Origin of the sequence: Streptomyces longhuiensis, from assembly GCF_020616555.1 — a bacterium.
Taxonomy (GTDB): Bacteria; Actinomycetota; Actinomycetes; order Streptomycetales; family Streptomycetaceae; genus Streptomyces; species Streptomyces longhuiensis.
This window is the reverse complement of the sequence record NZ_CP085173.1, coordinates 5,822,163-5,934,856: the sequence shown is the minus strand read 5'-3', so window position 1 is coordinate 5,934,856 and position 112,694 is coordinate 5,822,163. Positions and strand designations below refer to the sequence as shown.

Sequence of the window (112,694 nt, the reverse complement as noted above, 5' to 3'; positions counted from 1 at the left end):
GACCTCGCGATCATCACCGAGGCGATGGCCGCGCTCCGCGGGACACCGCCGACCGAACTGGCAGGACTCCGGGTGGCGCAGGCGGAGGACCTCACCCAGGGCACGGCCACGCTCCCGCCGACGGACGGCCTGCGCTACACGCTGGACGGCGAGTACCGAGCCCGGGTCATCGTCCGCCCGAGCGGCACGGAGCCCAAGCTCAAGTGCTACTTGGAGGCGGTGATCCCCGTGGAAGCACACGCGGACCTCGCCTCGGCCCGAGCGGAGGGCACGCGGGTACTGAACGCGATCAAGCGGGACCTGTCGACGGCGGCAGGCATCTAGAACCAAAAAAGGCCGGGGTCGAAACCGACCCCGGCCTTTCGCGTACCTGAGCTCAACCGATCAAGAGCAGAACGGCCATCAGCACCGCTCCCACAACCGCGGGCGCAATGATCTCGTAGGCCCAGCGGATCGACGGCTCGCCCTGCGCGGACGGCTTGTCGGCACGGTCCCGGGCCAGCTCGCGGATCTCGTCCAACGACTGATCTCCGGCGGCCTTGCGCGGCACGAAATCGGCGGCCCCGTTCAGGCTCTTGTCCTTACGCCCACCCGTGCGCCGGTTGGCCTTCTTACGGGCGCGCATGGACACCGGGATGGCCCAGAGCTGGTACTTGTCCCCGCCCTCGGTGAACACCTCGCTGGAGTAGCTGGCGCGCAGATCGGCGACGGAAGCCCAGGGCAGGGTGATCACACGGAACGGATTACGGACGCGCAGCCGGTCCTCATTCGCGTACACCGCGGGCCGGATCGTGAACGCGACGACGAGCGGCACGACGAGAATCAGCACCGCGACGGCCAGCCAGGCGGTGCGAGCGTCGCCGTTGACCAGGGCGTCGAAACCGAGCCAGGCCCCCATCACGAGCAGCAGGACGCCACCTGCGATACCGGCGGGAGAACGGTAGGCCCGCTCCGCCGCCACGGGTTCCGTGACGGAGGGCTGGGAGTCCGGGGTCTTCATACTCCGATGATGCCTGAAGCCGGGAAGAACGTTGATTACGGCCTGAGAACAACCACAGAGGCCCCGTCAGCACCTGGTTCCCCACCGAACGGACAGCCGCGTACAAAACAAGACCCAGCAGACAGGCACCGAGCTCCACCAACCGAACAGCCCCGCACGAGACGAGCCCCGGAAGGCAGGCGGCAAGCCCCACCGCCCGCGAGACGCCGACGAGACGGGAGGGGACGTGGGGGCATGTGCGCGCGCAGCCACCAGCACCACGTACGGGCAATCAGCCAGCCACCGTGCACCCGTAGAACAGCGAGCACGTACATGCCCCCGCGGCCCCGCACCCAAAAGACAACCGGCAGCGCCCCACGCCGAGCCGGCACTGGAAATCACAACGCCCGCACCGCACGCCCGCCCTACGCACCCGCACCAGCCCCGCACGCCCGCCCCACGCACCCGCACCCGCACCCGCACCCGCACGGAACCCCGCACCGGAACCCCGCACAGAGACCCACCACTCACCCCTCCCCCTGTACAGCAGCTACGCGCGTAGATATGCTCCCCTCGTGACCATGCCCACTGCACCCGCACCCGCATTCGCCGACGCGGTCGCCTCGGACCGTTCGCTGCGTCGCTTCCTTCACGGGCTGCCCGGCGTCGACACGGTCGGCCTGGAGGCTCGCGCCGCGTCCCTCGGCACGCGGTCGATCAAGACGACGGCCAAGGCGTACGCCATCGACCTGGCGATCTCGATGATCGACCTGACGACCCTCGAAGGCGCCGACACCGCCGGCAAGGTCCGCGCGCTCGGCGCGAAGGCCGTGCACCCGGACCCCACCGACCGTACGACTCCGCGCACAGCCGCCGTCTGCGTCTACCCGGACATGGTGGCGACGGCCAAGGAGGCCGTGGCCGGAAGCGACGTGAAGGTCGCCTCCGTGGCCACAGCCTTCCCGGCGGGCCGCGCCGCCCTGGAGGTGAAGCTCGGGGACGTCCGCGAGGCGGTCGCCGCCGGAGCCGACGAGATCGACATGGTCATCGACCGCGGAGCGTTCCTCGCGGGCCATTACCTGAAGGTGTACGAGGAGATCGTCGCCGTGAAGGAGGCCTCGGGCGCCGCGCGCCTCAAGGTCATCTTCGAGACGGGCGAGCTGTCGACGTACGACAACATCCGGCGCGCGAGCTGGCTGGGCATGATGGCCGGGGCGGACTTCATCAAGACGTCGACCGGCAAGGTCGGGGTGAACGCCACCCCGGCGAACACCCTGCTCATGCTGGAGGCGGTGCGTGACTTCCGCGCCCAGACGGGCGTACAGGTAGGCGTGAAGCCCGCCGGAGGCATCCGTACGACCAAGGACGCGATCAAGTTCCTCGTGCTGGTCAACGAGACCGCCGGCAGCGACTGGCTGGACAACCACTGGTTCCGCTTCGGCGCTTCGAGCCTGCTCAACGACCTGCTGATGCAGCGCCAGAAGCTGAGCACCGGCCGCTACTCCGGCCCCGACTACGTCACGGTGGACTGACCCATGACTTTTGAGTACGCACCCGCACCGGAGTCCCGCTCCGTCGTCGACATCGCCCCCAGCTACGGCCTGTTCATCGACGGCGAGTTCGCCGAGGCGGCCGACGGCAAGGTCTTCAAGACGGTCAGCCCGTCCACGGAGGAGGTCCTCTCCGAGATCGCCCAGGCGGGCGAGGCGGACGTGGACCGCGCGGTGAAGGCAGCCCGCAAGGCGTTCGAGAAGTGGTCGGCGCTGCCGGGCGCGGAGCGCGCGAAGTACCTGTTCCGGATCGCGCGGATCATCCAGGAGCGCAGCCGCGAGCTCGCGGTCCTGGAGACGCTGGACAACGGCAAGCCGATCAAGGAGACGCGCGACGCGGACCTCCCGCTGGTGGCGGCGCACTTCTTCTACTACGCGGGCTGGGCGGACAAGCTCGGCCACGCGGGCTTCGGCCCGAACCCGGCGCCGCTGGGCGTCGCGGGCCAGGTCATCCCGTGGAACTTCCCGCTGCTGATGCTGGCGTGGAAGATCGCCCCGGCGCTGGCGACAGGCAACACGGTCGTCCTGAAGCCGGCCGAGACGACCCCTCTGTCCGCGCTCTTCTTCGCGGACATCTGCCGCCAGGCGGGCCTGCCCAAGGGTGTGGTGAACATCCTCCCGGGCTACGGCGACGCCGGCGCGGCGCTCACGGCGCACCCCGACGTGAACAAGGTGGCGTTCACCGGCTCCACCGCGGTGGGCAAGGCGATCGCCCGCCAGGTGGCCGGCACGGGCAAGAAGGTCACGCTCGAACTGGGCGGCAAGGGCGCGAACATCGTCTTCGACGACGCGCCCGTCGACCAGGCGGTCGAGGGCATCGTCACGGGCATCTTCTTCAACCAGGGCCAGGTCTGCTGCGCGGGCTCGCGCCTCCTGGTCCAGGAGTCGGTGGCCGACGAGGTGCTGGACGCGCTGAAGCGCCGCCTCACCACCCTGCGCCTGGGTGACCCGCTGGACAAGAACACCGACATCGGCGCGATCAACTCCGCGGAGCAGCTCGCGAGGATCAAGACGCTCGCGGACACGGGCGAGGCCGAGGGCGCGGAGCGCTGGTCGGCGCCGTGCGAACTCCCGGACAGCGGCTACTGGTTCGCGCCGACGCTCTTCACGAACGTCACGCAGGCGCACACGATCGCGCGGGACGAGATCTTCGGCCCGGTGCTGTCCGTCCTCACGTTCCGCACTCCGGAGGAGGCGGTGGCGAAGGCGAACAACACGCAGTACGGGCTCTCGGCCGGCATCTGGACGGAGAAGGGCTCGCGCATCCTCTCGGTCGCGAACAAGCTCCGGGCGGGCGTCGTCTGGGCCAACACGTTCAACAAGTTCGACCCGACCTCGCCGTTCGGCGGCTACAAGGAGTCGGGTCACGGCCGCGAGGGCGGCCGCCACGGCCTGGAGGCATACCTCGATGTCTGAGCGACTCACAGTCCTGAAGACCTACAAGCTGTACGTGGGCGGGAAGTTCCCGCGTTCCGAGAGCGGCCGGGTGTACGAGGTGTCGGACTCGAAGGGCAAGTGGCTGGCGAACGCCCCGCTGTCGTCCCGCAAGGACGCGCGTGACGCGGTCGTGGCGGCGCGCAAGGCGTTCGGCGGCTGGGCGGGCGCGACGGCGTACAACCGCGGGCAGGTGCTCTACCGCGTGGCGGAGATGCTGGAGGGCCGCCGCGACCAGTTCGTGCGGGAGGTGGCGGACGCCGAGGGCCTGTCGAAGTCCAAGGCGGCGGCCGTCGTGGACGCGGCGATCGACAGGTGGGTCTGGTACGCGGGCTGGACGGACAAGATCGGCCAGGTCGTGGGCGGGGCGAACCCGGTCGCGGGCCCGTTCTTCAACCTGTCCACGCCCGAGCCGACCGGAGTGGTGGCCGTGCTGGCCCCACAGGAGTCGTCGTTCCTGGGCCTGGTCTCGGTGATCGCCCCGGTGATCGCGACGGGCAACACGGCCGTGGTGATCGCGAGCGAGACGTCCCCGCTGCCGGCGCTGTCGCTCGGCGAGGTGCTCGCCACGTCCGACGTGCCGGGCGGTGTCGTGAACGTCCTGTCCGGCAGGACGGCGGAGATCGCCGCGCCGCTGGCCGCGCACCAGGACGTGAACGCGATCGACCTGACGGGCGCGGACGCCGACCTGGCCCGTGACCTGGAGATCGCGGCGGCGGACAATCTGAAGCGCGTACGCCGTCCCCAGGCTGTGGACACGGACTGGACGACGGACCCGGGCACGGACCGGCTCACGTCGTTCCTCGAGACCAAGACGGTGTGGCACCCGACGGGTTCACTCGGCGCATCGGGCTCTTCGTACTAGGCCCACCCACAGCCGACCCCGCCCCGAAACCCGAAACCCCGGCCCTCCTCCGTCCAGGAGGGCCGGGGTTTCGTCATGTCGTCGGCACTTCGTCATGTCGTCGGCCACACGATGCGGACCCCGAGCCGCGCGGCGATCCCGTCGTCAGGCGTCCTGGGGTCTTTCGTTCGGGTCGGACGAACCCAACCTGCTCCGAACGAGAGGCCCTAGCCCGGAAGCAGAGAGCTGGCCGGACCGACCAGGGGGAGGTCGGCGAGGGCGCCGCCCTTGGCCAGGGGGCCGGTCGCGACGGCCGTGGTCACCGGCTTGAAGTCGGCGACCTGGGTGCCGACCGCGTTGTCGAGCGGATCGACCCCGGTACCGGAGAGCGGGTTGAGCTTCAGGTGCTTGACCGGGGCGAGACCCCCGTTCGCAGCGGTCCCGAGCGCCCCCGCCACCGCTCCCCCGGCCGCCGCCGCGTCGAGGTCGCCGACCGGCGAGGCGAGAGGCACGGCGGCGGGCTCCGCCGCACCGGCGCTCACCGCACCCCCGCCGAGCGCCGCCCCCGCGGCGGTGAGGGTGAGCCCCGCGCGCATCAGCGCACGCTGGGCCGTCGAGGACTTCTTCGCTGAGTGTCGTGCCATGAAGTGCCGCCCGTTTCCGGTACCGGCGGCCGGTTGGCCCGCCGCCGCAGATCGAGTAATCGTACGCGTACGCAGAGTAGTTGAGGCGCGGCTGTGCCACAAAGGCCGACCCGCAGGGTCCACCGGGGGCGGAGGATGCAGCACACTGGTGTCTCGTGAGTTCCCATCCCTCGATACCGACCCGGGTCGTCCTGCTGGCAGGTCCTTCCGGCTCCGGCAAGTCGTCGTTCGCGTCCCGCTCCGGGCTCCCCGTGCTGTGCCTGGACGACTTCTACAAGGAGCACGACGACCCCACGCTGCCGCAGGTGCCGGGCAGCTCGGACATCGACTGGGACTCGCCCCACTCCTGGGACACGGAGACGGCCGTCGCCGCGATCGCCGAGCTGTGCCGCACGGGCCGCACCCGCGTTCCCGTCTACGACCTCGCGACCAGCTCGCGGGTGGGCGAGGAGACGCTCGACATCGAGCGCACGCCGCTGTTCATCGCGGAGGGCATCTTCGCCGCGGACATCGTGGAGCGCTGCCGGGATCTCGGCCTGCTCGCCGACGCGCTGTGCCTGCGCGGCCGCCCGTCCACGACGTTCCGCCGCCGGCTGCTGCGGGACCTCAGGGAGGGCCGCAAGTCCGTGCCGTTCCTGCTGCGCCGCGGCTGGCGCCTGATGCGCGCGGAGCGCGGCATCGTGGCCCGCCAGACGGCGCTCGGCGCGCACGCGTGCGGCAGGGAGGAAGCCCTCGGCCGCCTGGCCGCGGCCGCCGCGGGCCGTTGCGTGAAGGCCCGCGCCCAGGCGTGAGCCGCCCGCACATCCCGTACGCATGAGAAGCGGGACCGGAGAGACCCCCCGGCCCTCCGGTCCCGCTTCATTCCCCCGTGAAGATCCCCCGTGATCCCCCCGGTACCGCTCCCCCGTACGACCGTCGCGTCCCCCCGGAGCGACGGCCCGCCCCCCGCCTTCAGGCCACCAGCTCGCCGAAGGACTCCTCCAGGTCACGGCCGAAGCTGAGGACCTCGTCCTCGCGCAGCCGACGCAGGGAGCGCCAGATGCTGGACTTCACCGTGCCGACACTGATGTCGAGGATGTCCGCGATCTCGGGGTCCGTACGACCCTCGTAGTACCGCAGGACGAGCATCGTGCGCTGCAGTTCGGGGAGGCGGGCCAGGGCCTGCCAGAGAACCGCGCGCAGCTCCGTGCCGCGCATCGCGTCCGTGTCGCCCGCCGTCTCCGGCAGTTCCTCGGTCGGGTACTCGTTCAGCTTGCGGCGGCGCCACGCGCTGATGTGCAGATTGGTCATGGTGCGGCGGAGGTAGCCCCCGACCGCCGCCTTGTCGCTGATCCTGTCCCAGGCGCGGTACGTCGAGAAGAGGGCGCTCTGGAGCAGATCCTCGGCCTCGAACCGGTCACCGGTCAGGTGGTAGGCGGTTGCGTACAGGGAGGCGCGGCGTTCCTGTACGTAGGCCGTGAACTCGGCCTCCGACAGGGACTTCTCCCGCTCCCCCGATTCCTCCCCGTACGCGGCTCCCCCGTCGGATACCGCCTGGTTCGCGTCAACCACCGTCATGTACGTGGTGTGTTGACGCCCGGCGCCGCGAGCGCACCCCCGCCCGCTCACGGCACCGGACAACTCGTGCTTCCCGGAACCGGGACTCCGCACGAGAGCGTCATGAAGACGTGTGACAACTGCGCCAGTGGTGGTGCTGTGCAGCGTGTTCATCTCGCGCCCCCCGTCGTGGAGTCTCGGTTTCCCGTGGCTCGTAAGGACTTGCGTCCTTGCGATGTCCAAAAGCTTGCCCGGGTCACTTCATGACGGTGTCCGTCGACTGTCACAGACCTGTCACAGGGCTCGGCTGTGTGCGAGTCGTGTGCGGATGGGGCCCGATGCCCCCTCATTACGAGCTTGGGAGCGCTCCAACGGTCGAACTTGAGCCGCGCCATGGGACAGAATGACGTCTGTGCCTTCCCTGTTGCTGATCGAGGACGACGACGCCATCCGAACGGCCCTGGAGCTGTCCCTAACGCGCCAGGGCCATCGGGTTGCCACCGCTGCCACCGGCGAGGACGGTCTGAAGCTGTTGCGTGAGCAGCGGCCGGACCTGATCGTGCTGGATGTGATGCTGCCCGGCATCGACGGGTTCGAGGTGTGCCGGCGCATCCGGCGCACGGACCAGTTGCCGATCATCCTGCTCACGGCGCGCAGCGACGACATCGACGTGGTGGTCGGGCTGGAGTCCGGCGCCGACGACTACGTCGTGAAACCGGTGCAGGGGCGGGTGCTCGACGCCCGGATCCGCGCGGTGCTCCGGCGGGGCGAGCGGGAGGCGAACGACGCGGCGTCGTTCGGCAGTCTCGTCATCGACCGGGCCGCGATGACGGTCACGAAGAACGGTGAGGACCTCCAACTGACGCCCACGGAACTGCGGTTGCTCCTGGAGCTGAGCCGCAGGCCGGGCCAGGCGCTGTCGCGCCAGCAACTGCTGCGTCTGGTGTGGGAGCACGACTACCTCGGTGACTCGCGGCTCGTCGACGCGTGTGTGCAGCGGCTGCGCGCGAAGGTCGAGGACGTTCCGTCGTCACCGACGCTGATCCGTACGGTGCGCGGGGTCGGCTACCGGCTGGACACGCCTCAGTGACTGATGCGCACGACCGGCTGCGGGGGTGGGCCGCGGCGAAGAAGGCGATACTCGCCGGCCTGCGCTTCACGAGCCTGCGGCTGCGGCTCGTCGTCGTCTTCGCCCTGGTGGCGCTGACCGCGGCGGTGTCGGCCTCGGGGATCGCGTACTGGCTCAACCGCGAGGCGGTGCTGACCCGGGCGCAGGACGCGGCGCTCAGCGACTTCCAGCAGGAGATGCAGAACCGCGCCGCGGCGCTGCCCGAGCATCCGACACAGGGCGAGTTGCAGCATGCCGCGAACCTGATGGCGAGCAGCAGTCAGCACTTCAGCGTGCTGCTGATCAGCGACGACAAGAACGGCCGGCGGATCGCGGGCAACTCCGACCTGGACGCGATCACGCTGGCCGAGGTGCCGCGTTCGCTGCGGGACGCGGTGAACAGGGAGCAGCCCCTCACGGACGGCAACAAGCACCCGTACCACCTGTACTGGCAGCGGATCGTCAGCAATGACACGCCGTATCTGGTCGGCGGGGCGCGGGTGATCGACGGGGGGCCGACGGGCTACATGCTCAAGTCCCTGGAGCCGGAGGCGAAGGATCTCAACTCCCTTGCCTGGTCGCTCGGGATCGCGACGGCGCTCGCGCTGATCGGTTCGGCGCTGCTCGCGCAGGCCGCGGCGACGACGGTGCTCAAGCCGGTGCACCGGCTCGGGCGGGCGGCCCGGCGGCTCGGGGAAGGGAAGCTGGACACGCGTCTGCGGGTCTCCGGCACGGATGAACTGGCCGATCTTTCCCGGACGTTCAACCGGACCGCGGAGAATCTGGAGAAGAAGGTCGCCGACATGAGCGCGCGCGAGGAGGCGTCGCGGCGCTTCGTCGCCGACATGTCGCACGAGCTGCGTACGCCGCTGACCGCGATCACCGCGGTGACGGAGGTCCTCGAGGAGGAGCTCGACGCGGAGACCGGTTCGGTCGACCCGATGATCGAGCCGGCCGTGCGCCTCGTGGTGAGCGAGACGCGCCGGCTGAACGACCTGGTGGAGAACCTGATGGAGGTGACCCGTTTCGACGCGGGCACCGCCCGGCTCGTCCTCGACCACGTCGACATCGCCGACCAGATCACGGCCTGCATCGACGCCCGCGCCTGGCTCGACGCGGTGGATCTGGACGCGGAGCGCGGCATCATGGCCCGCATCGACCCGCGCCGCCTCGACGTCATCATGGCGAACCTGATCGGGAACGCGCTCAAGCACGGCGGCTCGCCGGTGCGGGTGTCCGTGCGGCTCGCGGACTCGGAGCTGGTGATCGAGGTGCGTGACCACGGGCCCGGCATCCCGCAGGACGTGCTCCCGCATGTCTTCGACCGGTTCTACAAGGCGAGCGCGTCGAGGCCGCGTTCGGAGGGCAGCGGGCTCGGGCTCTCGATCGCCCTGGAGAACGCGCACATCCACGGCGGCGAGATCACGGCCGCCAACTCCCCTGAGGGCGGCGCCGTGTTCACGTTCCGGCTGCCGCTCGACGCGTCACCACTGACGCTGCCGCCCGACGACGAGGGCGCCGTCGGTGGCGGTTCCGGTGAGGAGGGCGGCGCGTGATGACCACACGCAAGGCAGGACGGCGTTGCGCGGTGCTGGGTACGGCGTTTCTCGCCGTGCTGCTCGCCGGGTGCGGGATCAGGCCGACGGAGGTGCCGACGGACTTCGGGGCCGCGCCCTCGCGGGTGCCGTGCACGCTGTCGGGGCCGGATCTGGGGTCGCGCTCGGGCGGCGAGTTCGCCGTGCAGGTGTATCTGGTCTGTACGTCACAGCTGGTGAGCGTCGACCGGTCGGTGACCCTGCCGAAGGGGCAGGGCGCCTCGGACCGGGTGCGGCTCGCGCAGGCGCTGCTCGACGAGCTGGAGCAGTCTCCGGTCGGCGCCGAGCGGCAGGCGGGGTACACCACGGACGTCAGGCCCGGGATGACCGTCTCGGGGCCGGGCAAGGGCGACCCGGACAACGCGCTGCGGCTGAGCGTCCCGCCGGACGACCTCTCGCCGTACGCGCTGGCCCAGATCGTGTGTACGTATGCGAACGGCGGGGCCGCGGCCAAGGACGACAAGGTCGTGCTCGGCGGGCCGGGTGACGACGCGCTGCGCGCGTACGACTGTTCCCCGGAGATGCGGACGCGGCCGGGGCTCGTCCCGGCGCCCGCCGAGACGGTCGGCTGACCGGGGCGGGCGCGGTTGTCGCGGGCGGACGCCGGCGACGCGGAACCGATCGTCCCGCCGTCCGCGTCTTGGGGGGCGTGCAGCGCCATCGCCCGGGCGGCTCCAAGGCCGCCATCCGCTTCCGTACGGCAGGGATAGTCCTCCTTGCCGCGCATCTGCTTCTCGTCTGCTGGATCACGCTGCGACCACTGGACGTGCCGTGGGTCAGCGCCGCGAACCTGCATCCGTTCGCGGGGATCAGGGCGGATCTCGCGCTCGGCCCGGCGGAGGCGGTGCGGCGGATCGGCAAGGAACTGCTGCTGCTCGCCCCGCTGGGGGTGCTGCTGCCGATCGCCGGGGGGCGGCTCGTCGTCTCGCCGCTGGGTTCGCTGGTGCGTACGGTCGCCGCCGGAGCGCTGCTCTCGCTCGGCATCGAACTGCTGCAGACCGGGGTGCCGGGGCAGGTCGTGGACATCGACTCGCTGTTCCTGAACACGCTGGGCGTGGCCCTCGCGCACGCGGCCGTGGTGCCGACCCTCAGGGGCAGGCTCCGCCGCAGGACCGAGGCCACCCCCCTCCCGCGGGAGGAGCCGTCTCAGGGGCGGACCCCGACGATTTCCAGGGTCGGCGTCGCCCCGTGAGCTGACGCTTCGCCCCGTTCGTCACCGTAGCTTTGAAGACATCAAAGGCGTCCCGGCCGTCCCGGCCAAGGGGGCGCCTCACCGCTACGGTTCGCGAAGGAGCCCACCATGACCGCCCTTGCCCGCCCCACGAACGGACGGATGATCGGCGGAGTGTGCGCAGCGCTGGCAAGGCGCTTCGGCACCTCCGCGACGACGATGCGCGTGATCTTCGTGCTCTCGTGTCTGCTTCCCGGCCCCCAGTTCCTGCTGTACATCGCGCTGTGGATCCTGCTGCCGAGCGAGGGCAAGGTCCGCCAGGCGTGGTGACGACGGCGTCCGCAGGCTGATGTACGACAGGGAGGGGCGGCCCCCCCCCGCGGGGGGGGGCCCCCCCCCCTGTGTCCGTGCGTGTGCCGTGTCGGGTGGGTCAGCCGACGGGCAGGGCGCCGCCGGCGGGCAGCGACTTGACGGGCAGGCCGCCGAGGAGCCCGGAGACCGGGCTGCTGCCGTCGGTGGGGAGGGCCTTCTGGACGGCGGGCAGGGCGGCGTTCAGGCCACCGGCGGCGGCGTTCTTGCCGGCGGTCAGGGACTCGGTGCCGGCGGGCAGGACCTGCGCGACCTTCTCGGCGGGGAGCGTGCCGGTCACGGTGTTCAGGGCGGAGCCCGCGTCCGGGAGGGCGGGGGCGGCGGACGCGGCACCGGCGCCCGCGGCGGCGAAGGCGGCACCGAGAGCGGCGACACCGAGGGTCTTGACAGCAGACTGCTTCATTATGAAATGAGTCCTCGTGAACGGGGGCTTGAGCGGTCCACGACCGTAAACATGTGTCAGGGCGCGTTGCAAACAGCGAAATAAACGCGGAAGCGGCCGGGAGTTAATACTCCCGGCCGCTCAGGATTCGCACAAAGAGGCGTTACTGCGCGACAGAACCCCTGGTCGAGGAGGTCTGACGGAACAGCCATTCGGATTTCAACTCGGCATACCCCGGCTTGATCACGTCATTGATCATGGCCAGTCGTTCATCGAAAGGAATGAATGCTGATTTCATCGCATTGACAGTGAACCACTGCATGTCGTCGAGCGTGTAGCCGAAAGCATCGACCAGGTGCTCGAACTCGCGGCTCATGCTGGTGCCCGACATGAGGCGGTTGTCCGTGTTCACCGTGGCACGGAAGTGCAGCTTACGGAGCAGGCCGATGGGGTGGGCCTCGTAGGAGTCGGCGGCGCCCGTCTGGAGGTTGGAGCTCGGGCACATCTCCAGGGGGATGCGCTTGTCGCGCACGTAGGAGGCGAGGCGGCCGAGTTCGACCGTGCCGTCGTCCTGGACCTTGATGTCGTCGATGATCCGCACGCCGTGGCCGAGACGGTCGGCGCCGCACCACTGGAGCGCCTGCCAGATGGAGGGCAGGCCGAAGGCCTCGCCCGCGTGGATCGTGAAGTGGTTGTTCTCGCGCTTGAGGTACTCGAAGGCGTCGAGGTGGCGGGTGGGAGGGAAGCCGGCCTCGGCGCCCGCGATGTCGAAGCCGACGACTCCGGTGTCGCGGTAGCGGTTGGCGAGTTCGGCGATCTCCAGGGCGCGGGCCGCGTGCCGCATGGCGGTGAGCAGGGCGCCCACGCGGATGCGGTGGCCGTTGGCCTTGGCGCGCCGCTCGCCTTCCCGGAAGCCCGAGTTGACCGTCTCGACGACCTCTTCGAGGGTGAGGCCCTGCTCGAGGTGCTGCTCGGGGGCGTAGCGGATCTCGGCGTAGACGACGCCGTCCTCGGCGAGGTCCTCGGCGCACTCGGCGGCGACCCGGAACAGCGCCTCGCGGGTCTGCATGACGGCGCAGGTGTGGGCGAAGGTCTCCAGGTAGCGCTCGAGGGAGCCGGAGTCGGCGGCCTCGCGGAACCAGATGCCGAGCTTGTCGGGGTCGGTCTCGGGGAGGTTCTCGTACCCCTGCTCCAGGGCGAGTTCGACGATGGTGCCGGGGCGAAGCCCGCCGTCGAGGTGGTCGTGCAGCAGCACCTTGGGAGCGCGAACGATCTGCGCCGGGGTCGGAATCTGCGAGTTTCCACTGGTCTGGCTCGTCATTTCGGCACTCTAACGCCTACGCGCGTAGATACCGCGTGGCGTCCGCCTGTCGATACGTAACAGTGACCCTGCGGACGGGTGGCGTACACCGGGCCTTCTGACACTGTTCTGTCATGGGACAGCAAGCGACGACGGTCCGTGAGGCCCGGCTCGGGAAGGCGGTGGGGGCCGTCCCCACTACGGTGAGCGGTGTGGTCCTGCTGCTTCCCGCGGGCGCGGAGACCTCCGCGCGCAGACCGTCACCGCTGGCCTCGGCGACCGTACGGACCCTGGGGCGCGCCCTCGCGCGCGACGGACGGCGGGACGGCCTTGCGGCACATGTCGTGCACTACCGCGGCCGCGGCTGGAACGGCGCGCAGGCACAGCTCGCGCGTGACGCCGACTGGGCGGCGGACGAGGCCGTGCGGCGCTACGGCGACGTCCCGGTCTGCCTCGTCGGGGTCGACATGGGCGCCCGCGCGGCGCTGCACGCGGGCGGGCACAGCGCCGTCAACTCGGTTCTCGCGCTCGCCCCTTGGCTGCCCGAGGAGGACGTCGCGGCGCCCCTCGAACCGGTGAAACAGCTCGCGGGCCGCCGCGTCATGATCGTGCACGGCACGAACGACGAGCGCACGGATCCCGAGCTGTCGTTCCGCCTGGCCGCCCGCGCGAAGAAGTCCAACCGCGACATCTGCCGTTTCGAGGTGCACTCCGACGGTCACACGCTCCACCAGCACCGCACCGAGGTCCACGCCCTGGCCCGCGACTTCGTGCTCGGCTCGCTCTTCGGGCGGGCGTTCTCGCGCCCGGTGCAGGACGCGCTCGCCGCGCCTCCGCCGCTGGGGCTGCGGATGCCGCTGGCCTCGGGCTTCGGCAGGTCCCTCGGGCGGTGACTACTCCTCCGCGCGGGTCCACTCGGAGAGCAGCTTGCCGCGCCGGGAGAGCAGGAACTTCTTGAACGCGGCGACCGGCGGGGTGTCGGGATGCCCGTCGAGCCAGGCCACGCCGATCTCGCGTACCGCCCGCTGACCGGTCACCGTCAGCTCCACAACTCCTGGGCGCGGTACGGCGGGTGGCGGCAGGAGCGCCACGCCGAGGCCCGCCGCGACCAGGCCGCGCAGGGTCTCCGTCTCCTCGCCCTCGAAGGCGATGCGCGGCTTGAACCCCGCCTCCGTGCACAGGCCGTCGGTGATGCGGCGCAGCCCGTAACCAGGTTCGAGGGTCACGAACGTCTCATCGGCCGCCTCCGCGAGACGGACGCGCTTGCGGCCCGCGAGGCGGTGGTCGTCGGGGACGACCAGACGCAGGCGCTGCTCGTCGAGGCGGCGCGCGACGAGGCCGGGCGCGTCGGGGATGGGAGAGGTGAGGCAGAGGTCGAGCTCGCCGGCGCGCAGGCGCTCCAGCATCGCCTCGCCGTAGTTCTGGACGAGGCTGAAGCGGATGCCCGGATGGTCGGCGCGGAAGGCGCGGATCAGGCCGGGGACGGTCTCGGAGCCCATGGTGTGCAGGAAGCCGAAGGCGACCTTGCCCGACGCGGGGTCGGCGTCGGCCCGTACCGACTCGGCGGCGCGGCCGACCTCGGCGAGCGCCTTGTCGACGGACGCGAGGAACGTGCGGCCCGCCGGGGTGAGCGAGACGGTGCGGCCGTGGCGCGCGAACAACTCCACGCCGAGGTCCTGTTCGAGGCGGACGAGGGCGCGCGACAGCGTCGACTGGGGGATCCCGAGCTCGTGGGCGGCCCGCGTGACGTGCTCGGTACGGGCGACCGCGGCGAAGTACGACAGGCGTGGCGCGAGCGTCTTCACGATGTCTTCTGTGTCACTGGACGGTGACAGGCGATCCTCTGAACTCTGCTTATGCGCCATGGGATCGATTATGCCGTTTTCATGCATTGGACGCATGAAACAGGGGGGCCTACGTTCGAGACATGCCTCCTGCCAGTAGCGGGGCGACCGCCACCCACACGGTCGCCGCCCGTAAGCCGTCGTCCCCCGAAGCCCCCGACACCCGTCTGAACCCGGGCGGTCCCGGCTACCGCCGGATGAGTTTCGCCCTCTTCCTGGCCGGGGTCGCGACCTTCGCCCTGCTCTACTCCACGCAGGCCCTGCTCCCCCTCGTCTCCGCGGACTTCGGCGTCAGCGCGAGCGCCGCGAGCTGGTCGGTGTCCGGCGCTACGGGCGCGCTCGCCCTGTGTGTCCTGCCGCTGAGCGCCCTGTCGGAGCGGTTCGGGCGGCGCACCGTGATGACGGCGTCCCTGTCGGTGGCGGTCGCGGTCGGCCTGCTCGTGCCGTTCGCGCCCTCGCTCGGCGCGCTGATCGCGCTGCGGGCGCTCCAGGGCGCCGCTCTCGCCGGTCTGCCGGCGTCCGCGATGGCGTATCTCGCGGAGGAGGTGCGGCCCAAGGCGCTGGTCGCCGCGATCGGCCTGTTCGTGGCGGGCAACTCCATCGGCGGAATGAGCGGCCGGGTCATCACCGGGTGGGTCGCGCAGGAGTGGGGCTGGCGCGCGGCGGTCGGCACGATCGGCGTGATCGCCGTGGCGTGCGCGGTCGCGTTCCGGCTGCTGCTGCCCCAGCCGCGGCACTTCACCTCCGGCTCGCTGCGGCCGCGGGTGCTGGCCCGCACGGTGCGCGGGCACCTCGCGAACCCGCTTCTGTGCCGCCTGTACGTGATCGGCGCCCTGTTCATGACGGTCTTCGGCGCCGTGTACACGGTGATCGGCTACCGGCTCACGGCCGCGCCGTTCTCGCTCCCGCAGGGCATCATCGGCTCGATCTTCCTCGTGTACCTGGTGGGTACGGTCTCCTCGGCCGCGGCCGGCAAGCTCGTCGCGCGGCTCGGGCGGCGCGGGGCGCTGTACCTGGCGGTGGGCACGACGGCGTCCGGGCTGCTGCTCTCGCTCGGCGACTCGATCATCATGGTGCTGCTCGGCCTCGTCCTGATCACGGCGGGCTTCTTCGCGGGGCACGCGGTGGCGTCGTCCTCGGTCAGCCACACGGCGACGCACGGGCGGGCGCAGGCGTCCGCGCTGTACCAGTCCGTGTACTACATCGGCTCGAGCGTGGGCGGCACGCTCGGCGCGGTGGCCTTCCACGCGGGCGGCTGGGCCGGGACCGTGGCCCTCGGCCTGGTGGCGGTGCTCGGCGTCGTGTCGGTGACCCTGTGGGGCTCGCACGCGGCGCGCGTGCAGCAGCGGCAGACGCTCGTGGCGGCGCACTGACCCCGTCCGAATCTTGCTGACAACGGCCCCCGGACCGGCGTATTTCGCCGGTCCGGGGGCCGTTGTCAGTGCGCTGCGGTAGCTTCCGAGGTGCTGGGACTTGCATGGACTTTCGGGACTTGCCAGAAGCCACGGGCGGGGTGTGGACATGAGTGACATCGCAGGGACGACCACTGAACTGGACGTCCGTCTCGAGAAGTACCGGGTCGAGCTGACCGGGTACTGCTACCGGATGCTGGGCTCGTCCTTCGAGGCCGAGGACGCGGTGCAGGACACGATGGTCCGCGCCTGGCGCAGCTTCGACAAGTTCGAGGGGCGCTCCAGCCTGCGGTCCTGGCTGTACCGCATCGCGACGAACGTCTGCCTGGACATGCTGAACGCGGGCAACAAGCGGGCCCGCCCGATGGACCTGACGGCGGCGGCGCCGCTGGCGCAGGCGGCGCTCACGCCCCGGCCGGACAACGTGTGGCTGGAGCCGATGCCGGACGCGCGCGTGCTGCCGACCGTGCACGACCCCGCGGAGGCGGCGGTGGCGCGGGAGTCGGTACGCCTGGCCTTCGTGGCGGCGCTCCAGCAGCTGCCCGCCAAGCAGCGGGCCGTGCTCATCCTGCGCGAGGTCCTGGCCTGGAAGGCGCAGGAGGTCGCCGAGCTCCTCGACACGTCGGTGGCGTCGGTGAACAGCGCGCTCCAGCGGGCCCGCGCCACGCTCGCCGAGGCCCCGGTCGAGACGAAGGGCGCCGACAGTGAGCTGGACGAGGAGCACCAGGCGCTCCTCGAGCGCTATGTCGCCGCGTTCGAGGGGTACGACATGAAGGCCCTCACGGCGCTGCTCGCCGAGGACGCCATCATGACCATGCCGCCGTTCGACCTGTGGCTGCGCGGCACGCCGGACATCACGGGCTTCATGACGACGATCGGCGCCTCATGTGCCGACAGCCGGCTGGTGCCCGTCGAGGCCAACGGCTCGCCCGCGTTCGCCCACTACAAGCCCGACCCGGACAACGGCGGCTTCGCGCCGTGGGCCGTCCAGGTCCTGGAGGTCTCAGAGGGCCGGATCACCGGACTCCACTGCTTCCTGGACACGGCCCGCTATTTCCCGCTGTTCGGTCTGCCGCTCCATCTCGACGACCAGCCCGCCCAGGCCGGGCAGGCCGACCAGCTGAAGCAGGGCCCACAGGGCGGGGGACGGATCGCGCAGCAGCAGTCCTGACCCGGCCCTGCGGGCGGCGAGCTGCATCCGGGCGAGCGCGTCCACGGTGGCGAGGTCGGCCGTGGTGACGGCCGCGAGGTCGCAGACGACGTCGCGCGCGGGGGCGCGGGCGCACGCCGTGCGCACCTGGTCGCACAGGTGCGGCACGTCGTCGCGGCGCAGGGGGCCTGCGAGAGCCAGGTCGGGAAGTCGGGAAGCAGCCACGCAAGGGAGACCTGCCCGGCGGCGGGAACTCATCGGCGGTCGGGCCACGTGCCGGGTGCCGTGCATCACGTTCCCCGTGTGTCGCGCGCATCACGTTGACCCCACGTCGGCCGCCCTCCGACGCTATGGGGATGCTCCTTGATCGCGTACCTGCTCAGCCGTCCGCACGACGCCGGCAGGGCGCATCGTGACAGGGGTGCTGAACGGGTTCGCCGTCATCGCGGTGGTCATCGCCATCGGCTTCCTGATCGGGAAGCGCGGCTATCTCGGGGACAACGGCCGCGAGGTCCTCACCAAGCTAGCCTTCCATGTCGCCACGCCCGCGCTCCTGTTCACCACGCTCGCGAAGGCCGACCTCTCGGTGATCCTGTCGCCGCGGCTGCTGGTGACGGCGCTGAGCACGGCGGCGGCCGCCGGGGTGTTCGTCGCGGTGGGCGTCACGCGCCGGTGGGGCGTGGGGCGGACGACGATCGGCGCCCTGTGCTCCAGCTACGTCAATTCGGGGAACCTCGGCATCCCCATCGCCGTGTACGTTCTCGGCGACGCCTCGCTGGTCGCGCCCGTGCTGCTCTTCCAGCAGATCGTGGTGACGCCGATCGCGATGACGGTCCTCGATCTGTCGGAGGCCGGGGAGACGCAGTCGCTGTGGCGGCGGCTCGTCACACCACTGCGCAACCCGATCGCGGTCGGCGCGCTCGCGGGCGTGATCGTGGCGGCGACGGGGTGGACGGTGCCGGGGCCGGTCTTCAACCCGGTCGATCTGATCGGCAAGATGTCCGTGCCGGTGGTGCTGCTCGCGTACGGGATCTCGCTGTGCGGGAGTTCGCTGCCGGCCCGGCGCGGTTCGGATCGGGTCCCGGTGCTGCTGTCGGTGGCCCTGAAGTCGGTGGGCCAGCCCGCGGTGGCGTGGGTACTCGCGGCGGGCGTCTTCGGCCTGCGGGGCGCGTCACTCCTGGACGTGGTGGTGACGTCGGCACTCCCGGCCGCGCAGAACCTCTTCACGTACGCCTCGCGCTACCACGTCGCCGAGAAACTGGCGAGGGAGTCGATCCTGCTGTCGACGCTGGCGTCGGTGCCGGCGCTGGTGGTCGTCGCGGCGCTGCTGGGGTGAGCCGAACGGGACCGGCGGAGGTCCGCCGATCCCGTTCGTCCGTGCCAGGAAACCCGGAGAAACCCCAGGTCAGCCGATGCGCTCCCGCACGACAGGCGTGGCCTCGAACGTCGTCCCCGGGGCCGCGATGTCGTACGAGCCCTCGACGGACTCAAGTGCGTACCCGAAGCGCTCCGGCGTGTCGGTGTGCAGGGTCATGAGCGGCTGGCCCTCCGTCACCGAGTCGCCCGGCTTGGCGTGGAGTTCGACGCCGGCGGCGGCCTGCACCACGTCCTCCTTGCGGGCGCGGCCCGCGCCGAGGCGCCAGGCGGCGACGCCGATGTCGTACGCGTCGAGACGGGTCAGGACGCCGGACTTCCCGGCCACCACCACCTGCTGCTCACGGGACGTGGGCAGCGCCGCGTCCGGGTCGCCGCCCTGCGCGGCGATCATGCGGCGCCAGACGTCCATCGCGGAGCCGTCGGCCAGAGCCTTCGCCGGGTCGGCGTCCTTGATGCCCGCCGCGTCGAGCATCTCGCGGGCCAGGGCGAGAGTGAGCTCGACGACGTCGGCGGGGCCGCCGCCCGCCAGCACCTCGACGGACTCGCGGACTTCGAGCGCGTTGCCGGCGGTGAGGCCGAGAGGCGTCGACATGTCGGTGAGCAGGGCGACCGTGCGCACGCCGCTGTCGGTACCCAACTCGACCATCGTGGAAGCGAGTTCGCGGGCGTCCTCGATCGTCTTCATGAACGCGCCGGTGCCGACCTTCACGTCGAGGACGAGCGAGCCGGTGCCCTCGGCGATCTTCTTCGACATGATCGAGGAAGCGATGAGCGGGATCGCCTCGACGGTGCCGGTGACGTCGCGCAGCGCGTAGAGCTTCTTGTCGGCGGGGGCGAGCCCGTCACCGGCCGCGCAGATCACGGAGCCGACGGTGTCGAGGACGTTCAACATCTCGTCGTTGGACAGCAGGGCGCGCCAGCCGGGAATGGACTCCAGCTTGTCGAGCGTGCCGCCGGTGTGGCCGAGGCCGCGGCCGGAGAGCTGCGGGACGGCGGCGCCGCACGCGGCGACCAGCGGGGCGAGCGGCAGCGTGATCTTGTCGCCGACGCCTCCGGTGGAGTGCTTGTCGGCGGTCGGGCGGGACAGGGACGAGAAGTCCATGCGCTCGCCGGAGGCGATCATCGCGGCGGTCCAGCGGGCGATCTCCGTACGGTTCATGCCGTTGAGGAGGATCGCCATGGCGAGCGCCGACATCTGCTCGTCGGCGACGACGCCGCGCGTGTACGCGTCGATGACCCAGTCGATCTGCTCGTCGCTGAGTTCGCCCCGGTCCCGCTTGGTCCGGATGACGGAGATGACGTCCATGGCGTTGTCCTTCCGCAGGTGGCAGCAGGCCGACTCTACGCGCATAGAGCGACCCGTTGAAAGCGGCCCCGCCCAACTGGGCGGGGCCTTCGGTCAGTTGAGGTGCTGGGGTCCGAACGCGTCGGGGAGCATCTCGCCGAGCGGGCGGATCCCCGACGTCGTCTCCAGGAGCAGCTCGGGCCCCCCGAACTCGTACAGGAGCTGGCGGCAGCGGCCGCACGGCATCAGGATCTCGCCCTTGCCGTCCACACACGTGAAGTGCGTCAGGCGGCCGCCGCCGGTCAGCTGGAGCTGCGAGACGAGCCCGCACTCGGCGCACAGGCCGAGCCCGTACGACGCGTTCTCGACGTTGCAGCCCGACACGGTGCGGCCGTCGTCCACGCGGGCCGCGGCGCCGACCGGGAAGGCCGAGTACGGCACGTACGCGCGGGACATGGCCTCGCGGGCCGCCTCCCTGAGTGCTTCCCAGTCGGCTTCCGTCACTTGCCCTGGCCCTTCCGGTAGCGCATGCCGTCGGCCTTGGGCATCCGCAGCCGCTGCGCGGACAGCGAGAGCACCAGAAGGGTGACGACATACGGGGTGGCGCCGACGAAGTCGCCGGGCACCTCATCCGTCAGGAGGTACCAGACCAGGACGACCAGGGCAATCACCGCGCTGATCGTGGCCTGGATCATGGCCTTGCGGTACGCCTTCCAGCCCGCCAGGAGGGCGAGCAGGACGACCAGCAGGAGCAGCAGCGCGTGGACGGTCTCGCCGCCGTTGCGCAGCTGGAGCGCGTCGGAGAAGCCGAACAGGCCCGCGCCCATGGCGAGTCCGCCGGGCCGCCAGTTGCCGAAGATCATGGCGGCGAGGCCGATGTAGCCGCGCCCGCCGGTCTGGCCCTCCAGATAGCTGTGCGAGGTGACCAGCGCGAGGAACGCGCCGCCGAGACCCGCGAGTCCGCCGGAGATGGCGACGGCCGCGTACTTGTGCGCGTACACGTTCACGCCGAGGGACTCGGCCGCGACCGGGTTCTCGCCGCAGGAGCGCAGGCGCAGGCCGAACGAGGTGCGCCACAGCACCCACCAGCTGCCCACGAAGAGCAGCACGGCGAGGATCGTGATCACGGAGACGTTGGTGACCAGGCCGCCGAGGATGCCGGCGAGGTCGGAGACCAGGAACCAGTGGTGCTGCTCGATGGAGTGCAGCCCGCTGGACAGGCCCGGGATCGTGACGTCGCCCAGTGACTCGGCGGGCGGCGACTGCTTGGGGTTGCCGCCCTTGGTCGCGGGCTCGCCTTCGGCGAAGAACAGCTTGGCGAGGTACTGGGTGGCGCCCAGGGCGAGGAGGTTGACGGCCACACCGGAGACGATGTGGTCGACGCCGAACGTGATGGTGGCGACGGCGTGGATCAGACCGCCGAGGACACCGAAACCGATGCCGCAGACGAGGCCGAGCCACGGGCTGGTCTGCCAGCCGAGCCAGCCGGCGCCGAACGTGCCGAGGATCATCATGCCTTCGAGGCCGATGTTGACCACGCCGGCCCGCTCCGACCACAGGCCCGCGAGGGCCGCGAGGCCGATGGGCACGGCGAGTCCGAGCGCGGCGCTGATCTGGCCGCCGGAGGTGAGCTGGTCGGCGCCCGTGATGACGCGGACGGCGGAGACCAGGAACAGCGCGCCGACGACGATCATCAGGGTCTGGCCCGTGGAGAGCCGGCCGCGCGCCTTCCTGGCGCCGCTCACCGCGGGGGCCGCGGGAGGCGGGGTGTCGGTCTTCGTGGCGCTCATCCGGCCACCTCCTGCTTGTCGGTGCGGACGGCGGCGGCCTGCGCGGCGAGCTCGGCGCCGACCCGCTGCTGCTGGCGCTTGAGCCCGTAGCGGCGTACGACCTCGTAGGCGATCACGACGCACAGGACGATGACGCCCTGGATCACGCCGAGGATCTCCTTGTCGTAGCCCTGGAACTCCAGGTGGTTGGTGGTGCGCTCCAGAAAGCCCCACAGCAGGGCGCCGAGCGCGATGCCGACCGGGTGGTTGCGGCCGAGCAGCGCGATGGCGATGCCCGTGAAGCCGAGGCCCACCGGGAAGCTGTTGTCGTACTGGTGACTGTCGTTGAGCAGCGTCGGCATGCCGACCAGACCGGCCACGGCACCCGAGATGATCATGCTGGTGGCGACCATCTTCTTGACGCTGACACCGCTCGCGGCGGCGGCCGACTCGGACTGGCCGACCGTGCGCAGGTCGAAGCCGAAGCGGGTGCGGCCGAGCACGAACCAGTACGCGATGCCGACGAGCACGGCGATCACGATGAAGCCCCAGACCTGGCCGGCCGGTCCCATGTCGATCGTGAAGAAGTGCGAGGACTCGGCCAGCGGCTTGGTGGAGACCAGGGTGCCCGCCTCGTCGAGCTGGCCGAGCTGCTCGGGCTGGAGGAGGTAGGCGATGATCGCGGTCGCGATCGAGTTGAGCATGATCGTCGAGATGACCTCGCTGACGCCGCGGGTCACCTTGAGGATGCCCGCGATGGCGGCCCACAGGGCACCGGTCGCCATCGCGGCGAGCATGATCAGCGGGATGGAGAGCCAGCCGGGCAGCGTGAGCGCCCCGCCTAGCACGGCGGCGACGAACGCGGCGAGGCGGTACTGGCCGTCGACACCGATGTTGAACAGGTTCATGCGGAAGCCGATGGCCACCGCGACACCCGCGAGGTAGTACGTCGTCGCCTTGTTGAGGATGTAGACCTGGCTGTCGCTCGCGGAGCCGTAGGTCACCATGTCGCTGAACGCGGCGAAGGGGTCCTTGCCGGTCGCCGCGATGATCACGGCGGTGACGACGAGCGCGGCGATGATCGCCAGGAGCGGGGCGGCGACCGCGAGGATCAGCCGCTCCTTGTCGATCCGGGACTTGCCCCGGGATATCAGTGTCTTCATCGGGCGTCCCCGCCTTCGGCGTCTTCCGTGTGCTGGAGGTGGCCGGAGGCCGCACCGGTCATGGCGGAGCCCAGCTCCTCCGGGGTGATGGTGGCGGGGTCGGCGTCGGCGACCAGGCGGCCGCGGTACATCACCCGCAGGGTGTCGGACAGGCCGATCAGCTCGTCCAGGTCGGCCGAGATGAGCAGCACGGCGAGGCCCTCACGGCGGGCGCGGCGGATCTGGTCCCAGATCTGGGCCTGCGCGCCGACGTCCACACCGCGGGTGGGGTGGGCGGCGATCAGCAGCTTGGGCGCGTGGCTCATCTCGCGGCCGACGATCAGCTTCTGCTGGTTGCCGCCGGACAGGGAGGCCGCGGTGACCTCGATGCCGGGGGTGCGGACGTCGTAGTCGCGCACGATGCGCTCGGTGTCGGCGCGGGCGGCCTTCAGGTCGAGCAGCCCGCGCTTGGAGTTGGGGCGCTCGGTGACATGGCCGAGGACCCGGTTCTCCCACAGCGGCGCCTCGAGGAGGAGGCCGTGGCGGTGCCGGTCCTCGGGGATGTACCCGACACCGGCTTCGCGGCGCTTGCGGGTGGGGGTCCGGGTGACATCGGCGCCGTCCAGGGCGACGGTGCCGCGGTCGGCGGTCCGCATGCCCATGATGGCCTCGACGAGTTCGGACTGGCCGTTGCCCTCCACGCCCGCGATGCCGAGGACTTCGCCGCGGCGGATGGTGAAGGTGACGTCGTCGAGGATGACGCGCTCGACGCCGTCCAGGTCGGTCTGCGTGAGGCGCACCCCTGCCAGGTGAAGCATCGGGGTGTCGGTGACCGTCGACTCCTCGGTCTCCGGCGAGGGCAGCTCGCTGCCGACCATCAGCTCGGCGAGCTGCTTGGTGCTGGTGTTCCTCGGGTCGGCCGTACCGACCGTCGTCCCGCGCCGGATGACGGTGATCTCGTCGGCGACGGAGAGCACCTCGCCCAGCTTGTGCGAGATGAAGATGACGGTGAGGCCCTCGGACTTGAGCTCGCGCAGGTTGTCGAAGAGCGCGTCGACCTCCTGCGGCACGAGGACCGCGGTGGGCTCGTCGAGGATCAGCGTCCGGGCGCCCCGGTAGAGGACCTTGAGGATCTCGACGCGCTGCCGGTCGGCGACCCCGAGCTCCTCGACGAGGACGTCGGGCCGCACCCCGAGGCCGTACGCCTCGGATATCTCACGGATCTTCGTACGCGCCTTGCCGCCGATGCCGTGCAGCTTCTCGGCGCCCAGGACGACGTTCTCCAGGACGGTGAGGTTGTCGGCCAGCATGAAGTGCTGGTGGACCATGCCGATGCCGCGCGCGATGGCGTCGGCGGGCGTGGCGAAGGTGACCTGGGTGCCGTCGACCGCGATGGTGCCCTCGTCCGGCTTCTGCATGCCGTAGAGGATCTTCATCAGGGTCGACTTGCCGGCGCCGTTCTCACCGCACAGGGCGTGGACGGTGCCCCGCCGTACGGTGATGTCGATGTCGCGGTTGGCGACGACGCCGGGAAAGCGCTTGGTGATGCCGCGCAGTTCGACGGCGGGAGGGCTGGACGCGTTGATGGCGCACTCTCCTCGGGGGACAGGACGTACGTACGGAAGGGGTGAACGGTCGCGCGGAGCCGCGCGGGGGCGCGTCGGCGACGGTAATACGCCAACTCTTAGCTACACGCGTAGAGTTGACACATTGTTATGGCCCGGCGAGGGGAAGCTTTCGCCACTCCCCCCGCCGAGCCAGGCCCTGGAGGGCCTCAGGTCACGGGGTGGTCTTGACCTTGACCTTGCCGCTCGCGATCTGCTCCTTGGCGGCGTCCAGCTTGGCCTGGATGTCGTCGATGTAGCCGCCGGAGGTGGCGAGCGAGACGCCGCCGTCCTTCAGGGCGTAGGTGTTGGTGCCGGTCTTCGGCGAACCGTCCTTGACCGACTTGATCAGGTCGAAGACGCCGATGTCGACGTTCTTGACGACCGAAGTCAGGATCGAGGACTTGTACTTGGCCAGACCCGGGATGTTGTACTGGTCCGAGTCGACGCCGATCGCCCAGGCGCCCTTCGTGCCGGAGACGGCCTCGATGGCACCGTTGCCGGAGGAGCCGGCCGCCGAGTAGACGACGTCGGCGCCCTTGTCGAGCATGCCCTGGGCGGCTTCCTTGCCCTTGTCCGGGGAGGCGAAGCCGGAGGTGTCCGAACCGTGGCTCAGGTACTGGACGTCGACCTTGATCTTCGGGTTCGTGGCCTTGACGCCCTGGACGTAGCCCGCCTCGAACTTCTTGATCAGCGGGACGTCGACGCCGCCGATGAAGCCGACGTGGTCCTTCTTCGTCTTCAGCGCGGCGGCGACGCCGGCCAGGTAGGAGCCCTGCTCCTCGGTGAAGACGATGGAGTCGGTGTTCTTGGCGTTCACCACGGAGTCGACGATGCCGAAGGTGGTCTTCGGGTACTTCGCGGAGACCTTGGTCATCGACGTGGCGTACGCGTAGCCGACCCCGATGATGGGGTTGTACCCGGCGTCGGCCAGGTCGGACAGGCGCTGCTCGCGGTCGGCCTCGGTGTCGGAGGTCTTGGCGGTCAGCTCCTTGAGGTCACCGCCGAACTCCTTCTTGGCCTTGTCGGCACCGCGCGCGGCGGAGTCGTTGAAGGAGTGGTCGCCCCGGCCGCCGACGTCGAAGGCGAGGCCGATCTTGACCCCGCCCTTCTTGCCGGAGTCCGACGACGAGCCCGAGGACTCGTTGTCCGAGGAAGTGCCGCCACATGCGGTGGCGGTGAGAGCGAGTGCCGCGGTGGCTATGCACGCAGCGGAGATTTTGGCTACCCGGCGCAAGGGAGGCTCCTTCGACCTGACCTGAGCGCCGGGCTTCCGGCGCTGGTTTTCGGACGGATCGTAACGCGCGTAGATGTCAGATAAAGGGCTGTTCCGCAGCCGTTATCGGATTGACGCGAACGCCGCCCGGCCGCCCGGTCTACGGGGCGTTACGGGGCTGGGTCGGGTGGGTTACGTGCCGCCCACACCGACCCTTGCCCCGCACCGGTTCACGCCCCCTGATCCCGCGCGGCCCCGTCCATCAGCGCCGCCGCCGTGAACAGCTCCACCCCTACCGTGATCGCCGACTCGTCCGCGTCGAAGTCGCCCTGGTGCAGGTCGCGTCCGCCGCGCTCGCCGGGGGTGCGCACCCCGAGGCGGGCCATCGCGCCGGGGACGTGCTCCAGATACCAGGAGAAGTCCTCGCCGCCCAGGCTCTGAGCGGTGTCCTCGACGGAGTGGGCACCGCGGCGCAGGATCATCGCCGCCGTCAGGAGGTCCGTGACCTCCGGGTCGTTGACCACGGGCGGCACCCCGCGGATGTAGTTGATCTCCGACTTGGCGCGGTAGAGGTCGGCGATCTCCTGGATCGCCCCGTGCACCAGGTCGGGCGCCTGCCGCCACGCCTCCAGGTCGAGGCAGCGGACGGTGCCCGACAGCTCGGCGTGCTGCGGGATCACGTTGCACGCGTGGCCGGATTCGATACGGCCCCAGGTCACGGCCAGGCCCGACCGGGCGTCGATGCGGCGGGCGACGAGCGCGGGGACCTCGGTGGCCACCTTCGCGGCGGCGGTCACGAGGTCGGTGGTGAGGTGGGGGCGCGCGGTGTGCCCGCCGGGCCCGTCGAGCGCGACCTCCAGACGGTCGCAGGCGGAGGTGATCGCGCCCTGCCGCAGTCCGATCCGGCCCGCGTCGACCTTCGGGTCGCAGTGCACGCCGATGATCGACCCGACCCCTTCGAGGACGCCCGACTCGATGGCGTCGGGGGCGCCGCCGGGCAGCACCTCCTCGGCGGGCTGGAAGATCAGGCGTACGGGGTGCGGGAGCCGGCCCTGCCGGTGCAGCTCGGCGAGGACCAGGCCCGCCCCGAGCACGACCGTCGTGTGCACGTCGTGACCGCAGGCGTGGGCCCGGCCGGGCACGGTGGAGCGGTAGGCGCAGCTCGCCTTGGTGTCCGGGATGGGGAGCGCGTCGATGTCGGCGCGCAGGGCGAGCATGGGGCGCCCGCCCCGCCACTCCCCGTCCTCGGTGCCGATGTCACAGACGAGTCCGGTGCCGATGTCCAGGATGCGTGGCGTGAGTCCGGCCTTCTCGAGGCGGGCCCTGATCGCCGCCGTCGTGCGGAACTCCTGGTTGCCGAGCTCGGGGTGCATGTGCAAGTCGCGTCGGAAGGCGACCAGTTCGGCACGGAGCTCTTCGGACAGCGTGCCGGGCAGCGCTCCTGCGGTGACCGCTTCCGCGGGCTGACCGGCCTCGGACCCTCGGGACATCAATTGGTTCACCCTTTGAAGGGTAGGCCGGGGCAGGGGTCAACCGCCCCACGATCAACAAAAGTTCAACCGAATTGGGGTAAGAAATTCGGCCTCGGCTCGCATGGCCTACCCCTACGGGGGGTATGACATCTCTTTCGTGCCCCCCGTAGGCCTCGGCTACCCGACGATCGCCACCGGCGCGTCCCAGGCGTCCCGGTCCACCGTGATCGTGTGACCGCCTCGGGACTCCTTGCTGTTCACCATGTACTGATGGGCGCGGCGGTGGCCCGTCCACAGGGTGGGGGCGAAGGGCCAGTCGGACGTCGTGGTGTTGACCTTGTCCCAGAGCGCGTACCAGAGGATGTCCGGCATGTCGGTGCGGTTCGTCGTCGTGGCGACGGCCTTCGCGCTGGAGCTGCGGAAGCCGTAGAAGCCCGTCCGGTAGTTCTTGGCGTGCACGGCCTTGTCCCAGGCGCGGACGTAGGTGAGGACCGCGTTGTTGCAGGACGTGTTCGTGGTGTCGTACGACTCCATGTCCAGGTAGAGCGGGGAGCCGCTCTTCATGCCGAGGGCGGCGGCCTTGGTGACGGCGTCGGCGCCGTCCTTCGCGCCGAGCGACGCGGCGGTGGACGCGGTCATCTTCTCGGGGTTCGCGCCGGACTGGCAGGGCGGCTGGGCGCCCACGTAGAGCGGGATCAGCTTCCAGCCGGAGGCGCTGACCGACTTCACCCACGAGGCGGTGAGGTTGGGCTGGGCACAGCCGCGGTTCTTGCCGCCCACGTAGACGGCCGCGGCGCCGTAGAAGCCGGTCTTCCAGGCCTTCATCGCGGAGAGGGAGGGGGCCGTGCAGGTGTCGAAGGCGCGGCCTGTGTACGTCTTGGCCGCGGGCAGGGTGGTGGCTGTCGCGGACTGGGCCACGATCGCTCCGGTGGCGGCCAGTGCCACGCCTGCGGCGGACATGGCGAGGTAGCGGCGTCTCTTGGACAGGCGGTGCCGGGGTTGCGTCACGGGTTCCTCTGGGCGCTGTGTGCGGATGCGGAGTGGGGGGTGCGGTGATTCTGACCGGCCGGCACCCCGTCGCGTTGCCCTTCGGATGGCTATGCGATCACCAAGCTCTGGCCAAGATCCCGGAGGCCGGCGCTCACATCGCCGGGGCGACCGAGGCGAGACGGTGTACGTCGCGGGCGGTGCCGGTGACGCCGGAGAGGAAGCCCTGGGCGCGCGGCGAGGCGTTCTCCGTCAGCCAGGCGGGATCGATGTCGCAGACGGCGACGCGGACCTCGGTGCCGGCGAGGGCCAGGGGCAGGGTGTGGACGACCGTCGAGGGGAAGCTGAGGATCGTACGGCCGATGGGGCCGCGGCGGGCGATCAGTTCGAGGGGGAGGTCGGGGCGGACGATCTCCAGGCCGGTCTCCACCGCGAGGCGGTGCAGCTTGTCGGAGCTCTCGCGGCGGTGGGCGAAGTAGCGGGTCGCGCCGTGGGCGCGGGAGAGGGCCTGGACGGCCTCCAGGTAGCGGTCCGGGTCGACGACGCCGGTCTCGACGAGGGACGTGCCGACGAGGTCGGCGCCCTTCGTCATGCGGGGCGGGCCGAAGCGGGTGCGGGTCCAGGTGAAGTCGTTGCGGGTGACGCGGACGCCGTCGGGGACGGAGTCGATCGGCATGGCCGAGAAGACCTCGACGGTGCGGCGGGCGCCGTCGGGGGTGAGGCGGCGGCGGGCGGCGGCGGAGACGGGCGCGAAGACGACGTCGCGCGGTCCGGGCCGGCCGCCGCGGCGGTGCCAGCGCACGAGGCGCTCGCCGCGGGCGAGCTGGGAGACGAACTCCATGGTCGCGGTGCCGTCGTCGACGACGACGAGTTCGGCGGCCCGGGTGATCGTCAGCAGGAGCTGCACGTAGCGGGAGAACGGGTCGCCGATGACGATGCGGGCGGCCTTGCGCAGCGCGCTCGCGAGCCCGCCGATGGTGTGGAAGGGCGCGGTGGCTCCGCCGCGTGCCTCTTCCCAGCGGACGGTGTGGCCCTCGTCGCGGGCGAGTTCGGCCATGCGGCGCAGCTGGCCGCGGGTCATGGGGTCCGTGGGCGACAGGACGACCAGGGTGATCCGGTCCGTCGTGTCGGTGCTCTCGGCGAGATGCGCCCATTCCAGGACGTTGAGGAGCTGGACGGGGCTCTCCACGAAACACAGGGTTCCGGAGCGTGCTGCTGACATGGGCCCTCCGAGGGACCTGTGGGGGTTGGGGCCCGTGGGCCGGCGCCCGGCCGGGCGCCGGCCCACACGGGCGGACGTCGGACGGTCAGACGCCGACCGGCTCGCCCGCGGCGACGGCGATCTCCGACTCGGCGACGACGCCCGTGACGCGGCGGAGCTTCTTCATCGGGCCGAGCTCCGACTCGTAGACCTTCTTGACTCCGTCACCGAGGGACGCCTCGATGGTGCGGATGTCGCGCACGAGGCGGGTGAGGCCCTGCGGCTCGACGGAGGCGGCCTGGTCGGAGCCCCACATGGCGCGGTCGAGGGTGATGTGACGCTCGACGAAGGTGGCGCCGAGGGCGACGGCGGCGAGCGTGGTCTGCAGGCCGGTCTCGTGGCCGGAGTAGCCGATCGGGACGTTCGGGTACTCGGCCTGGAGGGTGTTGATGACGCGGAGGTTGAGCTCCTCGGCCTGCGCCGGGTACGTCGACGTGGCGTGGCACATCAGGATGTTGTCGCTGCCGAGGACCTCGACGGCGTGGCGGATCTGCTTCGGCGTCGACATGCCGGTGGAGAGGATGACCGTGCGGCCGGTGGCGCGCAGGGCGCGCAGCAGCTCGTCGTCGGTGAGCGACGCGGAGGCGACCTTGTGGGCCGGGAGGTCGAACTTCTCCAGGAAGGCGACGGCCTCGGTGTCCCACGGGGAGGCGAACCAGTCGATGCCGCGCTTCTTGCAGTGCTCGGAGATGGCCTGGTACTCGGCCTCGCCGAACTCGACGCGGTGGCGGTAGTCGATGTACGTCATGCGACCCCAGGGGGTGTCGCGCTCGATGTCCCACTGGTCGCGCGGGGTGCAGATCTCCGGGGTGCGCTTCTGGAACTTGACGGCGTCGCAGCCGGCCTCGGCGGCCACGTCGATCAGCTTGAAGGCGTTCTCGAGGTCGCCGTTGTGGTTGATGCCGATCTCGCCGGTGATGTACACGGGCCGGCCGGGGCCGGCCGTCTTCGAACCGAACGTGCGCAGGCGGGAGTTGGTGCTCATGACTGGGGAGTTCCTTACTTGTTGAGGGAGTCGAGAGAAGGGCCGAGGATCCAGGTGGCGATCTCTCGGATCGCGCCGTCACCACCGGGGAGAGCGGTGACCGCGCGCGCGGCGCCTCGTACGACGTCGTGGGCGCTCGCGACCGCCACGGGCCAGCCGACGAGGCCGAAGCACGGGAGGTCGTTGACGTCGTTGCCGACGTAGAGCACGCGCTCGGGCGCGATGCCCTGCTCCTCGCACCACTGCTTGAGTGCGAGGTCCTTGCGGTCGATGCCGTGCAGGACCGGGATCTGGAGCTTCCTGGCCCGGGCGGCGACGACCGGGTTCTGTTCCGTGGACAGGATCAGCAGCGGCAGGCCCGACTTGCGCAGGGCCGCGATGCCGAGGCCGTCACCGCGGTGCACGGTGACGAACTCCCGTCCGTCGGAGTCGATCAGCACCTTGTCGTCGGTCTGGGTGCCGTCGAAGTCGAGGACGACCGCGTCGATGTCTTCCGCGGTCGGGAGGGAGCCGGGCCGGTTCGCGTCGAAGAGGGGCGCGAGGGCACGGGCGCGGGAGAGGTCGTGCGGGTCGTCGATCTCCAGGACCCGCGCGGGGTCGGTGCGGACGAGCTCCGTGCGGCCGAAGAAGCGGTGCTTGGCCTCGCGGAAGCCGCTCGCGTCCATGGCGTAGACCGCGCCGGTCTCCAGGAGGTCCTGGGGGCGGTCCTGACGCATCTGGCGGAAGGACTTGTCGTGGTTGACGCCGTAGCCGCCGCTGGTGGCCGCGGTGGCGACCAGCGTGTCGGTGCCGCCTTCGACGGAGGCGCGCTCGACCGCGGCGGGCGCGGCCGGCTCGTCATCGGCGTCCCGCCACACGAATCCGTGGAAGGGGGCGACGGTCAGGGCCGTGTCGGCGCCCTTCTCGACGATCGCGTCGACGACGCCGTCGATGTCCTCGCGGACGATGAAGGGGCTGGTGCACTGGACGAGGAGCACGACGTCGACCGCCGCGCCCTGGAGGGCCTCGTGGGCGTCGAGGGCGTGCAGCACGGCCGCCTCGGAGCTCGACTTGTCGCCGGCGATGGCGGCCGGCCGCAGGACGACCTCGGCTCCCGCCTCGCGGGCCGCGGCGGCGATCGCGGCGTCGTCCGTGGAGACCACGACGTCCGTGACGAGCCGGGTGGCGCGGCACTCGCGGACGGTACGGGCCACGAGGGGCACGCCGCCGACCGGGGCGAGGTTCTTGGCGGGCACTCCCTTGGAGCCGCCACGGGCGGGGATCACGGCGAGGACGCGGCGGACCGGTGCCGCTGTGCCCGCTTCCGGGTTGGTCATCAGGTCTCCTTGAGGGGTACGGGCGTTCACAGCTCGCCCATCCGCCGGATGACGGGCGCCACGCGCTGCACCCCGTGCCGGTAGGCGCCACGGGCGGCGCGGCGCACGATCTGCCGGACGGGGCCGGGCTCCTTGCCGGCGGCGGGTGCGCCGGGCAGCGGCGTCCCGTCGGGGGCGAGGTGGTGGCGGGCGAGGATGCGCGGCAGATAGCCGGGGGCGGTGGTGAGGCTGTAGTAGGGGGCCAGGGGCGGGAGCCGGTCGGCTCCGGTCAGGCCGGTGACCCGGGCGCGGGCCGTGTCGAAGGCGGTGTCGTACGTGCCGTCGGCCGCGACGCCCTGGCGTGCCACCCACTCCTCGTCGGCCTTCGGCAGGTGGCCCGCGTCGAGCTGGTCCCAGGAGGCGAGGCACCCGGAGCCGGTGAAGTGGTGGTTGCCGAGCGCCTCGCGCACCCCGAGGTCGGTGAGCAGCGCGGTGGGGATGCGCCGGTGCAGGGCTTCGAGCGCGGCCGTCGAACTGACGGTGACCAGGAGGTCGGTGCGGTCGAGTACCTCGCCCATGTGCCCGTAGACCAGGCGGCAGTTGGCGGGCAGTCCGCCGTCGATCCGCTGGGCCAGCTTCTGGTAGGGCGCCTCTTCGATGTGGGTGGTGTGCTCGCCGGGCTTGCTGCGCAGCTTGAGCAGTACCTCGCGCTCGGGGTGCAGCCGGGCGTGCCCGACGAGCCGCTTGAGCAGGTAGGCGCGGTCGGCGGGGGTGTCCGGTACGGAGGGCTGTGCGGCGAAGACGACCGTGTACGGGTCGTGCTTCTCCTCGTAGGGCGTGCCGCCGAGGAACGGCAGCGCGCACTCGGTCACCGAGGAGGTGTCGGCGTCCACGCCCTCGTACACGGCGCGGAAACGGTCCGCGTCGTGGCGGGAGTTGGCGAGGACGAGGTCGGCGCCGTGCCGCAGGAGCAGTCCGTCGGCGAGCTTCTCGTAGACGACTCCCACGTAGCCGGTGACGACGACGGGCCGCTTCGCCCGGCCCTGCCAGGCCCGCGCGAGGCCGTGGAGCATGGCCTGGACGGCGCCGCCGACGAGGGCGAGCACGACGACGTCGTAGCGGTCGGCGTCCTGCTCCATGCGGCGCAGGAATTCGACGGCGGTGACTTCGTCGAGGCTGTCGGCGCGGACGCCGACTTCGTCGAGCTGGCGGGGTGTCGGGGTGGCCCGGCCGCGCAGGAGGAATCCGTTGAGCGGACTCTCGTCGGCGGTGAGGCGGCGCGCGGTGAGCGCGCCCCACTTCCACCGGGTGTCGGAGTCCGCGAGCACGGCGACCCGTCGGGTCTCAGAGGTACTTGCTGGCACACCGAAGAAGCTAGGAAGCGATTCGGGACCGCGGCCCAACCGGAGTGCAACAAACGGTTAACAGCGCACCGACGAATGGGGAATCCGGCCGGGAAGTGGCCGGGAAGCAGGCGGGTTCACTATTCCGCCACGCGTCGTTCACCTGACATCTCACCATCGGTCAAGACGAATGCCGGGCCGCCGCCTAGCGTCCTTCACGTGGTCAAGCTCTCCGTCATAGTGCCGTTCTACAACGTGCAGCAATACGCGCCCGACACCCTCAGAAGTCTTCGTGCCAACGCGCGCGACGACTTCGAATTCATTCTCGTCGACGACTGTTCGAAGGACGAGACCCCGGACATTCTCGCGCGCGCCGAGCGCGAGCTGCCCGGCGCGGTCCTGGTCAGACACGAAAAGAACGGAGGCCTGGCCACCGCGCGCAACACCGGACTCGACGCGTCGCGCGGCGAGTACCTGACATTCCTGGACGGCGACGACTGGCTCGCCCCCGGATACTACGAGCGACTCCTCGCCTCCATAGAGGGCCTGGGCTGCGACTTCGTCCGCACGGACCATGTCCAGTGCACCGCGCGGGCCCGCACCGTCCATCGCGTGCCGACCGGCAGGCGCGGTGTCGTCATGGATCCGCGCGAGGCGATCCTGCCCGCCGACCGCTCGACGTCCGTCGACTACGCGTACGCGTGGGCCGGCATGTATCACCGCCGGCTCGCCGACGCCGGCCTCCTCCACTTCACCGACGGCCTGCGCACCGCCGAGGACCGGCCGTGGATCTGGCGGCTGCACCGCGAGGCGAAATCCTTTGCCGCGGTGGGGCTTCTCGGGGTTTTCTACCGGCGCGGTGTCGCGTCGTCACTGACGCAGATCGGCGATGTCCGGCAGCTCGATTTCATCAAGGCGTTCGACCAGGTGGTGGCCGATACGGCGCAGGACAAGGACGCGGAAAAACTTCTGCCGAAGGCCGTCCGTACGTACTGCGCGATTATTTCCCACCATTTGGGATCCATCGAAAGGTTCGAACCGGCAGTGGCGCGCAAATTGAAGACAATGAGCTCCGCGGCGCTGAAGCGCATGCCGCAGGACGTGCTCGACGACGCGCTCGACTCGATGGACGTACAGCGGGCGACGCGCCTGCGCCGGCTGCGGCGCCGCCCCGCCGCGGCGGGGGTGGCTGCCGCGTGACCACGCAGATCTTCCTCGCCTCCACGCTGTACGGGACCGCGACGCTCGCCGCGGCCCTCGACGCGGACCGCTTCGCGCCCGCGGACCGGCGCATCCTGCTCGTCGCCAACAACGCGGCGACCCCGGAGACGACGCCCACCGTCGACGAGATGCCGGGCTTCGAGCGGCTGCGCGGCCGCTTCGACGACGTCGTGTCGTGGAACGAGACCATCTCGCCGTTCCACCCCGGCGGTTGGGCCCCGCGCCCGGACGACGTGCCGCTGTGGGAGCGCCATCTGCGTCTCGCCTGGGATCTGGGCGACGACGACGTCGAGCTGGCCGTGGAGTCGATCCAGGTCAACCCGGCGATGGCGGTGGCGCAGATCTTCACCGGCGTCCCCGTCGACGTGTACGCGGACGGCCTGATGAGCTACGGCCCCACCCGCAACAAGATCGACCCGCTGGTCGGCACGCGCGTACGGCGGCTGCTGCACCTGGACCTCGTGCCGGACCTGAAGCCGCTGCTGCTGACGGAGTTCGGCGTGGAGCCCGAGATCGTACCCACGGACGTCTTCGTGAAGGTGCTGGCCGAACTGGGCGATGTGAGCGGCGAGTTGCCACCCGTCGGGCCCGAACCGGCCGTGCTGCTCGGGCAGTACCTGTCGGCGCTCGGCATTCTCACCGCGCAGGAGGAGGAGGACCTGCACGTGCGGATGATGCGCGGCGCGGTCGCCCTCGGCCACACGCGGATCGTCTTCAAGCCCCATCCGACGGCGCCGGCCACCTGGTCGCGCACGCTGGAGGCGGAGGCGGAGAAGCTCGGCGCCGAACTCACCGTCCTCGACTCACCCGTGCTCGCCGAGGTGCTGTACCAGCGGATGCGCCCGGCCCTGGTGGTCGGCTGCTTCTCGACGGCGCTGCTGACCGCGTCCGCGCTCTACGGCATCCCGGTCGCCCGCATCGGCACCGGCACCCTCCTCGACCGGCTCGCGCCGTACCAGAACAGCAACCGCGTCCCGGTCACGATCGTGGACGCGCTGCTGCCGGAGCTGTCGGAGCAGGCGGCCGTGACGGCGCAGGAGTCCGGCACGGCGACCGCCGAGCTGAACCACCTGGTGCGCGCGGTCGGCTTCGCGATGCAGCCGAAGATCTATCCGGAGCTGCGGGCGGCGGCCGAGCGCTATCTCTCCACGCGTCTGGACGACCACACATGGCGCTACTTCAAGCGCCGCCGGCTCACGTCCCTCGCGCTGCCCGGCGCCGTCCCGGCCCAGCTCGCGTTCATTCCGCGCAACGCGACGGTGCGCCGAGTCGCCCGCCGCGCGCGCTCGTTCAAGCGGGCCGCCCTCGGATGAGTACTTCACAGACGACGCTCCCGAAGCTTTCCCCGGGAGCGGACGCCTCGGTGCGGACCGCGCGCTCCGGCGCGCACGCACCGCGGCTGAGAGCCCTCGACGGCCTACGTCTCATAGCCGCCCTGATGGTCGCCGCGTACCACTACGGCGGCCGCGACGGTGAGGTGTCCCAGGCGTGGGGCACCTCGCCGAAGGTCCAGTTCCCCTCACTGCACCAGTGGTTCGCCTACGGCTGCCTCGGGGTGCAGATCTTCTTCGTCATCAGCGGCTTCGTGATCTGCATGAGCGGCTGGGGCAAGCCCCTGCGCTCGTTCTTCGCCTCCCGCGCGTCGCGTCTGCTGCCGTCGTACTGGGCGGCCGTGATCCTGGTGACGGCGGTCTTCGCGCTGCCCGTGGTCGCGTACGAGGCGGTGTCGCCCAGTGACGCGCTCCTCAATCTGACGATGCTCCAGCAGCCGCTCGGCGTGGACCGGGTCCTCGGCGTGTGCTGGACGCTGTGGGCCGAGGTCCGCTTCTACGCGCTGTTCGCCCTGTGCGTCGTCCTGCCGGGCGCGAACCGGCGCCGCATCGTGCTGTTCTGCGCCGTGTGGACGCTCGCCGCCGCGATCACCCAGGCGTCCGGCGAGCCGGCCCTGAAGGTCGTCCTGATGCCGGAGTACGCGCCCTACTTCATCGGCGGCGTCGGTCTGTATCTGCTCCACCTCGACCGCCGCGACATGACCGCGTGGGGCATCGTCCTCGTGAGCTGGCTGATCGGTCAGCACTACGCGGTGGCCGCACTGTGGCACGCACCGAATCCTCACTTCTTCTCGTACCGCGGGTCGGGCTCGATCATCCTGATAGTGACGCTCGGTTTCGTGGCGGTGGGCGCGATCGCGCTCGGGCTGCTGAACCGGGTCAACTGGGGGTGGCTGACGGTCGCCGGTGCGCTGACGTACCCGTTCTATCTGGTCCACGAGCATCTGGGCTGGGTGGTGATAGAGGTGCTGCACCGGCGTCTCGGGCTGCCGTCGGCCGTGACGTTCACCCTCACGGTGGCCGCGATGCTCACCCTCGCATGGCTCCTGAACCGCTTCGTCGAGAAGCCGCTTGCACCTTTCCTGCGCAAACGCCTGAACCCCGCTTCGGGCAGGATTCACTGAGGATTCATGCCCTGCGGAGTTTGCTGAACGATTGGCGGATGCGATCCGCGAGCGCCTTGACCGTGCCGATTCGGAGCTCATAGGTTCGCGTCCCATGACTGCTGTGCACACCACCGCCCGGCGCCCGATCCACCTCGACGACGTACCCGGCTGGTTCCCCCCGCTCGACCAGCTCCTGTTCACCTGGCTCCTCGAACAGCAGGCGCGGCAGGAGGTCCGCGGCGACCTGCTGGAGCTCGGTGTCTACCTGGGCAAGAGCGCGGTCCTTCTCGGACAGCACCTGCACGGCGCCGAGAAGTTCACCGTGTGCGACCTGTTCGAGGGCGACGCCCCCGACGAGGCGAACCAGGCCGAATCCACCAAGTCGTACGCCTCACTGACCCGGCAGGCCTTCGAGGAGAACTACCTCTCGTTCCACGACGAGCTGCCGAAGGTCGTCCAGGCGCCCAGCTCCGTGATCTCCGGCGAGGTCGCCCCGGGCACCTGCCGCTTCGTCCACATCGACGCCTCGCACCTCTACGGGCACGTGTACGGCGACATCGGGGCGGCGCGCGAGCTGCTCGGCCCGGGCGGCATCGTCGTCCTGGACGACTTCCGCTCCGAGCACACGCCAGGGGTCTCCGTCGCCGCGTGGGAGGCCGTGCTCAACCGCGGCCTGCGCCCGCTGTGCCTGAGCACCCAGAAGCTGTACGCCACGTGGGAGGACCCCGAGCCCCTCCAGGACGAGCTCCTCGACATGCTCAGGGAGCGCGGCGACATCGCCCTGAGCGTGCAACAGGCGGCCGGGCACCGCCTGGTCCGCGTGAAGTCGAAGGCGGTCAAGGCGCCCGCGTTCCCGCGCTCCCGCCACCACGTGGAGGTGACGCAGGAACCGAAGGCCGCGCCCGCCCCGCGGCCGGCCCCCGTACGCAGGCGGAGCCTTGCCCGCCGTATCGCCGTGGACCTGACGCCACCGGTGGTCACCCGGGCCGTGCGCCGCGCCGTCAAGGGGTAGCCGCACCGTCAGAGGCCGGGCGCAGGCCGGACCGGCGGAAGCCGCACCGTCGGAGGCCGGGACCGGCGGAGGCCGCTCAGGCCCCCGCGAGGGACAGCTTCACCGCGAAGCCCAGGAACAGGACGCCCGCCGCGGTGGTCGCCCCCGCCGAGAGCCGCTTGCGGCGGCGGAAGGCGCCGGCCAGGCGGGTGCCGCTGAAGATCAGGGTGGAGAGGTAGAGGAAGCTCGCGGTCTGGAGCAGACCGCCGAGGACCACGAAGGACAGCGCCGGGTAGGCGTAACCGGGGTCGACGAACTGAACGAAGAAGGAGATCAGGAAGAGGATCGCCTTCGGGTTGAACAGACTGACGATCAGGGCGCGGCGGTAGGGGTGCTCGTCAGCGCTCCCGGTCACCGGCTGCGCCTCGCTCTCCACGACGGGCTCACCGCGCTGCTTCCACAGGGCCCGCGCCGACCGGATCATGCCGATCGCCATCCACGTCAGATAGCCCGCTCCGGCGTACTTCACGACGAGGAAGAGCACGGGCGTCGTCTGCAGCACGGAGGCCGCGCCGAGCGCGGCCAGTGTCATCAGGACCGTGTCCCCGGTGAAGACACCCGCGGCGGCCGCGTATCCGGTGCGTACGCCTTTGCGGGCGGCGACGGAGAGCACGTAGAGAGAGTTCGGTCCTGGCAGCAGGACGATGAGGACGAGACCGGCCAGATAGGTCGGGAGATTGATGACACCGAGCATGAAAGGGAGTGTCGCACGCCTATATGCCTATACGACACTCCTGGTCAGAGGTTGATACGGGCCTCAGGAAGCGGCCTCGGACCCGGCCTCAGAACGCGTCGGTCGGGATGTACGTGCCCCATACATCGCGCAGCGCGTTGCAGACCTCGCCGACGGTGGCGCGGGCGCGCAGGGCGTCCTTCATCGGGTAGAGGACGTTGTCCTCGCCCTCGGCCGCCTTCTTGAGCGCGGCGAGCGCCGCGTCCACGGCCGCCTGGTCGCGCTCGGCGCGCAGTTTCGTGAGGCGCTGGGCCTGCTGGGCCTCGATCGCCGGGTCGACGCGCAGCGGCTCGTAGGGCTCCTCGGCGTCGAGCTGGTAGCGGTTGACGCCGACCACGACCCGCTCGCCGGAGTCGGTCTCCTGCGCGATGCGGTACGCGGAGCGCTCGATCTCGTTCTTCTGGAAGCCGTGCTCGATGGCGTCGACCGCGCCGCCGAGGTCCTCGACCTTCGTCATGAGTTCGAGGGCGGCGGCCTCCACGTCGTCCGTCATCTTCTCGACGACGTACGACCCGGCGAACGGGTCGACGGTGGCGGTTACGTCGGTCTCGTAGGCGAGGACCTGCTGGGTGCGCAGCGCGAGGCGCGCGGACTTGTCGGTCGGCAGCGCGATGGCCTCGTCGAAGGAGTTGGTGTGCAGCGACTGCGTGCCGCCGAGCACGGCTCCGAGGCCCTGGACGGCGACGCGGACGAGGTTGACCTCGGGCTGCTGGGCGGTGAGCTGCACGCCCGCGGTCTGCGTGTGGAAGCGGAGCATCAGCGACTTGGGGTTCTTCGCGCCGAACTCCTCCTTCATGACCTTGGCCCAGATCCGGCGGGCCGCGCGGAACTTGGCGACCTCCTCCAGGATCGTCGTCCGGGCCACGAAGAAGAAGGACAGGCGCGGCGCGAAGTCGTCGACGTCCATGCCGGCCGCCACGGCCGTGCGCACGTACTCGATGCCGTCCGCGAGCGTGAACGCGATCTCCTGCGCGGGCGAGGCGCCGGCCTCGGCCATGTGGTAGCCGGAGATCGAGATGGTGTTCCACTTCGGGATCTCGGCCCGGCAGTACTTGAAGATGTCGGCGATCAGCCGCAGGGAGGGCTTCGGCGGGAAGATGTAGGTGCCCCGCGCGATGTACTCCTTCAGCACGTCGTTCTGGATCGTGCCCGTCAGCTGGTCCGCGGGGACGCCCTGCTCCTCGCCGACGAGCTGGTACATCAGCAGGAGGAGCGCCGCCGGGGCGTTGATCGTCATCGACGTGGACACCTTGTCGAGCGGGATGCCGCCGAACAGGATCCGCATGTCGTCGATCGAGTCGATGGCCACGCCCACCTTGCCGACCTCGCCGGACGCGATCGGGGCGTCCGAGTCGTGGCCCATCTGGGTGGGCAGGTCGAAGGCGACGGACAGGCCCATCGTGCCGTTGGCGATGAGCTGCTGGTAACGGGCGTTGGACTCGACGGCGGTGCCGAAGCCGGCGTACTGGCGCATCGTCCACGGGCGGCCGGTGTACATCGACGGGTAGACGCCGCGCGTGAACGGGTACTTTCCGGGCTCGCCGAGCTTCTCGGCCGCGTTCCAGTCGGCCAGCGAATCGGGGCCGTAGACCGGCTCGATGGGCAGTCCTGACTCAGACTCGCGCGCCATGGTTGTGCCTCCAGCTCGGTTGTTACTTGCCAGTCGGTTCGACCCCCGCGACGGACTGTAGCGGCGCGCCTGCTAGCGGTGGAGAGCCGCAGGCTGGGACCTTGCTCACAGCGCGTCCGTCACGTTTCTCCCTCCCACCATGCGCGGCAGTTACGCCGAGTTCGCAACCGGACGCGCGCGGGAAACATCTCTGTTGGCACATCGGACTAGTGGCGAGACTGCGGGGGCCCGGATGCGTGCGACCGTCATGCGTGGATCACTCGCCGTCGCCGGGGTCATCGCCCTGGTCGGCGGCTGCAAGGCAGGGGCCGTCGACACGGGCGGAAAGCAGCCGTCGAGGGCGAACGGATCGGCGTCACCGACCCCGTCCGACGACGCGAAGAGACCGGACGACGCGAAGAGGCCGGGCCCGTCCCCCTCCCGCACCCCGTCGGTCAGACCGACGCCGCCGCCGAAGGTCCTCATGGCCCGCGGCGCGAGCGGCGCCAAGGTGCGCGAACTCCAGGCCAGGCTGCGGCAGATCGCGTGGCTCTTCGAGGGGCCGAACGGAACGTACGGCCCGGCGACGGCCAAGGCGGTCGAGGGCTTCCAGGGCAAGCGGGGCCTGCCACGCACGGGGAACACGGACACGGTGACCTGGGCGCGGCTGGTGAGGATGACGCACGCCCCGACGCGCGACGAGCTGTACGCGTCCGGCGGGCAGCCCGCGGCGAAGCCGGACCCGCGCTGCATGACGGGCCGCGTCGTCTGCATCAGCAAGACCAGCCGCACGCTGACGTGGATGATCGACGGCAAGGCGCTGATGACCACGGACGTGCGGTTCGGCTCGCAGTTCACGCCCACCCGCGAGGGCGTCTTCAGCGTGTACTGGAAGTCCCGCCACCACGTCTCGACGATCTACCACACGGCCATGCCGTACGCGATGTTCTTCAGCGGCGGCCAAGCGGTGCACTACTCGGCGGACTTCGCGGCCCGCGGCTACAACGGGGCGTCGCACGGGTGCGTGAACGTGAGGGACGAGGGGAAGATCGCGTCGCTGTTCGCGCAGGTCCGCAACGGCGACCAGGTCGTCGTCTACTGGTGACCTGCGCCCAGGTGGCGAGAGGGAGTGGGGCGCGGGCGGGACCGGGGGAACGTGTCCCGCCCGCGCCAGTGGCACAGAGCCGAAGGTACGGGGGGAACCCCGGCTCGTGCACGGCCGATGACCAGTCGGCTCACTTGTTACTGCGCCATGCCGTCCAAAAACGTCACACCCGCCTCGGAAATTCTCTGTTCCCGCAGGTCAGCGCCCACTTAGGGCAGGCATGAGGGCAGGCTCAGGGCTGCGTGGCCACGGCGCTGTACGAGGCCGAGGCCGTCGCGGACGGCGTCGTCGGCCCGGTGCCCGAGGCGTCGCCGCCCGGATCGGACGGGACCCACGAGGCGGTCGGCACGGCGCCGCTGACGCCGGAGTCCCCGCCGTTCGGGCTGTCCTCGTCGCCGCCCTTGCCGCTGTTCTTGTCGTCGTTCTCGTTGCCGCCGTCGTCCCCGCTGCCGGAGTCGTCGGCCTCCCCGAGGACGCGGGCGCAGAACCGGTCGGGGTCACGGTCCCGCTTCTTCGTGGCGATGCGCTTCGCGGCGGCCCTGAGCCGCTCCTTCTCGGAGTCGCTCAGGGCTCCGACACGGTACTTGCGGCAGGCGTCGGCCATGCGCTGCCGCCAGGCCTCCCGGTCCGCGGCGTCCGATTCGCGCCGTCCGGTGCCGGGCTGCGTCGTCGCCGGGCCGGGCCGGCCCGCCGTGTCGTCCTGGGACGGGGCGCCCGAGCCGGGTTCGCGCGAGTGGCCGTCGGGCACGGCGCTGCCCGAGCGTCCGCCGTCGGTGTCCGAGATGTCGGGAGACGGTGAGGTGAGGGGCCGCTCGGGAGACGCGGCGGCGGAGACGCTGGCGGCGGGCCCGGGTTCGCCGTGGCCCCCGAACGGCGACGGGAGCACTCCGGTCCCGGCCGCGACGGCGACGCCGCCGATCATGCATCCGGCGAGCGCGGCGGCCATCCCGAACCGCACCGGGCGGCCCCAGCGGACGGGCCGCGCGTCGGGTCTCGCGAGGCGGACACTGCCGACGTCGGAACCGGCGTACCCGTCGATCGCGGCGTTCGTGTTCGCGTTCGCGTCGTTCCCGTGGTCCACGGGACCGTGGAGCGAGGAGACCGGGGCGAGAGCTCCGCGGCGCCTGGCATGGCGTGCCTTCGGGGTCGCCGTGCCGGGCTCCTCCGCGCCGGATTCGCGCGCCTTGCGGAACGCGGCCAACGCGGCTGCCTCGCCCGTCAGCTCGCCTCCGTCTACGCGTGTCACGGCAAGTGCGTCGAGTGTCTCGGCGAGGCGGGCGGCCCTGGCGCGGGTGGCTGCGTCGACGGCTTCCAGGGGCTCACCGCGCAGCAGACGCTCGGCCGCGTCCCGGTCCAGCCACTTGTTGTGCTCGTCGGCCATCACATGTCCTTCTGCGTCCGCGTCCGCGAATGCGTCACACCGGCGGACGTCACCGCGTGCCCGCGCGGTTCTCTCGGGGGCGGTACGGCGTCGAGCGTGCCGTCGCGGCCCTCGTGCGCCGTCTGCACATGCGAACCCTCGGCACCGAGCAACTCGGCGAGGCGCTTGAGGCCGCGGTGCGCCGCGGTCCTGACGGCGCCCGGACGCTTGCCGAGGGTCTGGGCGGCGCTCTTCGCGTCGAGCCCGACGACGACGCGCAGGACGACGGCCTCGGCCTGGTCCTGCGGAAGCTGGGCGATGAGCGCGAGCGTGTCACCGGTGGCGAGGAGTTCCATCGCCTCGTCGGCGGTGTCGGATATCGCGGGCCGGCCGGTGAGCTCGGTCTCGTCACCGCCTATGGCGGGCCGGCGGCCCCGCATCCGTATGTGGTCGAGGGCGCGGTTACGGGCAATGCGTGCGGCCCAGCCGCGGAAGCGGTCGGCGTCGCCGCTGAACCGGTCGAGATCCCGGGCGATCTGCAGCCAGGCCTCGGACGCGACGTCCTCCGCGTCCGGTTCACCGACCAGTGTCCGTACGTACCCGAGCAGGCGTGGATGCACCGCGCGGTACACAGTCCGGAACGCGGTCTCGTCCCCGTCCTGCGCCGCATGCACCGCGGCCGTCAGCTCCGCGTCGTCCCCCAGCACTGCGCCACCCTTGCGCTTAAACCCTGCGCCGCTCACCGACGCGAACCAGCACGCTACGGCCTGATACCGCTCCCCGTCCACGTTTGGTACAACCCGCAACTAGCACGTGACACAACGCGGTGTGACAGAAACCGCACGCGCGGCGCTGAAGGTAGTACGGGCCGCCGCGCGGCCCGTACCGCGCGACGGCCGGGGCCTCTCCTGTGGGGGGTGGCGGCCTCGGCCGTCCCGGCGGTGCCCTTCGAGGTGTGCAGGCCGAGGCGTGCCGCCCCCGCACCTTTACTCGCCGGGACTCCCCTGTTTCTCGGGGTTCAGCCACTTCTTGGGATTCTTCGCCCGGCTCGGCTTCGGGCTCGGGTGCCCGCTCTGCTGACCGTCGGCTTTCCCGCCGGCCGCCTTGTCGCCGCCGTTGCCGGTCTCCTGGCGGGCCCGCTCCGCCGCGCAGTACGCGTCCACGGAGGCCTCTCCGCCCGCCTCCGCGAGGAAGCGCTGCCATGCGGGCGAGTCGAGCGCCTCGCCCCGGCCCCGTACGGATGCGTACGCGTGGCACTTGGCGAGGGTGTCACCGGCCTGGTCCGGGTGACCGGCGGACCGGCCGGGCGCGTGGGACGGGGCGGGCACCGTGGCGGACGGCCGGACCTGCTCGGGCATGGGCCGCCCGGGGGAGCTGGAGGCGCTCCGCCTGGGCGTCGGACGCTGTTCGGCATCGTCGCCCGGGGCGTCCCCGCCCGCGCCGATGCCGGCCATCGCGACGCCGCCCAGGGCGACGCCCGCGACCAGCGTGCCCACGGTGGTGCGCAGTGACCAGCGGGCGAGGCCTCGGGGGCGCGGACGCCAGTCGTCCCGGCGTCGCGTCCTGGCCGACGAATGGGCTCCCTGGTCGCGGGCCTCCCGGAACGCGGCGACGGCCCGTTCCTGGGCGCCGTCCCGCTGTTTCGCCGAGCGTACGGCGGCGGCGAGCAGAGTCTCGAAGCCTCCGGCTCCTTCCGGGCCGGCCGACCCGTGGTCCTGCCTGAGTGGGTTTTCAGTCATCTCGACTCCCCCAGCGTCGTGGGGCCGTCATCCGTCACACCTCGCGCGCCGAGCCGGTCCGCGAGCTTCTTGAGGCCGCGGTAAGCGGCAGTCCGCACGGCGCCGGGGCGTTTGCCGAGGACGCGCGCGGAGGACGGCCCGTCGAGCCCGACGACGACGCGCAGCAGCACCGCCTCGGCCTGGTCGCGCGGGAGGTCACTGATCAGCGTGAGCGCCTCCGCGGTGGAGATCGTCTCAAGAGCCTGGTCGGACGTGCTGTGGATGCCGGGGAGTTCGAGCATGTCCTGTTCGAGGCCGGAGGGACGCGGGCGCACCTTCTGGCGGCGCAGCAGGTCGAGGGCACGGTGCCGGGCGATGGTGGCGGTCCATCCGCGGAACCCGGTGCCGTCCCCACGGAAGCGTCCCAGGTCGCGGGCTATCTCCAGCCAGGCGTCGGAGGCGACGTCCTCGGCCTCGTCGCCGACGAGGCCGCGCAGATATCCGAGGAGACCGGGCTGCACGAGACGGTAGGCGACCGCGAAGGACGCTTCGTCACCCTCTTGCGCCCGCGCCACTGCCCTGCCCAGCTCTTCGTCGCGCGCCTGTGTGCGACGGGGCTCCCCACCCTGGCCCAACAGTTGTCCTCTTCGTACGTCCGCGAACTGACCCGACTCGGCACGGATCGATGCGTCCATGCCCCCACGGTCATCAGCGTCCCGGCCCACGGAAATGTCACTGGGCACACATGTCACAGGGCACACACATCACAGGGCGGCGCAGGTCTTGCCCCGCCCGCGGTCGCCGCCACGTCCGTGGAGGGTCAGGTAGAAGGTCTGGAGGGATTCCTCGCGGCCGAGCTCGAAGCGGTTGACGACTTTGCCGAGGGGGTTCCACACGCGCCCGTCGGGCATGCGGACGCCCACGGGCTGGCCGAAGTAGGCCCGCTGAGCTTCGTCGAAGTCGACCCACGCGGCCCCGGCCCGCCGCACCAGTACCTCGCCCACGTACGCGCCGATACCGAACAGAGCCCCCGCGACCGACGCCCGGTCCGAAGTCCCTTTACGCAGGCCGTCGATGAGGAAGTCCGCGACACGGAGGCTGACGACGGTGTAGTCGAGCGGGAGCCGGTTGCGCGCGGTGGCGTGCGCGACGAATCCCGCGGCGTGCCGCCGCATGTCCGCGGCGTTCGGCTCAGGTTTGTGGCCCACTCCCATGGCGTCCGCTCCTCGTCAAGTACGGGGAGCGGCCTTCGCAACTCCCCGCCTTGCCAAGCGGATTGGGTCACCGGAGCATCACGCGTCACACACATGTCGCTTCTCACACGACCAATCAGTGAAGGCCGTACAACCTTCGAGGCGGCTGTGCGTCGTGTGACCTCGCGCGAAGGGACGGAGCCGGGCCGTCAGCCGATCGCGATGCGCGGATGCGCGCCCGGCTGGACCCAGCTCATGATGCGGTCCGTCGTGGCGCGCGGCACGGAGACGCAGCCCGCGGTCGCGCCCGAGCCGTTGACGTGGAGGAAGATGCCGGCGCCGCGCCCCGGCACGAGGCGGCCCGTTTATATAGGAGCCCCACACGCGCCCGCGACCCGGAAGACATTCCGGGCGCACCCTTCAGAAACGGAACTCTCCGCAGAGGAACTGTCATAGATCCACAGCGCCTCGATGCGCGGTCAGGGCAGATATCCCGCCAACACGGAGCGTGTCCGCGCCGAGAGGCGCTCCTCGGCCAGCTCCTCGCGCGTGACCCGCAGCATCTCCGGCGGCATCAGGGGAATCGCCGCGACAAGGAGTTCCTCACTCTCGTACAGCGGCTCCACCAACTGGTAGAACGCGGCGGACGCCACGGACTGGGTCGAATTCATGAGCAGGTTCTCGGTGAACTCGGCGCATCGGCCGAGCAGTTCCTTGTCACGCTTCGCCTCGGGCGTGAGCAGCTCGGGCCGGACCAGGTCGCGGAAGACCACGTCACGCAGGAAGTCGTAGAGATCGAACCAGTCGAGATCCCCGGAGACGGCCTGTTCCGCGGACATCCCCGCCACGGCCTCGATCCCCTCCCTGGACTCCGGGACCATGATCAGGAGGAGACCGGGGATCTGGTGTCTGCCGATGCGGGCCCCGGACGAAGTCATTTCCCAGACCCTACGCGCCTTCGCCTCCTGACCCCGGAACCGGCCCCGGTCAGCTGCCCCCGCGTGCGGCCGTGTGCCCGGGGCGGGGGTACATGAGCACCGCCGCGCACGCCATGGCCGGGAGTCCGACGGCCGGCACGGTCCACCACGGGATGCCGGTCCACGCCATCGGGAGCCCCACCGCGAAGCAGACGATGATGCTGGTGAAGAACATCCGCCTGCCGTACGGATCCCAGGTGAGGGGCGCGTGGTCACGGGGCCTGACCAGGCGTACCGCGCCGAACGCCAACGCCTGGACCGCGAAGAACGCGGCGAGCATGCCCATGGCCGCGTTCATCTGGATCTCGTCACGGGGCGCCTCGGAGCTGTTCTGCCGGACGCCGTCCTTGCTGAGTACGACGATGTCACGGCGCCAGGCGGTGGCGGTGACCTTGTCGCCCGGTTTCAGGTGCTCCAGGAGCGGCCCCGGGTCACCGAAGTCCACGACTCCCTGCCAGGCGTCCCCGTCCTTCAGCGTCGCCTTGTAGGTGGAAGTCCTCCCGGCGTTCTTGATCTCCCTCTTCACGACGGTGAGATGCCAGGTGCTCAGGCAGTCGGTCGCCGGCGCACGGGCGGGGCAGGGCTCGGCTGCCACGTAGTCCCGGTAGCGGTCCCTGTCGGAGGGCAGCCACCAGGAGAACGCGAGGTAACAGAGCACCGCCGATGCCAGGGACACCAGGATCAGCAGCACGCCCACGGCCCGGGTCCGGCCCGGCGACTGCCGACGGACACCGCCCTTGCCCGGCCCCCCGCCCATGCTCTGAGCCGTAGCCCTCGCCCGTACCGCCATGACCCCACCCCCTCCGCGTGATCCTTCACGAACCGGAGACAGGTATACAACGAGGCCGGACGGCAGTCCGTGGGAGGTACACGCTTCCGCGTCCCGGCAAACCGGCCACCGGGAGCGGCCCTACAGCCGCACCGAACCCTCAGTCACACGCCCCCGCAGGCACTCTCCGCAGAACTCCTCGTCGCCCTCCGGCCGGAACAGGCGCGCCTGCGTGTGGACGCCCTCGCATTCCCGCAGTTGGGCGATGCGTGGCTGGACGGGTTCGGGGCGGCGGGACTCTTCCCCGGCAGGCGCCGGTGGTACGTCGCTCAGGATGTACCGCAGCAAGCCGCCCGGCTTGTGGATCGGCTGCTTCGGGCCCGGCAAACTGCGCTGCACATGCGCCCGTACGCCGCCTGGTGTGTGCCCCGCCTCCAGCCAGGCGCTCGCCAGGGCCGCCAGCTGCGGCAGTATGCCGCGCGGTACGCGGAGCCTTGGCTCCAAGTCCAGGATGGTGGCGATGAGTTGGCGCCCGGCATCCGTCACCGCAGGAGCCTCGGGAGGCGCTTCGGGAGGCGCCTCGGGATGGTGGGGGGTGTTCTCAAGAACGGGTTTCTCTGGATGACGGCCGACGGTCCGGCCGGTCGGCTCACCGGCGGCCGGGTTTCCGCCCGTCGGAGCCCCGTCCCGTAAGGCGAGCGCCTGCTCCGGCTTCAGCGGCACATTGGAGACGAGCTGCACGGTCGTCCACAGCCCACGGACACCCTGCTGGCGCCACTCGTGCAGATAGCCCTCGCGCTTCAGTTCGCCCTTGGCGCGGTTGAAGGCGCACTTGCCGATCCCGGCCTGATGGGCGGTTTTCGACAGCGGATCCCCGGCGTCACTGGGGAGCGACAACTGCCAGGCCAACAGCCGTACGGCGTCCGACGAGAGGCGCGGATGGCGGAGGATTTCGTTCGGCACCTGACTGAAGAAACGGGCAGGCGCGATAGCATGACGAAGCATTTTCCGGTGGCTTCTCTCCACTGGTGATGAAGGCCCTCTTCGCTGGCTGGAACCGGCGTTGAGGGCCGCCTCATGTGAGGCGTGCTGTCGCGCTCACGGTACCGCAACTTGCGTATGCGAACGGTCACTTGACGTAATCACCACTGCCCGCCGTATCTCTGCGCGCGCTCCCGCAGCCACGCCCGCACCCACACCTCTTCGCTCTCCGAGGCCGGCCGCAGGTCTCGCGCCGCGATCGTCGCCACGAAGTACACGAAGCGCACGCGCCGCGATTCCCCGTCGACACCGAGCACCTTGCCGGGCCCGTAGACGTCCGTACCGGCGTGGGCGACGAACGCGCCTTCCCCGTGCTGCATCTGCGCTGCCTCTCGATCTCGCTCTGCGTAGGAATCCGCTCACAGAGTGAGGTCGCCACAGCTAGGCTCGCCAGTGGTCCGAGCGTGACAACGCAAGTCGCACATACGGGAGTTGCGGATGGCGATCGAGGACAATCCCGGATCCCGGACGAGTTACGGGGAGGAACTTCGGCGACGCCGGGAGACCGCCGGGTTCACGCAGGAAGAGCTGAGTGCGCGGGCCATCATGTCGCGCACGCACATCGCCCACATCGAGGCGGGCCGCCGCCGGCCGTCGCTGGAGGACGCGCGCCGCCTCGACCAAGTACTCAAGACAGGTGGCGTCTTCGAGAACTTCCTGCCCACGCAGGGAGAGGGGAGCGTTGCCGAACACTTCGCGGAAGCACTGGAGTTGGAGCGCCAGGCGACGGCGATCCGGACGTACGCACCGAAGCTGGTGCCCGGCATGCTCCAGACCGAGACCTATGCCCGCGAAGTTCTCCAGTCCGGTTTCCCGCCGAAGACCGACGAAGAACGTGACAGCCTCCTTGTCACACGTCTGGCAAGGGCCCGCGTCCTGGACGACTTCAAGTCGCCAGTGACCTGGTTCCTCCTGGACGAAGCAGTGTTGCGGCGCCCCGTGGGAGGCCCGGCAGTGATGTGCGAGCAGCTCCGTCACATCGTGGAATTGGGCGAAAGCCGCCGCATTCGCGTCCACGTGCTGCCCTTCTCTGTGGGCTTGCACGCTCTGCTGGAGGGCCCGGTGTCCCTGATGTGGTTCGAGGACCTGCCGCAGGTCGCGTATGTGGAGGGCCTCACATGGGGTCGGGTCCTCGAACTCCCCTCCGTGGTACGTGAATGCCAGACGGCCTACGATCACGCCATGGGCGACGCCCTGTCGCACCGTAAGTCCCTGGCGCTGATCAAGTCCGTCGCGGAGGATTGCGAGCATGACGCACAGCAGCAGTGAGCAGCAGCGGCAGGGCATCCGAGTCCTCAATGCCTCGGCCCTGCCGATGTGGCGTAAGTCGAGTTACAGCGGTGGCGAGAGCGGCCAGTGCCTCGAAGTCAGCGACCACGCCGTTGCCGCCCACGTCCCCGTACGTGACAGCAAGAACCCTCACGGTCCGGCCGTCGTGTTCACCAGCGGCGCGTGGACGGCGTTCCTCGGTGCGGTGAAGGCCGCCGACCGCCCGCGGCGCTGAGCGGCGGGCTTACTGGCCCACCCTTCCGTCGATGCACTCACGCAGCAGGTCGGCGTGGCCGCAGTGGCGGGCGTACTCCTCGACCCGGTGCACCAGCAGCTCCCGGACCGGGATCTCGACCTTCCCAAGACGTTCGCCCAGATCCGCGTGCCCCGCGAGCGCGGCGTCCGTCGCGGCCTGCTCGCGTGCGAGATCGGCGTACGCGGCGTCGACCACGGCCTGCTCGGCGACGGCGCCGTCGAAGTCCCCGTCAGGCTCGCCGTACAGCTTCGGCAGCGGCTCACCGTCGGTTATCCAGTTGAGCCAGTCCCGCTCCGCCTCGGCGAGGTGCCGGAGAAGGCCGAGCAGCGACATCGTCGACGGCGGCACCGACCGGCGGGCCAGCTGCTCCGGGTCCAGGCCCTCGCACTTCATGCGCAGGGTCAGACGGTAGTCCGTCAGGAAGGTCCGGAGCGTCTCCAGTTCGCCCTCCGCGCTGACGCCTTCGGCGCTGCGGGGGTCGTCGTCCGGGTCGGCCCACATGTCGGGGTAGACGGACGCCTGGCTCCATCGTGCGGGTTGGTCATTCATACGTCGCATGGTTGTCGGTGGGGGCCGGGCCCGCCACCGATTTGCGGTGCGCGTGTCCGACGAGGCCCTGCGGGACCGCGAGCGACAACCGAGCGCACGAGGCGGAACCTTGGCCGGGCCGGCCCTCTGCGAGAGATCGACGACGTGCCGTCACCTCGGGCCTACTCCACGTCCTCGTAACTCTGGAACCAGTGCGTGTCGTAATAGCGGGCGACCGAGTGCGGATGCGCGCGCTCGGTGAGCATGCGGAAGACGAACTCGGCGGCCGTGCCGTCGAAGCGGGTCCAGGAATCCGGGATGTCCTCCGACGCCAGGACGGGCCAGCCACGGAAGCCGATGTACGCCCACGCGGGAAGCCCCGCGAGCCCCGACGCCAGCCGGTCGGCACCGGACTCCCCCGCCCCGAGGGTGATCGCCCCCATGACGGCCACCCAGCACATCGCGTAACCGAGCGGCCGGTTCATGGCCCCTCCAGCCCGACGAGGGCCCCGGTTCTCCAACACGGCACCCCTCACACGCGAACGACGAAACGAATGGAATAGACGGTACAAACGAAGCGATCCGGACACGCCGGCCGGAGACGAAGGCGGTCCGGAGTCACTTCGGGCCGCGCCCGATCACCGGCCCTCGTCCATGGGAGTGGATCACCGGGGTCCAAAGAGACCAGCGCGGCCAGCCGCAGAGGTCTGGCCCCGGCGAGATCAACAGGCTGTGGCCTGCCACGGGAAGCAGCGGCCCGCTGCTCGGCGATGAGAGGCGGAAAGGTCTCCATGCCCACACTCACCACTGGTCTGCGAAGAACGCTGGGACGAACCGGGGCTGCCGCAGCCACCGGCCTCGCGCTCGTCCTGACCGCGCCCGGAGCCGCGCTCGCCGCGCCGGGCGACCTCGATCCCGGCTTCGACGGCGACGGAAAGGTCGTCACCGACTTCGGCGGCTACGACGAGAGCCGCGACATGGCGTTGCAGGCAGACGGCAAGATCGTCACGGTCGGCCTCAACAATCCTCCGGAGGGCGGCGCGGCCGACTTCGCGCTGGCCCGCTACAACACCAACGGCAGCCTCGACACGAGCTTCGACGGCGACGGCCTGGTCCTGACCGACGTGAGCGGCGGCGACGAGGACATCGCCAACGGGGTGGCGGTACAGCCGGACGGCAAGATCGTCGTGGTCGGCCGCACCGTGGACCCCGTGAGCGGAGGCAACCGGTTCACGGTCGTCCGCTACAACAGCAACGGCAGCCTCGACACCGGCTTCGCCGGCGACGGCATCGCGCTCACCGATTTCGGCACGGGCGTGCAGGAGGCCTACGCGGTGACGGTGCAGGCCAACGGCGCGATCGTCGCCGTCGGCGAGAGCGGTCCTAACGTGGCGCTCGCCCGCTACAACCCCAACGGCAGCCTCGACACGACCTTCGACGGCGACGGCAAGGTCACCACCGGCTTCGCGGGCGGCAGCGCGACCGCCTACGACGTGGCGCTGCAGACCAACGGTGCGATCGCCGTGGCCGGCCGCGCCGGGTACAACTACCCGGCGAACGCCTCGGACTTCATGCTTGCCCGCTACAACCCCGGCGGGGGCCTCGACACGAGCTTCGACGGCGACGGCAGGGTGACCACGCCCTTCGCCACGGCCGACGTCGCCGGCGGGCTGAAGGTGCAGGCGGACGGGAAACTCGTCGTCTCCGGCACCAGCGACTTCGACTTCGCGCTGGCCCGCTACAACCCCGACGGCACACTCGACAGCGGTTTCGACGGAGACGGCAAGGTCACCACGAGCTTCGGGGCCGGAACCCTGGACGGGAGCTCCGACCTGGCGTTGCAGCCGGACGGGAAGATCGTCGCCGCCGGCATCAGCCAGGCCGACTTCGCGGTGGCCCGTTACAACGCCAACGGCAGCCTGGACAGCGGATTCGGGACCGGCGGCAAGGTCACCACCGACGTCTACCTCGGCTTCTTCGACTCGGCCGGCGCGGTGGCGTTGCAGACCGACGGCAAGATCGTCGTCTCCGGCAACACCGGCGACGACCGAGGACTGGTCCGCTACCAGGTCGCCGCCACGCCGCCGCCGACCGGTGTGGACCTCTCCGTCACGAAGACCGGACCGGCCACCGTCAGCCTGGGCGATCAGGCCACGTACACCGTGACGGTGACCAACAAGAGCACCACGACGGCGGCCACCGGCATCACCTTGGCGGACGCTCTCACCGGACCCGGCACCGTACTGTCGGCCACGCCCGGCCAGGGCACCTGCACCATCACGGCCAGCAGCGCCACCTGCGCGCTCGGCTCCCTGGCCGCGGGTGCCTCGACCACGGTGAAGGTGGTCGCCGAACCCCGGGCCACCGGCACCCTGTCCGACAAGGCCACGGTCACCGCCACGCAGTCCGACCCGGTCCCCAGCGACAACTCCGCGACGGCGACCAGCACGGTGAACAACGCGCACGGCTGCACGATCACCGGCACCAGCGGCGCCGACACCCTCACGGGTGGCTGGGGGAACGACGTGATCTGCGCCCTGGGCGGCAACGACACCGTCCGGGCGAGCTTCGGCAGCGACACCGTCTACGGCGGCTCCGGAAACGACAACATCGACGGCGGGTTCGACAACGACACCCTGATGGGTGGCCCCGGAAACGACACGCTGACCGGCTACTTCGGCAACGACCAGCTCAACACGGTCGACAACGTCTCCGGCAACGACACCGCCAACGGCGGCATGGGCACCGACACCTGCACGACCGACCCCGGCGACGGCCGCGTGAGCTGCCCGTAGCCCCGGCCCGGTCAGTCCGGTCACTCCGGTCACTGCCGAAGACCTTCGGACCGGGAGCAGACCCCAACCCTGCTGAATGACGATCGCCCCCAGGAACCCTGGGGGCGATCGCTGTTCACATGTGCCTGCGGATCAGATGCCGTCGACACGGTCGCTCAGGCCCAGCACCTCGGGGAAGTCGCCGGGGAAGTTCCCGGGCATGCCCGGCACGTCGATGGTGCCCCCGTACACGCCGGCCAGGAACTCGACGGCGCCGACCGGGAACTCGATCCAGTCGGCGTTGTCCGTGCGGACGACCACCGGCCATGCGTCCGGGTCCGGGGAGCTCGTCCTCCAGTAGAAAGAATCCCCCGAATCGGAATCCGCCCAGCCGATCAAGCCTCCCGGCTGCGGGAAGGGAACGTAGCCCTCGGTGTCGCCCATCTCGTACAGATCCTGAAGGATCTCGTCCTCCCTGGCCCCGGACGCCCATGACGCCTCGGCGCCGGGAGTCGGAGAGGACACGATGAGGAAGTCATCGATGACCAGCACCGGGTACGCCTCCGCCAGCGCCCGGAAGTCGGAGGGCAGCGCCGTCCCGAGGGCCGCCTCGAGGACGGCCCAGTCCACGCTGCGCCCTCCTCGCACACGCCACCGCGTCATCGCCGGAAGCGCGGCCTCCAGCTCTTCCACCCTCAGCATGTCGTCCGCCGATCCGGTCGGGTGAGTTACAGCACACCAGGGCAACCAGTGACGTTTGTCGTTGGTCAACCGCTGAATAGAACGCTACCCGTGTGACGGGTGTGGCATTTGTGAACATTCTCTGAACTTCTGCAAGGGGTGGGGCAATTGGGGCCGCGTAATTCGCGCGCGCGCAGATCTCATGCGTACAAACCGCTGAGTCTCAAGCGCAGGGCCTGGGTGACGATGGGTGCCGTCGTCCTCGGCGGCGCGGGCGTGGTGACGTACGCCGTCGCCAGCCCGGAGGCGTCCGGTGGCTCCGGCCCCTCGGCGACGACTCCGCGGCCGGTCAAGGTGCGCTCCGCCGCGCTGAAGGCCGACGGCAGCACCAAGCGGGAGCTCCCGCGCACCGGCACGGAGCCGTTCTCGCTGGTCGGGGTGACCTGGGACAAGCAGAGCGCCGAGCTCAAGGGCACCGCCCAGGTCCGCACGCGCAGCAGCGTGACCGGGAAGTGGACCGACTGGGTGTCCGTGAACACGGACTCGCACCTGCCCGACCCCGACACCGCCGAGAGCAAGAACGGCGTGCGCGGCATGTCCGAGTCCCGGTGGGTCGGGCCCTCGGACGGCGTCGAGGCGCGCGTGGTCGCCGCCGACGGGTCGTCGACCGCACTGCCCAAGGGGCTCACCCTGGCGATGGTCGACCCGGGTGTCACCTCCAAGGAGGCCAAGGAAGCGAAGGCCGCCAAGGCATCCGTCGCCGACGGTGGGCCGCAGAACGCGGCGTACACCACCGACCTCGAAGAGTCCCCCTCGCCGTCGCCGTCGGATTCCGCCTCCGCCACGGAGAGCCCCTCGCCGTCGGCGTCGCCCAGCGATTCCGCTCCGGCCGACTCCGCGAGCCCGTCGGACTCCGCCTCGGAGAGCGCGAGCCCGAGCCCGTCGCCGACGCCCACCAAGCCCCCGGCCCCGCCCTCCACGGTGAAGCAGCCGCCGATCATCATGCGGTCGGAGTGGAAGCCGGACACCTCTCTCGCGGTCAACTACAGCCCGCCGGAGTACATCGACAAGATCCAGGCCGCGTTCATCCACCACACCGTGGACGCGAACGACTACAGCTGCGCCGACTCGGCCAAGCTGATCCGCGCCGACTACGCGTACCACGTGAAGCCGGCGCCGGACGGCAACGGCTGGAAGGACATCGGCTACAACTTCCTGGTCGACAAGTGCGGCCAGATCTTCGAGGGCCGCGAGGGCGGCGTCGACGAGCCCGTCTTCGGTGCGCACACGTACGGCTTCAACTCGTACTCGACCGGCATCGCGATCCTCGGCAACTTCGTGGACTCCAAGCCCTCGCGGGCCGCGATGGAGTCCGCCGCACGCATCGCCGCGTACAAGCTCGGGCAGTACGGCGTCGACCCGAACGGCTCGGTGAGCCTCGTCGCCGCCGGTGACACCGGCGTGTACAAGAACGGCCAGACCGCGACCCTGCGGACCATCTCCGGCCACCAGGACGCGTACGCCACCGAGTGCCCGGGCCAGCAGCTCGAGGACCGGCTCGGCACGATCCGATCCTTCGCCGCCGGCGCGGGCCGCAGCTCCGCCATCCCCACCGCCGACGTGAACCGCGACGGCATCAGCGACCTCGTCACCGGTCTGCCCAGCGCCTCCAGCGGCGGCCGCGTCGTCGTCGTGCCGGGCGGCGCGAGCGGCCCCGACAGCGCCAAGAAGATCTCGCTCACGCAGTCCAGCCCGGGCGTGCCCGGTGCCGGTGAGGCAGGCGACCAGTGGGGCGCGGCCGTGGCCACCGGCGACATCAACGGCGACGGCTACGCCGACCTCGCGATCGGCCAGCCCGGCGAGGACGACACCTCCTTGCACGCCGACCGCGGCGCCGTCACCATCCTGTACGGCCCCGCCTTCACCACCGGCGCGCAGATGAACCTCGACGAGGGCTTCTACGCGAACGGCGCCAAGTACGGCTCCGCCGTGGCGGTCGGCGACTTCAACGCCGACGGCAAGGCGGACGTCTTCGCGTCCTCCACCGGCACCGGCGGCACCTGGACCGCGCGCTACGCCGAGGGCCAGGAGAGCAGCTCCAACATCACCAGCGGTGACGCGGCCCTCTCCTACGAGGACGCCACCAGCGGCGACTTCAACAAGGACGGCTACGCGGACGTCGCGCTCAACTACCGCGACTCGACGTCCGTCGGCCGGGTCGTCTGGTTCAGGGGAGGCAGGAACGGCCTGACCAAGGCCGGCACCCTCACCGTGAAGGGCGGCCGCTCCATCGCCGCCGGCGACATCAACGGCAACGGCGTCGACGACATCGTCATCGGCCAGCCCTACACCGCCGAGTCCGGCGCGTACGCGGGCGGCCAGGTCACCGCCGTCTACGGCACCGCGGGCACGGGCCTCACCGCCACCGGCGCCAAGGTCATCCACCAGGCCACCTCCGGCGTCCCCGGCGCCGCCGAGTCCGGCGACGCCCTCGGCGCGTCCGTCTCGGTCGGCGACTACAACGCCGACGGCTACGCGGACGTCCTGGCCGGCGCCCCGAACGAGGACATCACCCGCACCAGCAACCGCTCCAACGCGGGTACCTCGCTGCTGTTCAAGGGCTCGGCGACCGGCCTCACCGGCACCGGTGCCCTCGCGATCTCGCAGGACGAGCCCGGCGTCCCCGGCTCGACGGAGACCGAGGACAAGCTGGGCTCCGCCGTCTCCCTCACCGACCTGACCGGCTTCGGCCGCGCGGACCTGGTGATCGGCGCCTCGGGCGAGGACGCCGGCAACGGCACGCTCCTGTACGTCCCGAGCAACAGCACGGGGCTCGGCCTGTCGACGTCCAAGTACTACGGACTGACGCAGCTCGGCACCGCGACGGGCAACCACCTGGGCACCACGCTGGCGCCGTAACAGCACCTGTTGCATCTCTCGCCGCGCGGTTCCCGGCTCTCCCGGGAACCGCGCGGCGAGAGCCGTTTCGGCCCCGGCAGCCCTGGCAGCCTCGGCAGGCCTGCCAGCCTGTCTGCTTTGCGCCCTTACTTGCGCCGCCGCGCCCGGATGGGCTACTCACTACCTTCCACGGAAGCGGACCCGACCGCGGGAGGGGGCGGCCGGGCCCGGTTCCGTTCGGGTCCGTGGTGTCGGATCGGTGTCGTCGGATCGGTGTCGTCGGGTCCGTGTCGTCGGGTCCGTGGTGCCGGATCCGTGGTGCCGGATCCGTGGTGCCGGATCCGTGGTGCCGGATCCGTGGTGCCGGATCCGTGTGCTCAGACTCCGGCGGCGTTCTCCTCGAACGACACCGCCACGAGCCGGTCGCTGAATCGCTCGGGGTTCTTGATCCCCGCGACCAGGGCGCGCTGCGCGGGCACCGCCTTGTCGGTGAGCGTGACCGCGACCACGGGACAGTCCTCGATCTGGTTGGTGTACGTGGGCGTGCACTGGCCGATGTCCGCCCGCGTGTGGCCCGGGCAGACGGCCCGCTCGGGCAGTTCGATCTCCAGATCCAGATTCCCGGCGTCCGTGAAGCGGTAGGCGCCCGAAGTCGGCGGGACAGGCCGCCGCTTCACCCCCTTCATCACCTTCGCCGTCAGTCCGCGCGCCGACGCGATACGGCCTTCCCCGTGCGGCCCGTACACATCGACCGTGATCCGCCGCTCGCCCACCGGCGCGGTCAGCGTGAGCGGCTGCGGTCCCGGGTCGATCGCCGTATGGACCGTGAAGGCGGGCGGCCCGTCGAAGCCCGGCCCCGAACTCGAGTACCCGTAGGAGGAGATGACGAGCGCCGGCGCCTTGGACTGCTCCCCCTCCCCCCGCGGCGCGGGCCTCGCAGGACCCGGCGCACCACACCCGGACAGCGCCGCCGTGCCGCCGCCGGGCAGGCCGGCATCCTGCAGCATCCCTGGTACGACGCGGAACCGGGCCGTCGGATCCTGGAACGGCCGTTGATGCACGGCCAGCGCGACGAGTGCCACCGCGACCGGCAGCGCGATCGCCGCCCACGCCCGCGGGGAGGGCCCGGAGATGCCGTGCATCAGACGCGGCCCCGCGCCCGTCGCGACACGACGGCCCGCAGGATGCGCCGGCCCTCCGTCGACACGTCGAGCGCCTGGCGCAGGCCGCCCGCGCCCCGGCCCGCGAGCAGCTCGAGGATCCTGACCTGACGCCGCAGCTCGGCCGCCACCAGCGGGGACATGCCCTCCGTGCGGCCCTCGCGCCGGGACCGTACCGAGCCCGCGCCGTCCTCCATCGTGTCCAGCATGCGGTGGATCTGGAGCGCGCCGACCGAGCAGGCGTCGGCCCACTCCCGCAGCGCGGGCGCCGACGGGACGTCCGGCACGGCGGCCAGCATGCGCCGGGCGAGCCCGGACGCATCGTCCCCGTCGTCGTCCGGCCCGGCCGGGAACGCGGCCCGCGCCTGCGCCAGGCAGTCGCCCCACCCGGGACCGCCCTCGGCGAGGCTTCCCCACAGCGGGCGCAGCGCCTCGTCGTCCTCGGCGCCGAGCAGCGGCACACAGCGGTCGAGGCAGGCGAGACCGCTGGCCGCGAGACCCCGCTCGTCGGCCTGCGCGATCAGCTCCACCAGGCTCATGACGTACGCCCTTTCCCCTGCCGACCCGGCATTTCGTCCCTACTGGGCTCTACTGCGTGCCGGGGCGCAGGAACGTCACAGCGGCGCGACGCCGAGCCGGTCCAGGAAGCGGAAGAAGAGCGGCTCGGCGAACGGATCGGGGTCCTGGCCCAGGACGTCGGCGAGCGGCCCCTGCTCGACGGTGCGGCCGCACTCCTGCGCCCACGCGACCGCGCGCCGCGCCGCGTCCGCGGGCTCCAGGAAGTAGTCCTCCAGGGTCAGTTCGTCCGCGGAGAGGTATCCGGCCATGGCTTCGCGCGCCAGACACGTGGTCCACGCGCCGCTCTGAGGCGCGGCCGCCTCGATGACGACGCAGTCGCTGTCCATGACGTAGCCGAACAGGGCGGGCGCGCCGGTCTCGGCGGCCAGCGCGTTCATGCTGCCGACGTCGTGCCGCCGCTCCCCGCCGTCCGGGCACTCCCAGACCTGCCAGCCGTCGGCCCGCCGCTCCAGGAGCGTGAGCGCGTCGCGCGCCCCTCCCAGCGCGTCGAGCTCGGCGAGCGGCCGCTCACTCCTGGCCACGACGTAATAGCCCCAGTAACCCATGCCGGTGTCCCCCCGGTGCCTTCGAAAGCGGCTGATCTCGGCTCGGGCCGAATACACCACAGCCGTACGTGGCTCCGCCACCGAAAACGCAGATCCGGCGAATCAGGCAGGGAACGGCACCATCGCGGGCCCGCGCAGGGCCTTCTCGTTCTGCATGCGGGTCAGGGAGCGGACGAAGATGATGGCGGCGACGGCGGCGGCGATGTCGAGCGCGTCGGAGAGCATCAGCATCTGCGCGGCCGTCCTGATCTCGCCGATGCTTTCGGCCTTGTCGTACTGGCTGCTCGCGACGCCGCCGATGGCGTTGCCCGCCAGCCACAGGCTCCACCAGCGGTTGATGACCGTGTGCGGGTGCTTCTGCGGGATCAGGCCGGCCTCGGGAAGGCTGGCGTCCCAGGTGTCGGTGGCGACCTGGCGCGGCGCCCACAGGTTCACGATGGGCACGAACCAGCCCCAGGACGCCCAGCCGCGCGACCTCCTGTGCCCGTCGGGCCGGAACACCTCGGCGTTGATGCGCACTCGCCGGAACCACACGATGAAGACGACCGCGGTCGCCACGATCGCACACCCCTGGGCGACACTCGCCGCCCCGTACAGCAAGTCGATGCGGTCGGCGTCCGCCAGACTGCCCGCCGAGAAGTGCCCGGCCACGAAGTCGGCAGCGAGACTGCGCTGCTCGAACCCCACCCACACGGCGAACAGGTCGATCGCGATCGTCACCCCCAGCAGGACGACGACAGCCATCGAGACGCCGACCGGCGACTTGAGCACAGGAAAACCACTGTTGGACACGACGGACCCCCCACGGGTTCACGGTGAGCCGGTCGCGCGCATCTCCCCAGAGCGCGTCGATCACCGGCCAGCGGAACATACGGTTCAGGCCACCGCGCTGTCCACCGCTATACCGCTCAGGATCCCAGCCGGTTCGCGAGCGCCACGAACTGCGGCCATGTCAGGGGAGGCTTGCCCGGGTACCAGAGCTTCTGGATCGTCGCCCGCAGCGGCATGCGGATCCCCTGCGCGACCTGCGCCTGCGTCTGCGCGTTCGGGAAGTCGCACCACACGGCGAACGTGCCGCCCAGGATCTGGCTGTCGTACTTCGCGGGCACCGGCGTCGTGCCGCGCACGACGAGCGGGGTCCAGCTCTCGTAGATCCGCTGACCGGTCGGGTACACGAAGTTGTTGGGCTGACCGAGGACGTAGTAGAGGTACTCGTCGTTGTAGTTGGTCATCTTGCGGCCCTCGCGCAGGTACTCCTCCGGCGGGCGCGCCCCGATCTCCCTGCCCGTCCAGTACGCGACCTCCAGGCTCTTGTCGGCCTGGACGACACCGCCCCGGAAGAACCCGTCGTTCCACGCCTTGAGGGAGCGGTCGAACGGCTTCATCGTGGCGACCCGGTCGTTCAGCCAGCCCGTCGTGAGGTCCTCGACCGTCGCGTTCGCCCCGTACTTCTTCCTGGCCGCGTCCGCGAGCTGCGGGAACGACGCCTCCGGGTTCTTCACCGTCAGGGCCTGGTACTCGTCGCCGCCCAGGTGCCAGAAGGCGCCGGGGAAGAGGGGAGCGTACTCACGCAGCAGATCGTCGACGATCTTCGCCGACCCGGGGTTCGAGATGTCGACGGCGCCGCGTGTCGCGACCCCGGCGGTGTTCCGCAGCTGGAGGTCGGGGTGCGCCTTGATCACCGCGCCGAGGTGTCCGGGCGAGTCGATCTCGGGGATCACGGTGATGTGCCGCTGGGCGGCGAGCGAGACGATCTCGCGGACCTGCGCCTTGGTCAGATGGTCGGGCGAGACGATCTCGGGGTGCGAGTCCGACTGGATACGGAAAGCCTGGTCGTCGGAGAAGTGCAGACCGAACTGGTTGTACTTCAGGTCGCCGATCTCCCGGATCCGGTCCTTGATCCACCCGGCCGTGAAGTACTTGCGCGCGATGTCCAGCATGAACCCGCGCTGCGGCTTCGCCGGCGCGTCCTTCACCACGCCCTCCGGCGCGGTCCCCCCGCCGTGCACCTCCTGCTTGAGCGTGCGCGTGCCGTAGAAGACACCCGCGTCCCCCGGCCCGACGATCCGCACCCGGCCGTTCTTCACGGTCATCGTGTACGACTCGGGGTTCCCGCTCCCGCCGAGCGCCAGTTCCACGTCACCGGCGCCGGCCTTGACCTTGCCCGCGTACTTCAACCTCAGCTCGTCGGCGATGAGCTTGCCCTCGTCGGAGAGCTTGGCGTCCCCGATGACGACACGGCCGCTGGTGGGGCGCCATCCGGGGCCGCGCGCCGGCGTGTGCTCGCGCACGGACGGGATGGTCTGCGGGGTCTTCGACAGGGGATACGACTTCGAGGGCGAGGGCTCCGCCTGTGTCCGGGCCGAGGCCGGGGTGACGGACGCGGACGTTCCGTCGGAGGAGTGCTCGGCGCTGGCGGCGCCGGTACCGCCCCCGTCACCGGAACAGCCGGCGAGGACCGTGGCCAGCACGGCCGTCCCCGCCGTGACGACTCCCGCGCCGGTCCTCGATCGACTCCGCGTACCCATCAGTGACCGCCCTCCGGTTTCGACAGCAACCTCGACATCGAATTCCGCGTCCTAGGAGGCGACCGTAAGGCCTCGTTCCCCCGACCTCCTGTCCACCACACGCCCCCAAACTCTCCCGTCCGGGTGAAATCGGTGCATCTGCCAGACAGCTCCTGGCCCGGATCGCTAGCGTGTACGCACATCCGCCACACCCTCACCACATGTCCCGTGACACTCCTGACTCACATCTCGTCCCAGTGTCGGCCCAGTCACGTCCCACGTCTCGCCGAGGAGCGCACGCTGCCTTCGCACCGTTACTCCCGCCTCCCCGGGCATGCCGCCATATCGGTGCAGTCCTCACCAGGGCATTCGTCGCCCGTGCAGTCGTCCCCGCACGGCCTCACGCGGTTCAACACGCTGCCCGCGATCGCGGCCGAGCGCGCGCTCCTGACCTGCTGCGGGTCACTCCACTGGGCCCGCCGACTCGTCGCCCACCGGCCCTACCCGGACCTCGACTCACTCCTCGCCGCCGCCGACGAGGCGGTCTACGACTTCGTGCCGGCCGACCTCGACGAGGCCCTGTCCCGCGAGACGCTCTCCCTGCCGTCGCACGGCTCGTACTCCGTCGCGCACACCGCGCTCGGCGCCGCGCACAGCGCGTACGAGAGCCGCTTCGGACATGCGTTCGTGATCTGCCTCGACGGCTACGGGCCCGACGAGGCCCTCGACCAGCTCCTGGCCGGAATCCGGTCACGCCTTGGCAACGATCCCGAGGAGGAGCGCGTCGTGTCCTGGGACGAACTGCGCCGACTCGCCCGGGGGCGACTCGCCCGGCTCGTCCGGTCGCTCGATGCCCGGACGGAGCCCCAAGAGGCGATAGACCCGCAGGAACCAGCGGATTCCGGGCGCCCCGACAGTGCGTCCGATAGCCCGTACGTGGCTGTTTGATTGCCTGTTTGATCACACCGGCGGCCCCCGGGCGAGCGAGCCGACAACTCGTCGATACGATGACGAGCGGCCGGTGGACCGTACCCGGCCGGGCCCGACCGACAGAGAAGCCGGCGCGGCCCCAATCCCCGCTCCCGGAGGGTTCTTCCGTGCCGGCTGGAACGCTGTACCGCGGCCGGGAAGGCATGTGGTCGTGGGTGGCTCATCGAGTCACCGGTGTCCTCATTTTCTTCTTCCTGTTCGTACACGTCCTGGACACCGCTCTCGTCCGCGTCTCCCCCGAGTCGTACGACGACGTCGTTTCCACCTACAAGACGCCGATCGTCGCGCTCCTCGAGTACGGCCTCGTCGCCGCCATCCTCTTCCACGCGCTCAACGGCCTGCGTGTCATCGCCGTCGACTTCTGGTCGAAGGGTCCGCGCTACCAGAAGCAGATGCTCTGGACCGTCGTCGGCATCTGGGTGGTGCTGATGGTGGGCGCGCTGTACCCGGTCCTCGGCCACGCCGTCCGTGAACTCTTCGGGAGCTGACGCCAGACATGTCTGCTGACACCACCCCTGCGAAGACGCCCGGCGTCGGACCCGTCGAGGTCGTCGCCGTCTACGACGTCGACAACCCGGCCCCCGTCATCGAGGCCCCCCGCAAGCGCACCTCGAGGACCCCGCGCTCCACGCGCGGCAACTTCGAGATGGCCGCATGGCTCTTCATGCGCCTGTCCGGCGTCGTCCTCGTCGTCCTGGTCCTCGGCCACCTGCTCATCCAGCTCGTCCTCGACGGCGGCGTGAGCAAGATCGGCTTCGCGTTCGTCGCGGGCCGCTGGGCCTCGCCGTTCTGGCAGGGCTGGGACCTCCTGATGCTGTGGCTCGCGATGCTGCACGGCGCGAACGGTCTGCGTACGGTCATCAACGACTACGCCGAGCGCCCGAACACGCGCCTGTGGCTGAAGGGCCTCCTGTACACCGCCACGGTGTTCACGATCCTGCTGGGCACGCTGGTGATCTTCACCTTCGACCCGAACATCCGATAGGCACGGGGCTGAGGTAACCACTCATGAAGATCCACAAGTACGACACCGTCATCGTCGGCGCCGGTGGCGCGGGCATGCGCGCGGCCATCGAGTCGACGAAGCGCAGCCGCACCGCCGTCCTGACGAAGCTCTACCCCACCCGCTCCCACACGGGCGCGGCGCAGGGCGGCATGGCCGCCGCGCTCGCCAACGTGGAGGAGGACAACTGGGAGTGGCACACCTTCGACACGATCAAGGGCGGTGACTACCTGGTCGACCAGGACGCCGCCGAGATCCTCGCGAAGGAGGCCATCGACTCCGTCCTCGACCTGGAGAAGATGGGCCTGCCGTTCAACCGCACCCCGGACGGCACCATCGACCAGCGCCGCTTCGGCGGCCACTCGCGCAACCACGGCGAGGCCCCGGTCCGCCGGTCCTGCTACGCCGCGGACCGCACCGGCCACATGATCCTTCAGACGCTGTACCAGAACTGCGTGAAGGAGGGCGTGGAGTTCTTCAACGAGTTCTACGTCCTGGACCAGCTGATCACCGAGGTCGACGGCGTCAAGCACTCGGCCGGTGTCGTCGCGTACGAGCTGGCGACCGGTGAGATCCACATCTTCCAGGCCAAGTCGGTCATCTACGCCTCGGGCGGCACCGGCAAGTTCTTCAAGGTGACGTCGAACGCGCACACCCTGACCGGTGACGGCCAGGCGGCCTGCTACCGGCGCGGTCTGCCGCTGGAGGACATGGAGTTCTTCCAGTTCCACCCGACCGGCATCTGGCGCATGGGCATCCTTCTCACGGAGGGCGCCCGCGGTGAGGGCGGCATCCTCCGTAACAAGGACGGCGAGCGCTTCATGGAGAAGTACGCGCCCGTCATGAAGGACCTCGCGTCCCGTGACGTCGTGTCCCGCTCCATCTACACGGAGATCCGTGAGGGCCGCGGCTGCGGTCCCGAGGGCGACCACGTCTACCTCGACCTCACGCACCTCCCGCCGGAGCAGCTCGACGCCAAGCTCCCGGACATCACGGAGTTCGCGCGCACGTACCTCGGCATCGAGCCCTACACGGACCCGATCCCGATCCAGCCCACCGCGCACTACGCCATGGGCGGCATCCCGACGAACGTCGAGGGTGAGGTCCTCGCGGACAACACCACCGTCGTCCCCGGCCTGTACGCCGCCGGCGAGGTCGCCTGCGTGTCCGTGCACGGCGCCAACCGCCTCGGCACCAACTCGCTGCTCGACATCAACGTCTTCGGACGCCGTGCGGGCATCGCGGCCGCCGAGTACTCCGAGAAGGCCGACTACGTCGAGCTTCCGGAGAACCCGGCGTCGCTGGTCGAGGAGACCGTCGAGCGCCTGCGCAACTCCACGGGCACCGAGCGCGTCGCGGTCATCCGCAACGAGCTCCAGGAGTGCATGGACGCCAACGTGATGGTGTTCCGCACCGAGCAGACGATCAAGACGGCCGTCGAGAAGATCGCCGAGCTGCGCGAGCGGTACAAGAACGTCTCGATCCAGGACAAGGGCAAGCGGTTCAACACCGACCTCCTGGAGGCCATCGAGCTGGGCAACCTGCTCGACCTGGCCGAGGTCATGGCGACCTCCGCCCTGGCGCGCAAGGAGTCCCGCGGCGGCCACTACCGCGAGGACTTCCCGAACCGCGACGACGTCAACTTCATGCGCCACACCATGGCGTACCGCGAGGTCGGCGACGACGGCTCCGAGTCCATCCGTCTGGACTACAAGCCGGTCGTCCAGACCCGCTACCAGCCGATGGAGCGTAAGTACTGATGGCTACCCCGACCATGGACAAGCTCGAGGCTCTCGAGGCGGACAACGGCTCGCACCTCATCACGGTCACCTTCCGCATCCGCCGGTTCAACCCGGAGGTCTCCGCGGACGCGGTCTGGGAGGACTTCCAGCTCGACATCGATCCGAAGGAGCGCGTCCTCGACGCCCTCCACAAGATCAAGTGGGAGCTCGACGGCTCGCTGACCTTCCGGCGCTCCTGCGCGCACGGCATCTGCGGCTCGGATGCCATGCGCATCAACGGCCGCAACCGCCTGGCCTGCAAGACGCTGATCAAGGACATCAGCCCGGAGAAGCCGATCACGGTCGAGGCCATCAAGGGCCTCACGGTCCTCAAGGACCTCGTGGTCGACATGGACCCGTTCTTCCAGGCGTACCGGGACGTCATGCCGTTCCTGGTCACGACGGGCAACGAGCCGACGCGCGAGCGTCTGCAGTCCGCCGAGGACCGCGAGCGCTTCGACGACACGACCAAGTGCATCCTGTGCGCCGCGTGCACGTCCTCGTGCCCGGTGTTCTGGAACGACGGCCAGTACTTCGGCCCGGCCGCGATCGTCAACGCGCACCGCTTCATCTTCGACTCGCGTGACGAGGCGGGCGAGCAGCGCCTGGAGATCCTCAACGACAAGGACGGCGTGTGGCGTTGCCGCACGACGTTCAACTGCACGGACGCCTGCCCGCGCGGTATCGAGGTCACCAAGGCGATCCAGGAAGTCAAGCGCGCGCTGATCACGCGCCGCTACTGACCTTCCCTGCATCACGTCCCTGAGGGCCCCGCTCCCGGTTTCGTACCGGGGGCGGGGCCCTCGGTACGTCACGGGGCTGCCGCTACGGGCCTGACGTCACGGCCCGCTGTCACGGGCCCGCCGTTCACGGGCCTGCTGTCACGGGGCGCTCGAAGAACGTCTCCAGCGCCACCGTCGCCTGCGTGCCGCTGACGCCCTCGATCGCGTACAACCGCCGCAGCACGTCCTGGAGTTGCTGCGTCGTCTCCGTGCGCACCTTCACCAGGACCGACGCGCTGCCGGCGATGATGTGCGCCTCCTGGATCTCGGGGATCGCGGCGAACTTCCCGGCCGACTCGCCCATCCACGACGACGACTCGACCATCACGAACGCGAGCACCCCCTGCCCGAGGGCGGCGGGGTCCACGTCGACGGTCGTCCGCCGGATCACGCCCCGCTCGCGCAGCTTGCGCACCCGCTCATGGGCCGCGCCCGCCGAGAGACCGACCTCCTTGCCGAGCGCCGCGTACGCCGTCGTCGCGTCGTGCTGGAGCAGCGCGACCAACTTCCGGTCGATGTCATCCACTGCCACTGTGACCCACTCCCGCTCCGCCGACCATGGCGTAACCGTATCCCGTTCTGCCATAGTCCCAGAAGACAGGATGTCATTCGGTCTACAGTTCTTGGGGGATAACCATGTCTGGCCAGAGCCAGCCCAGCGTGTACGAGATTCTGGACGAGCGCTTCCACACCGGACGGTGCGCCTTCGGGGACGACAGCCTCACCGTCCTGCACACCGGCAGCCGTTGGGCCGAGGGCCCCGTCTATCTGCCCGCCTGGCGCCAGCTCATCTGGAGCGACATCCCCAACGACCGTCTGCTGCGCTGGGACGAGGCGACCGGCACGGTCAGTCTCTTCCGCGAACCCGCCGGACACACCAACGGCAACACCCTCGACCGCGAGGGGCGCCTCGTCAGCGCCGAACAGGGCGGCCGCCGCGTCACCCGCACCGAGGCCGACGGCCGGATCACCGTCCTCGCCGACCGCTTCGAGGGCAAGCGGCTCAACAGCCCGAACGACGTCGTGGTGCGCTCGGACGGCTCGATCTGGTTCTCCGACCCGGACTTCGGGATCACCAGCGACTACGAGGGATTCCGCGCCGAGTCCGAGATCGGCGCCAACAACGTCTACCGGATCGGCCCCACCACCGGCGAGGTGCGCCAGGTCGCCGACGGCTTCGGGGCGCCGAACGGACTGGTCTTCTCGCCCGACGAGAGCCAGTTGTACGTCTCCGACACCCGGGCCGGACACATCCGCGTCTTCGACGTGCTCGACGACGGCGAGAGCCTGAGCGACGGCAAGGTCTTCGCCGAGACCAGCGGCGACGACGGCCGCTTCGACAACATCCGCTTCGACGACGGCGGGCGACTGTGGGCCGCCGCCATGCACGGCGGCGTGCACTGCTATGACCCGGACGGCACGCGGATCGGCCGCATCGACGTCCCGGAGCCGGTCTCCAACGTCGCGTTCGGCGGCCGCAAGAACAACATCCTCTTCATCACCGCGACGACGTCCCTGTACTGCCTGATGACGTCCGTGACCGGCGCGCCACGTATCCGCCACTGACGATGTACCGTCCCGTTCGCCCTGAACACGGCTAATCTGACGGTATGTCACTTAAGCTTGAGCTGCTCGGCTTCGACAACGTGCTGTTCCCCGTCGGCGATCTCGGCGAGGCGGTCTCCTTCTACGAGCGGGCCGGTTTCCACGTGAAATTCCGCCTCGACGAGGCCGGGATCGCCCTCCTCGAAGCCGGCAAGGAGACACCTGGCGTACTGCTGCGCGCGGAGGAGGACTTCGACCACCGACCTCCCCCCTGCCCGGGCCCGCGCGTATGGCTGGAGGTGCGCGACGCCAAGGCAGCGGCCCGCGCGCTCACGGAGGCCGGGATCCCGCCCATCGACCCGCCGTTCTCCACCTCCACCGGTCACGTCGTGGAGATCGCGGACCCGTGGGGCAACGTCATCGGCCTCACGGACTATCTCAAGCGGCCCGAACTGGCCCGGAGTTGACGCCCGCGTCCGCCGTCCCCCTCGGCCGACCCTCGCTTGAACATGTTCAAAAACAGGTCTACAGTCCTTCTCGACAGCGTTTTTGAACGCGTTCAAGGAGGGGTGGGGAATGGACCTCACAGTCGTCGCATACGTCGTCTACCTCGTCGTCAGCATCAGCCTGACCGTCTGGGTGGCGCGCACCCTGAGCCGTAACGGAAGGGTCTTCCTCGCCGACGTGCTGCACGGGAACGAGAAGCTCGCGGATGCCGTCAACCATCTGCTGGTGGTCGGCTTCTACCTTGTCAACCTCGGCTTCGTGGCGCTCTATCTGAGCGGGGACGACGACATCGCCGACACCCGGGGCATCTTCGAGGCCCTGTCGACGAAGCTCGGCGTGGTGCTCCTGGTCCTTGGGGTCATGCACCTGGGCAACGTGTGGGTGCTCAACAAGATCCGGCGGCGGGGCGTGATGGAGCGGGAGCAGCTGCCGCCCGTCCCCCCGCAGGGCTGGGCCGCGCCGCCGGTGGCCGGGGCGTGACGGCGATGACCGAGACCGCGGACCGGGGCACCACGGGGGCCCCGGTCCGCCGGCTCATCCTCCTCTACGACGCCCAGTGCCCGCTCTGCACGTTCCTGCGGAACTGGCTCGCCCGGCAGCGCCAGCTCGTCCCGCTCGACCTGGTGCCGGCCGGGTCCGAAGAGGCCCGGCGCCGCTGCCCCGGGATCGACCACATCTCCACGCTCTCGGAGATCACGCTCGTCGGCGACAGCGGCCAGATCTACCGCGGGCCCGCCGCCTGGGTCGTCACCCTGTGGGCACTGTCCGAGTACCGGCCCCTGTCCCACAAGTTCAGCACCCCCGCGGGCGCCCGCCTCGCGCGCGCCGCGGTCCTCGCCGCCGCCAAGTACCGCCAGGCCCACCGGGACCAGCAGGTCAGGAAGGCCGGGGGCGGCGCCTACCGCAGGGCGGACGGCTGGGTGTACGACCGCGTCGACGGCTGGACGTACTACGGCCCCGCGGCCTGCGACAGCGGCTGTCACGTGCCCGATTAGGCTCTGAGCGTGCCAGCAGCGAAAGAGACCCCCGAGAGCCCTGCGAAGAGTCCCGCGAACAGTCCTGCGAAGAGTCCCGCCAAGAGTGAGCAGACGCGGACGCTGATCCTGGAGACCGCGATGCGGATGTTCCGGGAGCGGGGCTACGACAAGACGACGATGCGGGCCATCGCCAAGGAAGCCGGGGTCTCCGTCGGCAACGCGTACTACTACTTCGCGGGCAAGGAACACCTCATCCAGGGGTTCTACGACCAGATCTCCGCGGAGCACCGGGCGGCCGTGCGGCCCGTGCTCGACCGGGAGACCGACCTGGAGAAGCGGCTCGCCGGGGTGCTGCGCGCCTGGCTGGAGATCGCGGAGCCGTACCACGAGTTCGCGGCCCAGTTCTTCAAGACCGCCGCGGACCCGACCAGCCCGCTCAGCCCCTTCTCACCCGAGTCGGAGCACGCCCGCGAGACGGCCATCGACGTGCACCGCGAGGTGCTGGCAGGCTCCAAGGCGAAGGTCCCGGCCGAACTCGCCGCGATCCTGCCGGAGTTGATGTGGCTCTCCCAGATGGGGCTGGTCCTGTACTGGGTCTTCGACAGCTCCGAGGACCGGGAGCGCAGCCGGCGCCTCGCCGAACGGGGGGCGCGCCTGACCACGCGCGGGGTCGCGCTCGCCCGGTTCCGGGTGCTGCGGCCGCTCGTCCTGGAGGTGCACGAGCTGTTCACCGACTTCCTGCCGGGCATGACGGAGGCGTCGACGGCGGCGCGGGAGAAGGGGAAGGGGCAGGGGAACGAGGGTGAGAAGGGGCACGAGGGTGAGAAGGGGCACGGGAAAGGCCAGGGGAAGGGCTGAGGCGGGGTCTCTTACCTTTGGTTCATGCGCGGCTTGTACGGTCGTCTGATGCCCGGCTCCTCTTCATCGCACCACGTCAGTCGTCGCGCCGCGCTCGCCCTCGGTCTCGGCGCGGCGGCCTCCGTCACCCTGCCAGGACCGCGCGCCGCGGCCGCCGTCTCCGCCGTCGGCGGGGAGCGGCTCGGCAGGTCCGGTGTCCAGGTGGCGTCCGACGCGCCCCGGCTGCCGAAGCTCGCCGCGAAGGCGTGGCTCGTCGCCGACCATGACAGCGGCGACGTCCTCGCCTCGTACGCGGCGCACCGCGCGCTGCCCCCGGCGTCGACGCTCAAGATGCTGTTCGCGGACACGGTCCTGCCGAAGTTCGGGCGGACCTCGGTCCACAAGGTGACCGCCGCCGATCTCGCGGGGATCCCGTACGGCAGCAGCCTCGTCGGCGTCCAGGCGGGGACCTCGTACACCGTCGAGCAGCTGTGGCAGGGCGTGTTCCTGCGCTCCGGGAACGACGCCGTGCATGTGCTGGCCAGCATGAACGGCGGGGTCAGCGAGACCGTCCGCCAGATGCAGGCCCGCGCGAAGGACCTCCAGGCGAACGACACGCATGTGGTCAGCCCCGACGGCTTCGACCACAAGGGGCAGGTGTCGTCGGCGTACGACCTGACGCTGTTCGCGCGCGCCGGGCTCAAGAACGACGACTTCCGCGGCTACTGCGCGACGAAGACGGCCGACTTCCCCGCCGGGGGCAAGAAGACGTTCCAGATCCAGAACACGGACCGCCTCCTCACCGGGCAGGGCGTGGCCGGGTACCGGGGGCTCATCGGCGTGAAGAACGGCTACACCTCGCATGCCGGCAACACGTTCACCGGCGCGGCGACCCGCGACGGGCGCACGCTGCTCGTCACCGTCATGCACCCCGCGTCCGGGTACGAGGCGGTGTACCGGGAGACGGCGGCGCTGCTCGACTGGGGGTTCGCGGCGGCGGGCAAGGCCGATCCGGTGGGCACGCTGGTCACGCCGCTGAGCGAGCAGCCCAAGGGCGCGGCTGCGGCGAAGCCGCGCGCGGGGGCCGCGGGCGCGGCGGGCACTCCCGTCGCCGCGTCGGCCACATCCCACACGGACGACTGGGCGTTCGGCGGCTCAGCGGCGGTCGCGGTGCTTGCCGGCGGGGGGCTGCTGGCGCTGCGGCGGCGGGAGCGAGAGCGGCCTGGCGGGCGTCGGCGGCGTCAGGACTGACGCCGGGCCGGTGGGCGAGGTGCGGCATCAGGGCTGCCGCCGGGCCGGTGGGCGAGGTACGGCGTCCGGGCTGACGCCGGGCCGGTGGGCGAGGTACGGCGTCCGGGCTGACACCGGGCCGGTGGGCGAGGTGCGGCATCAGGGCTGCCGCCGGGCCGGTGGGCGAGGTAGCGCGTCCCGACTGACGCCGCGCCGGTGAGCGAGGTACGGCGTCCGGGCTGACGCCGGGCCGGTGAGCGAGGTACGGCGTCCGGGCTGACGCCGCGCCAGTGGGCGAGGTGCGGCGTCCGGGCTGACTGAAGCCTCTGAGGGTGTGTCCGTCAGGGGCGGCGGCCGCCGGGGCCCGATTCGGCGGCCACCATCACCCGCCGCAGCAGGTCGGAGAGCTGCCTGCGCTCCTTCGCGTCGAGCGCGCCGAGCACCCGGTGCTCCTCGCCCCCGAGCCGGTCCATCGCCTTGCGCCAGATCGCGCGGCCCGCCTCGGTCAGCTCCACGTCGACCCGGCGCCGGTCGGTCCTGGACGGCGTCCGCACGACGAGGCCGCGGCGTTCGAGGCCGTCGAGGCGGCCCGTGACCGACGCCGGGGCGAGGCCCAGGTCCGAGGCGAGTTCCGAGGGCGCCGCGCGTCCGCCGCGCCCCGCGAGCTTGTGCAGCGTGTCGTACTCGAACCGCTCCAACTCCACGTCCACCAGGGCCTGTTCACGCACCTTGCGCAGATGCCGGGTGAGCTCGCCCGCGCGCGTGATCGCGCCCTCGACGTCCGGGTCGAGGTCGGGCATGAGCGGTAGCCAGCGTGCCAGGTGCCCGTCGGTCCAGTCACGTTCCATGGGGGCAGTTTACGGCCAGATCCTTCGGCGCCGGATATTTTGATGCCCGATACTTCGTTGACGAATACTTCGGCAACGAAATACATTCGCCCGCATGCCGCGCCCCAGCTTCCGCCACCCACTGTTACGCAACGCCCGCTTCCGCCGGTTCTTCCTGGGCCGCCTCCTCTCCCTGGTCGGCGACGCCGTCATCCCCTCCGCCCTCGCCCTCGCCGTGCTGCGCGCCACCGGCTCGGCCTCGGCGCTCGCGCTGGTCCTGGGCTGCGCGATGGTGCCGCGGCTCGTACTCCTCCCCCTGGGCGGCGTGATCGCCGACCGGTTCAACCCGCGCATCGTGGCCCTGACCACCGACCTCGTGCGCTGCGCGGGCCAGCTCTTCGTAGGCATCGAACTCCTCTCCGGGAAACCGGAGTTGTGGCAGATCGCCGTCGCCGAGGCGATCGGCGGGGCCGCCTCCGCCTTCGCCATGCCGACGCTCGCCTCCCTGATCGTCGGCATCGTCGGCGAGACGGACCGGCAGGCCGCCAACTCCGCGCTCGCCGTGGTCCGCAGCGGCACGCTGGCGGGCGGTCCGGCGCTCGCCGGGCTGCTCGTCCTGACCGCGGGTCCCGGGTGGGCGTTCGTCCTCGACGCCGTCTCGTTCGCCGTCAGCGCCGCCCTGCTCGCCACCCTGCGGCTCAGCCGCACCTCGACACCCGCCGAGGAACGCCACTCCCTCCGGTCCGACCTCGTCGAGGGCTGGCACGAGGTGCGCTCGCGTGGCTGGTACTGGACGAGCCTGGTCGCCCACGCCACCTGGAACGGAGGGGCTGCCGTGTTCGCCACCCTCGGACCGGCCGTCGCCGTCAGGGAACTGGGCGGTGACGGCGCCTGGATCGTGATCGCCCAGGCGGGCGCCGTCGGCCTGCTCCTCGGATCACTCCTGTCCGGGCGGGCCCGCCCCCGCCGCCCGGTCCTCGCGGGCAACCTGGCCCTGACCACGTACGTCCTGCCGCTGGGGCTGCTCGCCCTGCACGCTCCCGCACCGGCGGTCGCCGCCGCGTTCGGCGTCGCCCTGGCCGGTCTCGGCTTCTTCAACCCCCTGTGGGAGACGGCGGTCCAGACGGCCGTTCCCGCGTCGGTCCTCGCCCGCGTCACCTCGTACGACTGGCTGCTGTCGCTGGCCGCGATGCCCCTCGGCTACGTCCTCGCCCCACTCGCCGCCGACGCCTGGGGCGAGGCGACCCCGCTGTGGATCGCGGCGGCGGCCGTGGGCCTGGCCTGCGTGGCCACGGCGGGAGTGCCCGGCGTACGGCACTTCACGCTGAACACCCCCGCCGACACGTCTGCCGGCACACCTGCCGATACGCGTGCCGACACCTCTGCCGACACCCCTGCCGCCCCCCCCTACGGGGAAGGTCAGTTCACGAGACCGGCCCCGTCGTCCGTCAGCTCCACGTCGTACACCAGCGGGCCGCCCCCGACCGTGACGTGATGGGCGCGCGACGCCAGACCGCGCGCCGTCACCGCCAGGGTGTACGCCCCGGGCGCGGGCACCGACACGATGTACGAGCCGTCGGCGATGGACGTGACGCGGTCGAGCTGACGGCCACCCCTGGAGACGAGGGTCACGGAGGCGCCGGCCAAGGGGTCGCCGTCGGCGGTGCGCAGGAATCCGTGGACGACGGTGGCTCCGCCGGTACCGCTCCCCTCCGGCTCCGCTGTCGTGACGGGCTCGGCGGTCTTGTTAGGGACGGTGTTCTTGTTGGATTTGGGGTTGGTGTTTTTGTTGGGGCTGGCGTTCTTGTTGGCGCCGGTGTTTTTGCTGGGCCCAGTCGGGGACTCGGCGGGCGGATCGGCCGGCTCGGCCGGCTCCACGGCCAGGTGCGGGAGCCGCCCCTCCAGCCATCCCGGCAGCCACCAGTTGGAGCGGCCGAGGAGATGCATCGCCGCCGGGACCAGCGCCGTCCGCAGGATGAACGCGTCGAGTGCGACCGCCGCGGCCAGCCCGATGCCCGCCATCGCGCCCTCCATGTCGCCGCTCAGGACGAACGCCGAGAACACGCAGATCATGATGAGGGCCGCGCAGTTGATGACCCGGCTCGTCTCGGCGAGGCCGACGCGCACGGCCCGCGCGTTGTCCCCGGTGTGCACCCACTCCTCGTGCATCCGGCTCACCAGGAACACCTGGTAGTCCATCGAGAGGCCGAACAGCAGCGACAGCATGATCACCGGCAGGAACGCGGTGATCGGCCCCTCCTTCCCGATGCCGAGGAACTCCGTCCCCCAGCCCCACTGGAAGACCGCCACCAGGACGCCGAACGACGCGGCCGCCGCGATCAGGTTCATCAGCGCGGCCGTGAGCGGCACGACGAGCGAGCGGAACGCGATCAGGAGCAGCAGGAAGCCGAGCCCGATGATGGCGCCCACGAAGTAGGGCAGCCGGTCTCCGGTCACCGACGCGAAGTCCTTGAAGACGGCCGTCACCCCGCCGACGTGCGCCTCGACACCGGCGTCCGGGATCACGTCGTCACGCAGCCGGTCGATGAGCCGGTCCGTCCCGACGGACTGCGGGGACGTCTTCGGCACGACCTGGATGACGGTGATGCCCCCGGCGGGCGGGGCCGCGGCGGCCTGCGCGACGTCGTCCGTCGCGCGGATCGTCCTGACGAGCTCCGTGGTGTCGGCGCCGCCCGGTACGACGACCTGGAGGGGCCCGTTGAAGCCGGGCCCGAAGCCCTCCGCGAGCAGGTCGTACGCCTGCCGGGTCGTCGTCGACTCCTGGTTGTTGCCCTGGTCGGTGGCGCCGAGCCGCAGTGACAGTACGGGCAGCGCGAGCACCGCCATGACCACCAGCGCCATCGCCGCGATCGAGCGCGGGCGTTCCTGCACATACGCCGACCAGCGCGCCGCGGGACCGCTCGCCTCGGCGGGGTCGGGCCCCGTCGCCGCGAGCTTCCGCCGCTGCTTGCGGCTGAGGACGCGCGGGCCGAGCAGACCGAGGAGCGCGGGCAGAAGGGTGACCGCCGCCAGGACGCTGAGCACGACCGTGAGCGACGTGGCGATGACGACACCGTCCAGGAAGCGCAGGTTCATCACCAGCATTCCGGCGAGCGCGATGCACACGGTGCCGCCCGCGAACAGGACCGCGCGCCCGGATGTGTTGAGGGCGCGCACCGCCGACTCCTCCGGTTCGAGCCCTCGCTGGATGCCGCGCCGGTGCCGGGTGACGATGAAGAGCGCGTAGTCGATGCCGACGCCGAGACCGATCAACGAGCCGAGCAGTGGTGCCACTTCGGGCACGTTCGTCACATGGCTGAGCAGCATCGTCGCCATCATTCCGCTGCCGACGCCCATGATCGCCACGACGATCGGAAGCAGCATCGCGAAGAGCGAGCCGAAGGCCAGGAAGAGGACCACGGCCGCCGCCGCGATGCCGACCACCTCGGAGACGCCGGTGGGCGGCTCCTGGATACGGGTGATGGCCTGGCCGCCCAACTCGACCTGGAGGCCGTCACGTTCGGCGCCCTGAGCCGTGTCGACGACTTTCTGGACGAGGTCCTTGGGGATCTCGTTGGCCTGGTCGGTGAAGGTGATCTGCGCGAAGGCGGTACGGCCGTCGCGGCTGATCTGGGCGGCGTTCTTCGTGCCGTAGGGGCCAACGACCTCGCCGACGCCCCGCATCCCGGCGATCTCCTTCAGCGCGGGCTCGATCCGGGACCGTACGGCCGGGTCCGTCACCGACCCCGCGTCGCCGGACGACCGCCACACCACGGTGTCCGTGTCCCCCGAGCTCCGCGGAAACGCCTTCGTCATCAGGTCGTACGCCTGCTTGGAGTCCGTGTCGGGGAGGGAGAACACGTTCGAGTAGTCGGTCCCCGCCGAGGTGCCCGCGGCCCCCAGGCCGAACAGCGCCCCCACCCACAGCACCAGGACCACCAGGCGGTGCCGGTAGCACCACCGTGCCAATACCGTCACGTTTGCCACTCCTTCGGTCTCTCCCCCGGGCCTTCCTCGGCCTCAGCATCCGGGCACTCGGGCGCACGGCGGGACGGCGCGGCCATGACTCTCAAGGAACTCCAAGGGGGCGAGCAGGGCCGAGCGGGGGCGGGCCCGCCGATACTGGACTTATGAACGCTGGGGGTATGAGTGCTGGGCATGTGAACCCGGGGCCCGTGAACTCGGGTGCGGCGGAGGCCGGGTCTGTGAATACCGGGCCGGTGAATGCCGGGCACGCGAACGCCGGGCACGCGAACGCTGGGCCGGTGAGTGCCGGGTCCACGAGTGCTGGATCCGCGAGTACCGGATCCGCGAGTACCGGATCCGCGAGTACCGGATCCGCGAGTACCGGGCCCGCGAACAACCCGGAGCACCCCGCGGGAGCCACCGTGCTCATCGTCGAGGACGAGCCGAGCATCGCCGACGTCCTCGCGATAGCCCTGCGCTACCACCGCTTCGAGGTCATGACCGCGGGCACCGTCCGCGAGGGCCTCGCCCTGGCCACACGCACCCGGCCCGACGCCGCGCTCCTCGACGTGATGCTGCCGGACGGCGACGGCCGGGCGCTCGGGCGCGAACTGCGCGCCCGCAGGCCCGATCTGGCCCTCGTCTTCCTGACCGCCCGCGACGCGCCCGCCGAGATCGTGGGCGCGCTCGGCTTCGGCGACGACTACATCACCAAGCCGTTCAACATCGACGAGGTCGTGGCCCGGCTGGGCGCCGTCCTGCGCCGCACCCGGTCGGCCGACGTCCTGCCCGAGCGCCCGCCGCTGCGCTACGGCGACCTCGAACTCGATGAGACGGCCTACACCGTCCACCGTTCGGGCCACACGGTCCAGCTCACGCCCACCGAGTACGCGCTCCTGCGCTTCCTCGTGCGCAACGGCGGCCGCGTCGTGCCCAAGGAACAACTCCTGCGGCACGTATGGCAGTACGAGCACACCGCCGAGTCGACCGTCGTCGAGACGTACATCAGCTACCTGCGGCGCAAACTCGAGGCGCTGGGGCCGCCGTTGATCACTACGCGGCGGGGGGTCGGATACGGGCTTGCGGGTGGGGCGTGAACCGGGAGCGGGGCGCAATCCAGGGGCGGAGCGTGAACCGGGGGCCGGCCGCGAACCGGGGACGGAGCGTGAACCGAGGGCTGGGCGTGAACCGAGGGCTGGGCGTGAACCGGGGACGGAGCGTGAACCGAGGGCTGGGCGCGGGTGAGGGCCTTCGCGGGCGACGGTGGCGGGTCCATGGCCGCCGCGGGCAGGACCCTGGCCGACTCGGGCAGGCCCACGGGCGCCGCGGGCAGGCGGCCGGCCGGAGCCGGCGGTTCCACTCCCTGCGCGCCAAGCTCACCCTCGTGAACGTCGCGCTGCTCGCTCTCGGCATCGTCGCCGCGACCGCCGTCAGCCTCTTCGGGATGCGCCACTACCTCCTCGCGAACGTCGACGCCGAGCTGACGTCGTCACGCGCCTCGCTCCAGCGCACCGGCCTCACCCTCAAACAGATCGAGTCGCTCAGCGAACTGGGCATCGCCCTCGACAAACTCTCCCCCGGCCCCGACTCGGCCGACTCGGGGGCGAGTTCACTGCCGCGCAACGAAACCGTGTTCGTGGCCGTCGACCGGGCCGGCGAGCCGATCACCGTAGGCACCCTGCGTCCCACCGCCCGCCAGCGCGACCTCGCCTCCGCGGTCGACGACCCGAAGGCGCTCGCGACCGCAGACGAGCCGCGCGACATCACCGTGCACGGCGACCCGTACCGCGCGGTGGGCGCCCGCCTCGCCGACGGCACGACCGTGTTGCTCGCCACGTCGACGGCCAACGTCCAGACCGGCATCCACAAGGCGCTCAGGCTCGACATCACTCTCGGCACGGGTCTGCTGGCCCTGCTCGCCGTCCTCACGATGATCGGCGTCAGCCACCGGATGCGGCCGCTCGAAGACATGGTCGAGACCGCGTCGGCCATCGCCGACGGAGACCTCGCGCGACGCGTGGCGCCGCACCGCGACACCGCTCTGGAGGTCGAACAGCTGCGGCTCGCCCTCAACTCCATGCTCCACCAGGTCGAAACGGCTTTCGAGACCCGCGAGCGCAGCTCCGCGCAACTGCGGCGGTTCGTCGCCGACGCCTCCCACGAACTGCGCACGCCGCTCGCCGCGATCCGCGGCTACCTCCAGCTCTACGACAAGGGGATGCTCCGTGACCCGGCCGAACGCACCCGCGCCCTGGGCCGCGTCCACGCCGAGGCCGACCGCATGAGCCGGCTCGTCGACGAACTCCTCACCCTGGCCCGCCTAGACCAAGGCCCCGAACTGCGCCTGCGGAACGTCGACCTGAGCCGGCTGGTCCGCGAAGCCGCCGACGACCTGCGCGTGCAGCAGCCGGACCGCCCGGTCCAGGTCGCCGCTGACGGCGCGCTGCTGGTCCGCGCCGACGAGTCGGGCCTGCGCCAGATCCTCGGAAACCTCCTCACCAACGTACGCACCCACACTCCGGAGGACGCTCCCGTCAGCGTCTCCCTGGAACGCGTGGACGGGACGGTGCGGCTGTGCGTGGCCGACGAGGGGCCCGGCCTTGACGAGGAGGACGCTGCGCGGATCTTCGACCGCTTCTTCCGGGCGGGCGGAGGTGTCGGCAGCGGTCTGGGCCTGGCGATCGTGCAAGGGGTGGTGTCGGCGCACGGCGGCGAGGTGTCCGTGCGCACGGCTCCGGGGGCAGGGGTGCGGGTGACGGTGGTACTGCCGGGGGGCGGGGGGCCTGTGGGCTCGGCTGTGGCTGAGGGGGTTCCCGTGGGTGAGGTTCCCGTTTCCCGTGGGTGAGGGTCCCCGTTTCCGGTGGTTGAGGGTCCCGTTTCCCCATAGATGAGGGTCCCGTTTCCCATGAGTGAGGTTCCCGTGAGAGGGGCCTCCGCGTCGGAGCCGGTCAGATCCAGCCGAGCTGCCACAACCGGAACACCCCGGTCCCGTCCGACAGATACTGCCCGCCGGTGATGTCCACCGTACTGAGCACGTACTCCTTGCGCTGCCACAGAGGGATGAGCGGGACGTCGCGTGCGACCGCTTCCTGGAGCTTGCGGAAGTCGCCCATGGTGCGGCTGCGGTCCTCGTACTGCTGACTTGCCTGGATCAGGCCGTCGACCTCTTTGCTGCTGTATCCGTTGTGCATGCCGGACCCGGTGCGCACGAGCTGCGCGGTGAACGTGTCCGGATCGGGGAAGTCCGGCAGCCAGCCGACCGCGTACGCGTCGAGCTTCCCGCTCGCGTACCGTCTCTGGAAGTCGGTCCACTCGTAGTAGCGCAGGCTGACCTTGAACAGCCCGCTCGCCTCCAGCTGCCGCTTGATCTCCCTCGCCTCCGACGCGGACGCGGCGCCGCGCGAGTACGCGAACTCGAAGCGGACCGGCGTAGTCACCCCGGCCTCCTGGAGCAGCGTGCGCGCACGGGCGGCGTCCGGCTTCGGATACGCGTCGAAGAACGCGGTCGTGTGCCCGGTGATGCCACGCGGGATCACGGAGTAGAGGGAGTCGACGGTGCCCTGGTACGTCGAGGCGACCAGCCGGTCCCGGTCGAGGAGCGTGGCGAGGGCCTGCCGCACCCGGCGGTCGTGCAGCGGGCGGCCCGTCCGCACATTGAGGACGAGGTTCCGGGTCTCCGCGCTCTCGACCTCGGTGAGCCGCTCCCCCTTGTCGCTCGGTGCGTACGAGGCGAGCAGCGCGGGCGGCAGCTGCCGAGCGGCGACGTCGACCGAACGGGCCTTCCAGGCGGACTCGAGGGCGGCCGAGTCCTTGAAGTAGCGCAGGGTGGTGGGCTCGCCGACGCTCTTGACCGCGCCCTGGTAGCGGGCGTTGGGGACGAGCTTCGCCTGCTTGCCGGGCGTGTACGAGCTGAGGCGGTAGGGGCCGGTGCCGTCGACGCGGGTACGGGTGCGCAGGCTGTGCGCCGGGTACTGGGTGCTGTCGACGATGGAACCGGCGCCCGTGGCGACCTTGAACGGGAACGTCGCGTCGGGCGACGACAGCCGGAAGGTCACCGTCCGCGTCCCGCTCGTCTCGACCTTGGCGAGTGTGTCGAGCAAGGTGGCAGGGCCCACCGGGGAGTTGATGGCCCTGACCCGGTCGAAGGAGAACTTCACATCCTTGGCCGTCACGGCGCGACCGCTCGGGAACGTCAGCCCGTCACGCAACTCGCAGCGGTAGGTGCGCAGCCCTTGGCCGACGAACCCGCAGTGCTTCGCGGCATCCGACACGGGCGCGGCGCCACCCGCGTCGAACGTCAGGAGTGACTGGAACACGTTGCTGTACAGCGCCCACGATCCGGCGTCGTACGCACCCGCCGGATCGAGCGACGTCACGGCGTCGGTCGTCCCGACGGTGATCGTCTTCCCCTGCTCGTCCCGATCCGGAAGCAGCTGCCATGCGCCGGCTCCGGCGGCGGCAAGCACCATGAACGTTGCAAAAACCCGCATGCGAATCGACCGCATCGCGCCCCTCCCCAGTGACGTGGATCACTGAATCACAGGAGTTTGAGGTGTGGGAAGAGAAGGTGATCAGGTTTCGAAGGCCGAGAGGAACCTTGTGAGCGGCTTGTGCACAAGGAGGTTTCGAGCCTGTCCGTTTCGGGGGCGGCAGCTCCTTGCAGGCGGCCGGGGAGGTGCCTCGTACCTCCCCGGCCCCCACCTCACGCCCGCTTCGACGCCATCTGGACGACCGTGATGTCCGAGGGCGCGCCCACCCGGACCGGCGGCCCCCACGCACCGGCGCCCCGACTCACGTACAACTGCGTGTCGCCGTACCGCTCCAGGCCCGCGAGCGTCGGGTTCGCCGCGTCGGCGATGAAGTTGCCCGGCCAGAGCTGGCCGCCGTGGGTGTGGCCCGACAGCTGGAGGTCGACGCCATGCTTCACCGCCTCGTGGATCATCACGGGCTGGTGGGCGAGGAGGACGGCGGCGCGGCCGGGGTCGCGGTCGCCGAGCGCCTTGTCGTAGTCGGGCCCGTCGCCGTAGTTCTCGCCGGTCACGTCGTTCACCCCGGCCAGGTCGAACGCGCCCATCTCCACGCGCGCGTTCTCCAGGGGCCGCAGGCCGATCTCACGGACGTGCTCGACCCACGGCTCGGCGCCCGAGAAGTACTCGTGGTTACCCGTCACGAAGTACGTGCCGTGCCGGGCCCGCAACCCCGCGAGCGGCGCGACGGCCGGCGCCAGGTCCTCGACGCTGCCGTCGACCAGGTCCCCGACGACCGCGATCAGGTCGGGCTGCGTGGAGTTGATCGTGTCGACCACCCGCTGGGCGAACCCCCGGCCCAGAACCGGGCTCAGATGGATGTCGCTGACGACCGCGATCCTGAACCCGTGCGCCGAACGCGGCAGCCGGGCCAGCGGAACCGTGACCCGCTTCACCCTGGGCCCGCGCAGCACGCCGTACGCCCCGTTCCCGACGATCCCGGTGGCCGCGACCACGGCTGCACCACCGACGACGCGAGAGACGAAGAGCCGACGCGAGGGGTCGGCCGCGGCCGACGCCGTGGCGGGCTTGGGCGTGGTGGTGGGGGTGGAGGGTGGGGTTGAGGTGGTGGTTGCGCTGGGCGGCCCGTCGGGCTCACGCGTCGGAACCAGTACGGGCTCCGGCACGGGCCCCGACTCCGCGCCGCCCGGCGCGGACCTGCGGTCGAGGTAACGCCGCAGCAGGGGGCGCACCGCTTCACCCACCAGGACCGCGAGCACCAGATAGATGGAGAAGGCCATCCACAGGAACCCGGGCCAGGACAGCACCTGCTGCAACCAGAACGGCGCACCGGCACGCTCGCTCGCCACCGCCGCGAACATCAGCAACGGCCCCAGCACGAACACGACCGTGCCCGCCCGGCGCGCGAGACCGGCGCGGCTCGTGGTGTCGCGCACCAGACGGCGCCATGCGTACCAGTGCAGACCGGCGAAGGCCGCGAGCGAGGCGACCCCTGCGATCACTAAGACGGCGATCACGACGCCGCTCCCCCCGTTGCGTTCATCGCGCTTTTCGTGGTGGTGCTCGTGGTAGTGCCCGAAGTGGCGTTCATCGCTGTGCTCATCGCGTCACGCACGACGCAGGGCCCGCAATCCGCGGAACCCGATGCCCCCAACCACCGTCCCCAAGACAAAGGAGACAACGGCGAGCGTCAGATGCACCCAGAAGTAGGCGGTCGGGTCGCCGGCGTCGTCGAAGGCAAGCCCGCTCCCGTCCTTCCACAGGTTCTTGACGAAAGTGACCCAGATGACCCAGCTCCACACACCGAAGGCGAGCAGGAACCAGGAGACGGGGCGGCTGAGCTTCATACCCTCAGTATCGCCAGTCCTCCGTCCGCACCGCCGCCGGGGTGGGGAGCGGGAGACACAGGACACCTCGGCGGAGACTTACGGGTCCGAGCCATGTACGTTCACGACCGTGCCTGCCTCGAATGAGTCGTATTTCACGACCGTCTCTGCCAAGACCGAGTCACTTTTCAATCGTTCCGGTCTGAAGCGTTCCGGTCCTCGGCGTGCCGGGCGATGGTCCGCCGTCGCCGCCACGGTGGCCGCCTCCGCCACTCTCCTCTCGGTCTGCTGCGCCTCACCCGCGCTGGCCGACGACAAGCCGGGGTCCTCCAAAGGCAAGGCGAAGCCGCCGGCCTCGATGTCGACCGTGGGCGGCGCGCAGCTGGGCAAGCCGGGCACACAGGTGAACCTGGCGAACGGCGCCCCCGTCCTGCCCAAGGACCTGAGCGCACGCTCCTGGATCGTCACGGACGCCGAGTCGGGCCAGGTACTCGCCTCGCACAACGCGCACTGGCGCCTGCCCCCCGCCAGCACCCTCAAGATGCTCTTCGCCGACACGGTCCTCCCCAAGTTCCCCAAGACGCAGACGCACAAGGTCGTTCCCTCCGACCTGGCCGGCATCGGCGAGGGCTCCAGCATGGTCGGCGTCAAGGAGGGCTTCACCTACACCGTCCACGACCTGTGGCTCGGCGTGTTCCTCCGCTCCGGCAACGACGCGGTCCACGTCCTGTCCGCCCTCAACGGCGGTGTCCCGCGGACCGTCAAGGACATGCAGTCCCACGCCGACGAGCTCCAGGCCCTCGACACCCACGTGGTCAGCCCCGACGGCTACGACTTCCCCGGCCAGGTCTCCTCCGCCTACGACCTCACTCTCTTCGCCCGCTCGGGCCTGCAGAAGAAGGACTTCCGCGAGTACTGCGCGACGGCGACCGCGAAGTTCCCCGAGTCCCAGAAGAAGGGCAAGACCACCAGCTCCTTCGAGATCCAGAACACCAACCGGCTCATCACCGGCGACATGGGCCTCGACCCCTACAAGGGCATCGCCGGGGTCAAGAACGGCAACACCACCAACGCCGGCGCCACCTTCACCGGCGTCGCCGAACGCAACGGCAAGGTCCTCCTCGTCACCGTCATGAACCCCGACTCCGGCGAGAACCAGGCGGTCTACCAGGAGACGGCCCGACTCCTCGACTGGGGTTTCCAGGCCGACGGCAAGGTCACCCCGGTGGGACAACTCGTCCCGCCCAAGAGCGCTGACACCGGCGGCCCCGACGGCTCCTCCGCCAGCCCGAAGGGCGACAACGGAGCTGCCGCACACGACAAGGCGTCGGCCGCCCACGCCTCCGTCCACAACGGCTCCAGCGGCATCGGCGTCGCCCTGGCCATCACGGGCGGCGCCCTCGTCCTCCTGGCCGCGGCCGCCTACCTCGTCAACCGCCGCTGGCCTCTGCCCGGACTGGTACGCCGCCTCCCCCGACGCTGACGGGACCCGTCCAGGAGTGCCACCGCTCTCCGGGGGGTGCCACCACCACTTGGGCGTACCACCGCTGTCCGAGGTGCCACCCCTGTCCGGCTCCAGTGCACCGGCGCCGTCTGTCTCAGGCGGCGCCGGCCCGCGCCATCCCCGGCGGCTCCGCCCCCGGCTCGGCCTCGTCCGGCACCTCCGAGTCGGGCTTCCCCCGCGTGGCCGTCCAGGCCGCGCAGAACAACAGCAGCTTCGCCGTGAAGTTGATCCACAGCATCAGGGCCACCGGCGTCCCGAACGCCCCGTACATGCTCTTCGACGCCACCTCCTTCATATAGCTGCCCAGCAACAGCTTCAGCAGCTCGAACCCTGCCGCCCCCATGAGCGCCGCCGTCAGCAGCTCCCGCCGATGCGGGTGAACCCCCGGCAGCAGCGTCAGCACATAGAGCAGCAGCAGGAAGTCAGCGAGCACGGCGATCGCGAACGCCACCGCCCTGAGCAGTGCGCCGCCCCATCCGTCATGGGAGATGCCGAGCTCGTCCGCCGTCCACCCCACCGCGCTCGAGGCGAGCATCGACGCCGCCAACGAGACAAGTCCGGCCCCTCCCAACCCCACCAGGACCCCGGTGTCCGTGACCTTGCGCATGACCGGGTTCTCCTCCGGGTCCTCCAACTCCCAGACGGCGCGCAGACACTCTCTTATCGAGCCGACCCATCCGATGCCGGTGAGGAGCAGCAACGCCCCCGCCACCAGACCCACCGTTGCCGCGTTCGCGACGAGCGCGCCCAGGTCCAGCTGGTCGGAGATGCCGGGCACCTGCTCCGCGATCTTGTCCTGGAGCGTCTTCTGCCGCTCCTCGCTGAGCGTGCCGGCCGCGATCGCCGCGGCCACAGTCAGCAGCGGGAACAGTGCAAGGAAGCTGATGAACGTCATCGCCGCCGCGAGCCGCGTCCAGTGCACCTGATCGAGCCGCTCGTAGGCGCACCACGCGTGCGTACGCATGAGCCGTTCGACGATCGGCCCGACGCCGGGGAGTCTCTTCAGCCAGTCCATGATCCGAGCCTGCCCTCCCTGACCGTTCTCGCACGTCTCGCCGGAACCGCCGCCCGGAAGACAAGGGTCCGCGTACCCCAGAACCTCAGAACCGTGGCCAGCATCATGCCCACCCCCGCCCCGGACACCGTGTCCGCGCGCTGCGACGTGAGCCCGAACCCGTAGTGCGACACAGCGATGCACAACAGCTGCACCACCACCCCCGCCACATTGACCGCGAAGAACACCCCGTACTGCCGCAGCCGTGACACCTCGACCGCTGTACGCCGGTAGGTACCGAGCGTGTTTCCCCCGTACGCGACCGTGCAACCAGCCAGGAACGCCAGCGACTTGGCGGCGATCGGATCCCAGCCCGCCGGCCCCCGCAGCCACACGAAGAGCCCCAGGTCGACGACGTACGCGCAGCTCCCCACAAGCGCGAACCCCACCAGTTCGGGCCCAAGACCCTTCATCCACCACCACCCCCGAACCCACCATGACCTCCACACCCCCACGCCCCCACGGGACGCGCCCTCCGCGGCCGGGCCTTCCCCCAGCACCCCCTGACCCGGCACGTACTGACCCGACACGCCCTCACCTCCCACGTTCACCAGTTGGCGACCGCGAGCCCGTACATCGCCACCCACGCCAGGCCGATCAGGGCCATCGCTCTGTCCCGCAGAACGACGTCCTCCGGCTCGCCCGCCGTGCCACGGTCGGCGAAGACCGCATAGCGCAGGACGGCGAGGATGAAGGCCACCATCGACAGCTGTCTCCACGGCAGCAGACTGGTTCTCGCCACCCCGCCTTCTTCCATTGCCCACAGGCAATAGGAGAGAACGGCCACCCCTGCGGCAAGCTGCCAGACGAACCGCAGATAGCCGGTCGTGTACTCCGACAGCAACGCCCGCGTCGCCCCCGCCTTTCCGGCCATCTGTACGGCCTCGGAGTACCGCTTGGCCGACACCATGAACAGCGCACCGAACCCCGTCGTGATCAAGAACCACCGCGACAGTGGAATCCCCAGCGCAAGCCCGCCGATCATGGCCCGCATCAGAAACCCGGTGGCCACCACGACAAGATCGACGACGAGAACGTGCTTGAGGCTGATGCAGTAAGCCAGTTGCATCCCGACGTAGGCGGTCAACAGCGCCGCCGTCATCGGGTTGCACAAGGTCGCGGCCACCAGCGGCGCGAGTACCGCGAGCCCACCCCCGACCGCATAGGCCACCGCCACCGGAACGTGGCCCGCGGCAACGGGCCTGTTCCGCTTGACCGGGTGCGCCCGGTCCGCCTCGGCGTCCCGCGCGTCGTTGATCAAATACACGGCGGAAGCGGCCGCCGTGAACAGCACGAAGACCAGGGTCAGTTGAGCCACCGCGTGCCACGAGAACAGCTCGCCGGCCGCCGCGGGTGCGGCCACGACCAGCACGTTCTTCACCCACTGTCGCGGTCTCGCCGTCTTCAACAGCCCGGCCGGTAACCCGACCGACGTCGCCGCGCGCGGCCCCGGCACCGATTTCCGTTGCGGTCGGTCCAACAGCGCCGCGGCCGCCCCCCGCCGCCCTTGGGCAGACGCATGCACCAACGGCGTCCCGTCTCCCGCTCCCTCCGCGTCCATCGCTTTCCCCACCCCTTCCCCTCGCTCAGTCCGTTCCGTCATCGCCCGGCACCCCCGGCCACCCACCGAGCCCCGAGCCGCGCGGCGACCGCGCCCAGCGCCACCCCCGCCGCCACGTCCGACGGGTAGTGCACCCCGACGACCATGCGCGAAACGCACATCGCCGCCGCCAACGGCGGGACGAGGCGCGCCCCCGCCGGCCGCAACGTCCCGTACGCGACCGCCGCAGCGGCCGCCGAAGCCGCGTGCGAACTGGGGAAGGAATGCCGCCCCGCCGTCCGCACGAGCGGCTCTACGCCGCTCTCCGCCCCCGGCCGCGGCCGCCGGACGACCCGCTTGATCCCCATACTGGCCACGTGCGCCGCGGCGGTCAGGGCCGTACCGCGCAGCCACGCCCCTCGCCGCTCCCGGTCGACCGCCGCCCCCAACAGCCCCGCGCCGAGCCAGAGCGCCCCGTGCTCCCCACTCCAGGACAGTGCGCGCGCGGCCGCTGCCACGCGCCGGTCCGTTCCGCAGTCGCGCAATGCCGACAGCAATCGGCGGTCCAAATCGTCCATGTGGCTCACTCTGCGGGCCAAAACCCGCATAACTCAGACAATTTGGGGTGACACCCATTCAATCACCCATTTCGGTGAGGGCTGGGTTTGTTTGGGGCGAAGGCCCTATCTCTGGGCGATACGGTCGCGGTCATGGCCGCCGATCCCGCACCCCCCACCGCCCGCACACCCGCCGTCGCCCCCGGCGTCACGCCCTCCGGCCCGGCCGCCCCTGCCGCGCCGTCCACAACTGCGCCCGCCTCTGCGCCCACACCCGCGCTCATCTCGCCGGCCGTCCCGGCCCCCGGCACTCCCCCCACCACGTCGCCGTCCCCCGACTCCGTTCACGACCGCCCCTCCGGCGGCATCCTCGACACCGTCCCCATGACCGGCTGGGGCCGCACCGCCCCCACCGCCGCCCGCATCGTGCGCCCCCGCTCCTATGCGGAGGCGGCAGCCGTGGTCCGCGCGTGCGGGACGCCGGGCCACCGGGGCAACATCGCCCGCGGCCTGGGCCGGGCTTACGGAGACGCGGCACAGAACGCCGGCGGCAGCGTCCTGGACATGACCGCCCTGGACCGCATCCACGCGATCGACGCGTCCGGCGGGACCGTGCTGTGCGACGCGGGCGTCTCACTGCACCGCCTGATGGAAGTCCTCCTCCCTCTGGGCTGGTTCGTCCCCGTGACCCCCGGCACCCGCTACGTCACGGTGGGCGGCGCGATCGGCGCCGATATCCACGGCAAGAACCACCACGGCTCGGGATCGTTCTCCCGCCACGTGCTCGCCCTGGAACTGCTCACGGCCGACGGCGAAGTGCGGATCGTCGAGCGCGGCAGCGAGCTGTTCGCCGCGACGGCCGGCGGTATGGGACTCACCGGGATCATCCTCACTGCCACCATCCAACTCCTCCCTGTCGAAACCTCGTTCATGTCGGTCGACACCGAACGTGCCGTTGACCTTGACGACTTGATGGCCCGCCTCACCGAGACCGATCACCTCTACCGCTACTCGGTCGCCTGGATCGATCTTCTGGCCCGCGGAGCCTCGATGGGCCGCTCGGTACTGACCCGCGGTGATCACGCTCCGCTGGACGCCGTTCCCGCACGGGCGCGCAGGGCGCCGCTGACGTTCCGCCCCAGGCAGCTTCCGGCCGCCCCCGCATTCGTGCCAGAAGGGCTCCTGGGTCGCAGAACTGTGGGCCTCTTCAACGAGCTCTGGTACCGCAAGACCCCCATGTCGCGCGTCGGCGAGATCCAGAAGCTCTCCTCCTTCTTCCACCCCCTCGACGGCGTACCGCACTGGAATCGCGTCTACGGGCGCAGTGGATTCGTCCAGTACCAATTCGTCGTCGGCTATGGCCAGGAGGAAGCGCTTCGCCGCATCGTGCAGCGCATCTCCGAGCGCCGGTGCCCCTCCTTTCTTGCGGTCCTCAAGCGCTTCGGCGACGCGGATCCCGGCTGGCTGTCCTTTCCCATGCCGGGCTGGACGCTGGCACTCGACATTCCCGCGAACCTGCCAGGACTCGGGGCGTTCCTCGACGAACTCGACGAGGAGGTGGCCGCGGCGGACGGGCGCATCTACCTTGCCAAGGACTCACGGCTGAGGCCCGAACTGCTCTCGACGATGTATCCCCGTCTCGATGAATTCCGCGCCCTGCGGGCCCAGTTGGACCCGCGAGGCGTGTTCCGCTCGGATCTGTCCCGGCGCCTCGGACTCTGACCGGAATGGGAACGAGTGCCGTGACCGGGGCTCTCGCACTCACCGGCAGTCCCACTCCCCCACATCGCCCGCACGTCGTATCCCCCCACCCGGCACGGCCCCTCCGTACCGATTCACTTTTGGTACACCGCTCGGGCCGTCCGGGTTCCCATCCCGCCCCCACCGATTTCGGTCCCGCCCATTTGGAGTTTGGTTCTCATGAAGGACGCCTTCGGCACCCCCCAGTCCTTGCTCGTCCTCGGCGGCACCTCCGAGATCGCGCTCGCCACCGCTCGACGTCTCGTGGCCCGGCGGACCCGAACGGTGTGGCTGGCCGGCCGCCCGTCCCCCGCCCTCGACCGTGCGGCCGCCGAACTCCGCGACATGGGCGCCGACGCCCGTACCGTCGCGTTCGACGCGCTCGACTCCGAGGCGCACGAGGTGACGCTGGGCAAGGTGTTCGCCGAGGGCGACATCGACATGGTGCTGCTGGCGTTCGGGATCCTCGGCGACCAGGCCCGCGACGAGGACGAGCCGCTGGCAGCGGTGCGCGTCGCGCAGACCAACTACACCGGCGCGGTATCGGCGGGCCTCATCTGCGCCCGTGCCCTGCAGTCCCAGGGCCACGGCTCGCTGGTGGTGCTCTCGTCGGTCGCGGGTGAGCGGGCCCGCCGGTCCAACTTCATCTACGGGTCGAGCAAGGCCGGCCTGGACGCCTTCGCGCAGGGCCTCGGCGACGCGCTGCACGGCACCGGCGTGCATGTGATGGTCGTGCGCCCCGGCTTCGTACGGTCAAAGATGACGGCGGGCATGGCGGAGGCACCCATGGCCACCACCCCGGAGGCGGTGGCACAGGCCATCGAGACGGGACTCAGGCGCCGGTCGGAGACCGTGTGGGTACCGGGCGCCCTGCGCGTGGTGATGTCGGCGCTGCGGCATGTCCCGCGTCCGATGTTCCGGCGCCTGCCGATGTAGGCCGCGTCGCACAGCGACCGGCCGACTCGCTTCGCGTCAGCGAGCCGGCTGTCGGCCCCGCTTCGAGCGGTCGGGGCCCTGAGCGGGAACCGCCGGACCGCCGAAGGGGAACTCGCGCAACTTGCGCCAGATACCGTCGGCGCCCTGCTCGTACAACGCGAACCCGGTGCACGGCCAGGCCGCCTCGTACCCGGCGAGCTCCGCGTACGCCCGGTCCATCGCTTCCTCCGCGATGCCGTGCGCCACCGTGACGTGCGGGTGATAGGGAAACTGCAGCTCGCGCGCGACCGGACCGGACGCGTCACGGACCTGCTTCTGCAGCCACGTACAGGCCTCGGCGCCCTCGACGACCTGTACGAACACAACGGGAGACAGCGGACGGAAGGTTCCCGTCCCCGCGAGCCGCATCGCGAAGTTCCGGCCCGCGGCGGCGACCGCCTCCAGATGGGCCTCGACCGAAGGCAGCGACCTGTCCTCCACCTCGGTCGGCGGGAGCAGAGTGACGTGCGTGGGGATGCCGTGCGCAGCGGGGTCACCGAAGCCCGCGCGCCGCTCCTGGAGCTGGCTGCCGTGTGGCTCCGGAACCGCGATCGAAACGCCGATCGTTACGGTCCCCACGTCGTACTCCTGTCGTCGTGTGGTGGGCGGGTGGCGGTAAGGCCGGACTGGGGCTCAGTGCTTCGCGGGCAGCAGTCCGATCTTGTCGTAGGCCTGGGCGAGGGTTTCGGCGGCGACAGCACGCGCCTTCTCCGCGCCCTTGGCCAGGATCGAGTCGAGCGTCTCCGGGTCGTCCAGGTACTCCTGGGTACGGGTCCGGAACGGTGTCACGAAGTCCACCATGACCTCTGCCAGGTCCGTCTTGAGCGCACCGTACATCTTGCCCTCATAGTTCTGCTCCAGTTCCGGGATACCTGTGCCGGTGAGGGTGGAGTAGATGGCGAGGAGGTTGCTGACGCCCGGCTTGTTCGCCGGATCGAACCTGATCACGGTGTCGGTGTCGGTGACCGCGCTCTTGACCTTCTTGGCGGTGATCTTCGGCTCGTCGAGGAGGTTGACGAGCCCCTTCGGCGTCGACGCCGACTTGCTCATCTTGATCGACGGGTCCTGGAGGTCGTAGATCTTCGCCGTTTCCTTGAGGATGTACGGCGCCGGGACCGTGAAGATCTCGCCGAAGCGGCCGTTGAAGCGCTCGGCGAGGTCGCGCGTCAGCTCGATGTGCTGGCGCTGGTCCTCTCCCACGGGCACCTGGTCGGCCTGGTAGAGCAGGATGTCCGCGACCTGGAGGATCGGATACGTGAAGAGGCCGACGGTCGCGCGGTCGGCGCCCTGCTTGGCGGACTTGTCCTTGAACTGCGTCATGCGGGAGGCCTCGCCGAAGCCCGTCAGGCAGTTCATGACCCAGCCGAGCTGTGCGTGCTCGGGGACCTGGCTCTGCACGAACAGCGTGCAGCGGTCCGGGTCCAGGCCGGCGGCGAGGAGCTGCGCGGCGGCGAGCCGGGTGTTGGCCCGGAGCTCCTTGGGGTCCTGCGGCACGGTGATCGCGTGCAGGTCCACAACCATGTAGAACGCGTCGTGAGACTCCTGCAGCGCCACCCACTGGCGGACCGCGCCGAGGTAGTTGCCGAGGTGGAACGAGCCTGCGGTGGGCTGGATTCCGGAGAGCACGCGGGGACGATCAGAGGCCATGCTTCTCATTCTCTCAGGTGTCCCTCATTAGTTGGAAACAGGTGGGCGACGGGTGCACGACAAGTGCTGAAACCGTGCACGGAGCGCTGTCGCCCACCCCGCCCGGCGTGTCGCCGGGACCCGGCCACGGAATCTGGCTTCGGGACCTGGCTTCGGTATCCCTTCGGACCTGCCTTGCGGAACGCGTTCGGAAATACCTGTGCGACGGGTGGGAACCGATGCGAGGGGTGCGGTGTATCAACGATGTGAGGACACAGGGGGAGGTCCTGGAGGGGGGCCGCGTCGTCGACGACGAGCGTGCGGTGATCGCTCGCGTGCGCGCCGGAGATGTGGAGGCGTACGCGGTGTTGGTGCGCGCCTTCACCGGGCTGGCGCTGCGCGCGGCCCGGGCCCTCGGGGCAGGAGCGGACGCGGAGGACGTGGTGCAGCAGGCCTTTTTCAAGGCGTACTGCGCCCTGGGACAGTTTCGGGACGACTCGTCGTTCAAGCCGTGGCTGCTCGCGATCGTCGCCAATGAGACGAGGAACACAGTGCGCTCGGCGGTGCGACAGCGTTCGGTCGTGGGGCGGGAAGCGACGTTGAGAGAAGCCGAGCCGCTGATACCCGAGACCACGGATCCGGCGGTCGCGGCCGTTCACGACGAGCGGCGGACGGCGTTGCTCGCCGCGCTCGAGGAACTGAGCGAGGAGCATCGGCTGGTCGTCACGTACCGGTATCTGCTCGAGATGGACGAGGCGGAGACGGCCGAGGCGCTCGGCTGGCCGCGCGGCACCGTGAAGTCGAGGCTCAATCGCGCGCTGCGGAAACTGAAGCGGATTCTTCCGGCGGAGCTGGACCCGCGGGAGGGAGGTGACGAGCATGAGTGAACCGCGTCACGAGGGCGACGGGAGCCGGCTCCCCGGCAAGAAGCGCGAGCCCCGCGCGGACCGTGGGCTGCCGGATGAGCTGCGGGCGCTGGGCAGGTCCCTGGACGGTCTGGGCCCCGGCGGTGAGTCGATGGCCGAGCGGGTGCTGGCACAGATACTCGCCGAGTCCGTTCCGGCGCCGGTGGCCGAGCCGACGGCGGGCCCTGCCCGGATGCGCCGGGCGCGCCGCTGGATACGGAAGCGGTGGCGGATGCTCACGGCGGGCCTGTGCGGAGTGCTGACCGTGCTCGTGCTCACGCCTCCGGTGCGGGCCGCGGTCGCCGAGTGGTTCGGCTTCGGCGGAGTCGAGGTCCGGTACGACCCTTCGGCTCTACCGTCGTCCGGTGCGCACGTCCCTGGGTGCGGCACGTCGCTCTCGCTGGGCGAGGCCCGACGAGACGCCGGATTCGAACCGCTGGTGCCGGGCGAGCTGGGAATGCCGGACGCCGTGACGGTGACACGGGAACCGAAGGCGCGCTTCTTGATCACACTGTGCTGGCGCGAGGACGGGCACACGATCCGACTCGACGAGTACCCGGCGCGGCTCGATCTCGGGTACACGAAATCGGTGCGCATGCAGCCGCGCTGGGTCGGCCTCGGCCGGGATACGGGGCTGTGGTTCGCCCAGCCGCATCTGCTCAGTTTCTGGATGCTCGACGGCGACGGCGACCGGTGGACCCGTTCGGAACGCACCGCGGGCCCGACGCTTCTGTGGACCCGCCGACAGGAGATGACGCTCCGCCTGGAGGGAGTCGATTCGCGGGAGCGGGCGATGGAGATCGCACGGTCGGTACGGAGGCCGGACGCCGTCCGCTGATGTCAGCGGGCTGGCCCCGTAAACGCACACAACCGAAAACTCGCACACCGAAGTTGGGAACCCGGTCGGGTCGAGCGGTGTACCAGAAGTGAATCGACACGGGCGGGCCGTGCCGGGAGCAGCGGGGGGAACGGATGCGAACAGTACGAAGGGCGGCCGCCCTGGCGGTGGCACTGACGGCGGCACTCGCCACGATGCTGCTGACCGCGTCAGGGGCGTCGGCCGGCGGACCGACGAGCGTTCTGGTGGTGTCGCCCGAGAGTGGCCAGAGCGCGTCGCTCTACTTCAGTGACAAGAAGTACGGGCCGCTGGAGAGTCTCCTGGGCGAGCCGGACCAGGGGCGCCGGGAGGAGCCGCCCGGCTTGGGCATAGGCGCGGGGCGTCAGCTCAATGTCACATGGCTGGTGCACGACGTGCTGCCGTGGCGGGTCGACCGGGTCTATCCGGACTCGCCGGGCACGAAGGACGTCTGGATACACACAGCGACGCACGTGCCGGACTCCTACAACGGGTACTGGCACAAAGCGCGAAAGCCGGCGGAGCTGCGCGCGCTGCTGAAGGACCTCGGGGTCATGGGCGCGCGGTCCGAAAAGGGCGGGAGCCCGATCTTCCCGGTGCCCTGGCAGTCGCCCGACCGGTCCAAGGAAGCGCTCGGCGGAGCTCCGGCTCCGGCCGCCGACGGTCGCGATGCCGGGCCTTCCGAAAGCGCGCGGGCCTCGGCAGCCGGGGGCGAAGACGGGGTGGACTGGTGGTGGGCGATACCGGGGCTGGCGGCGGGCGCCGCGCTGGCTCTGGTGCTGCGACCCCTGGCCGACAGGCTGCCGGGTCGTCGCGGGACAGGCGGGACCCCGCCCGACGCGGGACCACGGCAGCAGCTGATCGATTCCTGAGGATCGCTCTCCAGCTCCCACAACTGGGGGAACGCACTGACCGGCCCGTCGGTGCGGCTGGTGACGGGCCGGTCAAGCGATCAGGTGAGGTCGACCTCCGGGTAGAGCGGGAAGCCGCTCAGCAGGTCGGACGCTCGCGTGGAGACCTCGTCGGCGATCTTCTCGTCCAGGACGTGCTGCGCCTTGGAGGGCGCGCCCTTGCTGGTGGTGCCCGCTTCGGCGGCGGTGAGCACGCGGTCGATGAGGCCCGCGACCTCGTCCATCTCCGCGGTGCCCAGGCCACGGGTGGTCAGGGCAGGGGTTCCGATGCGGATGCCGGACGTGTACCAGGCGCCGTTCGGGTCGGAGGGGATGGAGTTGCGGTTGGTGACGATGCCGGAGTCGAGGAGCGCGTTCTCGGCCTGGCGGCCGGTGAGCTCGTAGGAGGTGGCGACATCGATCAGGTTGAGGTGGTTGTCCGTGCCGCCCGTGACGAGGGTGGCGCCACGGCGGGTCAGGCCCTCGGCGAGGGCACGGGCGTTGTCAACGACCGACTGGGCGTACTCGCGGAACTCGGGACGGCGGGCCTCGGCCAGGGCGACGGCCTTGGCGGCCATGACGTGCGGCAGCGGGCCGCCGAGGACCATCGGGCAGCCGCGGTCGACCTGGTCGGCGAGCGAGTCGTCGCAGAGCACCATGCCGCCGCGCGGGCCGCGTAGCGACTTGTGCGTCGTGGTGGTGACGATCTGCGCGTGCGGCACCGGGTCGAAGTCGCCGGTGAGGACCTTGCCGGCGACCAGGCCCGCGAAGTGCGCCATGTCGACCATGAGGGTCGCCCCGACCTCGTCGGCGATCTCGCGCATGATGCGGAAGTTCACCAGGCGGGGGTAAGCGGAGTAGCCGGCGACGATGATCAGCGGCTTGAAGTCGCGGGCGGTGGCACGCAGGGCTTCGTAGTCGACGAGGCCGGTCTGCGGGTCGGTGCCGTAGCTGCGCTGGTCGAACATCTTGCCGGAGATGTTCGGGCGGAAGCCGTGGGTGAGGTGGCCGCCGGCGTCCAGGGACATGCCGAGCATGCGCTGGTTGCCGAAGGCCTGACGGAGCTCGGCCCAGTCGGCGTCGGAGAGGTCGTTCACGTTGCGGACGCCGGCCAGCTCCAGGGCGGGCGCCTCGACGCGCTGGGCGAGGACGGCCCAGAAGGCGACGAGGTTGGCGTCGATGCCGGAGTGCGGCTGGACATAGGCATGGCGGGCACCGAAGAGCTCGCGGGCGTGTTCGGCGGCGAGGGCCTCGACGGTGTCGACGTTGCGGCAGCCGGCGTAGAAGCGGCGGCCGACGGTGCCCTCGGCGTACTTGTCGCTGAACCAGTTGCCCATCGCGAGGAGGGTGGCCGGGGACGCGTAGTTCTCGCTGGCGATCAGCTTGAGCATCTCGCGCTGGTCGGCGATCTCCTGGCCGATGGCGTCGGCCACGCGGGGCTCGACAGCCCGGATCACATCGAGGGCGCTACGGAACGCTACGGATTCGGTGGAGAGGGTGGGCTCTGACATGACGGACCTCCGGACGGATGGGACCTCCCCTGCTCGAGCGAGGTCGAGAGCGGGAGGTTCACGGGTCGGCCCAGGCGCACGGCACACAGTTCACAGGCCGCTCCCTGATGGTCGGTCCCATCCCAGCGCGCCAGTCACGGCCCTGCGGGCCACACTACCGGGCGCGCCGCAGGGCGAGGTTTCCCGGTCCACGATGCGAGCGACGGTAGGAAGGGGTCACAAGCCCACATCTTCGCGCCATCAGAGCTGTAAGAACGGAGATCCCGTGACTGCTGTGACTCCTCCGAATGCCGCAACGGAAGCCCTCATCACCGCGTCCGAAGCGCACAGCGCGCACAACTACCATCCGCTTCCCGTCGTGGTCGCCACGGCGGAGGGCGCGTGGATGACGGATGTCGAAGGGCGCCGGTACCTCGACCTGCTCGCCGGCTACTCGGCCCTCAACTTCGGCCATCGGAACCAGCGGCTCATCGAGGCCGCCAAGGCGCAGCTGGAGCGGGTGACGCTGACGTCCCGCGCCTTCTATCACGACCGGTTCGCCGAGTTCTGCACCCAGCTCGCGGAGCTGTGCGGCATGGACATGGTGCTGCCGATGAACACAGGGGCGGAGGCGATCGAGACCGCCTTGAAGACGGCGAGAAAGTGGGGGTACCAGGTCAAGGGGGTGCTCGACGGCAGAGCGAAGATCGTCGTGGCGGGCAACAACTTCCACGGGCGCACGACGACCATCGTCAGCTTCTCCACGGACCAGGAGGCGCGCGCGGACTTCGGTCCCTACACGCCGGGCTTCGAGATCGTGCCGTACGGCGATCTGACGGCACTGCGCAGCGCTGTCACCGAGAAGAACACCGTCGCGGTGCTGCTCGAACCGATCCAGGGCGAGGCCGGTGTCCTCGTGCCACCGGCCGGATATCTGCCCGCGGTAAGGGAGTTGACCCGCGAGCGGAACGTGTTGTTCATCGCGGACGAGATCCAGTCCGGGCTCGGCCGGACCGGGCGGACGTTCGCCTGTGAGCACGAGGGCGTGGTGCCCGACATGTACGTGCTGGGCAAGGCGCTCGGCGGTGGGGTCGTGCCGGTGTCGGCGGTGGCGTCCAGCAGCGAGGTGCTCGGGGTGTTCAAGCCGGGTGAGCACGGGTCGACGTTCGGCGGGAATCCGCTGGCCTGCGCGGTAGCGCTCGAGGTCATCGCGATGCTGCGCACCGGGGAGTTCCAGCAGCGGGCGGCTGAGCTGGGCGAGCATCTCCATGCGGAGCTCGGGCTGCTGACGGGCACGGGCAAGGTGACGCAGGTGCGGGGACGCGGGCTGTGGGCGGGGGTCGACATCGACCCGTCGTACGGGACGGGAAGGGAGATCTCGGAGAAGTTGATGGCCAGGGGTGTCCTGGCCAAGGACACCCACGGCAGCACGATCCGGATCGCTCCCCCTCTGATGATCAGTAAGGAGGACCTGGACTGGGGGCTCGACCAGCTCCGCGCGGTCCTGGCGGTCTGACGGTCTAGCGTTCTGGCGGTCTGACGGTCTGACGGCGGTGCGCCTTCGGCGCGCCGACGGCCGACTCGTGGTCCGCCCACTCGCGGGGGGCACCACCCGAGAGGGAGCCGCTCACCCGGACACCACCGGAGAGGGAGCCGCTCATGGGGGCACCCCCGGACGAGGAGCCGCTCGCGGGCCGGTCGGCCCAGGCACACCCTCTACAGTCGCTTTGTGCTTCTTGGAATGCTTTGCGCGCTCGGGGCGGCGGTCTGTTTCGGTACGGCTTCCGTGTTGCAGGCGATGGCCGCGCGGGCCGCGGAGCCGGGGTCGGGGTCCGGTGTCGACGCCGCGCTGTTGCTGCGGGCGCTGCGGCAGTGGCGCTATGTCGCCGGCTTGGGGCTCGACCTGCTCGGGTTCGTGCTGCAGGTCGTGGCGCTGCGGTCGATTCCGATCTACGCCGTCGGGGCGGCGCTCGCCGCGAGTCTGGCGGTGACGGCGGTGGTCTCCACGCGGCTGCTGGACGCACGACTGAGCGGCGTCGAGTGGGGCGCCGTCGGGGTGGTGGTGGCGGGGCTCGCCATGTTGGGGCTGGCGTCGGGGACGGAGGGGGAGGAGGCCGGTTCGGACGCGTTGCGGTACGCGATGCTGGGGACGGCGCTCGGGGTGCTGTTGATCGGGGCGGTGGCCGGGCGGCTGCCGGGGCGGGGCCGGGCGCTCGCGCTGGGGCTCGGCTCGGGGTTCGGGTTCGGGGTGGTGGAGGTGTCGGTACGGCTCATCGACGACGTGTCGCCCGGCGCGCTGCTGAGCAATCCGGCGACGTACGCACTGCTGCTCGGTGGGGGTGCGGCGTTCCTGCTGCTGACCTCGGCGTTGCAGAAGGGGTCGGTGACCACGGCCACCGCGGGGATGGTCGTGGGCGAGACGGTGGGGCCGGCGCTGATCGGGGTGATCTGGCTCGGGGATCGCACGCGCGAAGGGCTGGGCTGGCTGGCGGTTCTCGGGTTCGTGGTGGCCGTGGCGGGGGCGTTGGCGCTGGCGCGCTTCGGGGAGGCGCCGGTGGAGGACGCGTCCGCACCGGCCCGGGTCTGACCCGAACCCGGGCCGACCGACCCGAGACACCGACCGCCCGATGCCGGTCGCCTATGGCAGCGCCCGGCACAAGGCCTCCAGCGCGCTTGCCCAGGCGTGGTCCGGTGGGGTTCCGTAGCCGACCACCAGGGCGTCCAGAGGTGGTTCGGTGGTGGCCGCGTCATGGCGGAAGCTGGAGAGGCCGGAGACTCCGAGGCGTTGCCAGGCGGCGGCGCGGACCACGGACTGTTCGGTGCCGGGCGGGAGTTGGAGGACGGCGTGCAGACCGGCGGCGATTCCGGTGGCACGGACGTCGGGGGCGCGTTCGGCGAGGGCGGCAACCAGCTGGTCGCGGCGGCGCCGGTAGCGCAGGCGGGCCCCGCGGACATGACGGTCGTAGGCGCCCGAGTCGATGAACTCCGCGAGGGTCAGCTGGTCGAGGACGCCGCACGACCAGTCGGCGACGCCCTTCGCCTCGATCACCTCTCCGATGATGGAGGGCGGCAGCACCAGCCAGCCGAGGCGCAGGCCGGGTGCGAGGGATTTGCTGGCCGTGCCGAAGTAGACGACGCGGTCGGGGTCGAGGCCCTGGAGGGCGCCGACGGGCTGGCGGTCGTAGCGGAACTCGCCGTCGTAGTCGTCCTCCAGGATCAGTCCACCGGTGCGGCGGGCCCAGTCGACGACGGCGGCGCGGCGGTCGGGGTGCAGGGCCCCGCCCATCGGGAACTGGTGGGCGGGGGTCAAAAGGGCGGCGCCCACATCCGGTTCGCCGGTCGCCAACTCGTCGGTGCGGGTGCCGAGTTGATCGAGGGGAAGAGGGTGGGTGCGCAGGCCCGACCGTGTCAGGACGTCCCAGTGGATGTCGAGCCCGTACGACTCCACGGCGACGTCGCGCACGCCCCTGTTGCGCAGCACCTCGCCGAGCAGCATCAGGCCGTGGACGAAGCCGGAGCAGATGACGATGCGGTCCGGGTCGGCGTGGACGCCGCGGGCGCGGGCGAGGTAGCCGGCGAGTGCGGTGCGCAGTTCGATGCGGCCGCGGGCATCGCCGTAGCCGAGGGCGTCGTTCGGGGCGGCGTTGAGGGCGCGGCGCGAGGCCTTGAGCCATTCGGCTCGGGGGAACGAGGAGAGGTCGGGGGTGCCGGGGTGCAGGTCGTGGCGGAGTCCGGACGGGGCGCGCCGCCCGCGGGTCGAGGCCGGCCGGGGCGCCTCGACCGGTCGCTCCGCGACGCGGGTCCCCGAGCCCTGGCGCGCGGTGAGCCAGCCCTCGGCGACGAGGTCGGCGTAGGCGTCGGCGACCGTGTTGCGGGCGATGCCCAGATCGGCGGCGAGTGTGCGGGACGAGGGGAGGCGGACACCGGGGGCGAGGCGTCCGCCGCGTACGGCGTCACGGAGCGCGTCAGTGAGGCCTTTGCGCAGGCCGGAGCCGGTCGGCTCGACATGCAGATCGATACCGAGCGCCTGACCGGAGGGCGAAGTGGCCCAGGATTCCACCATGGAAATGGACCATACCCGTGGGCTACTCCGCTCGTAGGGTCGATGTCATGACGACGAACGAGAACACCACCGACAGCGCCCGCCAGAACACTGACACCGCCACCAAGGAGTACGTCCACGAGCACGCGCCCCGGCTGGCCTGGGCCAAGCACGCTCCGGAGGTCTACAAGGCCATGATCCGGCTCGACGCGGAGGCCCGTAAGGGCGTCGATCCGGTGACGCTGGAGCTGGTCAAGATCCGCGCTTCGCAGCTGAACCACTGCGCGTTCTGCCTCGACATGCACTCCAAGGACGCGCTCGCCGCGGGCGAGAGCGTCGAGCGGATCATTCAGCTCGGCGCGTGGGAGGAGTCGCAGCACTTCTACACGCCCAGGGAGATCGCGGCGATCGAGCTGACCGAGGCGATCACCGTGCTCACGGACGGGTTCGTGCCGGACGAGACGTACGAGAAGGCGGCGAAGCTGTACGACGAGAAGGAGCTGACGCAGCTGATCGCCGCCATCACGGTGATCAACGCGTGGAACCGGTTCGGTGTGTCGACGCGGATGGTTCCCGGGCACTACACCGCCGGCGACTTCAAGTGACAGCCCGCACGACGCACCTGGACGCCGGCGTGCGCGACGCGATGATCGCGCTCGGCGCCGCCGCGAAGAAGGGGCTCGGCGACCCGGTTCTCGCCGAGCTGGTGATGATCCGGGCGTCGCAGATCAACGAGTGCGCGTTCTGCCTGGACATGCACGTGGACCTCGCCGTCGAGAAGGACGGCGAGAGTGCCGTTGGGGTATCCCCTGCTCGAGCGAAGTCGACGGCTTGGGGGAGGATCGCGCTGCTCAACGCGTGGGCGGAGGCCCCCGAGCAGTTCACCGAGCGCGAGCGGGCCGCGCTCGCACTCACCGAGGCCGTCACCGTACTCACCGACGGCTTCGTGCCGGACGAGACATATGAGGCAGCGGCCAAGCACTTCGGCGAGGACGAACTCGCCCATCTCCTCGGCGTGATCACCGCCATCAACAGCTGGAACCGGCTCATGGTGAGCCGCCGGATCGCGCCGGGCGGACCGCAGTGGTGACGTGCCGGGTGCCCCCGTCAGGAATGGCACCCGGCACGCGCGCGGGGAGGAGCCGTACGGCTACTTGGGCAGCCAGGACCGCCACGTCGACTCGTGCTCGTCGATCCACTTCTTCGCCGCCTCGTCCGGAGACAGCTTCTTGTCGGCGATGAGCAGGGAGACCTCGTTCTGGTCCTCGGTGGTCCACTTGAAGTTCTTCAGGAAGGCCGCCGCCTTGCCGCCGTTCTTCGAGAAGTCCGCGTTGAGGTACTTCTGGAGCGGCGTTTTCGGATAGGCGCAGGCCACCTTCTTCGGGTCGGCGTCGCAGCCGTCCTTGTACGCCGGCAGCTTCACCTCCGTCATCGGCACCTTCTTGAACAGCCACTGCGGCTGGTACCAGTACGTCAGGAACGGCTTCTTGGCCTTGGCGAACTGCTTGATCTGGGTGATCTGAGCCGCCTCGGAACCGGAGAACACGACCTGGTACTTCAGCTTCAGGTTGTTGACCAGCGCCTTGTCGTTGGTGACGTACGACGGGGAGCCGTCGAGGAGCTGGCCCTTGCCGCCGCTCTCCGCGGTGCGCAGCTGGGACGCGTACTTGTTGAGGTTCTTCCAGTCGGTGACGTCCGGGTGCTGCTTGGCGAAGTACGTCGGGACGAACCAGCCGATGTGTCCGGTGACGCCGAGGTCGCCGCCGTTCACGATCGTCTTCTTGTCCTTGACGTACCGCTGCTCCTGGTCCGGGTGGCCCCAGTCCTCCATGATCGCGTCGACGCGGCCCTGGCTGAGCGCGTCCCATGCGGGGACCTCGTCGACCTGGACGGTGTCGACGCGGTAGCCGAGCTCGTGCTTGAGCAGGTACTCGGCCACGGCGATGTTGGCCTGCGCGCCGACCCAGGACTGCACGGACAGGGTCACCGTCTTCGCGCCCTGCGCGTTGGCGTACGGGGAGGACTGCTTGGTCATGTCGGCGGCACCGCAGCCGGTGGCCACCACCAGGGTGCCCGCGGCCGCGAGCCCCATGGTCGTCCTGCGCGCCCGCGCCGGGCGCGACGTGGTCGTCCTGCCTGCCCGCACCGGGCGGAAAGATCGAAGTGCTCGCATCGCGATCACGCTCCCTTCTTCGCGCGGCGTTCGGTCGGCTGGGTGACCCGGTCGAGCATGAGACCGAGGCACACGATCGCCGCGCCGCCGACGAGCCCGGTCGCCAGGTCGCCCTGGGCGAGGCCGAACACGACCTCGTAGCCGAGCGCGCCACCGCCCACCAGGCCGCCGATGATCACGACGGCGAGGACGAGGACGACACCCTGGTTCACGGCCAGGAGCAGCGCCGGCCGGGCCAGCGGCAGCTGGACCTGGCGCAGTTGCTGCCCGCTCGTCGCGCCCATCGACCGGGCCGACTCCAGGGCGGCCGCGTCGACCTGGCGGAGTCCCTGCGTGGTGATGCGGATGACGGCCGGCAGCGCGTAGACGACGGCGGCGGCGACCGCGGGGGCACGGCCGACGCCGAACAGCGCGACCACCGGGATCAGGTACACGAACTGCGGCATCGTCTGGAAGACGTCGAGCACGGGCCTGAGCAGGCGTTCGAGCCGCCCGCTGCGCGCCGCCGCGATCCCGACCGCGAAGCCGACGACGAGCGTCACGGCGACGGCCGCGAGCACCTGCGACAGCGTGTCGAGCGACGGCTTCCACACACCGAGGACACCGATCGCGGCCATGGCGAGCACGGCCGTCAGGGCGGTGCGCCAGGTGCCGATCAGCCAGGCCAGCGCGGCGACGATGAGGAGCACGGACCACCAGGGCAGCCACTGCAGCCCGTCGCGCAGCGGGTCGAGGACCCAGGTGGTGAAGTGCCCGGCCCAGTCGGCGGTTCCGCCGATGTAGGGGACACCGGAGTAGAGGTGGTCGGTCATCCAGTCGACGGCGTTGTTGACCGGGTCCGCGATGTTCACGGTCCAGGTCTCGGGCCAGTCGATCCGGTCCGCGAGACGCGCCACGAGGGCGGCGACCACCGTGAGAATCCCGGCGACGACCCAGCCGTACCCGCCGTGCAGGCGGCGGCCGTCGGGTTCCGCGGCGCCGAGCCGCTCCCCCGCCGCGGCCGTCGTACGGTCCAGGATCACGGCGAGCAGCACGATCGGGATACCGGCCGCGAGGGCCGCGCCGACGTCCACGGAGGCCAGCGCCTGATACACGCGGTCGCCGAGGCCGCCCGCGCCGATCACCGACGCGATGACGGCCATCGAGAGCGCCATCATGATGGTCTGGTTGAGCCCGAGCAGGAGTTGCTTGCGGGCGAGCGGGAGGCGGGCCGTCAGGAGCCGCTGACGCGCGGTCGCGCCGAGCGAGGCGACGGCCTCCATCACTCCGCCGTCGGCGCCGCGCAGGCCGAGCGCCGTCAGACGGGCCATCGGCGGGGCGGCGTAGACGACGGTCGCGAGGACGGCTGCGGGCACGCCGATGCCGAACACCAGGACGACCGGGAGCAGGTACGCGTACGCGGGGAAGACCTGCATCGTGTCCAGGACGGGGCGCAGCGCCCGGTACGTACGGTCGGAGAGTCCGGCCGCGAGTCCCAGGAGCATGCCGAGCACGACCGAGGCGAGGACCGCGACGACCATCAGCGCGAGGGTCTGCATGGTCGGCACCCACATGCCGAACCAGCCGCACACGAGGATCGCGGCGACGGCGGACGCCGCGAGCTTCAGGCCCGCGACCCGCCAGGCGATGAGCCCGGCCGCGGCGGTGACGCCGGCCCAGCCGGCCGCGAGGAGCACCAGGTAGACGCCGCGCACGCTCACGACGACGGCGTTGCTGATGTGGCCGAAGAAGTAGAGGAACAGCGGGTGGCTGTCCCGGTTGTCGATGATCCAGTCACTGGTCTTCCCCAGCGGGCCGGTCAGATCGACGGTGAGCGCGTGCGGCCAACTGCCGCTCGCCCACTTGGCGTGCACGATCGGTACGAGGACGGCCGCGACGACGGCGAGCAGCAGGAGCTTGCCGAGGACGCGGTTGCGCAGGAGCGCGCCGAAGCGCGGGGTGTCCGCCGCGGGGGCGGTGGCGGTACTGGCGGCAGCCATCAGGAGACCTCCTCGCCCGGCGGCGTGACGGGCGCGGGCGCGTCGGCGCCGGCGCCTGCCACGGCCGAACCGGAACCAGAACCGGAAGCGTCGGCCCCGGCCGAACCCGAACCCGAACCCGAAGCGTCAGCCCCGGCCACGTCAGCCCCTGCGGAGAACCCCTCCCCGGAGAACCCCTCCCCCGAGGACCCGTCCGTCCCCGCCACCACACCGAGCAGCCGCGCATGGTCCACGACGCCCAGGCAGCGCCCCTCGTCCATGACCCGCACCGCGAACCCGGTCCTGGCGACCGCCTCGATCGCCTCCGACACGGTCGCGCCGGGCGCGATGGCCGGGCCGCGGCCCTCCTCGTCGGCGTCGGCGGGCCGCATCGCGCGGCGCACCGTCATGACCTGCTCGCGCGGCACGTCCCGGACGAACTCGCGTACGTAGTCGTCGGCGGGCGAGCCCACGATCTCCTCGGGCGTGCCCAGCTGCACGATCCGGCCGTCGCGCATCAGCGCGATCCGGTCGCCGAGCCGCAGCGCCTCGCTGAGGTCGTGCGTGATGAAGACCATGGTCCGGCCCTCCTCACGGTGGAGCCGGATGACCTCCTCCTGCATGTCCCGGCGGATCAGCGGGTCGAGAGCGCTGAACGGCTCGTCGAACAGCAGCACTTCGGGATCGACCGCGAGGGCGCGCGCGAGCCCGACACGCTGCTGCTGACCGCCGGACAGCTGCCCGGGCCGCCGCTGCTCGAGGCCGTCGAGGCCGACCTTCGCGACGACCTCCGCCGCCTTGGCGCGCCGCTCGGCGCGGCCCACGCCCTGGATCTCCAGGCCGTACGCGACGTTGTCGAGCACGGTGCGGTGCGGAAGGAGCCCGAAGTGCTGGAAGACCATGGCGGCGCGGTGCCGGCGCAGTTCGCGCAGGCGCCCCTTGTCCATGCCGAGGACGTCCTCGCCGTCGATGGATATGCCGCCGGAGGTCGGCTCGATGAGCCGGGTCAGGCAGCGTACGAGGGTGGACTTGCCGGAGCCGGAGAGGCCCATGACGACGAAGACCTCGCCCTTGCGCACGTCGAAGCTGACGTCGCGCACCGCGGCGGTGCACCCGGTGCGGGCGCGCAGCTCGGCGGCGCTCAGGGCGGTCAGTTCCGCGTCGCCCGGCACCCGGTCGGCCTTCGGCCCGAAGACCTTCCACAGGTTGTTCACGGAGAACACCGGCGATCCCGCCTGCGCGTCCGTCACCTCAGCGTTCGGCATCGTGTTCGTACTCATCACGCATCACCACCCAGCAGCTCGGCACACTTCTCCCCGACCATGAGCACCCCGATCATCGGGTTCACCGCCGGCATCGTCGGGAAGACGGACGCGTCGGCAATGCGGATCGCCTCCAGACCCCGGATCCTCAACTCCGGGTCCACCACGGCGAGTTCATCATTCTTCGCGCCCATGCGACAGGTCCCGGCGGGGTGGTAGACGGTGTGCGCGACCTTGCGCGCGTACTCACCGAGTTCCTCGTCGCCCACGACGTCGGGCCCGGGGCACACCTCGCGCTTGAGCCAGCCGGCGAGCGGCTCGGTCTTCGCGATCTCGCGCGCGATCCTGATCCCGTCGACCAGCGTGCGGCCGTCGTAGTCGTCCTCGTCCGTGAAGTAACGGAAGTCGAGGGCGGGCTTCTCCTCCGGGTCCGCGCTGGTCAGGTAGAGGCGGCCGCGGCTGCGCGGCTTGGGGATGTTCGGCGTCATCGACACCCCGTGCTCCGGCCTGACGTAGCCGAGGCGCTCCGGATTGTCGGTGAACGGGATCTGGTAGAAGTGGAACATCAGGTCCGGCCCGCTCGCCTCCGGATCACGCTGCACGAAGAGGCCCGCGTCGCTGTCCATCGCGGAGTTGTCGGGGATCGGCCCGTCCGTCTCCCACACGATCACGGACTCGGGGTGGTCGAGCAGGTTTTCGCCGACGCCCGGCAGATCGTGCAGGACCGGGATCCCGAGCTTCTCCAGGTCGGCCTTCGGTCCGATGCCGGAGTGCATCAGCAGCCGGGGCGTGTCGACGGCTCCGGCGCACACGACGACCTCGTTCCGCGCCTCGACGAGCAGTTCCTCGCCGTCCTTCGTCCGCACGCGGACGCCCCGCGCCCGCGTGCCGTCCATCTCCAGCCGGTACGCCCAGGTCTCGAGCAGGAGCGTCAGGTTGGGCCGGTCGCCGGCCTCCATGTGCGGGTGCAGATAGGCGACGGAGGCGCTGGAGCGCTTGTTGTTCTCCGGGTGGTACGCGAGGTCGAAGAAGCCGACGCCGTCCTTGAACGGCGCCTTGTTGAAGCCGTCCACGCGCGGCACGCCCGTGGCGGTCTGCGCGGCGTCGACGAAGTCGCGGGCGATCGCGTTCCGGTCCTTCTCGTCGACCGCCACGATGTTGTTGCGCAGCTTGCCGAAGTACGGGTCCATCGCCTTGTGGTCCCAGCCCTCGGCTCCGGCCGCGGCCCACTCGTCCCAGTCGCCGGGCAGCGGCTTGAACGAGATGAGCGTGTTGTGCGACGAGCAGCCGCCGAGCACCTTGGCGCGGCTGTGCAGGATGTGCGAGTTGCCGCGCGGCTGCTCGGTGGTGGTGTAGCCGTAGTCGAGGTCGCCGCCGAGAAGGCCGAGCCAGCGGCGCAGAGTCAGGACGTCGTCGCGGTCGATGTCGCTCGGGCCGCCCTCGATGACGGCGACGGTGACGTCGGGATTCTGGGTCAGCCGGGACGCGATGACGGATCCGGCGGTGCCGCCGCCGACGACGACGTAGTCGTAGGTGTTCACGGACTTCTCAGGCATACGTCAACTCCAAGGTTCTGCGCGTAATGGGCAGTGCGAAGTGCGGTCGGCCGGCCCAGCGCGAAAGAAACGGGTGGTCAGCCCGGTGCGAAGGGTCGGTGGTCAGCCCGCGAACCAGCGCACGGGCTTCGGCGCCAGGTTCTGGTAGACGTGCTTGGTCTCGCGGTACTCGGCGAGCCCGGCCGGGCCCAGCTCGCGGCCGATGCCGCTCTTGCCGAAGCCGCCCCACTCCGCCTGCGGGAGGTAGGGGTGGAAGTCGTTGATCCAGACGGTGCCGTGGCGAAGCCGTCCGGCGACGCGCCGCGCGCGGCCCGCGTCGGCGGTCCAGACGGCGCCGGCGAGCCCGTACTCGGTGTCGTTGGCGAGCGCGACGGCCTCGTCCTCGGTGCGGAACGTCTCGACCGTCAGGACGGGCCCGAAGACCTCCTCGCGGACGACGCGCATCTCGCGGTGGCACTGGTCGAGGACGGTCGGCTCGTAGAAGTACCCGTCGGCGGGCCGTACTTCGCTGGGCTCGGGCCGCTTGCCGCCGCTGCGCAGCACGGCGCCCTCGGCGAGGGCCGACGCCACGTACGACTCGGTCTTGTCGCGCTGCTGCGCGGAGACGAGGGGGCCGCACTCGACGCCCTCCTCGGTGCCGCGGCCGAGCCTGATCCGCTCGGCGCGGCGGGCGAGTTCGGCGACGAAGCGCTCGCGCACGGACTCCTCGACGATGAGCCGGGCACCGGCGGAGCAGACCTGTCCGCTGTGGATGAAGGCGGCGTTCAGCGCCTGGTCGACGGCGGTGTCGAAGCCTTCCTCGGTCTCGCAGGAGTCGGCGAAGACGACGTTCGGGTTCTTGCCGCCCAGTTCGAGGGCGATCTTCTTCACGTCGGCGGCCGCGGCCTGCGCGACCTTCGTGCCGCTGATCAGGCCGCCGGTGAAGGAGACGAGGTCGACGTCCGGGTGCTCGGCGAGCCGGGCGCCCACGGTGTGGCCGGGTCCGGTCACGATGTTGGCGACGCCCGCGGGAAGTCCGGCCTCCGCCAGGAGCTCGATGAGGACCACGGTGGTCAGCGGCGTGATCTCGCTCGGCTTGATGACGAAGGTGTTTCCGGCGGCGAGGGCCGGGGCGACCTTCCAACTGGCCTGGAGGAGCGGGTAGTTCCACGGCGTGATCAGGGAGCAGACGCCGACGGGCTCGTGCACGACCACGCTGTGGATCTCGTCGGACCCGGCATCGACGACGCGTCCGCCGCCCTCTCCGACGACCAGATCGGCGAAGTACCGGAAGGCGTCGGCGACACAGTCGACGTCGACGCGCCCTTCCTCGACGGTCTTGCCCGCGTCGCGGCTCTCGAGCAGACCGATCTTCTCCCGGTCGCGTACGAGGAGATCGGCGACGCGGCGCAGCAGGGCGGCGCGCTCGGCGACGGGCGTCGCCGGCCACGTTCCTTCGTCGAAGGCGCGGCGGGCGGCGGCGACGGCGGCGTCCGCGTCCTGCGTGCCGCCCTCGGCGATCAGCGCGAACGGCTGGGCATCCGCCGGGTCGAGAATCTCGCGCGTGGCCCCGGAGGCGGCGCTGCGCCACTCTCCGTCCACGAAAATGCTCTGGTTTTCAGACACGTCCCGTTTTGCCTTCCGTTCCCGAACAGTCCCCCTGAACATCGCGGAACTCCCTTTTCACGAAGAGCCTGCGACGTCGGAAGCCCCTGCCCTGGGGATCGGAAAGCATGCACAACCAGTGGCCGAAAGTGGCCTGCGTCACCGCTTAGATAACCAATAAGCCCGAAATGTCACCACTGGCGCCGCTACTCGGGGTACATGCCCCGTACAAACATGCCCTCTACAGGCATGCCCGGTGCAGGCATGCCGAGTACGGACCCGCGCGGCACAGACACGACCGGCACAAATGCCGCGCCCCCGCCCCTCCGGATCGACCGGACGGGCGGGGGCGCGGATGAGGCCGCGTGCAGGTGACCTACGGGTGCCTGCGGGACGCGTGGATCAGATGAGGCCGAGCTCGCGGACCGCGGCGCGCTCCTCCTCGAGCTCCTTCACCGACGCGTCGATGCGGGCGCGGGAGAACTCGTTGATGTCCAGGCCCTGGACGATCTCGTACTTGCCGTCCTTGGTGGTGACGGGGAAGGAGGAGATCAGGCCCTCCGGGACGCCGTAGGAGCCGTCCGACGGGATACCCATGGAGGTCCAGTCGCCCTCGGCGGTGCCGTTGACCCACGTGTGGACGTGGTCGATCGCGGCGTTCGCAGCCGAGGCGGCCGAGGACGCGCCACGGGCCTCGATGATCGCGGCGCCACGCTTGGCGACGGTCGGGATGAAGTCGTCGGCCAGCCACTTCTCGTCGCCGCCGATGGCCTCGATGGCCGGCTTGCCCGCGACGGACGCCTGGAAGATGTCCGGGTACTGGGTGGCGGAGTGGTTGCCCCAGATGGTGAGGCGCTTGATGTCCGCGACCGTCGTGCCGGTCTTCTTCGCGAGCTGCGTGAGCGCGCGGTTGTGGTCCAGACGCGTCATGGCCGTGAAGCGGTCGGCCGGTACGTCCGGGGCGGCGGCCTGCGCGATGAGCGCGTTCGTGTTGGCCGGGTTGCCGACGACGAGGACCTTGATGTCGTCCGCGGCGTTGTCGTTGATCGCCTTGCCCTGCGGCTTGAAGATGCCGCCGTTGGCGGAGAGCAGGTCGCCGCGCTCCATGCCCTTGGTGCGGGGGCGGGCGCCGACGAGGAGGGCGACGTTGGCGCCGTCGAACGCGACGTTCGGGTCGTCCGAGATCTCGATGTTCTGCAGCAGCGGGAAGGCGCAGTCGTCGAGCTCCATGGCGGTGCCCTCGGCGGCCTTGAGCGCCGGGGTGATCTCCAGGAGGCGCAGGTTGACCGGCACGTCCGCGCCGAGCAGCTGGCCGGAGGCGATGCGGAAGAGCAGTGCGTAGCCGATCTGGCCGGCTGCGCCGGTGACGGTGACGTTCACGGGAGTGCGGGTCATGGCGTTCTCCGTATGACAGCAGGGCTTTTTTTGATCGATCTCTCGGCATCAAGAGATCCGCCCGTCAGGCTATCGCGCCCCGGACCCCCCGCACCTCCGGGTGCATGTGGCCCGCCCCACAGAACACCCACTCCCCGCAGTGGGAGGCGACGCGACGGGAGCGGCGTCGCGACGCGAGAGGTGACGCAACGGCAAGCGGCCGCCTGCTCGGGAGAGGTGGGCAGACGGCCGCCTGTGGGGGGTGCCACTTGGTGACGACTCCCGTGGGGGTACTGCTCCGCCTGCCCCGGACCGGGGCAGGCATGCCCCCCATGTCGCATCGAATTTCGCGACGCCTCCGCCGTTACTGCGTGCAGCCCTTCTGGCCGGCCTTCAGCGTCGCGCAGGCCTTCGCCTCGCTCGCCTTCGTGACGGCCACCATCGGGGTGTACGCGTCGAGGTCCGCGTTGACCGTGCCCTTCTGCACACCGGTCGTGCCGGCCTGCTGGATCCGGACCTCGTCGCCCGGCGCCGCCTGCGTGATGCGCGCCCACGCGGCGCCGCACGTCTTGCTGTAGCGGACCTCGATCTTGGCCTGGCCGACGAGCACGGAGTCCGTGGTCCGCGCGAACTCGCCGCCGCAGCCCATCGCCTCGGGGTCCTTGCCGGTGCAGTCCTTGCCGCTGCACTGAACTCCCGCGGGCAGTTCGGGGGCGCTGCTGGTCGGCGTCGCCTCCGGCTTCGCGTTGTCTTCCGCCTCACCCTTGCCCGCGTCCGTGAGGTACAGGGCCGCGGCGATGACGACGAGCGCGCCCACGACGCCCGCGAGGAACATGGTCAGCCGGCGCTTGCGCCGCTGCCGGTCCGGCGAGCCGCCGCCGGTCCCCGGCTGCCCGGCCGGTCCGCTCCCGCCGCCCGCGTGGGCCCCCGCCCCGTCCGCGTGCGGAACGCCTCCCCCGGCGCGCTCACCCGGACGGAACCCCTGCTCCCTCGCGCCCCCGTACGGCAGCGAGTCCGCCAGGGGAGCCTGCCCCTGTGGCGGCACGGTCGGTGCGACGCCCGCGGGCCCCGCGACGCCGGTCGCGCCGCCGCCGGACGGCCTGGCCGCCGTCCTGCTGCCGCCGCCCGCGCTGCCGTTCTTGCCGTTCTTCGTGGCCGTAGGTCCGAACTCCCCGAGCGCTGCGCGCGCCTGGGAGATCCGTATCGCCTCCATCGTCATGTCGTGACGCATCTCGGAGCGGCTCCAGGCGCGCTCCGCGAGCTCCCACATGGTGGTCAGGTGGACCGGATTGGTACCCGTCACCTCGGCCAGGGTCACGATCGCGCGCTTGGGCGCGAGCAGCCGGCCGTTCAGATACCGCTCCCAGGACGTCTTGCTGTACCCGGTGCGGTCCGCGACCGCGGCGATGCTCAGTCCGCTGCGGTCGACGAGCCTGCGGAGCTGGCTTGCGAACTCCCTGACCTGCGGGTCGAGTTCATCCGGTAGCGCCCTCCAACGAGGCATTGCTTCCCCCTATTCCCCCCGTACGTGCCCTGATCCCCCGCGCCGCGCCCACCCCTCGCGCCGACCTCGGCCGGCGTCGGCTTCGCCGGCCCACTCTGGCTACCCAGTGGGATGCGCGAAGCCAGGATGTCAGTTCCGGAGGCGGGGGCGCACGGGGGCATTCGACGGCGTTCGGCCCACCGGCGCGCACCGTTGCACAACCGGAGACCCACGGTCCAGTGTCCCATCGGGGTCCCTCACCCCGCGCGGAACCCCGAACTCCCCAGCTCAGCGCCTGGGTCGCCCCGGACCGTCCCGATTGCCCACGTTAACCCCGCTGTTGGGGCAACAGACGGTAAATCCGCGAACTTGTCGATACATCAACACACTTCGACACAGGAGGAATGGCGCATTACGGCAAGCGTCCGGCGGACCGATCGTTGCCGTCCTCGCACACCGTGGCGGAATGGTCACTTCCGTGCCACAGCGGCCCGCTCAACCTTGAAGGACACCTGACGCGTCCATGACTCTGATGACCACGGCGAGGAGATCTCCACGGCGAGGGCGAGGCCCACGTGGACGACCCGGACCCCAAAGACCGGCGGCGCCCGTCCTCCCTCGGGGGAGAGGACGGGCGCCGCCTTGGTGCGTGCGCTGCGGGTCTCAGCTGATCGTGAAGTGCAGCGTGTCGTTCAGGAACGGGATGACCAGCAAGGGATGCGGCTCCACCATCAGCGCGAGCAGCACGATGACGACGCCCAGGAACCCGTACGTCACCATGTCGGTGAAACGGGAGCGCACCGCGAGCATGCCCACGGACGGGAGCGTCCAGCGCAGCACCGCACCGCCGATCAGGGCGACGCCGATCAGCAGCGTCCCGACGCGGAACACGTCGAACGCGGTGAGCAGCAGTCCGAGGCCCACCAGCGATATCACCGCGAGGATCGGCCACTGCCGCGCCGGGGCCGGGGCGTCGCCCGGCGCCGCGCGGCCGCCGCCCTCGGGGCGCGCGGTGTCCCTGGTGAAGAGCGGGAACCGGCGCGAGACGCGCCGCGGCTTTCCTTCGGCGTCCGGGGCCGACACCACACCCTTCGTGCCTTCCGGGGTGCCGGCGCCGGCGTCAGCCGACACCGTTCGCGTTCCGTTCGGCGGCCTCGACGACGTTCACGAGGAGCTGGGCGCGGGTCATGGGGCCGACGCCGCCCGGGTTCGGGGAGATCCACCCGGCGACCTCGGTGACGCCCGGGTGGACATCGCCGACGATCTTGCCGTTCTCGTCGCGCGAGACGCCGACGTCGAGCACGGCGGCGCCCGGCTTGATGTCCTCGGGCTTGATCAGGTGCGGGACGCCCGCGGCGGCTACGACGATGTCGGCGCGCTTGAGGTGGGCCGCCAGGTCACGAGTGCCGGTGTGGCACTGGGTGACGGTCGCGTTCTCGGACTTGCGGGTGAGCAGCAGCGGCATCGGGCGGCCGATGGTGACGCCGCGGCCGACGACCACGACCTCCGCGCCGTTGATCTCCACGCCGTGCTCGCGCAGCAGCGTGATGATGCCGAAGGGGGTGCAGGGCAGCGGCGCCGGCTCGTTCAGGACGAGGCGGCCGAGGTTCATCGGGTGCAGGCCGTCCGCGTCCTTGGCCGGGTCCATCAGCTCCAGGATGCGGTTCTCGTCGATGCCCTTGGGCAGCGGGAGCTGGACGATGTAGCCGGTGCAGGCGGGGTCCTCGTTGAGCTCGCGGACGACCGCCTCGATCTCCTCCTGCGTGGCGGTGGCCGGCAGGTGGCGCTGGATGGAGGCGATGCCGACCTGGGCGCAGTCGCGGTGCTTGCCCGCGACGTACTTCTGGCTGCCCGGGTCCTCACCGACCAGGACGGTGCCGAGGCCGGGCGTGACGCCCTTCT

General features: G+C 70.7%; 107 protein-coding genes, 2 pseudogenes and 1 riboswitch (2 of these 110 cut by a window edge). Of the genes and pseudogenes, 47 read left to right on the top strand and 62 right to left on the bottom strand.

Translation table 11 applies throughout. The features are described 5' to 3' along the window. On the top strand, positions 1-324 hold the final stretch of the coding sequence (locus LGI35_RS27530; protein WP_227300539.1) for a phospho-sugar mutase. It extends 1,320 nt beyond the left edge of the window; the window shows 324 of its 1,644 coding nt (coding positions 1,321-1,644); its start codon lies off the left edge, out of view; the stop codon is at positions 322-324. A 52-nt stretch (positions 325-376) separates the two neighbouring features. Here the strand turns inward: LGI35_RS27530 and LGI35_RS27525 are convergent, their stop codons facing one another. Continuing rightward, entirely contained in the window at positions 377-1,000 is a 624-nt protein-coding gene (locus LGI35_RS27525; RefSeq protein WP_227296938.1) for a PH domain-containing protein, read from the bottom strand. Between the two features lie 560 nt (positions 1,001-1,560). Between LGI35_RS27525 and deoC the strand changes: the two genes are divergently transcribed. From deoC to LGI35_RS27510, 3 genes are read left to right on the top strand one after another with little or no spacing between them, the layout of a single operon-like run. Beyond that, positions 1,561-2,511, top strand: coding sequence for a deoxyribose-phosphate aldolase (gene deoC, locus LGI35_RS27520; protein ID WP_116513451.1), 951 nt, complete (start codon positions 1,561-1,563; stop codon positions 2,509-2,511). A 3-nt stretch (positions 2,512-2,514) separates the two neighbouring features. Continuing rightward, positions 2,515-3,945, top strand: a complete 1,431-nt coding sequence (locus tag LGI35_RS27515) for an aldehyde dehydrogenase family protein (RefSeq protein ID WP_227296937.1) — start codon at positions 2,515-2,517, stop codon at positions 3,943-3,945. Beyond that, positions 3,938-4,828 (top strand): aldehyde dehydrogenase family protein, encoded by an 891-nt coding sequence (locus tag LGI35_RS27510; RefSeq protein WP_227296936.1) that lies wholly within the window; start codon positions 3,938-3,940, stop codon positions 4,826-4,828. The genes LGI35_RS27515 and LGI35_RS27510 overlap by 8 nt, the downstream gene beginning before the upstream one ends. Positions 4,829-5,034: 206 nt before the next feature. On the opposite strand, the gene LGI35_RS27505 is transcribed toward LGI35_RS27510, so the two are convergent. Continuing rightward, a complete protein-coding gene (locus tag LGI35_RS27505; protein WP_227296935.1) occupies positions 5,035-5,451 on the bottom strand; it encodes a hypothetical protein in 417 nt (138 codons plus the stop codon). Between the two features lie 155 nt (positions 5,452-5,606). Here LGI35_RS27505 and LGI35_RS27500 point away from each other — a divergent pair, with 155 nt between their 5' ends. Beyond that, the gene (locus LGI35_RS27500) at positions 5,607-6,242 is read left to right on the top strand and encodes a uridine kinase family protein (RefSeq protein WP_227296934.1); all 636 of its coding nucleotides are present in this window, start codon (positions 5,607-5,609) and stop codon (positions 6,240-6,242) included. A gap of 160 nt (positions 6,243-6,402) precedes the next feature. On the opposite strand, the gene LGI35_RS27495 is transcribed toward LGI35_RS27500, so the two are convergent. Continuing rightward, positions 6,403-7,161 (bottom strand): SigE family RNA polymerase sigma factor, encoded by a 759-nt coding sequence (locus LGI35_RS27495; RefSeq protein WP_227296933.1) that lies wholly within the window; start codon positions 7,159-7,161, stop codon positions 6,403-6,405. Positions 7,162-7,399: 238 nt separating this feature from the next. Between LGI35_RS27495 and afsQ1 the strand changes: the two genes are divergently transcribed. The 5 genes from afsQ1 (at position 7,400) to LGI35_RS27470 (ending at position 11,191) form a co-directional block, all read left to right on the top strand. Continuing rightward, positions 7,400-8,077, top strand: a complete 678-nt coding sequence (gene afsQ1 / locus LGI35_RS27490) for a two-component system response regulator AfsQ1 (RefSeq protein ID WP_030682803.1) — start codon at positions 7,400-7,402, stop codon at positions 8,075-8,077. After that, positions 8,074-9,651, top strand: a complete 1,578-nt coding sequence (locus tag LGI35_RS27485; protein WP_227296932.1) for a sensor histidine kinase — start codon at positions 8,074-8,076, stop codon at positions 9,649-9,651. The genes afsQ1 and LGI35_RS27485 overlap by 4 nt, the downstream gene beginning before the upstream one ends. Next, complete coding sequence (locus tag LGI35_RS27480) at positions 9,651-10,262, top strand: hypothetical protein (protein ID WP_227296931.1); 612 nt, start codon at positions 9,651-9,653, stop codon at positions 10,260-10,262. Before LGI35_RS27485 ends, LGI35_RS27480 begins: the two co-directional genes overlap by 1 nt. Before the next feature lie 77 nt (positions 10,263-10,339). Next, complete coding sequence (locus LGI35_RS27475; protein WP_227296930.1) at positions 10,340-10,882, top strand: VanZ family protein; 543 nt, start codon at positions 10,340-10,342, stop codon at positions 10,880-10,882. Between the two features lie 108 nt (positions 10,883-10,990). Next, positions 10,991-11,191 (top strand): PspC domain-containing protein, encoded by a 201-nt coding sequence (locus LGI35_RS27470; RefSeq protein ID WP_100594716.1) that lies wholly within the window; start codon positions 10,991-10,993, stop codon positions 11,189-11,191. Positions 11,192-11,291: 100 nt separating this feature from the next. Here the strand turns inward: LGI35_RS27470 and LGI35_RS27465 are convergent, their stop codons facing one another. Continuing rightward, positions 11,292-11,633 carry an ATP-binding protein gene (locus LGI35_RS27465; RefSeq protein ID WP_227296929.1) on the bottom strand — a complete coding sequence of 114 codons (342 nt, stop codon included), beginning with the start codon at positions 11,631-11,633 and terminating at the stop codon, positions 11,292-11,294. A 142-nt stretch (positions 11,634-11,775) separates the two neighbouring features. Beyond that, entirely contained in the window at positions 11,776-12,933 is a 1,158-nt protein-coding gene (locus LGI35_RS27460) for an adenosine deaminase (protein WP_227296928.1), read from the bottom strand. A gap of 113 nt (positions 12,934-13,046) precedes the next feature. Here LGI35_RS27460 and LGI35_RS27455 point away from each other — a divergent pair, with 113 nt between their 5' ends. Further along, positions 13,047-13,805 (top strand): prolyl oligopeptidase family serine peptidase, encoded by a 759-nt coding sequence (locus LGI35_RS27455; protein WP_227296927.1) that lies wholly within the window; start codon positions 13,047-13,049, stop codon positions 13,803-13,805. Here the strand turns inward: LGI35_RS27455 and LGI35_RS27450 are convergent, their stop codons facing one another. Then, complete coding sequence (locus LGI35_RS27450) at positions 13,806-14,777, bottom strand: LysR family transcriptional regulator (protein WP_227296926.1); 972 nt, start codon at positions 14,775-14,777, stop codon at positions 13,806-13,808. It abuts the gene before it with no gap. Between the two features lie 62 nt (positions 14,778-14,839). Between LGI35_RS27450 and LGI35_RS27445 the strand changes: the two genes are divergently transcribed. Both LGI35_RS27445 and LGI35_RS27440 read left to right on the top strand, forming a co-directional pair. Continuing rightward, positions 14,840-16,129: an MFS transporter gene (locus tag LGI35_RS27445; RefSeq protein WP_227296925.1), complete on the top strand. Its 1,290-nt coding sequence runs from the start codon at positions 14,840-14,842 to the stop codon at positions 16,127-16,129. 148 nt (positions 16,130-16,277) lie between these two features. Beyond that, positions 16,278-17,339 (top strand): sigma-70 family RNA polymerase sigma factor, encoded by a 1,062-nt coding sequence (locus LGI35_RS27440; RefSeq protein ID WP_227296924.1) that lies wholly within the window; start codon positions 16,278-16,280, stop codon positions 17,337-17,339. On the opposite strand, the pseudogene LGI35_RS27435 reads toward LGI35_RS27440, so the two are convergent. Continuing rightward, positions 17,337-17,576: pseudogene (locus LGI35_RS27435) on the bottom strand (STAS domain-containing protein); the annotation flags it as partial. The gene LGI35_RS27440 and the pseudogene LGI35_RS27435 sit on opposite strands and share 3 nt — an antisense overlap. 154 nt (positions 17,577-17,730) lie before the next feature. On the opposite strand from LGI35_RS27435, the gene LGI35_RS27430 reads away from it, so the two are divergent. Then, on the top strand, positions 17,731-18,654 hold the full coding sequence (locus LGI35_RS27430; RefSeq protein ID WP_227296923.1) for an AEC family transporter: 924 nt from the start codon (positions 17,731-17,733) through the stop codon (positions 18,652-18,654). 69 nt (positions 18,655-18,723) lie between these two features. Here the strand turns inward: LGI35_RS27430 and LGI35_RS27425 are convergent, their stop codons facing one another. The 12 genes from LGI35_RS27425 to LGI35_RS27370 all read right to left on the bottom strand — a co-directional run bounded on the left by LGI35_RS27425 (position 18,724) and on the right by LGI35_RS27370 (position 33,075). Further along, positions 18,724-20,001, bottom strand: a complete 1,278-nt coding sequence (locus LGI35_RS27425) for a thymidine phosphorylase (RefSeq protein WP_227296922.1) — start codon at positions 19,999-20,001, stop codon at positions 18,724-18,726. 93 nt (positions 20,002-20,094) lie between these two features. Continuing rightward, positions 20,095-20,484, bottom strand: a complete 390-nt coding sequence (locus LGI35_RS27420) for a cytidine deaminase (RefSeq protein WP_116510695.1) — start codon at positions 20,482-20,484, stop codon at positions 20,095-20,097. Next, positions 20,481-21,770 carry an ABC transporter permease gene (locus tag LGI35_RS27415; RefSeq protein ID WP_227296921.1) on the bottom strand — a complete coding sequence of 430 codons (1,290 nt, stop codon included), beginning with the start codon at positions 21,768-21,770 and terminating at the stop codon, positions 20,481-20,483. The genes LGI35_RS27420 and LGI35_RS27415 overlap by 4 nt, the downstream gene beginning before the upstream one ends. Beyond that, positions 21,767-22,912, bottom strand: coding sequence for an ABC transporter permease (locus LGI35_RS27410; protein WP_227296920.1), 1,146 nt, complete (start codon positions 22,910-22,912; stop codon positions 21,767-21,769). Before LGI35_RS27410 ends, LGI35_RS27415 begins: the two co-directional genes overlap by 4 nt. After that, entirely contained in the window at positions 22,909-24,477 is a 1,569-nt protein-coding gene (locus tag LGI35_RS27405) for an ABC transporter ATP-binding protein (protein ID WP_376221239.1), read from the bottom strand. Before LGI35_RS27405 ends, LGI35_RS27410 begins: the two co-directional genes overlap by 4 nt. Positions 24,478-24,670: 193 nt before the next feature. Then, positions 24,671-25,732 carry a BMP family lipoprotein gene (locus LGI35_RS27400; RefSeq protein ID WP_227296919.1) on the bottom strand — a complete coding sequence of 354 codons (1,062 nt, stop codon included), beginning with the start codon at positions 25,730-25,732 and terminating at the stop codon, positions 24,671-24,673. 209 nt (positions 25,733-25,941) lie between these two features. Beyond that, positions 25,942-27,201, bottom strand: coding sequence for a M20 family metallopeptidase (locus LGI35_RS27395; RefSeq protein ID WP_227300536.1), 1,260 nt, complete (start codon positions 27,199-27,201; stop codon positions 25,942-25,944). A gap of 159 nt (positions 27,202-27,360) precedes the next feature. After that, complete coding sequence (locus tag LGI35_RS27390; protein WP_227300534.1) at positions 27,361-28,143, bottom strand: glycoside hydrolase domain-containing protein; 783 nt, start codon at positions 28,141-28,143, stop codon at positions 27,361-27,363. 181 nt (positions 28,144-28,324) lie between these two features. After that, positions 28,325-29,392, bottom strand: a complete 1,068-nt coding sequence (locus LGI35_RS27385) for a hypothetical protein (RefSeq protein ID WP_227296918.1) — start codon at positions 29,390-29,392, stop codon at positions 28,325-28,327. A gap of 85 nt (positions 29,393-29,477) precedes the next feature. Continuing rightward, positions 29,478-30,416, bottom strand: a complete 939-nt coding sequence (locus tag LGI35_RS27380; RefSeq protein WP_227296917.1) for an N-acetylneuraminate synthase family protein — start codon at positions 30,414-30,416, stop codon at positions 29,478-29,480. 14 nt (positions 30,417-30,430) lie between these two features. Continuing rightward, positions 30,431-31,732 carry an N-acylneuraminate cytidylyltransferase gene (locus tag LGI35_RS27375; protein WP_227296916.1) on the bottom strand — a complete coding sequence of 434 codons (1,302 nt, stop codon included), beginning with the start codon at positions 31,730-31,732 and terminating at the stop codon, positions 30,431-30,433. Positions 31,733-31,758: 26 nt separating this feature from the next. After that, the gene (locus tag LGI35_RS27370; protein ID WP_227296915.1) at positions 31,759-33,075 is read right to left on the bottom strand and encodes a DUF6716 putative glycosyltransferase; all 1,317 of its coding nucleotides are present in this window, start codon (positions 33,073-33,075) and stop codon (positions 31,759-31,761) included. Between the two features lie 198 nt (positions 33,076-33,273). Here LGI35_RS27370 and LGI35_RS27365 point away from each other — a divergent pair, with 198 nt between their 5' ends. The 4 genes from LGI35_RS27365 (at position 33,274) to LGI35_RS27350 (ending at position 37,724) form a co-directional block, all read left to right on the top strand. After that, entirely contained in the window at positions 33,274-34,254 is a 981-nt protein-coding gene (locus LGI35_RS27365; protein ID WP_227296914.1) for a glycosyltransferase family 2 protein, read from the top strand. Then, the gene (locus LGI35_RS27360; RefSeq protein WP_227296913.1) at positions 34,251-35,588 is read left to right on the top strand and encodes an alpha-2,8-polysialyltransferase family protein; all 1,338 of its coding nucleotides are present in this window, start codon (positions 34,251-34,253) and stop codon (positions 35,586-35,588) included. Before LGI35_RS27365 ends, LGI35_RS27360 begins: the two co-directional genes overlap by 4 nt. After that, positions 35,585-36,730, top strand: a complete 1,146-nt coding sequence (locus LGI35_RS27355; RefSeq protein WP_227296912.1) for an acyltransferase family protein — start codon at positions 35,585-35,587, stop codon at positions 36,728-36,730. Before LGI35_RS27360 ends, LGI35_RS27355 begins: the two co-directional genes overlap by 4 nt. 94 nt (positions 36,731-36,824) lie before the next feature. Then, entirely contained in the window at positions 36,825-37,724 is a 900-nt protein-coding gene (locus LGI35_RS27350; RefSeq protein ID WP_227296911.1) for a class I SAM-dependent methyltransferase, read from the top strand. A gap of 76 nt (positions 37,725-37,800) precedes the next feature. Here the strand turns inward: LGI35_RS27350 and leuE are convergent, their stop codons facing one another. Together leuE and LGI35_RS27340 are read right to left on the bottom strand one after the other, a co-directional pair. Next, on the bottom strand, positions 37,801-38,457 hold the full coding sequence (gene leuE, locus LGI35_RS27345) for a leucine efflux protein LeuE (RefSeq protein WP_227296910.1): 657 nt from the start codon (positions 38,455-38,457) through the stop codon (positions 37,801-37,803). 88 nt (positions 38,458-38,545) lie between these two features. Continuing rightward, positions 38,546-40,126, bottom strand: coding sequence for an acyl-CoA mutase large subunit family protein (locus LGI35_RS27340; protein WP_227296909.1), 1,581 nt, complete (start codon positions 40,124-40,126; stop codon positions 38,546-38,548). 232 nt (positions 40,127-40,358) lie between these two features. On the opposite strand from LGI35_RS27340, the gene LGI35_RS27335 reads away from it, so the two are divergent. Beyond that, positions 40,359-41,210, top strand: coding sequence for a L,D-transpeptidase family protein (locus LGI35_RS27335; protein WP_227296908.1), 852 nt, complete (start codon positions 40,359-40,361; stop codon positions 41,208-41,210). A gap of 232 nt (positions 41,211-41,442) precedes the next feature. Here LGI35_RS27335 and LGI35_RS27330 read toward each other — a convergent pair whose 3' ends face one another. The 10 genes and pseudogenes from LGI35_RS27330 to LGI35_RS27285 all read right to left on the bottom strand — a co-directional run bounded on the left by LGI35_RS27330 (position 41,443) and on the right by LGI35_RS27285 (position 48,588). Beyond that, a complete protein-coding gene (locus LGI35_RS27330) occupies positions 41,443-42,591 on the bottom strand; it encodes a hypothetical protein (RefSeq protein ID WP_227296907.1) in 1,149 nt (382 codons plus the stop codon). Then, positions 42,591-43,277, bottom strand: a complete 687-nt coding sequence (locus tag LGI35_RS27325) for an RNA polymerase sigma factor (RefSeq protein WP_227296906.1) — start codon at positions 43,275-43,277, stop codon at positions 42,591-42,593. The genes LGI35_RS27330 and LGI35_RS27325 overlap by 1 nt, the downstream gene beginning before the upstream one ends. Before the next feature lie 279 nt (positions 43,278-43,556). Next, the gene (locus LGI35_RS27320) at positions 43,557-44,309 is read right to left on the bottom strand and encodes a hypothetical protein (protein ID WP_227296905.1); all 753 of its coding nucleotides are present in this window, start codon (positions 44,307-44,309) and stop codon (positions 43,557-43,559) included. Then, the gene (locus LGI35_RS27315) at positions 44,306-44,923 is read right to left on the bottom strand and encodes an RNA polymerase sigma factor (protein ID WP_227300533.1); all 618 of its coding nucleotides are present in this window, start codon (positions 44,921-44,923) and stop codon (positions 44,306-44,308) included. Before LGI35_RS27315 ends, LGI35_RS27320 begins: the two co-directional genes overlap by 4 nt. Positions 44,924-45,052: 129 nt before the next feature. Next, a complete protein-coding gene (locus LGI35_RS27310) occupies positions 45,053-45,502 on the bottom strand; it encodes a hypothetical protein (RefSeq protein WP_227296904.1) in 450 nt (149 codons plus the stop codon). 188 nt (positions 45,503-45,690) lie between these two features. Beyond that, positions 45,691-45,831, bottom strand: a pseudogene (locus tag LGI35_RS27305) (L,D-transpeptidase family protein); the annotation flags it as partial. A gap of 129 nt (positions 45,832-45,960) precedes the next feature. Continuing rightward, entirely contained in the window at positions 45,961-46,419 is a 459-nt protein-coding gene (locus LGI35_RS27300; RefSeq protein WP_227296903.1) for a hypothetical protein, read from the bottom strand. A 49-nt stretch (positions 46,420-46,468) separates the two neighbouring features. Next, positions 46,469-47,215, bottom strand: a complete 747-nt coding sequence (locus LGI35_RS27295) for a hypothetical protein (protein WP_227296902.1) — start codon at positions 47,213-47,215, stop codon at positions 46,469-46,471. Positions 47,216-47,368: 153 nt separating this feature from the next. Then, entirely contained in the window at positions 47,369-48,190 is an 822-nt protein-coding gene (locus tag LGI35_RS27290) for a hypothetical protein (RefSeq protein WP_227296901.1), read from the bottom strand. Between the two features lie 179 nt (positions 48,191-48,369). After that, positions 48,370-48,588: a hypothetical protein gene (locus LGI35_RS27285; protein ID WP_116510767.1), complete on the bottom strand. Its 219-nt coding sequence runs from the start codon at positions 48,586-48,588 to the stop codon at positions 48,370-48,372. Positions 48,589-48,706: 118 nt separating this feature from the next. Here LGI35_RS27285 and LGI35_RS27280 point away from each other — a divergent pair, with 118 nt between their 5' ends. Both LGI35_RS27280 and LGI35_RS27275 read left to right on the top strand, forming a co-directional pair. After that, the gene (locus LGI35_RS27280) at positions 48,707-49,537 is read left to right on the top strand and encodes a helix-turn-helix domain-containing protein (protein ID WP_227296900.1); all 831 of its coding nucleotides are present in this window, start codon (positions 48,707-48,709) and stop codon (positions 49,535-49,537) included. After that, a complete protein-coding gene (locus LGI35_RS27275; RefSeq protein WP_227296899.1) occupies positions 49,518-49,772 on the top strand; it encodes a DUF397 domain-containing protein in 255 nt (84 codons plus the stop codon). Before LGI35_RS27280 ends, LGI35_RS27275 begins: the two co-directional genes overlap by 20 nt. A 9-nt stretch (positions 49,773-49,781) precedes the next feature. Here LGI35_RS27275 and LGI35_RS27270 read toward each other — a convergent pair whose 3' ends face one another. Both LGI35_RS27270 and LGI35_RS27265 read right to left on the bottom strand, forming a co-directional pair. Next, on the bottom strand, positions 49,782-50,351 hold the full coding sequence (locus LGI35_RS27270) for a DinB family protein (RefSeq protein ID WP_227296898.1): 570 nt from the start codon (positions 50,349-50,351) through the stop codon (positions 49,782-49,784). 152 nt (positions 50,352-50,503) lie between these two features. Continuing rightward, positions 50,504-50,806, bottom strand: coding sequence for a hypothetical protein (locus LGI35_RS27265; RefSeq protein WP_227296897.1), 303 nt, complete (start codon positions 50,804-50,806; stop codon positions 50,504-50,506). Positions 50,807-51,112: 306 nt separating this feature from the next. Here LGI35_RS27265 and LGI35_RS27260 point away from each other — a divergent pair, with 306 nt between their 5' ends. Then, a complete protein-coding gene (locus LGI35_RS27260) occupies positions 51,113-53,116 on the top strand; it encodes a DUF11 domain-containing protein (protein ID WP_227296896.1) in 2,004 nt (667 codons plus the stop codon). 132 nt (positions 53,117-53,248) lie between these two features. Here the strand turns inward: LGI35_RS27260 and LGI35_RS27255 are convergent, their stop codons facing one another. Continuing rightward, positions 53,249-53,725, bottom strand: a complete 477-nt coding sequence (locus LGI35_RS27255) for a hypothetical protein (RefSeq protein ID WP_227296895.1) — start codon at positions 53,723-53,725, stop codon at positions 53,249-53,251. Positions 53,726-54,022: 297 nt separating this feature from the next. Here LGI35_RS27255 and LGI35_RS27250 point away from each other — a divergent pair, with 297 nt between their 5' ends. Next, positions 54,023-56,695: an FG-GAP-like repeat-containing protein gene (locus LGI35_RS27250; RefSeq protein ID WP_227296894.1), complete on the top strand. Its 2,673-nt coding sequence runs from the start codon at positions 54,023-54,025 to the stop codon at positions 56,693-56,695. A 356-nt stretch (positions 56,696-57,051) separates the two neighbouring features. Here the strand turns inward: LGI35_RS27250 and LGI35_RS27245 are convergent, their stop codons facing one another. The 5 genes from LGI35_RS27245 to LGI35_RS27225 all read right to left on the bottom strand — a co-directional run bounded on the left by LGI35_RS27245 (position 57,052) and on the right by LGI35_RS27225 (position 61,486). Next, positions 57,052-57,816 (bottom strand): hypothetical protein, encoded by a 765-nt coding sequence (locus tag LGI35_RS27245; protein ID WP_227296893.1) that lies wholly within the window; start codon positions 57,814-57,816, stop codon positions 57,052-57,054. Beyond that, positions 57,816-58,373: a hypothetical protein gene (locus LGI35_RS27240; RefSeq protein WP_227296892.1), complete on the bottom strand. Its 558-nt coding sequence runs from the start codon at positions 58,371-58,373 to the stop codon at positions 57,816-57,818. The genes LGI35_RS27245 and LGI35_RS27240 overlap by 1 nt, the downstream gene beginning before the upstream one ends. A 75-nt stretch (positions 58,374-58,448) precedes the next feature. After that, a complete protein-coding gene (locus tag LGI35_RS27235) occupies positions 58,449-58,958 on the bottom strand; it encodes a hypothetical protein (RefSeq protein ID WP_227296891.1) in 510 nt (169 codons plus the stop codon). Positions 58,959-59,060: 102 nt separating this feature from the next. Then, positions 59,061-59,750 carry a DUF4328 domain-containing protein gene (locus LGI35_RS27230; protein WP_227296890.1) on the bottom strand — a complete coding sequence of 230 codons (690 nt, stop codon included), beginning with the start codon at positions 59,748-59,750 and terminating at the stop codon, positions 59,061-59,063. A 116-nt stretch (positions 59,751-59,866) separates the two neighbouring features. Further along, positions 59,867-61,486, bottom strand: a complete 1,620-nt coding sequence (locus tag LGI35_RS27225) for a beta-N-acetylhexosaminidase (RefSeq protein ID WP_227296889.1) — start codon at positions 61,484-61,486, stop codon at positions 59,867-59,869. Positions 61,487-61,843: 357 nt separating this feature from the next. Between LGI35_RS27225 and LGI35_RS27220 the strand changes: the two genes are divergently transcribed. The 5 genes from LGI35_RS27220 to LGI35_RS27200 all read left to right on the top strand — a co-directional run bounded on the left by LGI35_RS27220 (position 61,844) and on the right by LGI35_RS27200 (position 65,982). Further along, the gene (locus tag LGI35_RS27220; protein WP_227296888.1) at positions 61,844-62,413 is read left to right on the top strand and encodes a 2-oxo-4-hydroxy-4-carboxy-5-ureidoimidazoline decarboxylase; all 570 of its coding nucleotides are present in this window, start codon (positions 61,844-61,846) and stop codon (positions 62,411-62,413) included. A gap of 149 nt (positions 62,414-62,562) precedes the next feature. Beyond that, positions 62,563-62,943: a succinate dehydrogenase, cytochrome b556 subunit gene (sdhC, locus tag LGI35_RS27215; RefSeq protein ID WP_100594758.1), complete on the top strand. Its 381-nt coding sequence runs from the start codon at positions 62,563-62,565 to the stop codon at positions 62,941-62,943. A gap of 8 nt (positions 62,944-62,951) precedes the next feature. Further along, the gene (locus tag LGI35_RS27210; protein WP_116510807.1) at positions 62,952-63,440 is read left to right on the top strand and encodes a succinate dehydrogenase hydrophobic membrane anchor subunit; all 489 of its coding nucleotides are present in this window, start codon (positions 62,952-62,954) and stop codon (positions 63,438-63,440) included. Between the two features lie 23 nt (positions 63,441-63,463). Continuing rightward, a complete protein-coding gene (gene sdhA, locus LGI35_RS27205; RefSeq protein WP_227296887.1) occupies positions 63,464-65,218 on the top strand; it encodes a succinate dehydrogenase flavoprotein subunit in 1,755 nt (584 codons plus the stop codon). Further along, a complete protein-coding gene (locus tag LGI35_RS27200) occupies positions 65,218-65,982 on the top strand; it encodes a succinate dehydrogenase iron-sulfur subunit (RefSeq protein ID WP_116510811.1) in 765 nt (254 codons plus the stop codon). Before sdhA ends, LGI35_RS27200 begins: the two co-directional genes overlap by 1 nt. Positions 65,983-66,106: 124 nt before the next feature. On the opposite strand, the gene LGI35_RS27195 is transcribed toward LGI35_RS27200, so the two are convergent. Continuing rightward, a complete protein-coding gene (locus tag LGI35_RS27195) occupies positions 66,107-66,547 on the bottom strand; it encodes an Lrp/AsnC family transcriptional regulator (RefSeq protein ID WP_116510813.1) in 441 nt (146 codons plus the stop codon). A gap of 110 nt (positions 66,548-66,657) precedes the next feature. Here LGI35_RS27195 and LGI35_RS27190 point away from each other — a divergent pair, with 110 nt between their 5' ends. From LGI35_RS27190 to LGI35_RS27165, 6 genes are all read left to right on the top strand, one after another. Further along, complete coding sequence (locus LGI35_RS27190) at positions 66,658-67,587, top strand: SMP-30/gluconolactonase/LRE family protein (protein ID WP_227296886.1); 930 nt, start codon at positions 66,658-66,660, stop codon at positions 67,585-67,587. A gap of 44 nt (positions 67,588-67,631) precedes the next feature. Continuing rightward, a complete protein-coding gene (locus tag LGI35_RS27185; RefSeq protein ID WP_227296885.1) occupies positions 67,632-68,033 on the top strand; it encodes a VOC family protein in 402 nt (133 codons plus the stop codon). Between the two features lie 109 nt (positions 68,034-68,142). Further along, positions 68,143-68,553: a hypothetical protein gene (locus tag LGI35_RS27180; RefSeq protein ID WP_227296884.1), complete on the top strand. Its 411-nt coding sequence runs from the start codon at positions 68,143-68,145 to the stop codon at positions 68,551-68,553. 5 nt (positions 68,554-68,558) lie between these two features. Further along, a complete protein-coding gene (locus LGI35_RS27175) occupies positions 68,559-69,068 on the top strand; it encodes a thiol-disulfide oxidoreductase DCC family protein (protein WP_227296883.1) in 510 nt (169 codons plus the stop codon). Positions 69,069-69,077: 9 nt separating this feature from the next. Beyond that, the gene (locus LGI35_RS27170; protein WP_423835727.1) at positions 69,078-69,908 is read left to right on the top strand and encodes a TetR/AcrR family transcriptional regulator; all 831 of its coding nucleotides are present in this window, start codon (positions 69,078-69,080) and stop codon (positions 69,906-69,908) included. A gap of 48 nt (positions 69,909-69,956) precedes the next feature. Further along, the gene (locus tag LGI35_RS27165; protein ID WP_227296882.1) at positions 69,957-71,138 is read left to right on the top strand and encodes a D-alanyl-D-alanine carboxypeptidase family protein; all 1,182 of its coding nucleotides are present in this window, start codon (positions 69,957-69,959) and stop codon (positions 71,136-71,138) included. A 320-nt stretch (positions 71,139-71,458) separates the two neighbouring features. On the opposite strand, the gene LGI35_RS27160 is transcribed toward LGI35_RS27165, so the two are convergent. Further along, positions 71,459-71,965, bottom strand: coding sequence for a MarR family winged helix-turn-helix transcriptional regulator (locus LGI35_RS27160; RefSeq protein ID WP_227296881.1), 507 nt, complete (start codon positions 71,963-71,965; stop codon positions 71,459-71,461). A 94-nt stretch (positions 71,966-72,059) separates the two neighbouring features. Here LGI35_RS27160 and LGI35_RS27155 point away from each other — a divergent pair, with 94 nt between their 5' ends. Next, positions 72,060-73,439, top strand: coding sequence for an MFS transporter (locus tag LGI35_RS27155; protein WP_227296880.1), 1,380 nt, complete (start codon positions 72,060-72,062; stop codon positions 73,437-73,439). Here LGI35_RS27155 and LGI35_RS27150 read toward each other — a convergent pair. Then, positions 73,364-75,913 (bottom strand): MMPL family transporter, encoded by a 2,550-nt coding sequence (locus LGI35_RS27150; protein WP_227300530.1) that lies wholly within the window; start codon positions 75,911-75,913, stop codon positions 73,364-73,366. The genes LGI35_RS27155 and LGI35_RS27150 overlap by 76 nt on opposite strands. A gap of 161 nt (positions 75,914-76,074) precedes the next feature. On the opposite strand from LGI35_RS27150, the gene LGI35_RS27140 reads away from it, so the two are divergent. Further along, positions 76,075-77,007, top strand: coding sequence for a winged helix-turn-helix domain-containing protein (locus LGI35_RS27140; protein WP_423835726.1), 933 nt, complete (start codon positions 76,075-76,077; stop codon positions 77,005-77,007). Between the two features lie 287 nt (positions 77,008-77,294). Next, positions 77,295-78,755, top strand: a complete 1,461-nt coding sequence (locus tag LGI35_RS27135) for a sensor histidine kinase (RefSeq protein ID WP_227296879.1) — start codon at positions 77,295-77,297, stop codon at positions 78,753-78,755. 103 nt (positions 78,756-78,858) lie between these two features. Here the strand turns inward: LGI35_RS27135 and LGI35_RS27130 are convergent, their stop codons facing one another. The 3 genes from LGI35_RS27130 to LGI35_RS27120 all read right to left on the bottom strand — a co-directional run bounded on the left by LGI35_RS27130 (position 78,859) and on the right by LGI35_RS27120 (position 82,244). Next, the gene (locus LGI35_RS27130) at positions 78,859-80,415 is read right to left on the bottom strand and encodes an ABC transporter substrate-binding protein (RefSeq protein WP_227296878.1); all 1,557 of its coding nucleotides are present in this window, start codon (positions 80,413-80,415) and stop codon (positions 78,859-78,861) included. Between the two features lie 197 nt (positions 80,416-80,612). Further along, on the bottom strand, positions 80,613-81,914 hold the full coding sequence (locus LGI35_RS27125) for a metallophosphoesterase (protein ID WP_227296877.1): 1,302 nt from the start codon (positions 81,912-81,914) through the stop codon (positions 80,613-80,615). A 90-nt stretch (positions 81,915-82,004) separates the two neighbouring features. Then, positions 82,005-82,244: an SCO4848 family membrane protein gene (locus LGI35_RS27120; protein WP_227296876.1), complete on the bottom strand. Its 240-nt coding sequence runs from the start codon at positions 82,242-82,244 to the stop codon at positions 82,005-82,007. Here LGI35_RS27120 and LGI35_RS27115 point away from each other — a divergent pair. Then, positions 82,183-83,706, top strand: coding sequence for a D-alanyl-D-alanine carboxypeptidase (locus LGI35_RS27115; RefSeq protein WP_227296875.1), 1,524 nt, complete (start codon positions 82,183-82,185; stop codon positions 83,704-83,706). The two genes, LGI35_RS27120 and LGI35_RS27115, sit on opposite strands and share 62 nt — an antisense overlap. 115 nt (positions 83,707-83,821) lie before the next feature. Here the strand turns inward: LGI35_RS27115 and LGI35_RS27110 are convergent, their stop codons facing one another. From LGI35_RS27110 to LGI35_RS27095, 4 genes are all read right to left on the bottom strand, one after another. Continuing rightward, positions 83,822-84,742, bottom strand: coding sequence for a YihY/virulence factor BrkB family protein (locus LGI35_RS27110; RefSeq protein ID WP_227296874.1), 921 nt, complete (start codon positions 84,740-84,742; stop codon positions 83,822-83,824). Continuing rightward, positions 84,730-85,194 carry a GtrA family protein gene (locus LGI35_RS27105; protein WP_227296873.1) on the bottom strand — a complete coding sequence of 155 codons (465 nt, stop codon included), beginning with the start codon at positions 85,192-85,194 and terminating at the stop codon, positions 84,730-84,732. The genes LGI35_RS27110 and LGI35_RS27105 overlap by 13 nt, the downstream gene beginning before the upstream one ends. Before the next feature lie 134 nt (positions 85,195-85,328). Continuing rightward, positions 85,329-86,342, bottom strand: coding sequence for a decaprenyl-phosphate phosphoribosyltransferase (locus tag LGI35_RS27100; protein ID WP_423835725.1), 1,014 nt, complete (start codon positions 86,340-86,342; stop codon positions 85,329-85,331). Positions 86,343-86,380: 38 nt separating this feature from the next. Then, the gene (locus LGI35_RS27095; RefSeq protein ID WP_227296872.1) at positions 86,381-86,899 is read right to left on the bottom strand and encodes a phosphatase PAP2 family protein; all 519 of its coding nucleotides are present in this window, start codon (positions 86,897-86,899) and stop codon (positions 86,381-86,383) included. A 363-nt stretch (positions 86,900-87,262) separates the two neighbouring features. On the opposite strand from LGI35_RS27095, the gene dprE1 reads away from it, so the two are divergent. Then, on the top strand, positions 87,263-88,600 hold the full coding sequence (gene dprE1 / locus LGI35_RS27090; protein ID WP_227300524.1) for a decaprenylphosphoryl-beta-D-ribose oxidase: 1,338 nt from the start codon (positions 87,263-87,265) through the stop codon (positions 88,598-88,600). 198 nt (positions 88,601-88,798) lie between these two features. Further along, entirely contained in the window at positions 88,799-89,554 is a 756-nt protein-coding gene (gene dprE2 / locus LGI35_RS27085) for a decaprenylphospho-beta-D-erythro-pentofuranosid-2-ulose 2-reductase (protein ID WP_116510846.1), read from the top strand. Positions 89,555-89,590: 36 nt separating this feature from the next. On the opposite strand, the gene LGI35_RS27080 is transcribed toward dprE2, so the two are convergent. Together LGI35_RS27080 and trpS are read right to left on the bottom strand one after the other, a co-directional pair. Beyond that, on the bottom strand, positions 89,591-90,172 hold the full coding sequence (locus LGI35_RS27080) for a 2'-5' RNA ligase family protein (protein WP_227296871.1): 582 nt from the start codon (positions 90,170-90,172) through the stop codon (positions 89,591-89,593). A 54-nt stretch (positions 90,173-90,226) separates the two neighbouring features. Beyond that, positions 90,227-91,240: a tryptophan--tRNA ligase gene (trpS, locus tag LGI35_RS27075; protein ID WP_227296870.1), complete on the bottom strand. Its 1,014-nt coding sequence runs from the start codon at positions 91,238-91,240 to the stop codon at positions 90,227-90,229. 302 nt (positions 91,241-91,542) lie between these two features. On the opposite strand from trpS, the gene LGI35_RS27070 reads away from it, so the two are divergent. The 3 genes from LGI35_RS27070 (at position 91,543) to LGI35_RS27060 (ending at position 93,852) form a co-directional block, all read left to right on the top strand. Continuing rightward, on the top strand, positions 91,543-92,106 hold the full coding sequence (locus tag LGI35_RS27070) for an RNA polymerase sigma factor (RefSeq protein WP_227296869.1): 564 nt from the start codon (positions 91,543-91,545) through the stop codon (positions 92,104-92,106). After that, positions 92,099-92,962, top strand: a complete 864-nt coding sequence (locus LGI35_RS27065; protein ID WP_227296868.1) for a hypothetical protein — start codon at positions 92,099-92,101, stop codon at positions 92,960-92,962. Before LGI35_RS27070 ends, LGI35_RS27065 begins: the two co-directional genes overlap by 8 nt. 134 nt (positions 92,963-93,096) lie before the next feature. Continuing rightward, positions 93,097-93,852: a hypothetical protein gene (locus LGI35_RS27060; protein WP_227296867.1), complete on the top strand. Its 756-nt coding sequence runs from the start codon at positions 93,097-93,099 to the stop codon at positions 93,850-93,852. A gap of 80 nt (positions 93,853-93,932) precedes the next feature. Here LGI35_RS27060 and LGI35_RS27055 read toward each other — a convergent pair whose 3' ends face one another. Next, positions 93,933-95,381, bottom strand: a complete 1,449-nt coding sequence (locus tag LGI35_RS27055) for a glycine hydroxymethyltransferase (protein WP_227296866.1) — start codon at positions 95,379-95,381, stop codon at positions 93,933-93,935. 61 nt (positions 95,382-95,442) lie between these two features. Continuing rightward, positions 95,443-95,529, bottom strand: a riboswitch (ZMP/ZTP riboswitch). A 117-nt stretch (positions 95,530-95,646) separates the two neighbouring features. Here LGI35_RS27055 and rocD point away from each other — a divergent pair. Together rocD and LGI35_RS27045 are read left to right on the top strand one after the other, a co-directional pair. Continuing rightward, complete coding sequence (rocD, locus tag LGI35_RS27050; RefSeq protein ID WP_227296865.1) at positions 95,647-96,876, top strand: ornithine--oxo-acid transaminase; 1,230 nt, start codon at positions 95,647-95,649, stop codon at positions 96,874-96,876. A 225-nt stretch (positions 96,877-97,101) separates the two neighbouring features. Then, entirely contained in the window at positions 97,102-97,947 is an 846-nt protein-coding gene (locus LGI35_RS27045; RefSeq protein WP_227300522.1) for a DMT family protein, read from the top strand. A 51-nt stretch (positions 97,948-97,998) separates the two neighbouring features. On the opposite strand, the gene pdxR is transcribed toward LGI35_RS27045, so the two are convergent. Beyond that, positions 97,999-99,423 carry a MocR-like pyridoxine biosynthesis transcription factor PdxR gene (gene pdxR, locus LGI35_RS27040; RefSeq protein WP_227296864.1) on the bottom strand — a complete coding sequence of 475 codons (1,425 nt, stop codon included), beginning with the start codon at positions 99,421-99,423 and terminating at the stop codon, positions 97,999-98,001. A gap of 47 nt (positions 99,424-99,470) precedes the next feature. Here pdxR and LGI35_RS27035 point away from each other — a divergent pair, with 47 nt between their 5' ends. Next, positions 99,471-100,007 (top strand): carboxymuconolactone decarboxylase family protein, encoded by a 537-nt coding sequence (locus LGI35_RS27035; RefSeq protein ID WP_227296863.1) that lies wholly within the window; start codon positions 99,471-99,473, stop codon positions 100,005-100,007. Beyond that, the gene (locus LGI35_RS27030) at positions 100,004-100,492 is read left to right on the top strand and encodes a carboxymuconolactone decarboxylase family protein (protein WP_227296862.1); all 489 of its coding nucleotides are present in this window, start codon (positions 100,004-100,006) and stop codon (positions 100,490-100,492) included. Before LGI35_RS27035 ends, LGI35_RS27030 begins: the two co-directional genes overlap by 4 nt. Positions 100,493-100,552: 60 nt before the next feature. On the opposite strand, the gene LGI35_RS27025 is transcribed toward LGI35_RS27030, so the two are convergent. The 9 genes from LGI35_RS27025 to LGI35_RS26985 all read right to left on the bottom strand — a co-directional run. Beyond that, complete coding sequence (locus LGI35_RS27025; RefSeq protein WP_227300520.1) at positions 100,553-101,494, bottom strand: ABC transporter substrate-binding protein; 942 nt, start codon at positions 101,492-101,494, stop codon at positions 100,553-100,555. 86 nt (positions 101,495-101,580) lie between these two features. After that, positions 101,581-103,554 (bottom strand): ABC transporter permease, encoded by a 1,974-nt coding sequence (locus LGI35_RS27020; RefSeq protein ID WP_227296861.1) that lies wholly within the window; start codon positions 103,552-103,554, stop codon positions 101,581-101,583. After that, a complete protein-coding gene (locus LGI35_RS27015) occupies positions 103,554-104,813 on the bottom strand; it encodes a quaternary amine ABC transporter ATP-binding protein (RefSeq protein WP_227296860.1) in 1,260 nt (419 codons plus the stop codon). The genes LGI35_RS27020 and LGI35_RS27015 overlap by 1 nt, the downstream gene beginning before the upstream one ends. Then, on the bottom strand, positions 104,813-106,351 hold the full coding sequence (locus tag LGI35_RS27010) for a GMC family oxidoreductase (RefSeq protein WP_227296859.1): 1,539 nt from the start codon (positions 106,349-106,351) through the stop codon (positions 104,813-104,815). The genes LGI35_RS27015 and LGI35_RS27010 overlap by 1 nt, the downstream gene beginning before the upstream one ends. A 102-nt stretch (positions 106,352-106,453) precedes the next feature. Next, positions 106,454-107,998: an aldehyde dehydrogenase family protein gene (locus LGI35_RS27005; protein WP_227296858.1), complete on the bottom strand. Its 1,545-nt coding sequence runs from the start codon at positions 107,996-107,998 to the stop codon at positions 106,454-106,456. Positions 107,999-108,337: 339 nt separating this feature from the next. Further along, positions 108,338-109,330 carry a malate dehydrogenase gene (locus LGI35_RS27000; protein ID WP_227296857.1) on the bottom strand — a complete coding sequence of 331 codons (993 nt, stop codon included), beginning with the start codon at positions 109,328-109,330 and terminating at the stop codon, positions 108,338-108,340. A 343-nt stretch (positions 109,331-109,673) separates the two neighbouring features. Then, on the bottom strand, positions 109,674-110,813 hold the full coding sequence (locus LGI35_RS26995) for an XRE family transcriptional regulator (protein ID WP_227296856.1): 1,140 nt from the start codon (positions 110,811-110,813) through the stop codon (positions 109,674-109,676). A 642-nt stretch (positions 110,814-111,455) separates the two neighbouring features. Further along, positions 111,456-111,878, bottom strand: coding sequence for a DUF3017 domain-containing protein (locus LGI35_RS26990; protein WP_323182876.1), 423 nt, complete (start codon positions 111,876-111,878; stop codon positions 111,456-111,458). 34 nt (positions 111,879-111,912) lie between these two features. Beyond that, positions 111,913-112,694: the 3' portion of a bifunctional methylenetetrahydrofolate dehydrogenase/methenyltetrahydrofolate cyclohydrolase gene (locus LGI35_RS26985; protein ID WP_227296854.1), read on the bottom strand. The gene runs 82 nt beyond the window's last position; the window shows 782 of its 864 coding nt (coding positions 83-864); its start codon lies off the right edge, out of view; its stop codon occupies positions 111,913-111,915.

Excerpts from the sequence above, each read along its gene's own strand:
- LGI35_RS27525 (WP_227296938.1), bottom strand. The coding sequence starts at position 1,000 with ATGAAGACCCCGGACTCCCAGCCCTCCGTCACGGAACCCGTGGCGGCG.
- LGI35_RS27045 (WP_227300522.1), top strand. The coding sequence starts at position 97,102 with ATGCTTTGCGCGCTCGGGGCGGCGGTCTGTTTCGGTACGGCTTCCGTG.
- LGI35_RS27035 (WP_227296863.1), top strand. The coding sequence starts at position 99,471 with ATGACGACGAACGAGAACACCACCGACAGCGCCCGCCAGAACACTGAC.
- LGI35_RS27380 (WP_227296917.1), bottom strand. The coding sequence starts at position 30,416 with ATGAGCACCAACTCCCGCCTGCGCACGTTCGGTTCGAAGACGGCCGGC.
- LGI35_RS27235 (WP_227296891.1), bottom strand. The coding sequence starts at position 58,958 with ATGGGTTACTGGGGCTATTACGTCGTGGCCAGGAGTGAGCGGCCGCTC.
- dprE1 (WP_227300524.1), top strand. The coding sequence starts at position 87,263 with ATGACCGGCTGGGGCCGCACCGCCCCCACCGCCGCCCGCATCGTGCGC.
- LGI35_RS27395 (WP_227300536.1), bottom strand. The coding sequence starts at position 27,201 with ATGTCCCGAGGGTCCGAGGCCGGTCAGCCCGCGGAAGCGGTCACCGCA.
- LGI35_RS27210 (WP_116510807.1), top strand. The coding sequence starts at position 62,952 with ATGTCTGCTGACACCACCCCTGCGAAGACGCCCGGCGTCGGACCCGTC.
- LGI35_RS27100 (WP_423835725.1), bottom strand. The coding sequence starts at position 86,342 with ATGGACGCGGAGGGAGCGGGAGACGGGACGCCGTTGGTGCATGCGTCT.
- LGI35_RS27110 (WP_227296874.1), bottom strand. The coding sequence starts at position 84,742 with ATGGACTGGCTGAAGAGACTCCCCGGCGTCGGGCCGATCGTCGAACGG.
- LGI35_RS27245 (WP_227296893.1), bottom strand. The coding sequence starts at position 57,816 with ATGCACGGCATCTCCGGGCCCTCCCCGCGGGCGTGGGCGGCGATCGCG.
- LGI35_RS27250 (WP_227296894.1), top strand. The coding sequence starts at position 54,023 with ATGGGTGCCGTCGTCCTCGGCGGCGCGGGCGTGGTGACGTACGCCGTC.
- LGI35_RS27115 (WP_227296875.1), top strand. The coding sequence starts at position 82,183 with ATGACCCAGCTCCACACACCGAAGGCGAGCAGGAACCAGGAGACGGGG.
- LGI35_RS27515 (WP_227296937.1), top strand. The coding sequence starts at position 2,515 with ATGACTTTTGAGTACGCACCCGCACCGGAGTCCCGCTCCGTCGTCGAC.
- LGI35_RS27240 (WP_227296892.1), bottom strand. The coding sequence starts at position 58,373 with ATGAGCCTGGTGGAGCTGATCGCGCAGGCCGACGAGCGGGGTCTCGCG.
- LGI35_RS27465 (WP_227296929.1), bottom strand. The coding sequence starts at position 11,633 with ATGAAGCAGTCTGCTGTCAAGACCCTCGGTGTCGCCGCTCTCGGTGCC.
- LGI35_RS27055 (WP_227296866.1), bottom strand. The coding sequence starts at position 95,381 with ATGTCAGAGCCCACCCTCTCCACCGAATCCGTAGCGTTCCGTAGCGCC.
- LGI35_RS27160 (WP_227296881.1), bottom strand. The coding sequence starts at position 71,965 with ATGGAACGTGACTGGACCGACGGGCACCTGGCACGCTGGCTACCGCTC.
- LGI35_RS27065 (WP_227296868.1), top strand. The coding sequence starts at position 92,099 with ATGAGTGAACCGCGTCACGAGGGCGACGGGAGCCGGCTCCCCGGCAAG.
- LGI35_RS27010 (WP_227296859.1), bottom strand. The coding sequence starts at position 106,351 with ATGCCTGAGAAGTCCGTGAACACCTACGACTACGTCGTCGTCGGCGGC.
- LGI35_RS27020 (WP_227296861.1), bottom strand. The coding sequence starts at position 103,554 with ATGGCTGCCGCCAGTACCGCCACCGCCCCCGCGGCGGACACCCCGCGC.
- LGI35_RS27470 (WP_100594716.1), top strand. The coding sequence starts at position 10,991 with ATGACCGCCCTTGCCCGCCCCACGAACGGACGGATGATCGGCGGAGTG.
- LGI35_RS27350 (WP_227296911.1), top strand. The coding sequence starts at position 36,825 with ATGACTGCTGTGCACACCACCGCCCGGCGCCCGATCCACCTCGACGAC.
- deoC (WP_116513451.1), top strand. The coding sequence starts at position 1,561 with ATGCCCACTGCACCCGCACCCGCATTCGCCGACGCGGTCGCCTCGGAC.
- LGI35_RS27025 (WP_227300520.1), bottom strand. The coding sequence starts at position 101,494 with ATGGGGCTCGCGGCCGCGGGCACCCTGGTGGTGGCCACCGGCTGCGGT.
- LGI35_RS27015 (WP_227296860.1), bottom strand. The coding sequence starts at position 104,813 with ATGAGTACGAACACGATGCCGAACGCTGAGGTGACGGACGCGCAGGCG.
- LGI35_RS27440 (WP_227296924.1), top strand. The coding sequence starts at position 16,278 with ATGAGTGACATCGCAGGGACGACCACTGAACTGGACGTCCGTCTCGAG.
- dprE2 (WP_116510846.1), top strand. The coding sequence starts at position 88,799 with ATGAAGGACGCCTTCGGCACCCCCCAGTCCTTGCTCGTCCTCGGCGGC.
- LGI35_RS27510 (WP_227296936.1), top strand. The coding sequence starts at position 3,938 with ATGTCTGAGCGACTCACAGTCCTGAAGACCTACAAGCTGTACGTGGGC.
- LGI35_RS27190 (WP_227296886.1), top strand. The coding sequence starts at position 66,658 with ATGTCTGGCCAGAGCCAGCCCAGCGTGTACGAGATTCTGGACGAGCGC.
- trpS (WP_227296870.1), bottom strand. The coding sequence starts at position 91,240 with ATGGCCTCTGATCGTCCCCGCGTGCTCTCCGGAATCCAGCCCACCGCA.
- LGI35_RS27155 (WP_227296880.1), top strand. The coding sequence starts at position 72,060 with ATGCCGCGCCCCAGCTTCCGCCACCCACTGTTACGCAACGCCCGCTTC.
- LGI35_RS27445 (WP_227296925.1), top strand. The coding sequence starts at position 14,840 with ATGCCTCCTGCCAGTAGCGGGGCGACCGCCACCCACACGGTCGCCGCC.
- LGI35_RS27455 (WP_227296927.1), top strand. The coding sequence starts at position 13,047 with ATGGGACAGCAAGCGACGACGGTCCGTGAGGCCCGGCTCGGGAAGGCG.
- LGI35_RS27300 (WP_227296903.1), bottom strand. The coding sequence starts at position 46,419 with ATGACTTCGTCCGGGGCCCGCATCGGCAGACACCAGATCCCCGGTCTC.
- LGI35_RS27120 (WP_227296876.1), bottom strand. The coding sequence starts at position 82,244 with ATGAAGCTCAGCCGCCCCGTCTCCTGGTTCCTGCTCGCCTTCGGTGTG.
- LGI35_RS27265 (WP_227296897.1), bottom strand. The coding sequence starts at position 50,806 with ATGAACCGGCCGCTCGGTTACGCGATGTGCTGGGTGGCCGTCATGGGG.
- LGI35_RS27175 (WP_227296883.1), top strand. The coding sequence starts at position 68,559 with ATGACCGAGACCGCGGACCGGGGCACCACGGGGGCCCCGGTCCGCCGG.
- sdhA (WP_227296887.1), top strand. The coding sequence starts at position 63,464 with ATGAAGATCCACAAGTACGACACCGTCATCGTCGGCGCCGGTGGCGCG.
- LGI35_RS27415 (WP_227296921.1), bottom strand. The coding sequence starts at position 21,770 with ATGAGCGCCACGAAGACCGACACCCCGCCTCCCGCGGCCCCCGCGGTG.
- LGI35_RS27105 (WP_227296873.1), bottom strand. The coding sequence starts at position 85,194 with ATGAAGGGTCTTGGGCCCGAACTGGTGGGGTTCGCGCTTGTGGGGAGC.
- leuE (WP_227296910.1), bottom strand. The coding sequence starts at position 38,457 with ATGCTCGGTGTCATCAATCTCCCGACCTATCTGGCCGGTCTCGTCCTC.
- LGI35_RS27225 (WP_227296889.1), bottom strand. The coding sequence starts at position 61,486 with ATGGGTACGCGGAGTCGATCGAGGACCGGCGCGGGAGTCGTCACGGCG.
- LGI35_RS27095 (WP_227296872.1), bottom strand. The coding sequence starts at position 86,899 with ATGGACGATTTGGACCGCCGATTGCTGTCGGCATTGCGCGACTGCGGA.
- LGI35_RS27180 (WP_227296884.1), top strand. The coding sequence starts at position 68,143 with ATGGACCTCACAGTCGTCGCATACGTCGTCTACCTCGTCGTCAGCATC.
- LGI35_RS27310 (WP_227296904.1), bottom strand. The coding sequence starts at position 45,502 with ATGGGAGTGGGCCACAAACCTGAGCCGAACGCCGCGGACATGCGGCGG.
- LGI35_RS26995 (WP_227296856.1), bottom strand. The coding sequence starts at position 110,813 with ATGCCTCGTTGGAGGGCGCTACCGGATGAACTCGACCCGCAGGTCAGG.
- LGI35_RS27275 (WP_227296899.1), top strand. The coding sequence starts at position 49,518 with ATGACGCACAGCAGCAGTGAGCAGCAGCGGCAGGGCATCCGAGTCCTC.
- LGI35_RS27355 (WP_227296912.1), top strand. The coding sequence starts at position 35,585 with ATGAGTACTTCACAGACGACGCTCCCGAAGCTTTCCCCGGGAGCGGAC.
- LGI35_RS27185 (WP_227296885.1), top strand. The coding sequence starts at position 67,632 with ATGTCACTTAAGCTTGAGCTGCTCGGCTTCGACAACGTGCTGTTCCCC.
- LGI35_RS27285 (WP_116510767.1), bottom strand. The coding sequence starts at position 48,588 with ATGCAGCACGGGGAAGGCGCGTTCGTCGCCCACGCCGGTACGGACGTC.
- LGI35_RS27460 (WP_227296928.1), bottom strand. The coding sequence starts at position 12,933 with ATGACGAGCCAGACCAGTGGAAACTCGCAGATTCCGACCCCGGCGCAG.
- LGI35_RS27140 (WP_423835726.1), top strand. The coding sequence starts at position 76,075 with ATGAACGCTGGGGGTATGAGTGCTGGGCATGTGAACCCGGGGCCCGTG.
- LGI35_RS27505 (WP_227296935.1), bottom strand. The coding sequence starts at position 5,451 with ATGGCACGACACTCAGCGAAGAAGTCCTCGACGGCCCAGCGTGCGCTG.
- LGI35_RS27330 (WP_227296907.1), bottom strand. The coding sequence starts at position 42,591 with ATGGCCGACGAGCACAACAAGTGGCTGGACCGGGACGCGGCCGAGCGT.
- LGI35_RS27060 (WP_227296867.1), top strand. The coding sequence starts at position 93,097 with ATGCGAACAGTACGAAGGGCGGCCGCCCTGGCGGTGGCACTGACGGCG.
- LGI35_RS27200 (WP_116510811.1), top strand. The coding sequence starts at position 65,218 with ATGGCTACCCCGACCATGGACAAGCTCGAGGCTCTCGAGGCGGACAAC.
- LGI35_RS27270 (WP_227296898.1), bottom strand. The coding sequence starts at position 50,351 with ATGCGACGTATGAATGACCAACCCGCACGATGGAGCCAGGCGTCCGTC.
- LGI35_RS27385 (WP_227296918.1), bottom strand. The coding sequence starts at position 29,392 with ATGTCAGCAGCACGCTCCGGAACCCTGTGTTTCGTGGAGAGCCCCGTC.
- LGI35_RS27480 (WP_227296931.1), top strand. The coding sequence starts at position 9,651 with ATGACCACACGCAAGGCAGGACGGCGTTGCGCGGTGCTGGGTACGGCG.
- LGI35_RS27165 (WP_227296882.1), top strand. The coding sequence starts at position 69,957 with ATGCCCGGCTCCTCTTCATCGCACCACGTCAGTCGTCGCGCCGCGCTC.
- LGI35_RS27495 (WP_227296933.1), bottom strand. The coding sequence starts at position 7,161 with ATGAACACGCTGCACAGCACCACCACTGGCGCAGTTGTCACACGTCTT.
- LGI35_RS27425 (WP_227296922.1), bottom strand. The coding sequence starts at position 20,001 with ATGGACGTCATCTCCGTCATCCGGACCAAGCGGGACCGGGGCGAACTC.
- LGI35_RS27260 (WP_227296896.1), top strand. The coding sequence starts at position 51,113 with ATGCCCACACTCACCACTGGTCTGCGAAGAACGCTGGGACGAACCGGG.
- LGI35_RS27335 (WP_227296908.1), top strand. The coding sequence starts at position 40,359 with ATGCGTGCGACCGTCATGCGTGGATCACTCGCCGTCGCCGGGGTCATC.
- LGI35_RS27000 (WP_227296857.1), bottom strand. The coding sequence starts at position 109,330 with ATGACCCGCACTCCCGTGAACGTCACCGTCACCGGCGCAGCCGGCCAG.
- LGI35_RS27390 (WP_227300534.1), bottom strand. The coding sequence starts at position 28,143 with ATGTCCGCCGCAGGCGTGGCACTGGCCGCCACCGGAGCGATCGTGGCC.
- LGI35_RS27320 (WP_227296905.1), bottom strand. The coding sequence starts at position 44,309 with ATGACTGAAAACCCACTCAGGCAGGACCACGGGTCGGCCGGCCCGGAA.
- LGI35_RS27280 (WP_227296900.1), top strand. The coding sequence starts at position 48,707 with ATGGCGATCGAGGACAATCCCGGATCCCGGACGAGTTACGGGGAGGAA.
- LGI35_RS27340 (WP_227296909.1), bottom strand. The coding sequence starts at position 40,126 with ATGGCGCGCGAGTCTGAGTCAGGACTGCCCATCGAGCCGGTCTACGGC.
- LGI35_RS27410 (WP_227296920.1), bottom strand. The coding sequence starts at position 22,912 with ATGAAGACACTGATATCCCGGGGCAAGTCCCGGATCGACAAGGAGCGG.
- LGI35_RS27130 (WP_227296878.1), bottom strand. The coding sequence starts at position 80,415 with ATGCGGTCGATTCGCATGCGGGTTTTTGCAACGTTCATGGTGCTTGCC.
- LGI35_RS27005 (WP_227296858.1), bottom strand. The coding sequence starts at position 107,998 with ATGTTCAGGGGGACTGTTCGGGAACGGAAGGCAAAACGGGACGTGTCT.
- LGI35_RS27295 (WP_227296902.1), bottom strand. The coding sequence starts at position 47,215 with ATGGGCGGGGGGCCGGGCAAGGGCGGTGTCCGTCGGCAGTCGCCGGGC.
- LGI35_RS27450 (WP_227296926.1), bottom strand. The coding sequence starts at position 14,777 with ATGGCGCATAAGCAGAGTTCAGAGGATCGCCTGTCACCGTCCAGTGAC.
- pdxR (WP_227296864.1), bottom strand. The coding sequence starts at position 99,423 with ATGGTGGAATCCTGGGCCACTTCGCCCTCCGGTCAGGCGCTCGGTATC.
- LGI35_RS27375 (WP_227296916.1), bottom strand. The coding sequence starts at position 31,732 with ATGACCAACCCGGAAGCGGGCACAGCGGCACCGGTCCGCCGCGTCCTC.